This is a genomic window from Methylomonas sp. LWB (assembly GCF_001856095.1).
GTDB lineage: Bacteria > Pseudomonadota > Gammaproteobacteria > Methylococcales > Methylomonadaceae > Methylomonas > Methylomonas koyamae_A.
In genome coordinates this window covers 1-113,335 of the sequence record NZ_MKMC01000034.1, presented here as the reverse complement: position 1 = coordinate 113,335, position 113,335 = coordinate 1, and the positions used below count along the sequence as shown (strand labels likewise).

Here is a 113,335-nt window from a genome sequence, read left to right as displayed (position 1 = left end):
AGGCTGGATTTGCCGGCATTGGGCATGCCGAGCAGGCCCACGTCGGCAATCACCATCAATTCCAGACGCAGCATGCGGTGTTCGCCCGGCGTCCCCTTACTGGTTTGCTGAGGCGCGCGGTTGATGCTGCTTTTGAAGCGGGTGTTCCCCAAGCCGTGAAAGCCGCCCTTGGCGACCAGCAGTTGTTGGCCGGGCTTGGTTAGGTCGCCGATTTTCTCGCCGGTGTCGGCTTCGTAAACGATCGTGCCGGGCGGTACCGGGACGAAGCAATCATCGCCTTTTTTACCCGTGCAGTCGCGGCTGCCGCCGTTTTGGCCGCGTTGGGCGCGGTGCACCGAGTGATAGCGAAAGTCCACCAGGGTGTTAACGTTCTCCGTGGCCACCAGATAAACGCTGCCACCGTCGCCGCCGTCGCCGCCGTCGGGGCCGCCCAACGGAATATATTTTTCTCGGCGGAACGACGCCTTGCCGTTGCCGCCGTCGCCTGCTTCCACGCGGATTTCCGCTTCGTCAACAAATCTCATAATGTACCGGTATAAACAAAAAAGCCCCGCTAAACAACGAGGCTTTTCCTTTCAGTGGTGCCTTGCAGCACTGCTGGCGATGTTACGCTGCTGCGATGCTAACGTATTTGCGGTTTTTCGGGCCTTTTTCTTCAAAAACCACTTTGCCGTCCGCAGTCGCGAACAAGGTGTGGTCTTTACCGATGCCGACATTGGTGCCAGGGTGAAATTGAGTGCCGCGTTGGCGAACCAGAATGTTGCCCGCTTTAACCACTTGGCCGCCAAAACGTTTGACGCCCAGGCGTTGTGCATTGGAATCGCGACCGTTGCGGGTACTACCGCCTGCCTTCTTGTGAGCCATGATCTAACCTCTGTGAATGTTATGCGGAAATACCAGTGATCTGGACTTCCGTGTAATATTGACGATGCCCCTGTTTTTTCATGTGGTGCTTGCGTCTTCTGAATTTGATGATACGGACTTTTTTGTGGCGGCCTTGAGAAACCACGGTTGCGGTGACCTTTCCGCCTTCAACGTAAGGCTGACCAACTTTTACAGAGTCGCCTGATTGAACCATCAATACCTTGTCGAACTCCACGCTGTCGCCCGCGCCTAGTTCCAGTTTTTCGATTTTTAAGGTAGTACCTTCTGCGACACGGTACTGTTTGCCACCTGTTTGAATTACCGCATACATCGGCGTAAGCTCCATCAAGCATAAACTGTTAATAGTGAACAGCGGATTATATGTTTGGCGGCAAGTTACGTCAAACAAAAAATGCTTTTAGCACTAACGGTTTAAAGCCATGTTCGGACTGGTACTATTGACACTATTCGGTATTATTCATAGCATGACCGGCTAACCAGACAAAATTTGCCGTAGTGATCAGCGTTCAGACTCTTTCCATGATAGCCACAGATTCAGCGCCGACTAGCGGTGCCATAGATTTTGATTCGATCAAAAATTTGACCAGCGAGGAGTCTCAAGCTGTCGACCGCTTAATTTTGCAAGAATTAAGTTCGGATGTCGTCCTGATCAATCAAATCGGGCATTACATCATAGGTAACGGCGGTAAGCGTTTGCGGCCTATGTTGTTGTTGTTGGCCGCGAAAGCGTTGGGCGAGGTTGGCGATCATCACTTGACACTGGCGGCGGTCATCGAATTTATCCATACCGCGACGCTATTGCATGACGACGTTGTCGACGAATCGGCGATGCGACGCGGCAAGGAGTCCGCCAACGCGGTCTGGGGTAATGCCGCCAGCGTTTTGGTCGGGGATTATCTGTATTCGAGTGCGTTCGAAATGATGGTCCGCACCAACAACATGCGGGTGATGGACATCATGTCCAAAACTACCACGGCCATCGCCGAGGGCGAAGTGTTGCAACTGTTGAATTGCAACAATCCCGAAACCAGCGAAGCTAAATATCTCGAAGTGATTGCCCGCAAAACCGCGATCCTGTTCAGCACGGCGACTCGGTTGGCGGCGGTGGTTTCGGCCGCCGACGCTGTCGTCGAAAATGGCTTGGCGGTCTATGGGCAACAATTGGGCGTGGCATTTCAATTGATCGACGATGCACTGGACTACAAGGCTAACAGTGAGGAACTGGGTAAAAACCTGGGCGACGATTTGGCCGAGGGTAAACCGACCTTGCCGCTGATCTACGCAATTCAACATGGCGACGAGCGTCAGGCCAAAGTGGTGGTAGATGCGATTCGGCAGGGCTCTCGGGACGCTTTCAATGAAGTTTACGAAGTCGTCAAGGCTACGAACGCGATCGAATACACCGAGCGTTGCGCGGATCGAGCCGCCGCGGCCGCCATTGAGGCACTGCAATGCTTGCCGGACTCGGCTTACAAGCGCGCCTTGGAAACCTTGGCGCATTTCTCGGTGCAGCGCAGTCATTAAGGTCGCGCGGCGATGAATCTTTCCGGCTGCTAGTTTTTCGGTTGTTGGCCTGGGTTTGAGGGCGGGCTGTCCCAGTCGGGCCGTAAGGCTATTCCGGACGGGGATAGCCTTCTAATCGTCTTCCCGGTCTGGATCCAGCTCGGCCAGATGTAGTAAATCCTGTATCGCATCGGTCAGACGCGCGAAACGCGCGTCGATTTTCTCCAATAACTCCTGAAAAAATCGGTCGCTTGCCACCGGCGAGTCCGCGTTTGCCGCAAACAGCCGGTCTTCGAGTTGGCTGGCGGCGTCGGTGTCGGCGATTTCGGCCAGTTCGCCTAAGGCCTCGGACGAGATTAGCGCGCTTAGGTAGTGTTTCTTCTTCAGATCTTCGGTTTGCAAGGTCAGTGTGTTCGCCAATTCCAAGACCCGCCGCGCCAGAGTGTGGAGTTCGCTCAGCAAGCTCAGCCCGTCGGTCAGCATCGCCAATTCGCCGGCTTGTCCCTCAATGTCTCTCAATAGTTGTTTGCCGCGTTTTTTGGTCGTTTTCATGCTTGGCTCCCGGTCGCGATTAGCTTTTCGCCCAAGCCGCTGTGTCTGACGATTGGGCGGGCGACGCAGGTTTCGAAGATGTCGCGCTCGGCGAACACGCTTACGCGGCGTTTCGCTCGGGTGATGCCGGTGTACAGCAATTCCCTGCTGAGCACCGGATTGACGCGTTCCGGCAGTACCAGCATTGCCTCGTCGAACTCGGAGCCCTGGCTTTTATGAATGGTCATTGCGTAAACCGTTTCGCACGCCGGCAGCCGAGCAGGGCGCAGACCGCGAAATCCGTCGCGGTCCGGAAAATAGACGCGCGGTTGGCCGTCGGCGGGGTCCGGCAGGCAAATGCCAATATCGCCGTTGTATAGTTGGGTAGCCGCGTGGTTGCGGGAAATCATCACTGGCCTGCCGGGGTACCAGGTATGGCCGATGCTCTGCGGCCATGCTTGGGCGGCGGCGCGTTCCACGCGGCGGTTGATGTCTTCTGCCCCGTACGGACCTTGTTGATTGGCGCATAGCACCTGGAATCGCTGGAACTCGGTGAATATTTCGTTCAGCCCGGCCCCGGCCGCTATCAGTTCGAAATAGCGGCGATAGCGCTCGCCGATATAGCTGATCGGGTCGTGTTTTAGTCGGTGGATCGCGTCGTCGCCGGTCAGCAGCAATTGCCAGGCTTGTTCGGCGTCGCCGCGATGGACGGCCTCGGCCAGCGCCTTGATTTGCCCTTGAAAACGGTGCGAGTGGCGCAGCTCGACGGTTTGCTCCGGTAGTCCGCGAGCAATGTCCGCCAACACCGCGCCGGCTTCGACCGACGCGAGTTGGTCCTTGTCGCCGAGCAGAATCAGGCGCGCGCCTGGTTTTAGCGCGTCGACCAGTTTGCTCATTAAGGCGAGGTCGACCATCGACGTTTCGTCGACTACGACCACGTCGTAGGGTAGCGGGAAGTCGGCATTGTGACGGAAGTACGGGGATGGCGGTTGGGCGCCGAGTAGGCGGTGTAGTGTGCAGGCGCTTTCCGGTACGGCTTGTTTGATCGTTTCCGGGCAATTCAGATGGGCTTTATTGGCAACGATTGTTTGTTGCAGACGCATCGCCGCCTTGCCGGTGGGCGCCGCCAAGGCGATGAATGGCGGGTTTGGGTTCAGTTCCAGCAATAAGGCGAGGATTTTCAAAACCGTGGTGGTCTTGCCGGTGCCGGGTCCGCCGGTGACGACCGTCAATGCTTGGGTTAACGCCGCGCGCGCCGCCTGTTGCTGCGCGTTGGACTCCTGTCGGTCCGTCGGGAAATGCCGCGCCAGCGCGGGTTCCGGATCGAGTATGTCGAATTGAATGGCGGCGAGCGTTGCCAGTTGCGTGGCCAGTCGGGATTCGTACTGCCAATATCGGCGCAGGTAGAGACGCTGGGATTCAACGATCAACGGCGTCAATGCGTTATTCGAGGCTAGGCCGGACGCCAGCAGCAAATCGGCGTCGGCCGGGTCCAGCTCGATACAGCTATGGCCGGCGGCTTGTTGTTCGGCCAGCGTTTTCGCCAGCGCGTAAAGGCGGGTGTTGTCGGCGCTTGAGACAACGCTGCGCGAGGTCAGGAAGTCGGCGAAGTGGCTGGCCAGCTTGTCGTGAGGCGTTTCGGGCGAAGTCATCGAGGCGGTTAAATTTAGCTGGCTTGTTGGGTGCAAAAGGCTAAAACCCATTGTTTTATAAGCTTTTTGTGTTGGGATTGGTCCTTGGCGGACTTGCATTTCCAAACATAATCATATACCGTAAGCGACCACCTGAAAGGCTAGGGGTGCTTTCCGTCGAAACTTTAATCCGGAAAGCTGAGAAAAACCCTTCGAACCTGAACCGGTTAATGCCGGCGTAGGAAAGCCCAAATCTTTTCCCTGCGCTCGCGATTTATTCTGATTTTTGGAGATAAGCATGAGCGCTGTCCGCAACGAAATTACGACCGATACCGGCAGTAGCATCCGGATCGATTCCTACCCGGCTTCGGAAAAAGTCTATATCGCCGGCAGCCGACCCGATATGCAAGTACCGATGCGCCAGATCAACCTGTCGGATACCCCGGCGCATTTCGGAGCCGAGAAAAATCCGCCGATCTTCGTCTACGACACTTCCGGCCCTTACACCGACCCCAACGTCGACATTAACCTGCACCAAGGCTTGAACTCGGTACGCGGACTATGGATAGCAGAACGCGGCGATACCGAATTGCTGAGCGGACCAACCTCCAAATTCGGCCATGAACGTTTGCACGACCCCAAAACCGCGCACCTGCGTTTCGAGCTAACCCGTCATCCGCGCCGCGCCAAAGCCGGCCACAACGTTTCACAGATGCATTATGCCCGCAAAGGCATCATCACGCCGGAAATGGAATACATCGCGATCCGCGAGAACCAGAACCTGGAAGCGATGCGCGACCGTTACCAAGGCCAGCATCCGGGCTTTTCCTATGGCGCCAATATTCAGTCCTTCATCACGCCCGAATTCGTGCGTTCCGAAGTCGCCAGGGGCCGCGCCATCATTCCGGCCAACATCAACCACCCGGAATTGGAGCCGATGATCATAGGCCGCAACTTCCTGGTCAAGATCAACGGTAACTTGGGCAACTCGGCGATCACGTCTTCGATCGAGGAAGAAGTCGAGAAAATGCTGTGGGGCATCCGCTGGGGTGCGGATACCATCATGGACTTGTCGACCGGCAAGAATATTCACGAAACCCGCGAATGGATCTTGCGCAATTCGCCGGTGCCTATCGGCACGGTGCCGATTTACCAAGCCCTGGAAAAAGTCGACGGCAAGGCCGAAGAACTGACCTGGGAAATCTTCCGCGATACGCTGATCGAGCAGGCCGAACAAGGCGTGGATTACTTCACGATACACGCAGGTGTGCGCCTGCAGCACGTACCGTTGACCGCCAAGCGTTTGACCGGCATTGTTTCGCGCGGCGGCTCGATCATGGCCAAATGGTGTTTGGCGCACCACACCGAGAGCTTCCTTTACACCCATTTCGAAGAAATCTGCGAAATCATGAAGGCCTACGACGTGTCGTTCTCCTTGGGCGACGGCTTGCGTCCGGGCTCGATCTACGACGCCAACGACGCTGCCCAGTTCGGCGAGCTGGAAACCCTGGGCGAACTGACCCAAATCGCTTGGAAACACGACGTGCAAACCATGATCGAAGGTCCCGGTCACGTGCCGCTGCAAATGATCAAAGTCAACATGGACAAACAGCTGGAAGACTGCTTCGAGGCACCGTTCTACACCCTAGGACCTTTGACCACCGACATCGCTCCCGGCTACGATCACATCACCTCGGCAATCGGCGCCGCCAACATCGGCTGGTACGGCTGCGCGATGCTGTGCTACGTCACCCAGAAAGAGCACCTGGGCCTGCCCAACAAACAGGACGTCCGCGAAGGCATCGTCACCTACAAAATCGCCGCGCATGCCGCCGACTTGGCCAAAGGCCACCCCGGCGCGCAAATTCGCGACAACGCGATGTCCAAGGCCCGTTTCGAATTCCGCTGGGAAGACCAGTTCAACCTGGCGCTGGACCCGGAAAAAGCCCGCTCCTTCCACGACGAAACCTTACCCAAGGAATCGGCCAAGGTTGCTCACTTCTGTTCGATGTGCGGCCCGCATTTCTGCTCGATGAAAATCACCCAGGACGTGCGCAACTACGCCGAGCAAAAAGGCCTGGAAGAAGAAGAGGCGCTGAAAAAAGGCATGGAGGAAAAGTCCGAGCAATTCCTGAAGGAAGGCGCGGCAATTTACCACGAGGTTTAAGGCTCTTTAGGCACTGCCGGCCAGTCGGGCCGGCAGTGCCGATGCCTGCGGAGTCGATTTGAGCGCGACGTGGAGTTTGGATTAAATCCTTACATCATCTATAGTTGCAGCCTAAACTTCCAGTAAATCCATTCCCGACTCGATTTCATGGCGACAGCTCCTTCCAATATTCATTTCAGCGGCTTGGCCAAGTGCCTGATCCAAAAAGGCCTGTTGACTGAAGAGACTGCCGCCGCCTATCTGCAAGAAGCCCAAAAACGCAAGCAAGCCTTCGTCAGTTATCTGGTCGAGCATAAAGTGCTCGATAGTCGGACAGTGGCCTCCATCGCTTCCGCCGAGTTCGGCGTGCCGTTTTTCGATTTGGATGCGATAGACGTGGCGTCGCTGCCTATCAAAATGGTCAGCGAAAAGCTGATCCGCCAACATCACGCTCTGCCACTGTTCAAACGCGGTAACCGCTTGTTCGTCGCCACCGCCGATCCGACCAATTTCCAGGCGCTGGACGAGATCAAGTTCCATACTCGGCACAATACCGAGAACATTTTGGTCGAAGAAGACAAATTGATGAAGATGATCGATACCGCGCTGGAAGCGGCCGATACATCCATGAAGGATTTGCTCGACGACGATCTGGATAACATCGATATTTCGGCCGGCGACGAAGCCAAGCCGGCCGAGGAAGTCGGCGGCTCGGACATCGACGATGCGCCCATCGTCCGTTTCGTCAACAAAATCCTGCTCGATTCGATCAAGCGCGGCGTCTCGGATATACACATGGAGCCGTTCGAGAAAAAGTTTCGGATCCGGTTCCGGGCCGACGGCATTTTGTCCGAAGTCGCCAGTCCTCCGGTCGGTATTGCCAATCGGATCATATCCCGGATCAAGGTCATGTCGAAAATGGACATCGCCGAGCGGCGGGTGCCCCAGGACGGCCGGATCAAAATGCAAATTTCCAAGAATCGGGCCATCGATTTCCGGGTGAATACCTGTCCGACGCTGTTCGGCGAAAAAGTGGTGATGCGGATACTCGATCCCACCAGCGCCCAGATCGGTATCGAAAAATTGGGTTTCGAGCCTGTTCAACAAAAAAACTTTTTGGACGCCATTCACCGGCCCTACGGGATGGTGTTGGTGACCGGGCCAACCGGTAGCGGTAAGACGGTGTCGCTGTACACCGGCTTGAACATCCTGAACAGCGTCGAGCGGAACATTTCGACCGCCGAAGATCCGGTCGAGATCACGGTCGAAGGTATCAATCAGGTCAACGTCAATGCCAAAGCCGGCTTGACCTTCGCCGAAGCCTTGCGGGCTTTTTTGCGGCAAGACCCGGATATCATCATGGTCGGCGAGATCCGCGACCTGGAAACCGCCAGCATCGCGGTCAAGGCGGCGCAAACCGGTCACTTGGTATTGTCGACCCTGCATACCAACGACGCGCCGCAAACCATCAATCGCTTGGTGCAGATGGGGATAGAGCCGTTCAATATCGTGTCGGCGGTGAATCTGATCATGGCCCAGCGCTTGGCGCGGCGGCTTTGCGAGCATTGCAAGAAGGAGGCCGACTTTCCGGAAAACATCTGGTTGTCGGCCGGCTTTAGTAAGGAAGAAATCGGCACCTTCAAAATTTACGAACCGGTTGGTTGCGAGCATTGCAACAATGGCTACAAGGGGCGGGTGGGTATCTATCAGGTGATGCCGATCAGCGAAGCGATGCGCGCGTTGATTTTGCGTGGCGGCAATGCCATGGACATGGCCGCGCTGTCCAAAACCGAAGGCATCAACGACCTTAGGGCTTCCGGCTTATTAAAAATACGGCAGGGTATTACGTCGCTCGAAGAAATCGACCGCGTCACCAAGGAATAAACATGGCAAAGCAAGACGAGCAAATCGAGTTCAATTGGGACGGTTTCGATAAGCAAAACAAAAAAACCAAGGGTACGATCATGGCCAAAAGCGAAGTGATTGCCCGAACCGAGCTGCGGCGGATGGGGATACGCGTCGTCGGCATCAAGCGCAAGGCTAAGCCGCTATTCGGCGCCAAGGTGCAGAAAATCACCAGCGCGGATATCGCGATATTTGCCAGACAGTTGGCGACGATGTTGGAAGCCGGCGTGCCGCTGGTGCAGTCCTTCGACATTATCGGCCGCGGCCACGACAATCCCAGCATGGCCGAGCTGTTGCTGGCGATCAAGGCCGACATCGAAGGCGGCGACACCATGGCCCAGGCCTTGGCGAAACGGCCTATCTATTTTGACGATTTGTTCTGCAATTTGGTCGCCGCGGGCGAGCATGCCGGGGTGTTGGAAACCTTGCTGGACAAGATCGCCACCTACAAGGAAAAAACCGAATCGATCAAGAAAAAGGTCAAAAAGGCACTGACCTACCCGGTCGCGGTGTTGGTGGTGGCCTTCATCGTGACCGCGATTTTGCTGATTTTCGTGGTGCCGGTGTTCGAGGACTTGTTCAAAAGTTTCGGCGCCGACCTGCCGGCCTTCACCCAATTCGTGATCGGCTTGTCGGCCTGGGTACAGGAATGGTGGTGGGCGGTGTTGTTGGTGATTGGCGGCGGCGGTTATACCTTTGTCTACTTCAAGAAACGCTCGCAGGCGTTTAACCATTTTCTCGATAGAATGCTGTTGAAGATTCCGGTGGTTGGCATGATTTTGGAAAAATCGGCGATCGCCCGTTTCGCCCGCACCCTGTCGACGATGTCGGCGGCCGGCGTGCCGCTGGTCGAGGCCTTGGTGTCGGTGGCCGGCGCTTGCGGCAATATTCTGTTTCATGATGCGGTAATGAGCGTCCGCGACGAAGTATCCACCGGTCAGCAGTTGAAGGTGGCGTTGGAACAAACCGGCATGTTTCCGAATATGGTGGTGCAAATGGTGGCGATCGGCGAGGAATCCGGTTCTATCGATGCGATGTTGGATAAAGTGGCCGATTTCTTCGAAGAAGAGGTAGACAACCTGGTCGACAACCTCAGCAGCCTGATGGAGCCGATCATCATGGCCATCTTGGGCGTATTGGTCGGCGGCTTGATCATCGCGATGTATTTACCCATCTTCAAGCTCGGCGCCGCGATGTAGGCGTCCTCCGCTGATCGGTTTGGCCGGGCGGGATTTCCGCGAGATTTTATGCTGACGATGTTAGAACAATTTCCGCCGCTGCTGATCGGCGTGGCGCTGCTGCTAGGTCTACTGGTCGGCAGTTTCTTGAATGTGGTGATTTACCGGTTGCCGGTGATGCTGCAACGCGATTGGCGGCGCGATTGCCACGAGTTTTTACAACTGCCGTATTCGGAGTCCGCCGAGGTCTTCAATCTGATGTGGCCGGCTTCGCACTGTCCGGCCTGTAACGCGCCGATCAAGGCCTATCAAAACATTCCGGTGCTGAGCTATTTGTTGTTGGCCGGCCGGTGCGCGCACTGTGGCACCGCGATCGCTTGGCGCTATCCGCTGGTCGAGGCGTTCACTGGATTGTGTTCCGCGCTGGTGGCCTGGAAGTTGGGCTTTGGACTGGGCATGGCATTTGGCTTGCTGCTGACCTGGAGCTTGATTGCGTTGAGTTTCATTGATTTCGACCATCAATTGTTGCCCGACAGCATCACTTTGCCGATGTTGTGGCTGGGTTTGTTGCTGAGTTTGTTCGGTGTCTATGCCGAACCGCGCGATGCGATCATCGGCGCGGCGGCCGGCTATTTGGTACTGTGGAGCGTTTACCAGGGCTTCAAACTGCTGACCGGCAAGGAAGGGATGGGCTTCGGCGATTTCAAGTTATTGGCACTACTTGGCGCCTGGTTCGGTTGGCAGTATCTGCCGCAGGTTGTGTTGCTGTCGTCGCTGTTGGGCGCGTTGGTCGGCGTGACGATGATCGCGACCGGGCGGAGCGAAGCGTCCAAGCCGATTCCGTTCGGGCCTTATCTGGCGGCGGCCGGTTGGATCGCCATGCTGTGGGGCGACGACATCAACCGTTGGTATCTGCATTTTGCCGGATTGAATTGATGTTGACGATCGGCTTGACCGGCGGCATCGGCTGCGGCAAATCCACGGTTTGCCGGCTGTTCGAAGCGCTGGATGTGCCCATCGTCGATGCCGATCTGATTGCCCGGCAATTGGTCGAACCCGGTCAGCCGGCCTTGCAAGACGTCGTCGCGGCGTTCGGAAGCGCGGTTTTACATGCCGACGGCTCGCTGGACCGAGCCGCTTTGCGGGCCAAGGTGTTTGCCGATCCGGAGCAAAAATGCCGTTTGGAAGCCATATTGCATCCCTTGGTCTATACCGAAATCGCTAGACAAGTCGAGGGTTTGACTGGGTCCTACGTCATCGTCGCGGTGCCCTTATTGCTGGAAACCGATGGCGATCATCGGGTGGATAGGGTGTTGGTGGTCGATTGCCCGCCGAAGGAGCAACTGCAACGGGTGCTGGCTCGGGACGGATTGGCGATCGATCAGGCGCGGGCGATTATCGCCAGCCAGCTTTCCCGAGAGGCGCGCCTGGCGCGGGCCGACGATGTTTTGGACAACGGCGGCGATCCCGAGCGGCTTGCAGAACAGGTTAAAAGCCTGCACAATTCCTATAATTTATTAGCCTCTGTTAGGACACCCACGGCTTGAATACACTCACCATCTACGAATTCCCTCTGAATGAACGAATTCGTGTGTTTATGCGCTTGGAGCAGCTCTTTCAACAACTTAGTCACTTCATGTTGGGCGCCTCGGTGTTCGACAAACGCGCCGCGATCTCCGTCCTGTTGGATATATTGACCATCTTCAGCCGTAGCGATCTAAAATCCGAATTGCTTAAGGAGCTGGACAGGCATACCAAGGTTTTGAATCAGCTGGCTAATAGCCAGGGTGTCGACGGCGAAAAGCTCCAGGAGATTTTGGCCGAGGTCAGTCAGGCCAGCCGCAGCCTATACAGCGCCAACGGCAAGATCGGCATCAGTGTCATGGAAAGCGATTTGTTTCAAAGCATTTCCCAGCGCAACTCGATACCGGGCGGCAGTTGTTCGTTCGATTTGCCGGCGTTTCATTATTGGTTGGAGCAGGACGAGGCCGAGCAACAAAAGGACTTGGAACGCTGGACCCAGCCTTTCGTGGCGATCCGGATAGCGATAGACCTGATCCTGGGCTTCATTCGTCAAAGCCACGTGCCGACTCAGGAAGTTGCCAAGGCTGGATTCTTTCAGTTGGCGTTGGATAAAAGCCATCCGGTGCAATTGCTGCGGGTCGGCATTGCGGCCGCCTTGCCGTGTTTCGCCGAAATCAGTGGCGGCAAACACCGTTTCAGCATCCGCTTCATGAAGCCGTCCACCGACGAAAACCGCCCCAACCAAATTCTCGACGATATCGATTTCCAATTGACCCGCTGCATGTTCTGATGAGCACTCGTTCCACGACGACAGTGGCTTGCCCCACGTGTCGAAAACCGGTGGCCTGGGTGGCCGCCGAAGCATTCAAGCCCTTCTGTTCCGAGCGTTGCAAGCTGATCGATTTGGGCGATTGGGCCACCGAGGCCCATAAGATTCCAGGCGAACCGCTAGTCGACGACCCGTCCGACGACGACGCTTATCCCGGCGATTGAGCGGCGTTCAAAAACGCGCCGATGCCGGCGATGCCTTGCGCCCCGGCGTGGGCGGCACGGGCGCCGTCTTCGCGTTGCAAGCCGCCCAGCGCGTAAACCGGTAAACCGGCCCGCTCGACCAACGCTTCGAAGCGTTCCCAACCCAACGCAGCAGCACCCGGATGCGAGGCGGTCGTTTGGACCGGTGCCAGCACCGCGAAATCCAAGCCCAAATCTTCCGCCAAGCGCAGCTCGGCCAAATCGTGGCACGACGCAGCGACCCAGCGATAGCCGGCCGGCCGAGTCTTGCAGGCGCGCAATGCCCGGCTGCTCAGGTGCAAACCAGCGTAGCCGGCGTCGGATATCGGCAGATCGGCGTTGATCATCAACGTGGTGTCGGTGCCGCTGCTTTCCGAGGCGATGCCTTCCAGAGTGGCGGCCAATTCGGCCGTCGGCAGCGATTTCAGCCGGATTTGAATCAGCCGGATGCCTTGGTCGATCAACAGGCGGTAGCGGTCCAAGGCTTGTCGTTGGGTGGCGGCTTCCAGAATGGCATAGTGTCTGGGCAATCGCGCGGCGGCAATGATGGGGCGGTTAGCGGCCGGAAAGGCGAATTCGTTCAGTCGTTCGGTGGCTACCCATCGTATGGCCTGACCTTCGCGGCCGTGGGCTAGGCCTTCGAATCGCCGAATATCCCACACATCGAGCAACACCTGGCGGTCGCCGTAATCGTGAGCGATTTTGATCAGCGGCGTGGCATCCGCGACGCGAATACCGATTTCCTCGTGCAACTCGCGGCGCAAGGCTTCCAGCACCGATTCGCCGGCTTCGACCTTGCCGCCCGGAAACTCCCAGAGTCCGCCCTGGTGGGCGGTCTTGGCGCGTTCGGCGATCAGGATTCGGCCGCCGCCGCCGCGAATCACGCCGACCGCGACATGCAGGGGACGGCTGACGCCGGTCATCTCAGGTACGGTATTCGGCGTTGATCTTGACGTAGTCGTAGGAGAAATCGCAGGTCAGCACTTCCTCGCACGCCTCGCCCCGGCCCAATCTGACCGTGACCAGAATCTCTTGCTGGTTCATCACGCGTTGGCCGTCCTGTTCGGTGTACAGCGGCGAGCGGCCGCCGTTCTCGACGATGCAGACGGTACCCAGATAAATTTCGATATTTTCCAGTACCAGGTTTTCGACGCCGGCGCGGCCGACCGCCGCCAGAATGCGGCCCCAGTTGGGATCGCTGGCGAAGAACGCGGTTTTGACCAGCGGCGAGTGGGCGATGGTCTTGGCGACTTGTACCGCTTCGGCGGCGCTCGAAGCTTGCTCGACCCGGATGCGGATCAATTTAGTGGCGCCTTCGCCGTCGCGGATGATCAGTTCGGCCAGCCGCTTGCACACGGCGGTGACCGCGTCGGCGAATTTTGCGTAGTGCTCGCTGTCGGCCAGGATCTCCGGAGCGGTGCTCGCGCCGCTGGCCAGCAGTACGCAGGCGTCGTTGGTCGATGTATCACCATCGACGGTAATCCGGTTGAACGAGACTTCCGCCGCCGCTGCTAGGCATTGTTGCAGCAGGGACTGGTCGATGGTCGCGTCGGTGGCGATGAAGCCCAGCATCGTCGCCATATTGGGTTGGATCATGCCGGCGCCCTTGGAAATGCCGGTGATCGCGACCGGATGGCCGCCGATGTCGACGACGGTCGATGCGCCTTTCGGGAAGGTATCGGTGGTCATGATCGCGCGGGCGGCTTGGTCCCAGTGGGTCTCCGCCAGATCGGCGACCGCCTTAGGTAGCGCGGAGGTTAACTTGGCGACCGGCAGCGGTTCGCCGATGACGCCGGTCGAAAACGGCAGCACTTGTTGGGCGATTCCCTCGACTTCGCCGGCCAGGCTGGCGCAGCAGGCGAAGGCGTCTTGCAGGCCTTGCTTGCCGGTGCCGGCATTGGCGTTGCCGGAGTTCACCAACAGCCAGCGCGGCGCCATGCTCAGATGGGATTTGGCTAATTGAACCGGCGCGGCGCAAAACGCGTTTTGGGTGAATACCGCCGCGCAACTGCCGCCGTCGGCCATTTCGACGACCAGAATGTCGTCGCGCACGGTTTGCTTGATCCCCGCGTTGCAGGTGCCGAGTTTGACGCCCTGGATGGCGTGCATGATCGGAAATTCGGTGTGACCTACTGCCATTTTCTATCCTGTTAACACTGTGGTCCGAAAACTCTGACGTGGAACTTAGCCCACTTGTAAAACAATAACATACTCGCCATTCTCCGCCCGAGTCTCCAACACCCGATGCCCATTGATCCGGCACCAGGCCGGGATGTCCTGCATCACGCCGGGATCGGTGCATTCCACGGTCAGTACGTCGCCGCTTTGCAGGGTTTTGACTTTATCCTGGGTGCGGATCACCGGCAACGGGCAGAGCAGGCGGCGGGCATTTAGCGTGAATTCGCTCATACGAACCACGCCTCGGGGATTTGCTCGGCCGTCAACGGGGCCACGCTGATTTGGCGTTCGTTGCCCTGCCGGTCGCGGATGGTTACGTCCACGTTCGCGGCATCTCGGCCTTGGCCGTAACGGGCCAGGATGCGGGCAGCCAAATGCAGATCGTCTTCGTCCGGGGTGCCGTCGATCAGCACCAACGGGCCGCGATGGCTCGCGCAGTTCATGCTGACGAATTCTTTTTTATAGCCGCTCATGAAGCGGGCTTCGCCGTCCTCGCGGGCTACGATCAGTTTGAAATGCGGCTTGGGCCGAATATGCCGGCCGACTTTTAGCAGCATTACGTCGTCCAAGTCGTAGTCGCGCTTGCCGCGTGATTGCCACAAATCGGCCAGTTTTTGCGAATAGGCGGCGTCGGTCAAAAAGCAGCAGCCGCCGGCCGGTTGGGCGTAATCGCTGAATCCGTATTCTTTGGCTAGCGCCATCTGCGGTTTGCGCGAGCGGCCGCTGAAGCCGAACAATGCTTCTCGGCTGATCCAGCCCTCGCGCTCAGGCAATGTCGCCGGCAGGTTTTGCGCGGACAAGGGCCTTACCAGCAAGTCGTCGGCGCCGGATTCGGCGGCGACGATGGGCATGGTTTGCTTGCGTTGCGACATCGGCCGTTGGCCGACGACTTCGCCGGTGATGATGAAGTCGAAACCGTTTTCCGCCATCCATTGCTTGGCCTTGTTGACCATGAAAATCTTGCAGTCCAGACAGGGGTTCAGATTGGCGCCGTAGCCGTGCTTGGGATTCAGCAGAACTTGCTTGTATTCTTCGATGATGTCGATGATATGCAGCTTGATGCCCAGTTGCTCGGCGACCCACAGCGAATTGTTGCGCTTGGTTTTGGCTTCGTCCTGTTTGCGGATGGCGTGGGTATGGCCTTCGACGCAAAATCCGGTGAAAAAATTGATGCCCTCGACATGAATGCCTTGCTCGAGGATAGCCTTGGTGGCCAGCATGGAATCCAGGCCGCCGGAAATCAACGCTACTGCCTTACGTTGTTGACTCATAACCGCAAACGTCTAATCGAGAAAAAGCCGGGCATTATACCGGTTCGGGGCGGCGGGGCTTCAACTTGTTGAGGGCTTGGCCTACACTTGGGCGGATTTCCCGACGCGAGGCTGTGCAATGGAATTTAAAGATTACCTGAAAATTTTGGTTCAACAAGACGGTTCGGATTTATATCTGACCGCAGGCGCGCCGCCGGCCGCTAAATTTCACGGCACGCTGCGGCCGCTGGAAAACATTCGACTGACCAACGAAAGACTTAAAGAGATAGCCCATGCCATCATGGATGCCGATCAGCGCGCGGCCTTCGAACAGGTACCGGAAATGAATCTAGCCATCGCCGAGGAAGGCGTGGGCCGGTTTAGGGTGAATATTTTCAAGCAACGCAGCAATTACGCGCTGGTGATCCGCAACATCAAGGTCGATATTCCCAACGTCGACACCCTGGGCTTGCCGCAGGTACTGAAAGACAAAATCATGGAAAAGCGCGGCCTGATCTTGTTCGTCGGCGGCACCGGCTCCGGCAAATCCACCTCGCTGGCGGCCTTGATCGATTACCGCAACAGCCATGCGTCCGGCCACATCATTACCATCGAAGATCCGATCGAGTTCGTCCATCCGCACAAGAAATCGCTGGTGAATCAGCGCGAGGTCGGCGTCGATACGCTCAGCTACGAAGACGCGCTGAAAAACACGCTGCGCCAAGCGCCCGACGTGATTTTGATCGGCGAGATACGCAGTCAGGAGACGATGGAGCATGCGCTGGCCTTCGCCGAAACCGGCCACCTGTGTCTGTCCACCTTGCATGCCAATAACGCTAATCAGGCCTTGGACCGGATCATCAATTTCTTTCCGGAAGAACGCCGTCCGCAATTGTTGATGGATTTGTCGCTGAACTTGCAGGCCTTTGTGTCGCAACGCTTGGTGCCGACCGTGGAAGGCAAGCGGGTGGCGGCGATCGAGATTTTGTTGGGCAGCAAACTGGTCAGCGATTTGATTCAGAAAGGCGATGTGCACGCGATCAAGGAAGCGATGGAAAAATCGGAAAACATCGGCATGCAAACCTTCGACAGCCATTTGCTCAAGCTCTACAAAAGCGGCGTGATTTCGTTGGACGAAGCCCTGCGCAACTCCGACTCGCCGAACAATCTGAAGCTCAAAATCAATCTCAGCGAAGGCCTGGGTTCGGCGACCGGCGACGACAAACCCAGCCTGGCCGATACCTTGTCGTTGCAGGAAATCGTCAAGCCCGAGGAAAATGAAGAAGAGGGCGGGCATTGATCGGCGGTTTGACTCCCGGAATGGCGGCGGGAATGCCGCGTCGGGCTGGCGGCGTCATCGAAACGAATTTGTCATATTCGCCGATTAAACTGGCATACGGTCGGCCGTGCGGGCTGAACCGCTCACTTTAGATCTATTCCGGAAATATTCGATGGCCGATCCAAACACCAGCATTCCAACCTTGACGATAGGCGACAAAACTCACCCGATCGACAGTCTTAGCGACATCGCCAAGACTCAATTGTCCAATCTGCAAATCGTCGACGCCGAAATCCAACGGCTGCAACAACAGTTGGGTATCGCCCAGGTCGCGCGGGAAACCTTTCTCGCCACCTTGCAAGCCGAATTCGCCAAATTGGGTTAACGCCATCGGTATCGGCCGCCGTCCAGAACCATGGCGTTCACGCTGTTAACGCTGAATCTGCATACCTATCAGCAACACCCTCGGCAAAATTGCTTCGAAACCATGCATTTGCACGAGCGAGAAGTGCAAATTATCGCCGAAGCCATCGCCCAGCAGCGTATCGACGCTGTCTGTTTTCAGGAAGTCGGTGAGTACCGGTACGATCCGATCTCGCATCCGTATGGCGAGTCGCCGTCGAATATGGCGTTTCGGATTTGCCGACGCTTGCGGGAATGGGGGCAGTGGTTTCATATCCACCAGGACTGGAGTCATATCGGCTTTCAGCTATGGCGGGAGGGCACGGCCATCCTGAGCCGCTATCCGTTACATCATAACTATGCCGCTTACGTGTCTCACGATCGCGGCAAAGATAACTATATGTCGCGCAATGTGACCGTCAGCTGCATCGACCTGCCTCGGTTTGGCTTGCTGCACGTTGCCAACGTGCATCTGAGTTGGGCGCATCACGGTTTCCACGAGGAATACGCCCGCTTGAAACAGTTGATCGCTTCCCGCCGGCATTTCGGCGTCAGAGGTGATTTGATCGTCGGCGATTTCAATGCGCCGGCCGGCGACCACGCCTATTGCCATATCGTAGGCAATGGCGAATACGTCGATCAATATTACGAGTTGCATCCGCATCGGTTTCACGAACCAACCTTTCGCGGGCAGATCGACGGCTGGCGCGATAGTCCGCCCCGGCGTATCGATTACATCTTCAAACGTAACGGGCATCCGTTGCGCATCCGCGAGATGACACCCATCTTCAACGACGAATTTTATCCCACGGTGTCGGACCACTTCGGCTACTTGGCTCGATTCGAGCTGTTCTGAGTCGGGCTGGCGGCGCTGTCGTCAAATTGCGGTAACCGGACCTTAATCGTCCTGTCATCGGCGCCGCTCTACAATCCCCGCATTCCTTTCCGAACTGGAAGCAATGCAATGAAAGTCCGCGTTCTGATTTGCTTGACGATGGGTTTGCTTTGGGGTTGCTCGACAGCCGATTTCCGCCGATCCGCTTGGCCCGAGGGCATGCCGGCGCCGGTCGGATTTGCCGAACAGTACCAGCGAGACCGCCAAAATGCCGAGTTGCAAAGTTTGCAGGAATATCTGACCTGGGTCGAACGTTTTTACCGGGGTTGGGAGCTGCATCTGACGGGCTGGATTGAAATTAGCCGGGATTTGACGACCAAGCTTGCCGATCCCTCGCTAAAACACCAGACGCAAGCAAAACTGGAGCGTTTGGGAGCCGCCATTGCCGCGGAGTGGGCCAAGGATAATACTGTGCGCCGCATCACGACCCGGCATATCGCGATATGGGGCGAAGCCTTGCGCAAATCGGCCGAACGCGCCGAACTCCCGAGCGTACTCGACCGCGTGCTGGATGATGTGGACAACCTGCTAAACAGCCGAATCGCGGCGGACGTGATTACCGAAAACCGTTTTTACATCGCTGACGATGTGCTCAATGAAATTCATTGAAGACCGGTTCCCCCCAGATAGCCCCGCTATCGATCCGCCTCGGAGAAGCGTCCAATTCGGCTAGGACTGGGGGCGCCATCCATCCGCGGAAAGCCTGAAAGGCCAAGACGCTTGAGCCGGGGAAGAGTTAACGCCGTGCAGCATAACGGATGCGAACGATCTTCGTGTTTTGGTTGGGCTACCCTTTTGCGAGAAGGAGCCGAAGTCCGCGCCGGACGAAGCTTAAGATGGCGGAGCCCGCGTGCTTGACGACGAATAACAGCTCAAAATTCGCTTGGACCATACTTCCATTGACATGGACCGGATATAAATCCAGGCCGGAGGCGTACAAAAAGCGCCGGACCCTAATTCCAGCAGCTTCGGCGGGGCTACCGCCGGTTGCTGCGGCACCGTGGCCGATGTTGAGCGTGCCCCCGAGGGTGGCGCGGGTGCGGTCGAGACTCCGGTAACTGCCTTCCGGAGATTTTTATATCCGGTCGGGACGGTTTAGCATCCGATAACCGTCGGCGGAAGCGCGGGCGGCGGTGGCGTTGCAAGTCTGAAAAAACGCCGGCAACGTCTTCAAGCCGTTTTAAAATCGAAAAATGCGGCGTTGGCGACGCCTCGAGCAGGAGCGAGGCTGGTTGGCGAGTCGCCTAATCGGCTGCGGGTAGCGCGTCGGGATCGATCAAGCGATGGATTTCGTAAGCCGGTTGCTGGTAGGGGTGACTGGCGAGCAGCGCGGCCAGCGCCGGACGTATCGAGGCCGCGCTGCAAACCATTTCGACTTTGTATTCCTCGACTTGCGTCACCTCGCCGGTTCGGCCGGAATAGGGGACGCTACCGGGCAACGGCCGAAATTGACCGATGCCGAGGCTTTGCCAACAGCATCGGTCGTAATCGCCGACATGGCCGGCGCCGGCGGCGAACAGCGCGCTTTTGACCGGCTCCAGATGGCTGGCGGGTACGAAAAAGCACAGCTTATACATCGTCAATATCCGTAGGCTGGCGTCAACCGGTCGCCAGCAAAAACACACCCCACAATACGATCACCAACGTGATTTCTTCCAGCATATTGATCGCCGACTGGCGGGCGACCCGGTTCAGCATCGCGACTTGGTTGGCTTTTTGGTCGCGCATATGGACGGTGTGACGAATCATGATTGCCTCCGGTTTTAAGGGTGGGTGTAACTGCGCATCTGGCCTACCAGTACGCCTTGTATCTCCACTTGCTCGGGCCGAAAACGCATGGCCTGCATCTGAGAGTTGGCGGGAACCAGCAGGGTTTCGTGGGGGTATTGCTCGATAAATTTCAAGGTGGCCTCGGCCTTGTCGACCAAGGCCACGACGATTTCGCCGTTGCGGGCGTGGCTGCGTTGCTCGATGACGACCCAGTCGCCGTCGAAGATGCCGGCTTCCTGCATCGAGTCGCCCTTGACCCGCAGGATGTAACAAGGTTTGTCGGTTTTCAGCGGTTCGGGCACCGCCATGTAGGCGATGTTTTCGATGGCTTCGATCGGCCGGCCGGCGGCGATATAGCCGACTAGCGGCAGCAGACTGGAATCCTGGGTCGGGGCGGCCAACGATTTGGCGTAATCGGTCAGGCGGATGCCGCGCTGCTTGCGTTCCGGCGCTTCGACCAGGTTGGCGTCGATCAGGGCCTTGATTTGGCTATGCAGCGAACCGCGCGATTTCAAGCCCATTGCCGCGCACAGTTCTTCCAGCGTCGGCGGATGGGTGAAGCTGTCCTGGTTTTGCAGCAGGAAGTCGAAAAGCGCTTGTTGTTTACGGGTCAGTGTCATGGTTGTTCTGTGTTTGTTTTGAAAGACTATACAAACAAAACAAATCAAGAACAAGTGTTTTTTATTGGTTCTATTCTCGTGCCGGGCGGCGGTTCGGTGGGCAGTAGTTTAGAAGTTGTCGGCCAGATCGAGCCCAGCGGGTGAGCGGCTTGCCAGCGGAATAATCCGGGCCTTTTTCAGCATCTTGGCGAGCAAGGTATAGGTATCGCGATCGAAAGCCGGCCGGCCGGCCTCGAGCAGTTCGGCGACGTCGGCTTCGGTGCGGGCGCTGCCCAGGTAGCACCAGCGGTCGATGACGTGCATGTCGTCGCCTTCCCGAACGCCTATCGGGCCGGGATAGGGCCAAGTCGCCAATTTAAGTTTTTGCATCGCAACGAATAAGCGGCCGGCATGTGCCAAGTGTGGTTCGGCCCCGACGCAGGCGCCCGCGCATTTTTTCAATTGATAGCCGAAGCAGGGTCGTCCCGGCACGGTTTTCTCCAGGCCCAGCACGCTCAGGCAAAGGCCGTGTTGCTCGGCCAGACCGCGCAAGGCTTTTTGGGCGTCGCGCTGGCTGTGGTACAGGCCGTACAGATTGTCCTGACCGCCGAAATCCAGCGCGTCCGCCCAGACCAGTTCGGGGCGCACTTGTTCGCCGTGTTGCGCCAGCCGCCAAGCGCCCAGCGCATTCTTGCGGCGCAGACGGCGGTTATAGACCGGCATCATTTGTTTGATTAGCTTGGCTTCGGTCAGCAGCGCGCCCAATTCCCCGGACGTTTCCAGCCAGTCTATGCGCCTAAGTTGTTGCGACAGATTCATTTCCTTGTCGTGGCGGTGGTCGGCCGCGAAGTGGGCGAGTACCCGTTGCCGGATATTCACGCTTTTACCGATGTAGAGCGGCAAATCGTTTTCGCCGTAAAACAAATAGACGCCCGGTCCGTCGGGCAATTCGTGGGTCAACAGCGGGTCGATCCGCGAGGGCAGGCTGGATTTGCCGAGCAAACCGGCCACCGTGTCGGTCAAACGCTCGGCCGGGAATTCGCGATGCAGATGCTCCCAAAACTGATGAATCAATTGGGCGTCGGCCAAGGCGCGATGCCGATCGTTGGCGGTCAGGCCATGCCGTTCGATCAGACTGTCCAGATTATGGTGGTGGTATTGGGGATAGAGTGCGCGCGACAATTTGACCGTACAAAGCACTTGCGGCTGAAACGGCAGGTCCAGGCGCTTGAATTCGTTTTTCAGAAAGCTGTAATCGAAACGGGCGTTATGAGCGACGAATACTCGATCTTCCAACAGTTCCCAGACTTGGCGCGCGATCGCGGAGAACGGCGGCGCGCCTGAGACCATCTCGTTGCTGATGCCGGTCATTTGTTCGATGAACAGCGGAATGCGCATTTGCGGGTTGACCAGTTGGCTCCATTCCCGGACGCCGTCGGCATCGACCAAGACGATACCGATTTCGGTTATCCGGTCTTGTCGCGGCGAGGCGCCGGTGGTTTCCAAATCGACAAAGGCTAGGGCTGGCATGGTATTGAGTCGCTAAAATACTGTAAGGGCAGCAGGGTCGAATTCATCCGCTCGTCGCGAATTTGTTGATAAGCTATGTCCAAAATAATAACTAAACGGGAGAGTAAGACATGAAGGCTTCAATCAAGACCGTTATCGCGTTGGCGTTGGGCTTGGCGGCCGGCGATGCGCTGGCATACGGCAGTTCTTCCAGTTCCGGCCATTGCGACAAACCGATATTCACTGAGTTTCAACCGGCGCCGAATAAATACCTGCAATCGTTTACCGAGTTCAGCTTTATCGTTTCGTCCAATACCACGACGACGTCTATCGTCGCCAATATCAGTTCAGGGTCTATTCAATACCATTTATCCGCCAAGGAGTTGAAGTTTTTTCCGCTGAAAAATGGTCAGACCGAAGTCAGGGGCAAATTGCCTCGGCCGATCGAGCACGGTTTCGCGCGGCTCAACGTCACCGCGCACAGCAAGCCGGGTTGCGAGAAAACCGACGGGTATTTATTGCGGATTCAATGATCGGCGCGCGCCGAGTCGGCGCTTGTCCCGGCAAACGCGGAGCATGGAGCTTAGGCGATGAAATTGCTGTTGGTTGAAGACGACGTTGCATTAGCGGCGCCGCTAAAGATGGACTTGGAGCGGGCCGGCTACGTCGTCGATACGGCCGCGGACGGCGAGCACGGTGAGTTTCTCGGCGCTACCGAAGATTACGACGCGGCGATACTCGATTTAGGCTTGCCCAAATTGGCCGGCCTCGACGTTTTGAAACGCTGGCGGGATGCCGGCAATGCCACGCCGGTGATTGTCTTGACCGCCCGCGATGCCTGGTACGAGAAAGTGGACGGCTTCAAGGCCGGTGCCGACGATTATTTGGGTAAGCCGTTTCATCCGCAAGAATTGCTGGTCAGGCTGCAAGCCATTTTGAAACGGGTTCACCGCCATAATCAGTTTACGTTGCAGGTACTGGGCGTCCTGCTCGACGAGGACGAGCAAACCGCCGCAGTCAATGGCGGGGAGGCTTACCCGCTGACCGCGATCGAATTTCGGCTGTTGCGCTATTTCATGATGAACGCCGGCAAAGTCCTGACCAAGTCGCAATTAGGCGAACATATCTACAGCGAATCGGACGAGCCAGACAGCAATGTCATCGAAGTCTACGTCAAGCGCCTGCGCAAGATTGTCGGCAGCGATTTGATCCAGACTCGCCGGGGCCAGGGTTACGTGTTCGGAAGCCGGCCATGATGGCGTTGCGCGAGCGCCTGGGCCGCGGCCTGATCGCCGCGCTGTGCGTGATTTTCGTCGTGCATTGGATCGCGGCGGATTGGGTCATCCGCACCGTCGCCGAGAGCCAGATGGCGAATCGATTGGCCGACGACGGTTATTCCTTGCTGGAATCGCTGGCCTCTGCCGACGACGATAAACTCTCGTTCAACCGCTTGCGGATCAGCTCGGTATACAGCCGGCCGCTGTCCGGCCATTACTATCTGGTCAAAATCGACGCCGAAGCCCATCCGTCGCCGTCGCTGCTGGATTTTCCGTTACCGATTCAAGCCGTCGGGCCGGAACAGCAGACGCTTTATCATCTGTCCGGTCCGGAAAACCGGCCGTTACTGGTGTTGAGCCTGGGCGCGGTGCGCTTTGGCCATAGAATCAACATTCATATCGCCGAGGATTTGTCGGCGGTCGATCACGATATCACCTGGATACGCGCCGCCTACTTTGCGCTGACGTTGACGATTCTGATGGCTGCGATCGGCGTGCTGAGCTGGGATGTCGGACGCGCGTTGCGGCCGCTGACGCTGGTCGGCGGCGAACTGGAACAAGTCTGCGCTGGTCGGCGCCAGCGTATCGAATTGGACGTGCCGGACGAGATCAAACCGCTGGTGAACGAGATCAATCATTTGCTGGAACTGGTTGCCCGGCGCTTGCAGCAGTCCCGTACCGCGATCGGCAATCTGGCGCACGCGCTGAAGCCGCCGCTGGCCTTGCTGTTTCGGGTTGCCGAAGAACCGGCGTTTCTGGACCATCCCGACTTGCGCAAGCAAGTGCTGGGCCAAACCGAAACCATCCGGCGCTGCATCGAGCGGGAACTGAAACGTGCCCGGATCGCCGGAGACCAGCAGGCCAGCGCCGCGTTCAATCCCCGCAAGGAATTGGTGGCGTTAAAAAAAACCCTGCGGGCGATCCATGCCGAGAAGGACCTGGATATTCAGATCACCGCCCCGGACGCATCCGTGCATTTCGATCGGGAAGATATGATGGAAATGCTCGGCAACCTACTGGACAACGCCTGCAAATGGGCCAAGCGGCGCATCGACGTCGAATTGGCCTTTGCCGACGAGGTGTTGGTGCGGGTCGCCGACGACGGGCCGGGCTGCGCCGAAACCGAATTGGCGGGGTTAACCCGGCGCGGGGCACGCCTGGACGAGTCGGTGCAAGGTCACGGCCTGGGTTTGGGTATCGTCGCCGACATCGTCGATAGTTACAAAGGCAGCCTGCACCTCGGCCGCAGCAAGGCATTGGGCGGATTTCTGGCGACGGTGCGTCTACCGTTGAGCCGCTAAATCCAGAGCCGATTTTCAGTTTCGATTCACGCGTGTTCGTTAAATTGCGTTAAGCATCCTTCGCTTCGGTTGGTGGATTCCGGCGGGAAAGCCGGCCGGGGCGGCGGATGTGCCAACTCAAATTCGAACGGGAAGTGAACGAAATGCGAAATAAATGCGGAGTATGGCCGGTGTTGCTGGTGGGTGTATTGGCTCAAGGCGCTTGGGCGGTTGAGCCTGCCGAGGTCAACTTCGATCCAATCAATGACGCCGACCGGGCGGAGGCCCTGCCCAGCGTCGAAGTGGCCGAAAGCGTCGAGAAGGCCGCGACCTTCTCCGGCTCCACCTCGGTGATCGACAAGCAAACCCTGGAGCGCGACCAGGTATTCACCGTCAACGAGGCCTTGCGCAAGGCCCCCGGCGTTTATGTCCGCGACGAGGAAGGCTTTGGTTTGCGGCCGAACATCGCCTTTCGCGGCCAAAACCCGTTTCGCTCCACCAAGGTGTTGTTTTTGGAGGACGGCATTCCGTTCAACTTCGCGCCCTACGGCGATAACGACATCTACTACCATCCGCCGATCGAGCGCTACGATGGCATCGAAATTTACAAGGGCGCCGACTTGACCCAATTCGGCCCACAAACCATCAACGGCGCGATCAATTATCTGACGCCCAAGGTACCGACCACGCCCGGCGGTTTCGTCAGCTTTACCGGCGGCAACCGCGATTATCTGAACGGCCATGCCCGTTACGGCGGCATGGTCAAGAACGTGCAAGGCCTGGATGCGGTCGGCGGCGTGGTCGATTACATTCACAAGGAAGGCATGGAAAATCGCGACAACACCTTCGCCGTGGTGGACGACGCCAACCTGAAAAGCATCATCGACTTTGACGCGCGCAATCGCCTGACGCTACGCGGCGATTTTTACCACCAGGACGAGCAAGGCGCGGCCTTCGGCTTGACCGACGCCGAATACCGCAAGCTGGGCGCTCGTTACAATCCGGATAAGAACGCCAGCTTCATCAACGACCGCTGGTCCACCTCGGCCACCTACGAGCACAGCTTCAATAAGGACGTGACCTTGGAAACCAGCTTTTACTGGTCGGCCTACGAACGCAACTGGTGGCGGCAGCAGAATCAGTTCCCGACCGAAAACCAATGCAGCAGCCGCGGCATCGCCAATTACGTGCAAAATCGCGAAAACGGCATTGCGGTGGATATGAACGACTGCAACTACAACATCGGTCGCAAGCGCAATTACGAAACCTGGGGCATTGCCCCGACTCTACATGCCAAGCACGATCTGTTCGGCGTCGAAAGCCATTTGGATGCGGGTTTTCGCGCGCACTTCGAGAACCAGTACCGCCGGCAAATCCAGGGCAGCTCGCCGACCGCGCGCGACGGCACCTTGCTGGAAAACAACCAGCGTTTCGCCGATGCCTATTCCGGTTTTTTCCAAAATCAATTCATTTGGGGAAACTGGACGGCGACCCCCGGCGTTCGGGTCGAGTCGGTGAGTTACCAGCGCAAGGACGTGCGAACCGGGATCGCAGGCGGCAACGGCATGACCGAAATCCTGCCGTCGTTCGCGGTGACCTACAGTCCAATCGATCAGGCCACGTTGTTTTTCGGCATCCATCGCGGGTTCGCGCCGCCGCGCGTCGAGGACAGCGTCAACAATGCCAACGGCGCGGCGGTGGAGATTGGCCCGGAAATTAGTTGGAACGCCGAATTCGGCGTCCGGGCCAGACCGGCGCGCGGCGTTAAAGCCGAAGCAACCTATTTCCACAACGATTTCGATACCCTGACTGCCTTGGGTACGGTTGGCGGCGTCGATACCCCGGTGGCGCAGGGCAAAGCGCTGTATGAAGGTTTAGAATTGATGGCGCGGGCCGATCTCGGCGACGTGTTCGGCTGGGCGCACAATCCCTACGCGCAAGTCGCCTACACCTGGCTGCCGACCGCCGAAACCACGTCGTCGTTTCATTGCCTGACCGACAGCGGCCAGGCGACCGGCTCCAGCCAGAACGCGACCTTCACCCGCTTCTGTCCGGGCGGGAACGTGTTCGGCTCGGCGGCAGGCAAACGCGCGCCCTACGCGCCGGAAAACCTGCTGACCGCGACGCTAGGCTACTCGTATGCCAGCGGCTTCGATGCACACTTGGAAGCGGTATTCGTCGGCGAGCAATTCGCCGACTTCATGAACCTGAACAGCGCCGGCGACCTGCCGTTGGATGTCGGCACCACCGCTCAACGCAACGCGCTGATCAAGTCCGGCCAGTTCGGCAAGATTAACGATTACGTGGTGGTCAACTTCGCCAGCTCCTACAAGGTACGCAAAGACTTGACCCTGTTCGTGTCGATGAAAAACATGCTGGACAACACCTACATCGTCGATCGGGTGCGCGGCATCCAGCCCGGCGCGCCGCGTTTGGTGCAGGCGGGGTTTAAGTACGAGTTTTAGCGAAGCGACCTCGCAACGTTGTGTATCTTGTCTTCCGCTTCACCTTGAACTGGCTTGCGCGGACGGTGTTGAAGAGCTCTGTTTCTCGACGATGGTGGTTACCGCGTCCAACCGGTAGAATGGTGGCCGCCAATGCACACTATATCAGTGCTCCGGGCCATGCCGGATAAGTCTAAAACCGTCAGCGACCAAAGGAGAAGTACACCATGCAACGACAACGGACCACTAAACAAGAAGCCCTTGCCATCATCCAGCGCTTACCCGATACCGCCGACATGGAAGAAATCATGTACCGGCTCTATGTGCGCGAAAATATCCGTCGCGGCCGGAAAGACGCCGAACAGGGCAGAACCGTACCCGCCGAACAGGTGCTGAGAGATATTCAAGCGTGGTGAAGTGGACCGATCACGCATTGGGCTAGCTTCGCCACATTCACGACTACATCGCACAGGACTCACCGATTTATGCCAAACGGGTGGCCGAAGCGTTGGTCGCTAAAGCGCTTGACTTGGATCAACTGCCCCGTATTGGGCGCATCGTACCGGAGTTGAGCGACGAGGCAGTACGCGAACTTTCACTTTACTCCTACCCCATCCTTTACGAGATCAAACCCTCCCATATTGAAGTGTTAGCAGTCATTCACAAGCGCCGCGACTTACGGACGGACGAGATTCTACGCGAGTAGTAATAACGAAGCGAGTCCGGCGCGTGGTGCCGTATTCCAGACTAGCGGTTGCCGGTTCAGGGCGCGTTGCTGGCCGTTACCTACAACGCAAAGGCTTCCAGCCCGGTGGTGCGAGTGCGGTAATTTGTCAACACATATTGGGCGCGTCGAGCAAGAGGCACTCGCGGGACTTCCGCGCGGCAGATCGGCGCGCGAAGGCAGTGGAACGAATCTCAGACCAGCGGTTTGTAAGCCAATAGTCCCGCCAAGTCCTCGAGCAAGCCGGCGCGGGGATGGGCCTTCAGCCACACCAGCGCAATGGTGCGGCTGGGCCGCTGGCGGATAGCGATGTAGCGAATGTCCTTGTCGTCCGGCTGCACCGCTACCGACGGCATCAGCGTCACGCCGACGCCGTTCTTGACCATGTAGCGCAGGGTTTCCAGGCTGGAGGCCCGGAAATCGTGTTCGACGAATCGGGACGGATCGCACAGCTTCAGCGCTTGGTCGCGCAGACAGTGGCCTTCGTCCAGCAATAGCAGATTCTCTTGGGCCGCCATGCCCAACTCCACTTCGTCCAACTCGGCCAACGGGTGGTCGGCGCAAACCGCCAGCGTGAACGGATCTTCGAATAAGATGCGTTGTTCCAGAGCGTCGATGGCCACCGGCAGGGCCAGCAGCGCCGCGTCCAGCTTTTTGCTCAGCAGAAGCGCGATCAGAGCCTGGGTTTTTTCCTCGACCAACTGCAACTTCAGTTCCGGATAATGTTGCTTGATGCGAAACACGTATTCCGGCAGTACGTAACTTGCCAGCGACGGAAACGCGCCCAGCGATAAGTGATTGCGGTACCGTCCGCCGGCGTGGGCGGCGATTTGCCGGATCGAGCGGGCATCGTCCAGGATGCGGCGGGCGAGGGGTAGAACCTCGCGGCCGGCTTCGGTCAAATCCACATGGTTTTTCTCCCGCACGAACAAGTCCGCGCCCAGATAATCCTCGAGCTTCTTGATCTGCGTGCTGAGGGTGGGCTGACTAATCGAACAATGTTCGGCGGCTTGACTGAAGTTTCTTAAATCCGCTACCGCGACCAGATAGCTTAAATCGCGCAAATTCATTCGTGGTGACCCGTGTATTTAAGATGTGCCGAAAGGAACCGACGGCCGGAAACATTATCCATGATTGCGCGGGTTCCGCTGCTATTGATGCGAACTATCGGCCCATCCAAGAAATCAATTTCAGTCCGATGGCGGAATTCGGTTGAATAGTCTCGCCGACAACATCACAAGGCGAGCGCGAAATTCGATGGCACGTCCTTGCATAACGTTTAACCGGTTCGGCAATGCCGTCGCCGCCGAAGGCCGAGTCGGTCAATTCCGGACATCGGCTCTACAATTTTGCTTGCCCTCGTTTGGCCAGTTAGCGGAGAAGTTGACCGAGCGGGCAACGGCAAGCATTTTCGACCAATCATCATCAGGACTAGAGGTGCATCATGAAAACCCGACAAACCTTCCTGGCTTCCGCTTTGGCGGTCGCTATTATCACGGCCGTGCATGTCGCGCCGGTACAGGCCGACATACAGCCCACCACCAACAATTTCTGGTGGCCGGAGCAACTGGATTTGAAACCGCTGCGCCAGAATGCGGCCGAGTCCAACCCGCTCGGCAAGGCCTTTAACTACGCGGAACAATTTAAAACGCTGGATCTGAAAGCGGTCAAAAAAGACATCGCCGACGTGTTGCATACCTCTCAGCCCTGGTGGCCGGCCGATTACGGCAATTACGGTCCGTTCTTCATCCGGATGGCCTGGCATAGCGCCGGCGTTTATCGTATCTTCGACGGCCGCGGCGGCGCTTCCGGCGGCCAGCAACGCTTCGAGCCTCTCAACAGTTGGCCGGATAACGTCAACCTGGACAAGGCCCGCCGCTTGTTGTGGCCGGTCAAGCAGAAGTACGGTGCCAAGCTGTCCTGGGCCGATTTGATGGTGCTGGCTGGTAACGTCGCGTTGGAAGATATGGGTTTCAAAACCCTCGGTTTCGCCGGCGGCAGGGCCGACGACTGGGAAGCCGAGGTCGTCAACTGGGGCATAGAGAAGAAATTTCTGGCCGACGAACGCCATGACGCCAACGGCGAACTGGCGAAACCGTTGGGCGCCACGCAAATGGGGCTGATTTACGTTAATCCGGAAGGTCCTGGCGGCAATCCCGATCCGTTGGCGGCCGCCAAGCATATTCGCGAGGCCTTCGGCCGGATGGCGATGAACGACGAAGAAACCGTGGCGCTGATCGCCGGCGGCCACACCTTCGGTAAGGCCCACGGCGCTCATAAACCCGACGAATGCGTCGGCAAGGAACCGGCCGCCGCCGGCATAGAACAGCAAGGTTTGGGCTGGGCCAATAAATGCGGAACCGGACATGGCGCCGACACCGTCAGTAGTGGTCTGGAAGGCGCCTGGTCTACCAATCCGACCCGTTGGACCCACGACTACCTGACCTGGCTGTACACCTTCGATTGGCAGCAAACCAAGAGTCCGGCCGGCGCCACCCAATGGATTCCCAAGGATAACAAAGGCGAAAATTTCGTACCGGATGCGCACGATGCCACCAAACGTCACCCGCCGATCATGTTCACGACCGATATTGCGTTGAAAATGGACCCGGAGTATCAAAAAATTTCTAAGCGCTTTCTGGATAACCCGAAAGAATTCGAAGCCGCGTTTGCCAGGGCTTGGTTCAAGCTGTTGCACCGCGACATGGGGCCCAAGGCCCGTTACGTTGGTGCCGAAGTGCCAGCCGAGGATTTTGTCTGGCAGGACCCGATCCCGAAAGTCGATCACAAGCTGATCGACGCCAAGGACACCGCCAAATTGAAAGCAACCATCCTGGCCTCGGATTTGACGATACCGGAATTGGTCAGAACCGCCTGGGCATCGGCTGCGACCTTTCGCGGCACCGACATGCGCGGCGGCGCCAATGGCGCCAGAATTCGCTTGGCGCCGCAGAAGGACTGGGAAGTCAACGATCCCACCGAACTGACCAAAGTGCTGGCTCGCCTGGAAACCATCCAAACCGACTTCAACCGTTCCGTGAAAGGCGGCAAGAAAGTCTCGCTGGCCGACGTAATCGTGTTGGGCGGTTCGGCAGCCGTGGAAGCAGCCGCGAAGCAAGCCGGTTTTAAAGTACAGGTACCCTTCAAACCAGGCCGGATGGATGCATCGCAAGAACAAACCGACGTGAACTCGGCGGCGGTACTCGAGCCCAAAGCCGACGGTTTTCGTAACTACTTCGGCAAGGATAACGCCCATTCGCCGGCGGAAATGCTGGTCGAGCGCGCCAACTACCTGACCCTGAGCGTGCCGGAAATGACGGTGTTGATCGGTGGCATGCGGGCGCTGGATGCCAACGCAGGCCATAGCAAACACGGCGTATTCACCGGCCAGCCGGGCAGTTTGACGAACGACTTTTTCGTCAATTTGCTGGATATGTCAACTCAGTGGAGCAAGTCGGCGACCGAAGGCGTTTACGAGGGCAAAGATCGGGCGAGCGGACAGTTGAAATGGACTGCAACGCCGGTGGATTTGATCTTCGGCTCCAATTCCGAGTTGCGGGCGGTCGCGGAAGTCTATGCATCCGACGATGCCAAGGAAAAGTTCGTGGGGGATTTCGCCAAGGCTTGGGCCAAGGTGATGGACTTGGATCGGTTCGACGCCCGCTGAGTAGCGTTTGTTCGCGGCCTCGCTTGTCCGGTGCTCGGGCAAGTGGGGCGTGTTACTAAGCTTGAGTTTCTTAATGTTAACCGCCGACGTTTCAGATCATTGCGGCGAGTGGTCCTGAATTTGTCGGCCGATTTGATCAATCGCCGCGACCATAATCGCCGTCAAGCTTCAGGCTGACTTTCGTGTCCAAACCGGGAATGCCGAGCGCACGGGTCAGTCAACGCGATTGTTTCTAGCGTTCGGATACAGGGAGTTACGCCGCAAATCGACGTAATTCCCACTCCTCCATCGTCAATAGGTGGTTGCCGCAATTGGATTGTCGCAGAACAGCTCAACTTAATTTCCCATCGTAAATCCGGTTGGTAAAGCGTACCGACGGCATCCGCCGAGACCGGTTGAGGCCGCTTCGCACGCCGGCGTTGAGCTGGTTCGGCAAAAAAATCAGACTGTTATGAAATATTTTTATTTATTCCTATCTCTGCTAAAATGAACTCGTCTTATTCATCCGCTCAGCCTTGAGGCATTCCAGGCTTGGTTGGGTAAGGCATAGCGATACCCTAATGGTTAGGGGGCGGCCTATTTTGGACTGCTGTCCAAGTGCCGGTTTTCTCGGCCCCCGCCATGTCTTCACAGTTGTCATAGTCCGCTCTTGGCGCGGTTGCCTGGATTGAATCCGCTCGGCCTGGCCGAGTTTTTCGCCTTTTCCGGCAAGACGCCTGGGGTATCGGTCAATATTCAACCGCCTTGATTGGAGGTAGCGATGAATGGCAGGGCAGATTTTTTACAACGCACGATTCCGGTCCTTCTGTTACAGCCGCTGGTTGTCGAGGCCCATCCGTTTCACTGGGGGGCTGAATCCGTCGGCTTTGTCGGTGGCTTACTTCATCCGTTGACCGGCACTGATCATCTGCTGACGATGTTGGCCGTCGGATTGTGGATTTCTCAAACCCCTGGTGCTTGGAGTCGTTTACTGCCGCTGGGGTTTGTGGCAGCTATGGCAGTCGGTTGCGGCTTGACGCTGATCCCCGTTGAAATTCCCTTTGCAGAAGCGGTCATGGTCGCTTCGATATCGATGCTGGGCTTGTTGTTGGTTTTGGGCGCGAGAGTGCCGGTGGGCGTCGGACTGTTGAGCATCGAGCTGGTGGCAGTGCTGCACGGTTACTTGCATGCCTATGACATGTGGCTGGATGCCGACGCCGTCGCGTATTCAGGGGGCTTTGCGCTGGCGACGTTGATCTTGCTGGTTGTTGGCGTCGCGACCGGGCATTGCTTCGGTCGTTTAGCGCGAAAGTATCGGCAAGCAAGGCCGATGGCGCGCTAGATCGTTAGCGGAGAGTTCCATTCGCCGTTTTTTACGTTTGATAAAAAAGGAGTATTTAGGTAAGTGCGCAATTAATGATGTATCCGAAACAATAATTTTAATTATCAGTCAGTTATATGTAGAGGTTTAGACCCCATGTCGTTTCAAAAAATGTTTGTCGCCTTCGCGCTGTTTTTCTCTCTATTGGGCTTTACCGGCTCGACATTCGCGAAAGAAGTAAAAAAACCGATCCCCGAGATTTTGAAAGAAGTCGATGTGAAAATTCAGGCGGCATTGGACGCGCTACCTTCCGGGAATGCTCAAGAAATCGCGACCCATATCAAGGATGCGTCTGAAATTGCCAGCGAACTGAGCGCCAACTACAAATTCGAATTCGAACGCGACAAAGTGGTACTCAAGCTGAAAAAGTCCAGGGAGCTGGTGAAGAAATCCGATTTCGCCGGCGCCGAACAAGAGCTGAAGACTGCCAAGGAAGGTTTCGCGAATCTGCCGAAATACCAATAAAAGGGAGTTTTTGGCATCGATCGATGTTCGGTCGATGCCTGGTATTGAGCCGTCAAGTCCGTTGGACTGACGGCTTTTTATTGTTTAGGTGTTGCCGGGCCCGGCGGAGATTAGCATTCTTGTCTTGAACGGGCAGGTTTGAGGTAGAAAGCGTTTGGGGGATAGCGCCACGCAGGGCGCCACCTTCGTCATTACTCGGACGTGCCGAACGCCTGATTGGTAAACGGATTGCTTGTGGGACGGACGACCACGTTGAAACCGAACTCGGTTTGCCGGTGGCAGCTATTACAGGCTTCGGTAAGCTTATCGTAATTTTCGATAAATGCTTGCGGGTCCCGCGCCGCGATAGCCTGCTCCAGTTTGGCTAACGGTTGATCCATATGCGCGGCAATCAGGCTTGGAATCGGCTCCTTGATCTGTTTGTGGCTCGGGTGATAGCGGCCGGCATCTTCCAAACCTTCGTGCAGTTCCTCCACTTCGTAGGCGGCCAGCGGCCAGTTTCGGGCTTGGCCGGCAAACCAGAGTTTGGCGTGGCGGGCGGCGGTCTGGGCCATGAATTCGCCGAGGCCGGGTACGAAGTTTTGTTGGATTTGCTCGGAGCTCTGTTCGTCGTGGCGATGGGCGCAGCCGACCAGCAAGGCCGAGGCGGCGACCAAGCTCAGTGGAAAAATCAGGGTTTTCATCGTCGATTCCTGTGACGGTTGGATAAGCGGTGGATGTCCCTGCCGTAGCGGGTTTTCGCGGTACCCTTGTCGGCCGGATGATGAGTGCGGGTCAGCCGGTCGAATCGGCCGGACGAGGTTTTAATAGGCGCGGCACAAAATAGGCCGCGCCGGCAATGGCGATGCCGACGGCGCCGATCAGAACGGATAGGCGGCTAGCGGGGCCGGTGCTTTCCACGGCTAGTCCGACCGTCAGCGGCATGTGCAGCGCGCCGACCTCGGGCGCGGTATGTAGATCGGTGTCGTCGACACTGAGTATCGCTTGGTATTTGCCGGGGGTTTTGAAATCCACGGTGGTGGTCAGCACGCCTTGCTTGGCGACCGTCATTGGTAGCTCGGCGATGATTTGGCCGTCCTCGCGTAGAATTTTCAAGGCTACCGGTTTCTTGCGAACGTCCAGATCCAGCAGATCGACGCTGATCTGAGTCTTGCCGGTCGCCGGAATGTCCACGCATTCAGCTTGAGGTAAGGCCTTGCTGTCCTTGGCCTGGGTCGGGTCGAACTGATAGGCGGCAAAATTGACGACGTAGTAATCGTTGCTGAGCATGCAGCCGTACAGGTCGTAACTGCCGCTGGCACCCTTGCGGTTGCCGCCGAGCGGCACCGACGCCGCGGCTTGTTCGATGCCGACCGTGCACAGGATGAGACCGAAAATCAGTCGGGCGCGATTCATGGATGTTTCTCCGGGCCGGCTGGGGTTGCGGCGATCACGAATTTCGACACGCCGCTGACGATCAGGCCGTCTTCGGTAATCACCCGATAACGCATCGCGTAAGGGCCGGGCGGCAAGGGCTTGGTGGTGGCGGTTAGTCGATGCCGTTCGCCGAGGACCAAGCGGGTGTCTCCGTTATCGACCCGCTGGCCGTTGCCATCGACGACAACGACCGAGGGCGAGCGCCCGCCGACATTGCCGCTAAACCAAAATTTGACGGTGCCGTCGAACTCGCTGATTTCCGCGCCGTTCTTGGGATCGGATTTCAGCAGGATACCTTCGGCCTGGCTGGCGGTATTGATTGCTAGGCCGAGGATGGCGGCAAGCGTGTAGCGAAGCATGAGTTTTGTCCGCATGGCGGTTAAGGAAGGCCGAACCAGCCGGCGATAAACAACACGATGGGATCGGCGAGCGGATGAAAGAAGCCGAGGGTGATCATGACCAAGCCAATTACGAACAGGCGCGTCCACGCTTGCAGGGCGAGGTCCTGTCTGCGCCACAGAAAATGCAGAATCAGCCAACTCGCCAGCCAGACCCCGAGCGCCAGGGTTTCCTTGCCGGAATAGGAACCGATGCTGCCGTCCGGTCCGCTGCCGCGAGAGCCGGGTATCCAGTAGCCGTAACCATGCACCCATTTGTCCAGCGTCGGCGTCAGGCGGGAGATGTGGTGAGTGATCATCAAGGTTAAAAAAGCCAGCAGCAAGGACAGGCTGGCGGCGATGGCCGGCCCGGAATATGCGGTTCGGTTTTCGTTGGGGTCAGTCATGGTCGGGGCGGCAAGGTCAAACGAAGCGGAGTTTCGCCAGGATCAGGCCGGCCGCGAACCCCAGCAGCAGAAAACTCCAGGAGACCAAGATCGTCACGCCGACAAAGCGGGCAACATCGCGGCGCAACGCGTTCGGCAGGCCGTAGTAATACAGCAGGAAGGTCGCCGACAGCATCAGCGGAAACGGAAACAGCGAGACGAATTCCTTGAATTCCATCAGCACGTTGTGGAAGGCCGGCACCTGTTGCAATATCCAGTCGCGCGGACCGTGTTGGCCGCGATAGCGCATGTAGATCCAGTTGCCGCTGATCGCGCCGGCCAGATTCAGCAGTGTCGCGGTCAACAGCCAATACCGTAGCGAGGTCAGGTCGACATGAAGCCCGCGAACCAGAGGCAGCGCGCGGTGGGTCAAATAGGTGCCGGCGACGACCGCCAGGATCGCGCAGACGCCGTGCAGGCCGGCTTTCAAGCTATAAGCGGTGGGATAAAAAAAGTTGGCGGCAGGCAGCAGCAGCAGCAGTAGCAGCGCAATCGCCACCTGGCCGCGAATTAAAAACTTGCTGAAATGATCGTGCGTGTAGGGTCCGGCGGGCATTCAGGCTCCGTTTGCAAGACAAGGCCGGCGTGTTTCCGGTTGCAGATCGGGCGCCGGTCGGCTTGGGTTATAATCGGGCGTTTCCGATAACAATAACGACAGGAGCCGGTCTTGGAACGATTTACCATTTCTTTGAGCGACGAATTGGCCGTCGAATTCGACCAATGGATAAGCGCTCGGGGTTACTCCAACCGCTCGGAAGCCGTGCGTGATTTGTTGCGCAAGGAAATCGAAACCAAGCGCCTGATCGAAGACGAAGCCATCTACAGCATCGCGACGCTCTCCTACGTTTACAACCATCACGAGCGGAATTTGTCCGAACGCCTGACCAGTCATCAACACGAGGCCCACGATTTGGTGGTATCGTCGATGCATGTCCATCTGGACCACGACGATTGCCTGGAGACATTGTTTTTGCGCGGCTTGACCCAACGCATCCGCGGTTTCGCCGACAAACTCTCCGCCGAAACCGGCGTCCGGCACAGCGCGCTGAACTTGGTGCCGGTCAAACTGGCGGCCGTGCAGCATCAACATAGCCATCACGGGCAAACCCACACGCATTTCCATCCGCATAGTTGAAGGCGATACAGTTTTGGTGGCGCGTAAATCGAGCAGCAACATTCGATTACCATAGCGATAGGATGTTTTTTTTAAAATTCATATTCGGAAAGCAGTATGATCTGCCGTATGATAGATTGTCAATTCATCCTACAAATATTTTTTAAGCCCTAACCACTCCCAGAGTATCTCCGATGTCGCCCACTACTCGCATAACCGCCGCCTATCGCCAGCGACCCGTGCTCGCGCGTTGGTTGGCGTTGGGCTTGTTGTCGGCGGTGGGCTTGGGGTGTTGGGCGGGGCCATTCGCCGGCGCCGACATCGGCGGCTGGAGCAGCGGCTTCAACCACCCCTGGAAGGGTTGGGATCATTTGGTGACGATGCTGGCCGTCGGTATTTGGGCTGCGCAATTACGCGGCCGTGCCGTCTGGATGTTGCCGTTGGCTTTCGTCGGCGTGATGAGTTTAGGCGGTTTGGCCGGCGCGGCCGGGTTGGCGATTCCCAGCATGGAAGGGCTGATTTTGCTGTCCTGCGGGGTATTTGCGGTGTTGATTGGGCGGCGGGTCAGTTACGGCACGACTGTCAATCTGGCCATCGTGGCGTTTTTCGCTTTTTTCCACGGGCTGGCTCACGGCCAGGAAATTTCGGCTTCGGCAAGCTTATTGTCCTATACCGCAGGTTTCATGTTGGCGACCCTGCTGCTGCACGGCGCCGGCTTCCTGGTCGCCAAGCTGGCGGTGCTGGTTGCCGCCTTTCTGCTGACGGCCTGTTTCTCGAACATAGCGCTCGCGAAAGCCGCACCGCCTGCTTTCGCGGCCGAAAGCTTGGCAATCGAGGGCTTCGAGGCCGGGCATCTCCCGGCTTGGCAATCGGTCGAACGCGTGTCGGAGGCGGCATCGGCGCGGCGCGGCATGGCTCAAGCGGTGGCGGATTGCGAACTCCGTCGCGGATTAGCCGAAACCGCCGACGGTGGCGGGTGGCCCGAATCGGGTTTAGCCCTGATTGCGCCGGACGACGGCGGTTCCGCTCATATCCGCTTCAAGCATTTTTTTCCGAGCATTAATCACACGCCAGGCAAATCGCTGCTGAGTAACGGCGTCGGCCTGACTTCGCCGCCTGCCTTGCCCGTCGTTTCCGCTCGCTTCGTTTTTGCCCCGTTAGATACCTTCCCGATTTTTCCCGCCGAAAACCACTGTTTTCGCGCACTGCTTGCCGTATCCGGCGGCCTTACCTTCGTAACATTTTCCGATAGCCGGTATCGCCCTGTCGATCTCCTGCCTGTCCCATCGCTGCGTTTCGCGATCGCACCGGACCTAGCTTCTCGTAGTCCCGAAGCGCGTCGTATCGGTGGATTTCAAGTTTCGTTCGCGCCGGCTTATTTCCGACAAGTCGCCGCTCGCGTTAGCCAAACTCTGGCCGGTTCCGGTCAAGGTCAACACCAAAACCATAAAAATAACGAAAATTTCGACACTTGAGGAAGACGATGAAGCATTCGCAATCATTGGCGCCATGCGCCGCCCATCGCGCTGGTCAGGATTGGCCGGCGTCAAATCTACATTCTCGGCAATATGCACGGAGCTGACATGAAGTGTTACAACAGAAAATTAGGAAAAACCCGTTTGGCCATCGGCCTGGAGTTGGTTTTAGGATTGGGTCTTGCCGAGCTCGGCTTCGCGGCCGAACCGGACCAGACCGTGCAAACCGCTGAGGCCGTGCCGGCGCGCGCCGAGTCCGTCAAGCGCAAAACCAAGGCCAAGCAGGAGAAGATTGAAGAGATGGAAGCCGTCGAGGTCGAGGAACCCGGCCGCGCCAAGGATTTGATCGGCATTGCCGGATCGGCCTCGCAGGGCGAGGTCAGCCAAAAACAATTCGAGCATCGTCCGTTGTCCCGTAACGGCGAGCTGGTCGAAGTCATACCCGGGGCGGTCGCCACCCAGCACAGCGGTTCCGGTAAGGCCAATCAATATTTCCTGCGCGGATTCAACCTGGACCACGGCACCGACTTCACGACCTATGTGGACGGTATCCCGATGAACATGACCACCCACGCCCACGGCCAGGGCTATATGGACATCAACAGCATCATTCCCGAGTTGGTTAAGAAAGTCGAATACGGCAAGGGGCCCTACTACGCGGAAGTCGGTGACTTCTCGGCGGCCGGTTACGCCAAGATGTACACGATGGATAAATTGTCGCAAGGCATATTGAAATTCACCGCCGGCCAGTACGATTACTATCGGACCTTGGTCGCCGACTCGATGAAGCTGGGCGACGGCGACTTGCTGTATGCCGGCGAGTTCAACCTTTACAACGGCGTCTGGCAGGTGCCGGAAGATTCCAAGAAATTCAACGGCCAACTGCGCTATTCATTGGGCGGCGAAGATTGGGGGCTGGCCTTGAACGCCAAGGCGTATTCGAACAGTTGGACCGCGACCAACCAGATTCCGCAGGCGGCGGTCGACAACGGCGGCATCGGACTCTACGGCAGCATGGACCCGACCGACGGCGGCGAAACCAACCGTTACAGCGTTTCCAGCAGTTTTTGGAACCAAGGCAGCGACTGGAAAAACGATGCCAATCTGTACGTGTTGTACACCGACTTGAATTTGTATTCCAACTTCAGCGGTTTCACACGCGGTCCCGGCGGCGATCAAATCCTGCAAACCGAGCGCCGGGTGCAGACCGGCGGTCATTTCGAACATACCCGTTACAACAAATGGTTCGGCTTCGATATGGATAACAGCGTCGGCTTGCAATTCCGTAACGATCAGATCATGGGCCTGGGCTTGTACGAAACCGAAGCGCGCCAAATCGTCAATACCGTCAGCAAAAGTAATGTCGGCGTGACCACGATAGGCACTTATTTCAAGAACACGACCCACTGGCACGATAAAGTGCGAACGATTGCCGGCCTGCGCGGCGATTTCATCAATAACGACGTCGAGGTGTTGGATACCGGCAGCGGTTCGGCCAACGTGGCCGCCGCCAACTCCGGCAGTCGCGGCAAGGCGATGATCAGCCCGAAACTCAGCTTGGTGATCGGTCCCTGGTACAACACTGAGTATTTCTTCAATATCGGTTACGGCTACCATTCCAACGATGCCAGAGGCACGACGCTCAATTACGAGCCGACCAGCGGCGCCTTGCTATCGGGTTCCTCGGCGCGGATTACGCCGGCGGCGTGGTCGCGCGGCGGCGAGGCCGGCATCCGCAGCAATTTCATTCCCGGCTTGAACAGCACCTTCGCGTTGTGGTGGCTGGAGTCCAGCCAGGAGCTGGTGTTCGTCGGCGACGAAGGCACTACCGAGGTCAACGGCAAGTCGCACCGCTATGGTATCGAGTGGACCAACTACTACAAGCCGACCGATTGGCTGACGCTGGACGCCGACTATGCGTTGACCACGGCCCGTTTCGCCGAGCGGCCGGACGGCGCGACCGACAACTTCGTCCCCAACTCGGTTGGCCGGGTGATTAGCACCGGGATTACCGTCGAAGATCCGACCGGCAGCACCGGCTTGTTCGGCACGCTTCGCTTCCGCCACTTCGGCCACGTACCGCTGGACGAGTCCGGCACCTTTTGGGCCGGCGATACCAACATCGTCAATCTCGGCGCCGGTATCAAGCGCAAGCAATATAAATTGGAAATCGACGTGTTCAACCTGCTCGGCTCGCAAAGCAACGACATCGCCTACGCCTACGATTACAACTATCCCTACAATAATCCGGGCACCGGCATTTTGAAGCATCCGGTCGAGCCGCGCATGGTACGCGGCACCATCACGATCAACTTTTAGCGGGTCCCGGCCGCTCGGTCGAGTCTTGCGGATTCGGCTGGGGATGGTTTGGGAACCCGTTTCGTTGACACGGATGGTAGCCGCCGTTGAATAAGGCTTAAGCCGAGATTCCAAGTGGTGGCGGCAGTTTAAGCGCCGCCTACTTCGGTTAGCGGAGCCGCTGTCTCTATTCGTCGGTTATGCGGACTGTTCCGGTCGAACCGGCCGGACGGCCGTTTTGGCAAGGGCCGACGTAATTTCCGACTATCCGCTTAGCTATCGGCGGATGCGGGTCGGCTTAAAGCGGATCGATTGACGGCGAACGCCGTCGTTGGGGAGCTTGAACAACCGTTCGCCCGGTTTAATGTCGGGCAAACGGTTAAAGCGGGGGGATTGCGGCCAGACCGACGTTTTAGTCCTTCAAGCCGCTGATGCCGTCCAAGGACCAGTTTTCGATGTCGGCCGCGCCGGAGGTATCGTCGCCCTTGGTGTATTGAATGCGGCAAGCGTAGTGACGCAGTACCGGAGCGGTGTCCTTGCCGCTGATCTCGACATCGGCGTTGACGATGTATTCGTAATTGCCCAAGCTCCAGACGTTGGTGGGTTGGCCGGCGAAATTAAAATTCTGATCTTCGTCCGCGTCGGCCTTGATGTAGTTGTTGCAGTGCGCAAAGGCTACCGCGGTCATATCGTTGCTGACCGGCATCGGGTTGGCGGCGTCCTTGCTTTCGACCAAGAACAGGTCGGATGCGGCGATATCGTACATAAAGGGCAGGAAGAATTTGATTTGGATCGCCAGCAAGCCCGCGAGGCAGGCGGCGAAAATGATGATTTTCTTTTTGTTCATGGCTCTTGAATAGTAATAGTTATTATCGTGAAGGCGGGAGCGTGATTTTAGCAAAGTTGGCCCTTGCTAGGAAATGCGGTTATCCGGCCGCTAATTTACCCGGAAATTGCGCTTAGCCAAGCGCCAAACGAAAATTTCGGCGAAGTCGGGAATAGCCGGTTTATAGGCCGCGATTGGTTGAAACGGTTCAATCCGGCATCGTCAATACCGCCGCGCCTTGAATGCATCCGGCTCTCAAGCTAGCCAACGCTAGGTTCGCATCGCCGAGCGCAAAGGTTTCCACGCTGGTGCGTACGCCGGCGCGCGGCGCGATCTCGAAAAATGCCTCGCCGTCCTGGCGGGTCAGGTTGGCGATCGACTGAATGCTACGTTCGCCCCACAAGATCGAATACGGAAACGCCGGGATCTCGCTCATATGGATGCCCGCGCAAACCACCCGGCCGCCCTTGACCGTATGTGCCAGGGCTTGCGGTAGTAACGCGCCGACCGGCGCGAACAGGATGGCCGCGTCCATGGCGCGCGGCGGCGCGCTATTCGAGTCGCCGGTCCAGGACGCGCCCAGTTGCCGGGCAAAGCGCTGGCCCGCGTCGTCGCCGGGCTTGGTGAACGCAAACAAGCTGCGGCCCTGCCAGACCATCACCTGGCTGATGATGTGGGCGGCGGCTCCGAAGCCGTAAATGCCGACCGTTTCGGCATCGCCGGCCGCGACCAGCGCCCGGTAACCGATCAAGCCGGCGCACAACAACGGCGCGGCTTCGGCGTCGCTGTAATCGTCCGGCAGCGCGAAGCAATAATGCTGGTCGGCCACCGCGTATTGCGCATAGCCGCCGTCCAGCGTGTATCCGGTGAAGCGAGCCTGGTCGCACAGATTTTCCCGTCCGCCGAGGCAATACCGACAGTGGCCGCAGGTCTGGCCCAGCCACGGCACGCCCAGGCGCTGGCCGATCGCGAAACGTTCGACGCTGGCGCCCTTGGCAACGACCCGGCCGACGATTTCGTGGCCGGGGATCAATCCCGGTTTCGGCTCGGTCAGTTCGCCGTCGACGATATGCAGATCGGTGCGGCAAACGCCGCAGGCGCTGACTTTCAATAACACTTGTTCGGCGCCGCATTCCGGAATATCCCGCTCGGCGGCCCGGAGCGGCAGGCCGGGACGGTCGAAAATCATGGCTTTCATGGCTGGGTCGCCTCCGGGTTCAGTAAAGTCCGCAGCCTGGCGGATAAGATTTTGGGGAGCTGTGGTGGGGTGGTGTCGTTGCGGCAGACCAGCGTATGTTCGAGCTCGGTGTCGGTCAGGGCCTCGGCGGAGGCGCTGAGATGGGCCAGCACCGTCGGATCGGCTTCGGAAGCGTCGCCGCCTGTTGTCAGGCGCCGTTCGATGCGGCTGCGCGCCAGGCTGGTTTCCGCCGTCACCGCAACGATCATGAAGGCAGCGTCGAGTTCGACGGCCAGATCGCGAAACGCTCGGCGTTGCTCCAGTTTCAAAAATGCGGCGTCGACGATGACCGGGTAGCCCAGCCGCAGCAACGCGCCGGCCGTGTCGGCAAGTTTGACGTATGTTTGCCGGCCGGCTTCGGCCGCGTACAGGCCGGCGTCGAGCCCGGAGCCGCTGGCCTGGGTGGGACTTAAGCCGAACAGGCGTTTGCGCTCGACGTCGGACCGCAGTCTGATCAGGCCGAAACCTTCCAATAACAGCTGCGAAATCGCGGTCTTACCGCAGCCCGGCAGGCCGTGCGTGATCAGCAGTACCGGCCGCCGCCGCCGTAGACTGGCTTCCGCCAACTTAAGGTAGGCGTGGCATTCGGACTGGTGGATCGGGTCGCCGCTTGGTTCTGCGCGGAACGCGGCGATTTTGGCGCGCACCGTAGCCCGGTAACTTAAGTAAAAACGCAGCACGGCCAAGCCGGCGTAATCGCCGCCGGTTTCCAGGTAGCGGTTCAGAAACCGGTAGGCCAGATCGGCGCGGCCGCGATGCAGCAAGTCCATAACCAAAAACGCGCTGTCGTTGATCGTGTCTATCCAGCGCAGTTCGGGGGCGAATTCGATGCCGTCGAAGGCGACCGGCCGGTCGCGCAGCAACACGATATTGCCCAGATGCAGGTCGCCGTGACATTCGCGAATCCGGCCGGCTTGGCGGCGGCGCGGCCACAGCGCGGCGTCGGCGGCGAATTCGGCCGCGCTGGCGGCCGCCAGCTGGGTTAGATCAGCGAATTTCCGGCCCGCCGCCGTTTCGGCCAACTGTTGGAAATTCTGCCGGGCTGGCCCGGCGACGGCGTCCGGCGTGCCGAATGCGGATGTTGCCGGCGCGGGCGGCAGGCCGTCGTGGAATTGGGCGATGATGTCGGCCAGATGATCGATGTGCGACGGCGTGAGCCGATTTTGATTCAGCAACTCATCCAATAGTCTGCCGGCGCCGAAGCGGCGCATCTTTACCGCGTATTCCACCGTTGGGCTCAGGCCAAAGCCGGGGTGTCCCGGCGTGCCGCCCAGCGTCACCACGTCCAAGTAAAGCGATTTCGCCAGGCGTCGGTTCAGGCGCAACTCTTCTAGGCAGAAAAACTCGCGTTGCGCCAAGTCGGTGAAATTCAAGAATCCGAAATCGACCGGCTTCTTGATTTTATAGGCGTAGCGCCCGGCCAGAACGACCCACGAGATATGGGTTTCCAGAATCGCCACCGTTTTGACCGGATGCGGGTACATCGCCGGATTCAGCAAGGCGGCGATTAGCGGCGGGTATTCGCGGGTAGCGTTCATGGATTGCCTCGGAAGCGGCCGACGCCGCATTCTGGCAGATCGGCGGGCGCGGCGCAAAGTCGCGGCACCGCGAATTCGCCGCTCGGGTCCACCGGGTCGCCAAATCTGGAAATGCACGGCCGGCGCGGCGGAGTAGCCATGCTGACTCGCCGCGGAGTTTTCGACTATAATCCCGCCGCATTTGCGTGGCTTTTTTAAAGTCGTTTGTCGTCTTTCGATACATCCCTTCCACATGCTGATAGCCTTTCTAGCGTCGACAAGGCGCGGAGCCTGATTAAACCATGGACATTACCCTGCTCATCAAATCCCTGATTCTCGGCGTCGTCGAAGGGTTGACCGAATTTCTACCGATTTCCAGTACCGGCCATTTGATTTTGGCCGGCGATCTGCTGGACTTTAACGACGACAAGGCCAAACTGTTCACCATCGTGATTCAGGTGGGCGCCATCCTGGCCATTTGCTGGGAATATCGAGCTAAGATCGTTTCGGTATTCGCCGGTCTGGCGACCGAGCGAACTTCGCAGAAATTCGTGTTGAACCTGGCGATCGCCTTTATGCCGCTGGCGGTGCTGGGCTTGTTGTTCGGCAAGCAAATCGAGGCGGTGTTGTTCCGGCCGGTGCCGGTGGCGTTGGCCTTTATCGTCGGCGCCCTGGTCATCATTTGGGCCGAGAAGCGCGAACATAAGGTGAGGGTCGAGAGCGTCGACGAGCTTAGCCCGCTGGATGCGTTGAAGCTGGGTTTGGCCCAAGCCTTTGCGTTGATTCCCGGCACATCCCGGTCCGGCGCGACCATTATCGGCGGTTTGTTGTTCGGTTTGTCGCGCAAGGCGGCGACCGAGTTTTCGTTTTTTCTGGCGATTCCGACCTTGACCGCGGCCAGCGCCTACAAACTCTACAAATTTCGCGACTTGCTGAAAACCGACGGCGACGTGGCCTTGATCGGCGTCGGCATGATCGCGGCGTTTTTCAGCGCCCTGCTGGCGGTGAAGGGCTTGTTGCGTTACATCAGTCACCACGATTTCATCATTTTCGCTTGGTACCGAATTGTGTTCGGTATCGTCGTCATCGCCACCGCCTATGGCGGCTGGGTCAACTGGACCGTCGATTGATCGGTCCTTTTCGTCGTTTTAATGTTTGTTTTATAAGGGTAGTTTATGGCTTTGCCGTTGTTGATGATAGTCATCGGGCTGATCGTATTGGTTTGGAGCGCCGATTTGTTCGTGGAAGGCGCGGCGGCGCTGGCGAGGTTTTGGGGAATGTCGCCGTTGCTGATCGGCATGGTCGTCATCGGCTTCGGCACCTCGGCGCCGGAACTGAGCGTGTCGGCCTTGTCGGCCTTGCAAGGCAATCCGGGCATCGCGCTGGGTAACGCCTACGGTTCCAACATCACCAACATTGCGTTGATTTTGGGCGTGACCGCGTTGATCAGTCCCATTGTGGTTCAGTCGCAAATCATCAAGAAGGAATTGCCGATTCTGTTCGGTGTGACCTTGTTTGCGTTCGGCCAGCTATACGACGGCGACATGTCACGTAACGACGCCTTGCTGGAATTAGGGCTATTCGCGGCGGTGATGGGCTGGATGGTGTGGCAAAGCGCCAAGGACCCATCCCGGCAGGCCGATGTGTTGGAAAGCGAAATCGAAGACGAGTTGGACGAACACCGGATGTCGTTTGCTCAAGCCATGATTTGGTTGGTCAGCGGTTTGATTTTGTTGGTGATCAGTTCGCGCTTGCTGGTGTGGGGCGCGGTGTCGATCGCCCACGATTTGGGCGTCAGCGATTTGATTATCGGTCTGACCATCGTCGCGGTCGGCACTTCGCTGCCGGAGTTGGCCTCGTCTATCGTCGCGGCTCGCAAGGGCGAGCACGACCTGGCGGTCGGCAACATCATAGGGTCCAACTTGTTCAATACCCTGGCCGTGGTCGGCTTGGCCGGCGCGATTCATCCGATGGCGATTCCGGTCGAAATCGTCAATCGCGATTGGCCGGTCATGGCTTTGCTAACGTTGTCGCTGTTCGCGCTCGGCTACGCCGGCAAACGCGGCTCGGGTCGTATCAACCGGGTCGAGGGCGGCTTGTTGCTGGCCGTTTACGTCGGTTATACCTTGTACCTGATCGAAACCGTGGTGAGCGCTTGAATATGAACTGGGAACAAGGTTTGCGCAACGCGGTGTTCCGCTGGGGCAATTGGCTGATGTATTCGCCGGGGCTGCTGTTGACGGTGGCGGTGCTGTTGGCCTATTGCGCGATCGAATACACCAGCACGCATTTGAGCGTGAATACCGATACCGCCGAGTTGATCGCGCCGGAGTCGCGGTTTCAGCAAAATCGCCGCAATTTCGAGAAGGCCTTCGGTCAGGAAATTCATACGATGCTGCTGGTGGTCGAGTCCTCCAGCCCGGAATTGACCAAGGCCGCCGCCGCGCGTTTGGCGCGTCAATTGCGGTCCGACACCGAGCATTTCACCAAGGTTTACCGGCCCGACGAAAACGCATTTTTCCAACGCAACGGCTTGCTCTATCTGGATACCGACAAGCTACAGGATTTTTCGGTCACCTTGGCCCAGGCCCAGCCCTTCATCGGCCGTATTTCCGCCGATCCCAGCCTGACCGGGTTTTTCTCGATTTTCGAGGACGCGCTGAACGCCGAAACCAAAACCGAGGAAGTGCCCATCGACCTGTTTTCGTTGATCGACAAGGTCAGCAACTCTCTGCACAAAACCCTGAACGGCGAAACCGACCTGCTGTCCTGGCAAAAATTGATCGCCGAAAACAATATTAGCGAAGAGCAGTCGGACAAGGCCTTCATCTTCGTTACGCCTAAATTCGATTTCAGCCAGATTCTGCCCGTCGAGCCGGCCATCAACACGATACGCCGGGCGGTAGACAAGATCCAGGACCCCAATCTGCCCAAGGTCAAGGTTTGGATCACCGGCGAAGTCGGCCTGGAACACGACGAAATGGCCGGCATGAGCGAAGGCACGTTCACGGCCAGCATCTTCTCGGTGGTGTTGGTGTGCGGCATCTTGCTGGTGGCTTACCGCTCCTGGCTGCTGATGTTGGCGACGCTGGCGACGCTGGCCTTGGGCATGGTATTTTGCGGATTGTTCGCGTCGGTCGCGGTCAAGCAACTGAACCTGATTTCGGTGGCCTTCGCGGTGTCGAACATCGGCTTGGGCGTTGAATACGCGATCCATTTCTGCCTGCGCTACCGCGACAATCTGGATCTGCACGGCAAGGATAAGACCCAGGCGATTCGCTCGGCGCTGCTGGCGACCAGTCCGTCGCTGATGCTGTGCGCCGGCACGACCTCGATCGGTTTGTACGCCTTTATTCCGACCGACTACCAAGGCATCTCGGAATTGGGTTTGTTGGCCGGTACCAGTTTGTTCATCTGTTTGTTCGTGACGCTGACGGTCTTGCCGGTATTGCTGAAAGTCATTCCGGCGCCGCCGTTCCACGATCTGCACGGCGAACAACCCGGCGCCTCCAAGCTGTCCGCCAGCTTGGCAACCTTTACGCTGCATTACGCCAAGCCTATCGCGTTCGCGACGCTGGTTCTGGCGGCGGCCGCGATTTATTTCGTCTTCCAGGTGCAGACCGATTTCAATCCCTTGAATTTGCGCGACCCGAATACCGAATCGGTCATCGCCTTTAAGGATTTGATGAAGGAGCGCGATACCTCGCCGATGACGCTGACCGTGCTGGCCAAGAACGACGCCGAGGCCCGCGACATGCAAAAGAAATTGACCGCGCTGAAAACCGTCGACAAGACCGTCAGTCTGTTCGATTTCGTGCCGGAGGATCAGGACGATAAATTGGCGATCATCGACGACATGATGCTGACCTTGGGGCCGCAAAGCCAATCTTTTCCGCAATTGAAAGTCGGCTCCGATCCGCTGCCGGCCATCAAGCGAATGATTGCGGCGATCGACGCCAATTTGCCGAAGAAGACCAAACCCGCCGAAATCGAGTCGCTAAAAACCTTTAAAAGCGAGTTGCAAGACGTGTTGGTCGAGCTGGATGCCCGCTTGCAGCCCGATCGCGGCGTGTTTATCGAAAAAATTCAGACATCGCTGCTCGGGACCTTGCCGACCGTGATGAACCAGTTGCTGACCGGCTTTCACGCCGAATCGGTGACGATGGCCAGCATTCCGCCGGAAATCGGCGAACGCTGGCTGAGCAAGGACGGGCTGTACCGTATCCAGATTTTCCCGAAGGAAGACTTGAACGATCTCGACGCTTTGCAAACCTTTATCACCGACGTGCAGGCCGTGGCGCCCGACGCCACCGACCTGCCGGTGATGTATTGGGAGTCGATGAAGGCCGTTATCGCTTCGTTCCAGGAAGCCATCATCATCGCATTGACCGCCATCGCGTTGCTGCTATTGTTTATTCGGCGCAGCATCGTCGATACGCTGCTGGTGATGGCGCCGCTGGTCTTGGCCGGCTTGTTCACGATGGCGACCACCGTGTTTACCGGCACGCCGATCAACTTCGCCAATATCATCGCGCTGCCTTTATTAATGGGCTTGGGTGTCGATAACGGAATACACATGGTCGAGAAACTGCACCACTCCTTGTCCGAGGAGCAAAACATTTATCAGTCCAGTACCGCCCGCGGCATGTTCTACGGTGCGTTGACGACGATTTCCAGCTTCATCGGTCTGGCGTTTTCGCCGCATCAAGGCATCGCCAGCATGGGTTTGGTCATCACGATAGGCATTTTTTGGATCATGACCTGCACCTTCGTGGTGTTGCCGGCCCTCAGCAAATTGGTGTTGAAACCGGTCGAACCGCTGCCGGCGCCATCGGTTTAGCGGGGCGAGGCCAACGCGTAGCCGGCAAAATCCATCGCTTGAATGTTCTAGTTAACTTTTAGGGGCAACAATGTTCGTAATCATTGGTTATGTAATCATCCTGGGCTGCGTACTGGGTGGTTTCTTGATGGCCGGCGGACATCTCGGGGTGCTGTGGCAGCCGGTCGAGGTGTTGATCATCGTCGGTTCGGCGTTTGGCGCCTTCCTGGCCAGCAACTCGCTGACGGTCAGCAAGGCGGCCATGGCCGGCGGTACCGCCACCTTGAAGGGCAGCACCTATACCAAGGAATATTACATGGAGCTGCTGATGAGCTTTAACGCGCTGAGTCAAAAAGCCCGTAAGGAAGGCTTGTTATCCCTGGAAAAAGTGGTGGACGATCCGGAAGGCAGCTCGATCTTCGGCGAAAAAATCGTCCACGACCATCATTTGATGGAATTCATTTGCGACAAACTGCGCTTGATCCTGACCGGCGTCGACGTCAATCAGCTCGAGGACATCATGGATGCCGAGATCGAAGTCCATCATGCCGAAGGCAACGAACCGATCAAGGCCGTCCAAAAAGTCGGCGACGGCATGCCGGCCTTCGGTATCGTCGCGGCGGTGATGGGGGTGGTGCATACGATGGAGTCGGTCGGTATTCCGCCGGCCGAGCTGGGTAAATTGATCGCGGCGGCCTTGGTCGGTACCTTTCTCGGTATCTTGGTGTCTTACGGCTTTATCGGCCCGGTGGCGTCGGTCATGGAAGCCCGCCTGGAAGAAGAGAGCAATGCCTACAAATGCACCCAGAAGGGCTTGCTGAATTGCGCGAAAGGTACGTCGCCGGCCATGACCGTCGAATTTATGCGTACCACGATTCCGCACCACTCTCGGCCCGACTTTGCCGAACTCGAAGCGGCCTTGAAAGCCGGCAAGTAAAGGGTAATCCGCGATGGCCGAACAACCGATAATCATCAAGAAGGTCAAGAAAGGCGGTCACGGCGGCCACCACGGCGGCGCCTGGAAAATCGCCTATGCCGACTTCGTGACGGCGATGATGGCGTTTTTCTTGTTGATGTGGTTGCTGGGTTCGACCGACGAAGCCACCAAGAAAGGGATTTCCGAGTATTTCCAAAACCCGTTCGGCGTGGCGATGAGCGGTTCCGGCGTCGGCGACCGCGCCAACATCATCAAGGCCGGCGGCTCGGATTTGGCCTCCAAGGATGTCGGTCAGGTTCACATGGGCGAGGACAAGCCGCCACCGCCGGCGCCGCCTTCGCCCGAGGACATCGAAAAACTGGCCGAGGAACAGGAAAAGCAAAAGCTGGAAAAATTGCAGGAAAAAATCGAATCCATGCTGGATGCCAACGCCAAACTGGCCGAATACAAGGATCAAATCAAACTGGAAACCACGCCGGAAGGCCTGAAAATCCAGATCATCGATGCCCAAAACCGGCCGATGTTCAAGCTGGCCAGTTCCGGGATTGAAACCTATGCTCAGGCCATCCTGCGCGAATTGGCGCCGGTGATCAACGAACTGCCCAATAAGGTGACGATCAACGGTCACACCGACGCCTTGCCGTTTCCCAGCAACCGGAGCGGCTATTCCAACTGGGAGCTGTCCAGCGATCGGGCCAACGTGGCGCGCCGGGAGCTGACCCAAGGAGGTTTGGGCGAGGAGAAGGTACTGCGGGTGGTGGGGCTGGCATCGAGTATTTCCTACAACGTGCAAGACCCGACCGACCCGATGAACCGGCGTATTTCGATCATCGTTATGAACAAGAAGACCGAAAACCAGGTGCTGCACGACGGCGCGGAGGACCTGCCGGCCTTGCAAAACGTATCTCCGGCGATACAGCAAAATACCAAGATCGGGCCGACTTCCTGACGGCCGAACGGATTTTCGTCCCGAAGTATGAAAAGAGGGGCGAAGCGACTTCAGCCGCGATCGAAGACATTCCGGCACCGAACCGTGTATTGCCAACGAATTTTTAGGGCCACCCGTTATGACGCCGCTACATTGCCCCGGAAAATGAAGCTTCGTGCCGAAGAACAACACCCAATTTCGACAAAGCGTCGTTCCCGTCCTGACTTTCCACGCGAAATCCGGCTGAAGTAGGTCGCAATGCAATGGCTCAAAGTTCTGGCCTGCCAAGCCGCCGCACTCGTCCTGACCGCTTCGTTAAATCGCTACTGGCCGCAACCGCTAGGCTGGCTGTTACTGATCCAGGCCGGCGCCGCCGGAGTATTCTCTCGCCTGCTTCGCCAACCCAAGTGGTGGCTGCCTATCCATTTGGTATTCCTGCCGGCGCTGGTACTCGCTACGACTCTACAATTGTCGCCAGTCTGGTACTTGGCCGGATTTTTGGTCATGCTGCTGGTGTTTTGGGGGACGTTTCGCGGCGACGTGCCGTTGTTCTTGTCCTCGCCGGCCGTGGCGCTGGCGCTGGCGGACATTGCAAAAACAGAGGGGGCGAAAACCTGCGTCGAAATCGGCGCGGGCGTCGGTAGCGTCGCGCTGCCGCTGGCGCGGCAGTGTCCCAAACTGAGGATTGCCGCCTGGGAGCGAGCGCCACTGCCCTGGCTGCTGGCCCGCTGGCGCTGCCGACATCAGTCCAATGTCGCGGTCCAACGTCTCAATCTCTGGCAACAGTCCGTGGCGGAATACGACTTGGGTTACGCCTTTCTGTCTCCGGCCGTGATGATCCAAATCGGCGGCAAAGTCCGCGCCGAAATGCGCCCCGGCAGCCTGTTCGTTTCCTCGTCGTTCCCGATTCCGGATTGGCCGCCTGAAACCGTCGTCGAACTCTCCGATCCCCGCCGCACCCGCCTATACTGCTACCGCCTGCCCGAGCTTGGTGGACCGGGAGGAGTAAAATAAGCGGCGAATTACGCCAACGAGCTTATGGCGCTGCGCTAAATTTTGGGGATGGCGGGTTTCGACCCAAGGCGAAAGTTCGTGTATTTATCTTGAATGCCGGTTTAAAATTTATATCAGCCATTCAAATAATAAAAGTTGTAGGGTGGATAAGCGAAGCGCCATCCACCTATTTGCGTTCCTATGGTGGATGGAGTTTCGCTTATCCACCCTACGGCCCTGATCAATGACTTTAACCTACCCAAACCCCGTATTTGTCATGATTTCTAAGTACTTCTATGCTGTGTGCGAAGCGAACAACTTTGAAAAGCCCGGTGCGGTAATTCCGCACGCCGGGATTTGTGAGGGGGCAGTCGGGCAACTGGCTGTTCTACCTTGATGATATTGCGAGAAAACATATGCTCCTAAAAAATAGAGAAATACTTAATCCCTATTTCTCTGGCAATGACAGCGCCTCAAATCAGTACAAGAATGGCATGATATCTGCCATTAGTGATCTTTCAAATTGCCTAAATGAAAGGGAAATGGAAGATTTAATAAAAAACAAACTACAACTCTTTTCTAGTTCACTTAATGAGCCGCAATATTTGCAATCGGCATGTGAACTAGTCATTTGCTCATATCTAGCAAAGTTATATAAAAATGCGTTTAAGTATGAGCTACAAGTAAACCCGCCAAAGGATGTTGATTGCTCATTTACTGAGAGTGGCATCCAGTTCAACGTAGAGATTAAGTGTGCGGATTTCTCAAAGAGCAACCGAATTAACGAAGAAGACGGTTATAAAATTGGGTTTCTTGGCCGAAATCCAGACGTTGACGCAGTATTCAATGATCTTGCCGGTGCATTTCAAGCAATTCCTGATGGAAAGCCTTTAATAAAGCAGCAGCACATGGACAACAAATTAAAAGACTATCTTCAGTCTGCACACGGAAAATTCTCTCAGCAATTAAGAGAAGACCATTTGAATGTTTTAGCCATTTGCTGCGACACGCCACTGGATATACAGAAATGGTTTGGATACATGTATGAAAATCAAGGGCTTTTTACTAATGATTCCTTTTATGAAAAGGAAAATTACAATCTTGTTGATATTGTATTCATAACAAATCTATACCATCGGCATTATTTATATAGGAGCAAAGACAAAATATCTAACCATTGGCTCCTCGATAAATCATTTAACTTAGTTTTCTCAAATCCGCACAGGCTCTTAGATAAAAAATCATCCATATTGCGATTTTGCGACATAATGCCAAATTACTCACATGAACTTTGCAAATATCAAGTTCCAGGCGATGCTGAAGACTATGTAAAAAACTCAATAAGAATTCCTCACTTCGTAGGAGATGAGCTTGAAGCGAAAGGTATTTTTCATTTCCAACCAAACTCAGAGATCACGGCGGAAAATATTTAACAAATCGCACCATGAGATATTATACAACCCACAAATATTACACTGCCCTTTAACTCGTCGTTAAGCGGCTGCTTTTAGGTGCTAAGCGCTTAGCAATAAGTTGAGGGGTATGTGGTCTTTTCCAATCCACATCGTCATAGGGCCGTAGGGTGGATAAGCGAAGCGCCATCCACCTATTTGCGTTCCTATGGTGGATGGCGCTTCGCTGAGCGGGACGGGGTATGTACCCCGTCCTGAACGTTTCAAGCCAGTTTGAAAGTCAGTTGAACGTTACGGACGGATTGAATAATCCGTCCCGCATCCCGGCTCTGCATCCCACGCCAAGTTATGAGCGGTTATTGATGATGTTTTTCTATAGACAAACCATCCAATGCCATCTCGCCGCGTATCCAGCCAACTGAATGCCGGCACCTATTACCTGACGCTAACCGTCCCACGTTGGTATTACCTGTTCGATCGCTTTGATCGTTGGAAAATATTGGCGGATTCGTTCCGTGAATGACAACAATATGCTCATTCACAGCCATTTGGCTTGTAAAGCGAAGGGAGGGTTTTGGTCGATCAGAGCCTTACCTTTTCCTTGCCCTGAGACTGCCACACGGCGTACCGCGTTGGGTTTCGACCGGATGAACGGAATGTCGGTCATAGGCTGGGTTGGCTAAACTGGATTGCATGGTTCTCGGCTAGTTTCCGCTTGCAAGGCGCTGATAGTTGAGTTTATTGTCGCGTGAAGCGTCGCCTGCTCGGAGCGCCGCTATTCGGACGGTTATCGTTGCGGGCGGAATTCGTGGCCTTGCGATAGAGGTTCTCGCGCGGCAATGGGAAACCGCGCGAACTTGAACGCTTGGTATCGCGCGGAGTCCGGAGTCGCCGATTGGGGGAATGGGGTGGTCCGGCAATTGCCGTCCGCGGCGGACAAACTCCGCCGCCCCGATGCGGGCTTTGCTCCCTCTGCTGTCTATCCTCTGCCTGGGCGATCGGGACTTCGGCACCTCCGGCCGCATTTCAAAACGGGTGGCGACTCGGGACTCACCCGCCACTGTAACCATTCAAACATCGCGCTCGCGGCCGGCTCTTGTTTGTTACAAACACAACAAACAAATGCAATCTTTTTGTCGTTAAATCAATTGCTTATAAAGTGGTGTAAAATATGAATTAAGCACGTTATGCAAAAATAATGTTGCGTTCGCTTGCTTATCAATTGTCGGTATTTATGTCTGAAATCATTCTGTTCCCCGTTCCGGACAGGCAACAAAAATCGGAGCTCGATGCGGTTATCGACGATGCGCTAAAGGCCATTCCGAAGAACGACAGAGAGAAACTGAGATTTGAATTGATTAAAACGATAGACGGCTTCGATACCTTTTTCACCGAGTGGTCTTTGAGTTTGCCTGAAGATAGCGATGAAACGTTGAGAAAACAAATCTACGATATTGCGCATCAGGAACATGATCGAAAAATGCGTATGCTGAAAGAAATTATGCGCTTAAAGATTAAAGTGCTGGTCGCGGAATATCGCCAGCGAAAGTAATCTGGTGATTTTTGGTAATTTCACCTGTTATTTTGGAGGCGATTGCTAATACTAATTATCGTCGATAGCAGGATATTAACTTAATCCTAAAAAGAGCAGTTTGGCGATGAAAAATTCCGTTCGTCCTGAGTTTGTCGAAGGGCGCGCGGGATTTTTCATTCACCCGTTTGGCGAGTGTATTGCGAGCCGTCCATGCTTCGACGTTGCTCAGCACGAACGGCCCGCAATACACGCCAACTGTCCTTTTTAGGTTAATCGTTTTCGAGTCAAAATAGTCTTTGAGGAGTGTTATATGAGTCAACTTGCCGAAGTAAATTGTGTTGCGGAGCTTGATGTCGAAGCCGATAAGTTGCTGGTGGCGTTTGCAAGCTCGGATGGGGAAATTATCAATCAGCATTTCGGCTCGTCGTCAGGCTTTCACGTGTACAGTATCGATGCCGATAGCGCGATTCCGTTGGCGGCTAAATCGTTCGGCAAGGAGCTACGCGACGGTAACGAAGACAAGCTGAAACCGAAACTGGCTTGGTTGAACGGCTGCGATTTGGTCTACTGCGGCTCGGTTGGCGGCTCCGCGACCAACGAGTTGATCAAATTGGGCGCGCATCCAGTCATCGTTAAAGGCGGGCCGGATATTGAAGAAGTGGTTGCCGAGATACAAAAAGAATTGGCCGGTACCTTGTCTCCGCTGCTGGAGCGCATTTTTAAACAAAAATCCGGTAAAGATCAGGGCCGTTTTGACGAGATGGCGGACGAAGAATGGGATGAATAAAATGACGTCCGGTCATTTGAATTAAATGCCTTTTAAACTTCTAATATTTGCCACGCTTTCGAGTTGATCGCTAGCGTGGCAACGCTGAATTTATTCAATATCTCCCGCCAGAGCGGCGTCCACCGCTCGCAAAATATAATCATTGTCGCGAATATGCCGGGCAAGCTCTATGATTTCTTCATAGGCATAATGGTGTAAATTGAAACTGATTCGGTCGATTTGCTTGTCGTCAATAAAAATGTCCAGTATCAAAAGCGCCGACGTGTCGTGCGGGTGAGCGTTATCGAGCACCTTGACGCTGGATACGATTTTCATGTGTTCATCGATTGGGTTGATATATCGCAACGACGATAAATGTTCGATTTGTACCGGGCTTAATTCGTTATGACTGTTGCTCATGAGGCGGAAATAATGGCTGGCTCTATGGATTTGGAGATATTGCAAAAGCAAAGCCCATGCCATGTCTTTTGGGTTTGTCCGTCGCCCAAAACCCCGCGTGCCCGGATACAAGCGTTCCGGGCGGTTGTGTCCGCGTATCGACGGTGCCGAACTTGCATCTTTAGGCAATCCCTGTAAAGTTGGCGACGCTGAAATCGTTTCGATTTCAAGCGGGTACGCGCGTTGGGTTTAGACGGCCATTCTCCGGACTACCCGTCTTATAGCGGTTGCGCGCGACCGAAAAATTATAATAACAACAGCAACCGAGAGGTTTGGATTCATGAGTTTGGAAACCAAGTTCAGCAATGCGCAGTTGCGGCGCATCAATTTACAATCGATTCTCTATCTGTGTTCCTGTCCGTCGCAAGTCGGCGTGCAGATCGACAGCCTGCGCAAGCTGTACGAATATCAAGCCGATTGCGCCGAGCGCGGCCGTAGCGAATTGCAAAGCCAAGTGCACGAACGCATCGCCGAGGCCACGTTGGCCGCGCATCGGATCATGGAGGATTGCCTGCAGGATGTGTTGAGCCTGGAGGGCTGGGACCCGCTGACGCTGGAAATGCCGGAAGGCTTGCGGACCCTGCTGGAACAGGAAATCGACGGCGGTTGAGGGTGCGAGAATGACCGCGCCGGTCCGCCGTCGACCAACCGTTAAACCTGCGGCTCGAATTCCACCGAAAAGCGGCCGTAGCGTTGCAGGATCGCCGGCATCAACAGTAAATTCAATAGCGTCGATGACGCCAGGCCGCCGATGATGATCGCTGCCATCGGTCCCATGATTTCCCGGCCCGGGTTGTCGCTGTCGAAGGCAATCGGCAACATTGCCAGCGCGGTGACCAGCGCCGTCATCAAAATCGCGGGCAGGCGCTCCTGGGCGCCGCGGACCAGGGTCGCCTGATTCCAAACCTGGCCTTCGAATTCGATCAAATGCCGGTAATGCGAAATCAGCATGATGCAGTTGCGCACGGTGATGCCGAACAAGGTAACGAAGCCGACGAAGGAGCCGACCGACAGGGTGGCGTCGGTGACGACGACGGCCGCGACGCCGCCCAACAGTGCGAAGGGTAGATTCAGCAAGGTCAGCAGCATGTGGCGCAGGCTGCCCAGGGCGATGTACACGAAAATCAGCACGCCGACTCCGGCCAGCAAGGCATGCACGACCAACGACTCGCGGGCGTCGGCCTGCTCCATGGCCGCGCCGACGAATTGCGGATGGGCGCTGCCGGTCCAGGCGATTTCGCTGTTGACCCGGCGTTTCAGTTCGGCGACGAACTCGTCCATGTCTCTATCCTCGACCTTGCAAGTCACGGTCTGTATACGCTGCGCGCCTTGATGCAGGATGTTGTACCGACCTTCGCCGTGGCGGATGTCGGCGATGTCGCCGAGCAACACCCGCTGACCGTCGGCGTTTTTCAACGGCAGTTGCCGCAGGAATTCCGGGTCGTTGCGCTTTTCCGGCGGCAAGGTCACCGCCACGTTAAAGATCCGGTTGCCCTGGATGTGCTTGCCGACGATGCGGCCTTCGTAGGCGGTTTGCAGGGTCGTCATCACTTGCGCGGGGCTGATGCCGCGAAACTTCAGGCGCTCGCCGTCGAGTTGGATTTGCAGCGTCGCGGTGGCCGGCGGCGAGCGCATCTGAATGTCGGCGGCGCCGGGGATGCCGGCGATCAAGGCCGCCAATTGTCGGGCCTTGCCGTCGAGTTCGTTCAAGTCGTTACCGTACAGATTCACGACCACCGGTGCGGTATAACCGGAAATGGTTTCGTCGACCCGCTCGGTTAAAAAGGTGTTGGCTTCGAAGCCGATGCCGGGAAATTGTTCCAGCACGTCGCGCAGGCTGTCCAAAACCCGTTGTTGCTCGCGGCCGGACAGCGGTTTCAATCGCACTTCGTATTCGCTGTAATGGCTACCGTAGGTGTCGGCGCCACGTTCGGCCCGGCCCGCCCACTGCGACACCGACTCGACGCCTTCGATGTCGGCGAATTGTTCGCTCAATAAGGCGCCCACCCGCAATGATTCCTGCAACGAAGTGCCCGGCGCGCTGGCGGTATGGACGATGAAGTGACCTTCGCGCAATTCCGGCAGAAATTGATGATCCAACTGTAAAAACGCCGCCAGACCGGCCGCGCAAGCGATCAGGCCGATGCCGGCCACGGCGTTGAAATGGCGAGTGGTCCACAGCAAATGTTTGGCGTACCAGGGTTTCAGGCGCTTGATCAACGGCGGCTCGGCGGTGTCCGGCAGGCGCCGCCGCAGCAGCAGGTGGCAGAGCGCCGGGGTCAGGGTTAGCGCCACCAGCAGCGACATCATGATCGCCAGAATGTAGGACACGCCCAGCGGCGCGAACAAACGGCCGCTAACGCCGGCCAGGGTTAACAGGGGCACGAACACCAGCGCGACGATGAAGCTGGCGTAAACCACCGAGCCGCGTACTTCCAAGGAAGCGTGGTAGATGACTTCGTCGCTGGGGTCGGGGTGAATCTTCAGGCGGTTTTCGCGCAGGCGCCGGAAGATGTTTTCGGTGTCGATGATGGCGTCGTCGACGACTTCGCCCAACGCAATGGCTAGTCCGCCCAGCACCATGATGTTTAAATTCACGCCGCAAGTCAGCAACACCAGGGCGGCGGTCAGTAAGGACAACGGAATCGCGGTAGCGGCGATCAGCGCGCTGCGCAAATCGAACAAAAAGCCGTACAGCACCAACAACACGAAGGCGCCGCCGAGCAACAAATGGCCGGCTAGATTGTGCAGCGAGGTCTCGATGTAGTCGGCCGGCCGGAACAGATGGGCGTGGAAGGCGATGGCTTGTTGCTCGAACAGCGGTTGAAACTCCTCGAGCACCGTTTCGACTTGCCGCGACACCGACAAGGTGTTGGCGCCGTACTGGCCGATGATCATCATCACGATGGCTGGCTGGCCCTGGATTTGCGCGGCGCCGATGGCCGGGGCTGGCGCATAGCCGACCTCGGCGACATCGCCGAGCAAAATGTTGCTGCCGTTCAAACGCTTGACCACCAATTGTTCGAATTGGCGCGGATTGCTCGGTTGACCGCTGAGCTGCAGCGAAAAGCGCTGATTGCCGTTGTCGATGAAGCCGGCGCCGCTGATTTCGCTGGCGCTGGCGGCGGCGTTGACCACTTCGTCGATCGACAAGTTATATCGCTGCAAAGCCGCCGGCAGCAGCTGGATTTGCAATTGTTGAATGTCGCCGCCGAACACGTTGACATCGGCGACGCCGGGTACCGCCAGCAGGCGCGGCACCAAGGTCCAATCCACCAGGCTGCGCAATTCCAGCAGCGATTTGCCGCCGGCCCGCAAGCCTATCGTCATCACGGTGGCCGACGACGACGACAGCGGCAGCGGAATCGGCGTACCGACTCCGGCCGGCAAGCGCTGAGCGATGCCGGTCAATCGCTCGCCGACCAACTGCCGGTTGCGGTACACGTCGCTGCTTTCCTCGAAGGTAGCGGTGACGATGGACAGGCCTTGTATCGATTGCGAGCGCAAGTTTTTCAGGCCGATCAGGCCGCTAACGGCCTGTTCGATCTGCTGGCTGACCAACACTTCCACTTGCTCGGCGGCCAGGCCAGGCGCTTCGGTTTGGATGATGACTTGCTTGGGCGCGAACTCCGGAAAAATGTCCAGGCCGGCATTGGCGAAGCGATAGCCGCCGTAGCCGAATAGCAGCAGGGCCAGCGCGATGACGATGCCGGAATAGCGGATGGAAAAACGGACCAGGAGTGCGAGCATGTTTGAGCGGCGGTTGGCGAATCGGCTATTTTGCCCGTTCCAGTGCTCAAGGTCCATGCGGGTAGGTGACAAGTAGCCGCCTCGCTTTCCCGAAATCCCTTCCCGAATGGGCCGGCTATCCAATTCCCGGAACGTTGTCTCGCCACTCGGTCAAATGCGATCGAACTTAGCCGGTCGGTTTCGATCGTCCCGCTGAGTTTTGACTTAACCGAGAAGGCCGGATTTCAAACCTTGGAACACGATGATGCGCGCCCGAATGATGAGTTGTAAGCAGCAAGCAACTGATGTCTATAACAAAAATCATATGGGTCGTATAACATTTCTCGAATTTTGCCCCTAAGGCGATTTTTATATAGTGCTTCGAACCTGGTTTCAGCCAGCTCGATACCGGCCGGCTTCCGGTCAAACCAGAAGCAATTTTATGAATTCAATTTAGAGGTGAAGATATGAAGATGAAAAAACCGGTCACGATGGTGTTGGCGATTATCATGGGATTCGGCACGCACGCCGCCATGGCGAGCGACTTAATCGGTGGAGGCGCGAGCTGGAGCGGAGTGGGCTCGACCGGGCAAGGTTTCGGCGTTGGCGACGCCCAAATAGGCGGACACGGCGATGCCTTCGACACTGGTTTAACCTTTCGCGTCGATGGCGTTTCGTTCAATCCGACAAGCTACCTGAGCAGCGGTCAAACGATCACCAGCAGTGTCGCGACGCTGAGTAATCTGCAAACTCAGGTTCAGTTTTACGCCGATACCGCAACACCCACGCTACGTACTCTGATCACGTTGACCAATAACGGCAACGCCGGCATTTTCACTAAGGTGGGCCTGTGGACCAACGTCGGATCTGACGAATCGACTCAAACCATCGCCAGCAGCGACGGCGATTCCGCATTCAGCACCCAAGACCGCTGGTTAATTACCGACGATTCCAGCGTCAACTCGGGCGACCCGGCCAATACCCATGTAATTTACGGCATGGGCGGCCTGGCGCCATCCTTTGTTAGCAATACCGTTTTCAGTTCCGCAGGCAGTCAAGGCGTCCACGCCGATTTTCTGCTGAACATCGCCGCAGGCCAATCGCGCTCACTACTATTTTTTAACCAGATATTCGTACAAGCCGGCGATGCCCGAACGGCGGCGACCGTTTTCGATCATCTATCCGAATCCAATGCGCTGTTGGCCGGTTTGAGCGCGGAGCAAATCGCCGGCGTCGCCAATTGGCGGTTCGCGCCGGTGCCGTTACCCGCGGCCGTCTGGATGTTCGGTACCGCATTGGCCGGTTGGCTGGGCTTAGCGCGCAAATCTTACCGATCTTGATAGCTTTCGGGTTTCAGGCCTTACCGCCTGGAACCCCTTCGCGCATTCACCTGGAGTACCACATGAAACCGCAACTTTTATTAGCGCTCGCTCTGCCCTTGTTGAACGGTTGCGCCGCGACCGCCCGCTCGTTGAGTTCGAGTAAAGTATTTGCGCCGTCGTGCCCGACCGCCGCCACGCCCACCTACAAAGACCCTGATCTCACGATATCCTCCGTCTCATTGACTTCAGCCGGAGTCTCGGACGACCAAACGCCAAGATGTTCCCAAAAGGAATCGGTTTATAGCAACGCGGTCTGGATTCCGGTCCTGGGACCGCTGTTCGACCTGAGCACCAACACCAGCCCAGATCGAAAAGGCACCTGGTATTTGGTATCCGCGGCTTTTCCGCTCATCGGCCCTGCCTTGCAGCTTAGCTACGGCGCCAAGCAATGCATCGCCGAGTGTTTGCCCACCCCGGTCACGCGGGTACCCAACGTTGCCGACTATTTCGACCGGGCGTTAAACGTATCCGACGCCAACTGCCGTACCTTCCTGACGCGCTTCTATGCCAATGTCAATGGCGCCAACGAATCAAAAGACAGCCTGAATTCGCTCAGTACCATTACCGCCACCGGCGCGGCATTCGCCAATCCGTTAGCTGGAGCGATCATCTCGGGCACCAAAACCGTGTTGGAAGACGGTATCGGCAGTTTCAGCAACAATTATCTGCAGGGTAAATTAATGCCGGACTTGATTACGACGATACAAAAATATCGTCAGACCGCCCGAAAGGAACTCGATACTCCGCTTTACGCACCAGACTCGGTGGAAGACGTCGTACGAAGCGTAAACAATTACGACAGTCTATGCGCGATCGACACCGCTGTGCAGATCATGGTGGAATCGGTTAACAATCAAAATTCCGGCAACGACAAAACCAACAACCAGGACCAGAACATTCAGCTCAAGCACCTTGGCTTGGGCGAATAGGTTCGAGCTCCGCCCAAACCCGAGAGAACTACTATGAGTACAACTAAATTTTATGTCTGGGTTACGCCGTCCTATTTCGACGGTTCGTCAGTCGATCATACTTGGGTAACGACTTACGATAACCGCGCCCATCCCTACCGGGACGATAGAGAAGTCGAGTCGGCGGGCCAGAATTATTGGTATTGTTGGGGGAAATTTCATCCGAGAGGCGAATCCGACGACTACGATAGCGGCTTGATCGGCAACCAACCGGGAGATCCAAACCGCGCACTCTGCCTAGTCAAACCTAACAACGCCGACGCGCGAGGCACGATTTTCAATTACGGTGTCGACGGCGTTTGCCACCAATTAGCCAATCAAGTGTTATTCGCGACCGCACTCGACGGGAAGCTACCGCTCCGGGTTTCAAAGGCCAGGGGGTATAATGTCAGTCTGTTTTTTTATGGGACCTACGGTTTGCAACGACAGGTTTGGAACCAGAAGACCGACACCTGTTTAAATCTGCATCAGGTCAGCAGAATGGCGGGAATGGCGGAAGCAGAAGACGAGTTCGAGCAACTGTTGCGAATCAAGATGGGCGACGCGAACGAAGAACAAATCGCAGGTTTGCTGGCATTGCGCGCCACCTTGCCTGACCGAGGCGCGCGAGCGATGGCACTGGCCGAGGAACGGCTTACCGCCGAGGCATTGAACGCCCGAAACCAGCAAATCCTTGAACGCGCCCGGACTGTGTTGGGCGACGACCAATACCGTCTGGTTTTCGGCGTCGAACCGGGCGACGCCGTGAACCTGATCGATCCGAACGTTTTTCGCAGGACGCAAAACGCCGAAGGCTGAGGTTCCGCATCCGGCGAGTTGGAGGATTGCCGAGACAGGGCTTAACGCCCCGCTCGGCAGTCCGGAATAGAACTAATAAATCCGGCGAAACGGACTGTCATCTTCCGTAGTTGTTTCATGCAGTCTGACTTCGGCGTGTTCGCCGCATTTCAAAATGCCGAAGCGGCCGCTGCCCCCGCCGATACTCAAGAAACCGCCCGCGCCCGGCCGCGCCGCGCCGGACGAGACGACTTCCCAGAAGCGATCCGGATCGCCGTGCGCCAACGGCCCGGCGTTACGGTGTATGTCGCCGGTCAGCACGATAGCGTTTTGCGGCGCGCGGGCCAACATCCATTGGTAGTCCCGGTAATCGTGCCAACTCTCGCCGCCTAGCTTCAGCGTACTTCCGGACGCGATAATTTTATGGCCTTGCCATTGCTCAAATTGCTGCGACATCCATTCGAGCTGTGCCTCGCCGTGCATCCAGGCGGTAAGCCGACTGGGCGCTTCTCTGAAAGTTCGGCCGTCCAAGGTCACAATTCGAACATTTTCGACATCCAACACCGTCTGAATGCCTTGGTCTTCGCCAGCCAGTAGCTCGGCCAAATCGGGCGGCGGCGGATAGTCCGAGCCGCCGGAATTTCTGGTTTGCAAACAGTGTTTGAATTGCATGAACAACCCGCGCGAAATCAAACGCTTCGCTTTAGGCACCGCCTCTTTGCAATCGGACTGATCCCGGCCGCGGCTGTTGTTCCAGGCGAAGTCGTGATCGTCCCAAGTCATGGCAATTTGCGATACCTCGCCAATCAACCGCCGAAAACTCATGACTTGCCACTGTTTGCGGTAGCAGGCGTAAAGCGCCTCCGCAAAATCTTCGGGCGACATCCGGTAAGGCTTGCCGCGCGGCTTGGAACTTCCCAGGAACCCAAAGCTAAAATCCATGTAAACCGAGTCACCCAATAGCACCAACACATTCGGTTTTTGAGCCCGTATCCGGTCCCAGACGTTCTGGATGGGATCGGCGTCGGCGTCCATGCAAGAGGCAAAGGCGATAGTCGTATCGTTCATGGTATTCCCGTGGCTAAAATTTGAAGGCGGCGGGCCCGCCGCTGGTATGGCGCACAGCCGAAACGCGTTGGATTCTAAGTAGCGCCGGGACTACGGTAAATATGACGAATGTTATAGGCAGCGCTTGGACGGATTCGGCGGCGGGTGCTTTAATGCCTGTGCGAGTCGGCCGGCGACCAACTCGGCAAACGGATCGTCACGGTGGTGCCGGAGTCGGCCGGGTCTTGGCGAGATACCACGTCGATTTCCCCGTTCAGTTTGCTTAAAATTGTCTTGGCCAGCGGCATGCCGTAACCGGTACCCGGCTCGCCGGCGGTGCCGAGGCGAGTGGTGGACTCGCAGGGGTTGAACAGATTGCCCAACAAGGATTGCGGCATGCCGATGCCGCGATCGGCGACCGTCAGCGTTACCGTGTCGCGGGATTGCAGCAGAGTTATCGCGACCGTTTGGCCGGGCCTGGAAAATTTGATCGCATTACCCACCAGGTTGGCGATGACGACATTTTTCATCAGCGCCGCGTCTACTAACACCTCGGCCGGCGCATCGCCGATCTCGGTCTCAAAGGCCAATTGTTTTTGACGAGCTTGTTCGTCCATCAAGGCCAACGTTTCCAACAGCATCCGCCGCATCGATGCCGGGGCCAGTTCCAAGGCCAACTTGCCATCTTTCAATGCGCGCAGCTTTCGAACCTGCTGGATAATAGAGGTCAACTCGCCAAGCGCGTTGTCCACCAGCGCCATGATTTGCTCGGCGTCGTAGCGGCCCGTTTTGGCGGCCTGATTCATCAATTGAATCGCATTGATTGGATTTGCCACGTCGTGCACCAAAATTCTCAACAGATTTTCGGTTTCCTGGCGTTGCTTGTGCAGTTCGCGTTTGGCCGAAGCTTCAAGCCGAATGAAATAGTGGCTGATCAGGATATTGTAGATACCGAAACCGACCAGGTTTATCAATTTGACCTGTTCGTAACTACCTGCTTCGGCGACCAGATTAGGCAATATTCCAATATGGTTGGCGCCGACGAAAGTCGCAAAAGTTACCGCCATCACAAATGCCCCCACCCAGACGCCTCTTACGCCGTAAAACAAACCGAATACCCATGGCGTTCCCGCCAGCCAGAACGCACCCGGCGACTCGTTGCCGCCGGCGCAAGCCATGATCACAAACACCAATCCGACGCCGATCGTAACCGTATACGCGGCATAGCACTTTAGGCTTTGCGTTGCGAGATAAACCAGCGGCGCCAGGCAAACCAGCCCGTATAAGGGCAGCAAAATCGGCCAATAGCGAGTGGTATGGAACGAAAAATATTGTTCGGCGATGAAATACGGCGGGAAGATTACGCATGCCCAGAAGAACACGCCGATTTGGTGGAAGCGGGTGCGCAAATCGATAAAGTCGCCGCCTGCCGGTAGCGCGAATAAATTCAGCGGCGAAAATTCGGTTTGGCTACGCACGTTTGCAGCGGCTAAACAGGACGACGGATCACGTCAAACCGTTCCGTTGCGCATAAGCGATCAACTCGCCTCGCCCGGATAAACCGAGTTTACGGTAAATGTTGTGCAAGTGAATTCGGACGGTACCTTCCTGAATATTCAGACGAGCGGCGACGGTCTTATTTCGCGAGCCGACTGCGATAGCTTTAACCAGTTCTATTTCGCGATCGGTCAGCAAATCCCTGACTTTAAGCCGCGCCGCATCGCGCTCCAGCACTCGGCCCACGCTACCGATTTCCAACCACAGTCCGCCAGCATGCACTTTTTTAACCGCCTGAACCAACAAAGTCGGGGGCATGGTTTTCAAAACCACGCCGCGTACGCCCCAGTTCATCGCTTCCAGCAACCGGTCGTCGTCCATACAATAGGTATAAAGCAAGGTCCTACAAGCCAGGGATTCGCCGTGCAGGGTTTTCAATACGTCGAATCCGTCAACCCGGGGCAGGTTGACGTCCAGCAGCAAGAGGTCCGGACGGATGTCGCGGACCGCCCGCAAGGCCTCCTCGCCGTCGCTGGCTTCGGCCACCACCGCGAACTCCGGGTCGTTGCCGAACAACATGCTCAAACCCATCAATGTCATGGGGTGATCGTCGGCGATGACAAGTCTGATTGGCGATGGGGCGTCCATGCGTTTCAATGAAGTTGCTAATAATGGCGTCGAATAATGGTACACAAATTGACTGAGTGGGCCGCGATTTTCGCTTCCAAGGTAAACTCGCCTTAAAAACGGTTACCGGTCGTCGGATGCAATCGTCTTGTCGCAAGCGACGATTTCGAACGAAAGCAATACGTGTTAAGCGCTGCCGACTCAACCGCCGGCTCACGGTTTCGATTCTTTAGGACTCGGCCCGCGCCCGCCCCCCGTCGTTTAACGCTAGCGGGGCGCGGCAGGATTGCCGCACCCCACGGCGTCGTTTATCGGCGCCACTTAATCAAAGCGGCGCGTTTCAAGCGGATTGACGGCAATTCAGGTTTTTCGGCGCGATTTGGTGTTAACCGCGCCGATGCCAAGTAGCGCCGAGCCCATTAACCAGATCGCGCCGGGCAACGGCACCGTGCCGATGCCGCCGTTATCGATAGGCGTGGCCGGGTCGCAGTATTTGACGAAAAACTCGGCGCCCGCGAATAGATAGTCTCGGCTGCCGGTGTCCATGACGCCCAACGTCGCACTGAAGGTGTTGGCCCCGCTCAAGGACAAAAAGTCGGTAATGTCCAATTCCAGGTATTGTTTCAAGCCGTCCACTTCAACCCAGTCGGCGCTGATCGGCTCGCCGTTGATCGAGGTGATGGCGGCATATTCGCGCGTGTCCAGTAGACCGGAATTGAACAACAACGCGTCCGCGACCAATCGGGTATCGTCGCGCAGCCAGACCCGCAAGCGGGCGCGTTCGATATAGACGGTGTCGAGCCGATAGTCGAAATTCAAGCTGAGATTGTCGTTATCGGTGTTGTCGTCGGCCAGAGAAATCAATGTGCCGTGCTTGCCGCCGAACAGGGTTTGAGTCAGCTCCAGAACGTCGCAAGGGAACACTTGGTCGCAGCCTAGCGGACCGAAATCTTGCCCGTTGGGTCCTGATATAACGGAGGCCGAGGTTGGCGATGCGGTGAGTGTCGACGAGAGTAACAGCGCGGCGGCGCTTAATGTCTTCATGGGTATCCTTGCTAAATGGACGGAAACAGTGCGACTCGTCAGGCGCCGGGTTTGCGTTCCGAGTCGTGCGTTCCGATAGTTTAGAAGAGACTGGGAGGATGTATAACAACCGGGTGCCGTTGAGGGGCTGGGCGTTTAGTCGGTCCCTCGTGCGCGGCCCGCACGGCAAGGGCGGTCAAGCAGGCGCGGAATCGAGGGATCTTATTTTTTGCGCGACCAAACGGAGGGGGTTTAAAAACGGCTGGTGTTGAAATCGCCGCGAGCCATCGTTTTACGTGATGCCGGCTCTAAGAGGCCGCCCGCGCTCCCCAGGTATTGAGCCGGAGGGGTTTCAGCCGAAAGGCTCGGTGGCCGTTCGGAGAAAGTGCCGAAAATACGACAGTTTGTCAGTGAAAAATCAGACAGCGTAAACAATGTGGGCGACCGTAGACTGTCAGCGTGGGGGGAATCCCGATCGCGAGCGCTAAGCCTCGCGACGGAGGCGGCAAGGATGGGAACCTCGCCACGCCGGCGGAGCCTTAGAAAATAACAATTCGGAGGAAGCAATCATGTCAACCTTAACGTCATTTCGGCAAAACGATATTTCCCATGCCGCGTTTTTGGACGCGTTGAGCGGCGAATTCATCGCGCGCACCGGTTGCGGCGTTTACGTTTACCTCAATCCGCAGGACATACACCGCCTGTTCGACGACTACCGCCAGCACGGCGCCTCGATACGCGACATGGTCAGGCCTTGGATACGCGGAGCTTAGCGGATTTGCAGGCCGCAATCGCCGCGCGAAGCGGGTTTAAGCCGCTTTATGCGATGAAGGTCGTTGGAAATGCCGAGGCTGTGCCGGTGTCGGAGCGCTAGCGATCGTGGTTAAAGCCCCGCTTGCGCCGTTGACTTCCATTCGCCGGGCGATACAGCGGTTTCAGGATTGCTAGCCGACTGGTATTGGCCGGTTACAGCTTTCGCGGCCGAGCGGAACGCTCGGGTCTATGCCCAATCTATGGGCTGCGAATCCATCGCAGCCGGCGCGATGCTTTGGGGTTCGCGAAGGCTGGCCGCCCGAAAGTAGGTTTGGGCGGCGCCGAGATGCGGTCAAAGGCGATACGGGGATTTTTTCCCTTGCCAGTGGTCCGGGCGCTTGTTAGGGTTGGCTGGCCCGAATGGCGGGTGTTCGGAACAGGTGGGCATATGACGGTTGGGGTCTGGCGTGTCGCGCTTGCGGCGGTCGCTTGTTCGGTGTTTATTCCCGACTTGGCGGTCGCCGCCGAGATGACGCGCGAGCAAGTGGCGGCCGAGATTTCCGGCGCTACGCAGCGTCCGAAATTGACAGGCAAGGATTTGTCGGGACTGGATTTGTCCGGCTTGGATTTTCGCGGCGCGGATTTATTTTCCGCCAATCTGGACGGTTGCCGCTTGGATGGCGCGAACTTGGCGAATACCAATTTAAACCGCGCGCAGTTGCGCGGAGCGAGCTTGCGCCAAGCGACGTTGGTTGGCGCCAGCCTTTACGCGGTGGTGTTGGACGGTGCCGACTTAAGCGGCGCCGATCTGAGTGGCAGCCGTATCATCGGTTTGTTGAACGGCGTAAATCTGAGCGGTGCGCTGCTGAGGCGTGCCAATTTGGGCGCGGATATGGCGAATCAGGGCATGGCACCGGCTCGGGTCGAAATGAACAACGCCAAACTGCGCGGCGCGGACCTCAGCGATGCCAACCTGATGCACGGGATTTTGAGCTACGCGCAATTCCAAGGCGCCAATTTACGCCGGGCCAATCTGCGCTGGGCCGATTTAGCGGGCGCCAATCTGAGCGACGCCGACGTCGACGGCGCCGATTTCCGTAACGCCAATTTCGACGGCACCAGCCTGCGCGGCGTCAAGGGCGCCGGTTCCGTGGCGGGCATGGACTAACGCGTCCCGCGCTCGCTTACATTCCTCTCGACGCTCTCCGGCGGCACGTTTGCTCGTGTTCCGGAAAGCAACTTCTAAAGACCTTCCCGTTCGAATCGGATTACAATAGCGGCTATTTACGTTTAACCCCGGTATCGCCCAGCCGATGCCGATAGTCAGGAGCGCAATTGGCCGACAGAATCATTCGTATCGCGACTCGACAAAGTCCGCTGGCTTTGTGGCAGGCGGAACATGTCGCGGCCCGGCTCCAACAAGCGTTTCCCGGATTGCGTACCGAATTGGTCAAGATGGTGACGCGCGGCGACAAAATTCTCGACGCGCCGTTGGCCAAAGTGGGCGGCAAGGGCTTGTTCGTCAAGGAATTGGAGCAAGGGATGCTGGACGGCGCGGCCGACATCGCGGTGCATTCGATGAAGGATGTACCGGTGGAATTTCCCGAAGGGCTGCATCTCGCCGTGATTTTGGAGCGGGAGGACCCCACCGACGCCTTCGTTTCCAATCGCTACCGCGATTTGGCCGAATTACCGGCCGACGCTCGCATCGGCACTTCCAGCCTGCGTCGCCAATGCCAAATCAAGGAAAAATTCCCGAAGGCCGAGATTCTCAGCCTGCGCGGCAACGTCAACACTCGGCTGGCTAAACTCGATGCCGGCGAATACGACGCGATCATTCTGGCGTCGGCCGGCCTGAAACGCTTAGGATTGGCTGAACGGATCACGGCGCCGCTGACGCCGGAGCAAAGTCTGCCGGCGATGGGGCAAGGCGCGATAGGCATCGAGTGCCGCAGCGACGATGTCGAAATACACGACTATTTAAAAGTCCTTCACGACGAGACCACCAGCATCCGGGTTACCGCCGAGCGGGCGATGAATGCCCGTTTGAATGGCGGCTGCCAAGTACCTATCGCCGGGTTTGCCGAAATTCGCGGCGAAAGCCTGGCGCTGCGCGGTTTGGTCGGCAGTCCGGACGGTTCGGTGCTTTACCGTGCCGAAGCCGCAAGCGGTTTGGCGGACGCCACGGCGCTGGGCGAACGAGTCGCCGACGCATTGCTGGCGCAGGGCGCGGACCGAATTCTACGCGAGCTGTATCAGTGACGCCGGGTTTGCGCGGCGCCCGAATCTTGGTCACCCGGCCGACCGCGCAAGCCCAGCGTTTATGCGGTTTGATCGAAAGCGCGGGCGGACAGGCCGTCCGGTTCCCGGTCCTGGAAATAGTCGCCGAGGCGTTGGCCGAGCCAAGTCTGCAATTGGCTGCCGCCAGCGACTGGCTGATTTTTACCAGTACGAATGCTGTGGATTTTGCTATCGCCGCGTTCGGTGGCAAAATGCCCGGCTTGCATCGGCCGAGGATTGCCGCGGTGGGCGAGGCAACAGCCGGCGCTTTGCGCGCGGTGGGATGGCCCGTCGATTGCGTGCCGGCCAGCGATTTCAGCAGCGAGGGCTTATTGGCCGAGGCGCCGATGCAGGCGGTCGTCGAGCAGCGATGTGTGATCGTGCGCGGAGTCGGCGGTCGCGAAAAACTGGCCGAGGCATTGCGCGCTCGCGGTGCCGAGGTGGCGTATTTGGAGGTTTATCGGCGGGTCAGACCCGCTACCGATACGACGGAACTCATCGCGGCGTTGGCAGCGGGCCGCTTGAGCGCCACAACGATGACCAGCCTGGAAGCCTTGGAGAATCTGCTGGTCATGTTGGACGAAACCTCGGTGGCGGCGTTGCGGGCCTTGCCGTTGGTAGTGGTCAGCGAAAGGATAGGCGCGGCCGCGACGGAACTCGGATTTTCCAGCGTGGCGGTGTGTCGGCAACCGGCCGACGCGGCGATTTTAGAGACCTTGACGACGATATTGAACGGGGAAAACAGTGGCGGAAGTAACTGAAGAAGAACAACAACAAGAAAATCAAACCCCCACCGTGGTGGTAAAAAAGTCTCTCGCCGGGTTGTGGATAGGTATCGTCGCGATTCTATTGGTGATTGGCTTGGCGGCGGCCGGCTTTTATTTCTTTCAGCAATTGCGGGCCAGCCAGGACACCGAAAACAATCAGGACAATCTGAAACTGATTGAAGTCGATAAGGAAATCAACGGTTTGCAGGATCAGTTGTCCGGCCTGCAGTCGCAGCTCGCCAATCTGAACGCCGAAATGACCGGCAAGGACAATCACTTTACTCAAACGCTGACCGATTTCTCGAAACTCCATGAGGAAAGGCTGGAAACCGCCCGCAAGGAACTGGAAGCTTCGATTCAAGTTTTGCAGCGGCAATTGGGTAAGACGCGCGGCGACTGGTTGTTGGCCGACGCCGAATACTTGCTGACCGTCGCCAACCAGCGTCTGCATCTGGTCGGCGACGTCCACACTACTCGCGAAGCGCTGGAAGCCGCCGACCAACGTTTGCGGGAAAGCGGCGACGCGGCGGTTTTCAAAGTACGCGAGCAAATCGCCAAGGAACTGGCGCTGCTGAATAGCGCGACAGTGCCGGACATTGTCGGCATTTACGCCGGTATCCAGCACTTGCAGGACGCGGTCGAAGGTCTGTCGGTATTTTTGCCGCATGCCGGCAAGCAGCCGGAAAAAGCCGAGCCGAATAATGACTTGTCCGAAAACGGTCATGAAATTCTCCAGCAAGTCGCCAAGCAATTGGAAGGTTATGTCGTGTTACGCCATACCGAGCAACCGGTCAACGCCATCCTGACGCCCGAGGAAGCGCATTTTCTCAAGCAGCAGTTGAAGGTCCGGCTGGAAATGATCGAAATCGCCTTGGTTCAGCAGAACGACACCTTGTTCGCAAGTAGCATCGCCGACGCCAAGCAATGGCTGAAGAAAAACTTTGCCGAGGGCCAAAAAACCGAGCAATTCGTCGCCGAATTGGACAAACTCGCCGCCGTGCAAATCCGCAGCCAATATCCGGACGTTTCCGGCTCGTTGAAACTGCTGAAAGACATCGGCAAGCTGCGCCTGGAAACCGACAAGGCTATTATCACCGGCGCGCCCGCCGAATCGGCCGCCCAACCCGCCTCCGGCAACGCTCAGCCATAAGCGAGTACAGTCATGAAGAATCTGATGTATTTTCTCGGTTCGCTGCTGACCGCCGTTCTGGTCGCGTTTTTATTGCATAGCTGGCTGGCCGAGCATAACGATCCGGGTTACGTGCTGATCGGCTTTGGGCATTGGTCGTTGGAAACCTCGCTGACCGTGTTTACCGTCGGCCAGGTCTTAGGGTTTTTCGTGTTATACAGCCTGTTCAGGTTGTTGGGCGTGCTCGTTCGGATGCCGGCGCAAATTAGCAAACGTCGGCGGACGATTCGCTTCAATCGCTCGCAAGAGGCGCTGGTCGCCGGTTTGGTCGATGCGGCCGACGGCAATTGGGAAAGCGCCGAAAAAGTCTTGATCAAGCACGCCGCGCACAGCGGCGCGCCGTTGCTGCACTATCTGACCGCGGCGCGAGCCGCCCATTCGCGCGGGGCGATGGACAAACGCGACGAATATCTGAAGAAAGCCGCCGAGCAATCGGCCGACAGCGATTTGATCGTCGGTCTGACCCAGGCGGAACTGCATCTGTCGGAGAAACAATTCGAGCAAGCGCTACAAGCGTTGGGTAAGCTGCATTCGATCAATCCCGGCCACGCCAGGGTACTGAAAATGATGCATCAGGCCTATCAGCATTTGGGCGACTGGGAAGGCTTGAGCAAACTGTTGCCGACCTTGCAGCAGCATAAAATCCTGATGGAAGCCGAAGTCAAATTGCTGGAGACCGAAACCTACAGCCGTTTGTTGAAGCAGGCCGCCGCCAGCAACGACGAACCCGCGATCGCCGCCTGTTGGGCAGCAGTACCCAACCACATCAAAGTCGTGCCGGGCATCGCCAATATTTATTTCGCGGCGATGATCGCCGTCGGCGCCGGCGTTCGCGTCGAGGACGCCATCATGGCGCAACTCGCCAAGCATTGGGATGAAACCTTGCTGGCCTTGTACGCGACGGTAGACACCGGCGACGACGCCAAGCAATTGCAAGGCGTCGAACAGTGGCTGGCGGTCTATCCGAACAGCGCGGTATTGTTCCAGGTGTTGGGCCGATTGGCGCTGAAAGCCGGCCAGATGGAAAAGGCCGAGCAGTATCTATTGAAAAGCCTGCATATCGAGGCCAGCGTGGCCGCTTACCAGTTGCTCGGCGAAGTGTTTTTCGCCAAGGGCGACAAGGATCAGGCTTGCGACTACTTCAAACGCGGTATCGAACTGGCCGCCAACGAAATGATCAGGGGCTTGAACGCCTGACTGCCAATCGGCCTCGGCGTTATCCGCAGTTAATCGTCATACAGGAAATGTCGTCGGCGACATTGCGGTCGCCGATATGCGCGGTCAACGCTTGCGTCAATTCGGCCACCCGGCGCGCCGGCGGCGCGCCGGCGGCAATTTCCAGCAGCCTTTCCCGGCCGAAGGGCTGACCCTCGCCGTTTTCGGCGGCAATCAAACCGTCCGAATACATCAACAATTGGCAGCTTTGCGGCCAATGCCAGACTTCGCAGCGGTCGCTGAACTCCCTGTCGTTGACGGTTCCGGCCGGCGGGTGGCGCGACTCGAAGCGGAACAACGGCTGGCCGTCGCCGTCCAGCGCCAGTAAGTCCGGCAATCCGCCGTTCCACAATTCGATAGAATTTCGCTGGCTGTCGACGATGCCGACCGCGATGGCAACGGTGTGTCCCGGCGGCATTTGCACACCCAGCAAGCGGTTGATTTCCCGAATAATCACGGTAATCGACAAGCCTTTCTTGGTCATCGATTGAAAAGCCTGATGAATGATGACCGTGGGTAGCGCCGCCGCCAAGCCTTCGCCGCAAGCGTCGGCCAGCAGAAAATAGATTTGGCCGCTACTAATGCGCCGCGCCGACAGCAGGTCGCCGCTGAAACGCTGGGCCGGCATCAGCCACACCGCCAAGCTGCGGTCGTTCAAATCGTTTTGGCGGGTCATGCGCTCGATCAAACCCTGCAAAAACTGCTGTTCGGCTTCGTTTTGGTCGCGATAGGCCTGCAGTTGCCGGCTGTCTTCGACGATGCGCTTTTGCATCGCCACCGAGCGTTGCGCCGACAGCAGTTTGGCGCTGAGCACCGCTTGGTTGAAGGGTTTGGGCAAATAGTCGTCGGCGCCGGCCTGCAGGCCATTGACCACGTCGTTGATTTCGGCCAACGCGCTGATCGCGAAGATCGGCACCCAACGGTCGGTCGCCTCGGCGCGGATAGCCCGGATCGCATCCAGGCCGTTCATTCTGGGCATCATGATGTCCATCAATATCAGGTCGGGCGCTTCGCGCCTGAACACCTCAACCGCTTGTTCGCCATCCTCGGCCAACACCACTTGGTGCTGCATCCTGGCCAGCAGTTTTTGCAGCAAGATACGGTTTTCCGGAACGTCGTCGGCGACCAGGATTTTCATCGGCGGTGGGCTTGGCGGTAAAGCGGGAAGTCTAGCCTAAACCAACCAGCGATCCCACATCCCATCGACCTTTTTAATCACATCTTCATCCTGTAGCCGGCCCAGAAAAATTGAACAGCCGCTTAATTTTACTTTGTCGGATTTAAACAACGCCGTCATGCCCGCCGGGATGCGGGCATCCAGTGCCATGGATGGCAAGCTTCGATCCGTCCGTGGGGTCTGGATTTCGGCAATCCCTGCCGAAATGACGAGCACTACCGAGAATCTGACAAGGTAAAATTAAGCGAAAAACTTTGCGACTTTTGAACGTCCGCCCGGACCGCGCCACGGCGCGGAAAACGTCCAAAAAACCGAGAAGAAAACATTCACGGGCCTTCGAAGCCGGCGTGGCGTTCGGGACTTGGCCGGCGATAAAATTCAGGCCCAATGAACTCAGGCATTCGAGGTTGATTAGCATCGGATGGTCGATAGACAAAAGCCGTGAAGCGAGCGGGTGGCCGAGGTATGCGGCAAGTCCGCCAAGTCCGAATCGCTGACGGGCGGTCTGCAAGCCCTACCCGCGAAAATCGGTCAACTGACGTGGGGATGTCTATTCCAATTCAAATCAGCCATTCAAATAATAAAAGTTGTATGGTGGATGACGCTTCGCATATCCACCCTACGGCCCTGGAAAACTCTACCGTGGCACCGACGTTTCGCCGCACCTCGCGGGATTTTCGGTCGTTGGCACATTCCGCCGAGTCGTTGGCGCGGTCGAACGGTTCGACGGTACGTTCCGGCGGGCCGTTGGCGCGGTCGAATGGTTCGATGGTACGTTCCGGCGGGCCGTTGGCGCGGTCGGATGGTTCGAAGGCACATTCCGGCGAGCCGTTGGCGCGGTCGAACGGTTCGAAGGTACGTTCCAATGAGTCGTTGGCGCGGTCGAACGGTTCGACGGTGCGTTCCGGTGAGTCGTTGGCGCGGTTGGATGGTTCTACGGTACGTTCCGGTGAGTCGTTGGCGCGGTCGAATGGTTCGACGGTACGTTCCGGTGAGTCGTTGGCGCGGTCGGATGGTTCGACGGTGCGTTCCGGTGAGTCGTTGGCACGGTCGAATGGTTCGACGCCGCGTTCCGCTGAGCCGCTAGCGCGGATCGCCGGATTGCTGGTGGGGGCCGCCGAGCCGTCGGTATCGACGGTCGAATGTTGCGGCCGGTTTACGATAAGCGACGCGGAGTTTTTTCAAGGCCACAGGCCGTTGTAACCTCAGCTCGCCCTGTTATTCGCCCGGACCGTGCGAACGCCCGTCCGGAATGTCCATTACGGTAAGGGCGTGCCCAGAGCGGAGACTAAGGGCTTGCCCAGAGCGGAGACTAAGGGCTTGTCCAGAGCGGAGACTAAGGGCTTGTCCAGAGCGGAGACTAAGGGCTTGCCCTGAGCGGAGTCGAAGGGCTGTCCTGAGTGGGGGTCTAAGGGCCTGTTCTGCGAGAAGCCGAAGAGCTCGCCCTGAGCGGAGCCGAAGGGGGCCTCACCCGTCACCCGCCGAGCCACCATCCGGCAACTCGCGCAAACCGTCCAGGCTGGCCGGCTCGGCCAGGCCTTGCAGGATGGTGCCGAGGATCAGGCCGTCTTGATAACCCAATGCGTCCAGCAAGGCTTCGGCGTCGCTTTCGCCGGCTTGTAGGCGGCTCAGAGCCTCGGCCAACGCGCTGTAATTTCGTTGTTCTAACCAGGCCAGCACGTCGGCTCGGCTGGCCGCATCGCCGTCGCACCAGGCCAGGATCAAGAACGCGTATTTCTGTAAAAACACCCTATTACCGGGATAGGCCCGATAGGTCTCGCGCGCCTGGCGGCGGTAAACTTGGGCTTGGCGCAGCAGATCTGCCGCATCCCCGATGGCCGCGGCTTGGCGGGCGGCGATATTGGCCAGGAGTTGATAAGTCGTCCAAATTTCCGCCGCGCCGGGTTCCAGGGTTTGTTTCAGCTTTAAGGCTTCATCGGCCAGCACGCGGGCTTCGTCCATACGATTGCTCTGGCTTTGCAACAGACCGGCGAGATTGTTCAAGCTGCGCGCCAAACTCAACTTGTCATTGTCTTGGCGACGCTGGGCTATCGCCTTGCGATACCAAGTTTCCGCCGCCGCCGGCTTGTCTTGACTCTCGTTAACTCTTGCTAACTGATTCCAGGTGCTTGCCGCGCCGCTTTTATTGCCCAAGGCTTCCTCGATTTCGGCCGACTGGCGGTAACAGTCTTCGGCGTCCGGCCATTGTTGGGTCTCCGAATAAACCATGCCCAGTTGATGCCAAGCCACCGCTACACTGGCCGGTTCGTTCAGGCCTTGGAACAATTGCAAGGCATCACGATTGCGTTGCAACGCTTCGTCATGTTGGCCTTCCAGCATTGCTAACTGGCCCAATTGGCCAAGCGTCACGCCTTGGCCGCGCAAATCCTGCAACTCTTCGTCTATCTTCAACCCCGCTAGATAGGCTAGTCGGGCCTCGGCATAGCGGCCCAGATCTCTCAAAGCATCGGCCAGACCAGTCCAGCGCACGCCGGTTTGCCGTTTCACGTTATCGCTAGGCGGCAGTTCGGCCAGCATCGCCAAGGCTTGTTGCTGATAGTCGGCGGCCAAATCCGGCCGGCCGCCGGCGTTAAAACAGCGTCCCAAGCGGCCCAAAGTTTGTGCCCGCCGGACACTGGCGCTGTCGCCCAATCCGGCCAATAGCTGTTCGAACACGGCGATCGCTTCGCCGATTCGGCCAGCGGCCCATAATTGCTTGCCGCGATTACTTTGTGCCAGATACCAGCTATCCGATCCGACCGCGCCGGCCTGCTGTTCGGTCAGCCGCGCCAATTCGGCCTGTTCCCGGCGCAAGCCAAAATAATTCAAAAACCAGTTCACGCTAATGGCAAAGTCTACCGCTTGCGGCTCGCCGGCTTGCAAAGCCCCGCGTAACGCGAACAGCAGATTGGGCAGTTCGCGGCGGGCGATGGCGCGGGCGGCATGCGGGTTGCGGCTGTCTTCGTTGTACAAATCATTCGCCAAACCGTAGTATTGCTGGCGATGGGCGGCGGTCAGCGTATCGCGTTGAGCCTGGTCCAGTTCCTGCCACAGCAACGGCGCCAGAGTCGGGTGAAAGCGTAGAAACGGTGGATTGACCTCGGGCAGGCTTTCGGCGCCGAGCAGCGCGGCGGCTTGCAGTTGTTCCCGTAATGCCGGCCAGTCGGCGGTCGGGATTTCGCTGATCGCTAGCAAGTCGGGTTCCATTGCCCCGCCCTGAAACACGCCCAGCCTAGGCAGCAGCGCGCGGGCGGCGGCATCGAGTTTTTCCAGCGACAATTGCAGCGAGACCACCAGCGCAGCCGGGTGGTCTTGATCCAGGCCGTTGGGGTTGGTTTGATTCAGCAGTTGCTCCAGCCGGTCTCCCAGCTCGGCGATGCGGCGGGTTTTTAATTGCGCGCTCAGCACCCGGATCGACAGCGGGTGAAAATCCACCAGCGCAAACAGTGCCACCAAGGCGTTGCGGGTAGGCGCCGGCTGGCTGGGCGCCGGCGGTAGCCGGTTGAGTTGGGCGTGCCAGGCCAGCGCATCGTCCGGTTCGGCCCGGCTGCCCAGGCCGCCGAGAGCAATGGCGAGATGCTTTAAGCTGCCGTGGCCGGGGTAGCCCGGATGGTTGAAGTCCGGGCGGCGGCTGGTCAGCAGCAGCCGGCTCGCGCCGGCGTCCGACCAGGCCCGCGCGGCGTCCAGCAGCGCTGTTAACGCGTCGGGCTCCAGGCTTTCCAGATTATCCAAAATGATTAAACAGGGCGGCGCGTTGCGCAGAGCCGCTGTGGTGGCGTCGGCATCGCTCAGGCTGTGTTGCAACACTACCGCCAAGGCCGCCACCGCGACGGCGACCGCGTCGCGGCTGGCGGTTTCGGCGTAATTGACGAACACGGCGCGCCGGAACAAGCCGGTGCGCAACAGCCAACGGCCGGCCTCCAAGGCCAGCGCGGTTTTGCCCTGGCCGCCGAAATCGCTAATGCTGATACGGCGGGCCTGGCCGGCGAAGCCGCGTTCGATTTGCCACAGCTCGCGGCGGCGGCCGAAGAAGCCGGCTTCCGGCCGGGCCGGTAAGTCGTTCGGTATTTCCGCCGCCGCCGCCGCCGGCGCGGCGCTTAGCAGTGGGCTGTCGGCGCCGGCGTGGTAGAGGGTGGGAATGAACCAGTCGTGCAATTTAAGCGCGATGGCTTGTCCGCCGAGTTGCAGTTCGTATTTTTCAGGGTGATTGTCCAGATAGCGTCTGGCCTTGTCCAAGGCGGCGCCCAGGCCGCGGCCTTTTGCCAGGTGTTGGTAGAACTCGCCGAATAAGGCCTGGGTGGTCGGCACCAGCACCGAATGGCTCATCGCCAATACCGCCGGGATACCGGCGGCGGTTAGCCGGGCGGCGACGCTGCCCAGCGGTTCGTCACCGTCGCCGTGGGCGGCCGATTGGCAGGCGGACAGGATCACCAGGCCAACTTCTTTTCGGTGCAGGTTTTGCCCCAGTTGCGCCGCCGACAGCAGCGCCGCTTGGCCGTCGTTGTCTTCGAACAGTAAATAGCCGGTGTTGGGCGCGCCGCCGGCTTCGCCTTCTTTGAACGGGCCGTGCCCGCCGCCGGCGGTTTTGGCCTTATTCAGGATGCCACCGCTTTTATCGAACACCCCGTGGCCGTCGAAATGCAGGATGTCGATGGCCGGCCGCCGGTCGTCTTCCAGGCGCTCCAGCAAGGCATCCAATGTGGCCGGACGCAGAAACTCCACGCTAATCCGGCCCGGCGCGTGTTGATCGATGGCATCCAGTACCGCTTCGGCGTCGGCGCGCGGGTCGATGAAGCCGGCGTCTTGCGGCCGGCTGACCACCATCAGCAAATGCAGTTGGTCCTTGGTTTGGATTTTGTGGGGTGGGCGGCCCTTGGCGGCGCCGGCATAGCGGCGGCGGATGCTGAGGGCTTCGTGGTACAGAAAGGTGCCGTCCGGCGCGCTGGGGTCGTGCAGCAGTTCCCACGGCAGGCCGAGGATTGCCGGGTGGTCGGCGCCGACGGTCAGCAACCGTGCGGCGCCGCGCGCATCCTGAAATTCGTTGAACAGGCGTTGGGCTTCGCGCTGGCCGAATACCGCGTCGAACAAGGCCTTGCCCAGCAGCGGCAAGCGGTTCTTGATGCGTAGCGCTTCCCGGTCGTCCGGATCGCCGAGGGCATGGGCGGCGTAGACTTCCACGTACCAGCGCAAGTCGTCGCGGTCCTTGGCCGTGATCGGGTTGCTAAACGGCAGGGCCTCGGTTTCGTTGTCGCCCAGGCGCACGATGACTTGGTCGGGCTTGGGGAAACGCAGGTTTAGTTCCAAACTCATCGCGGCGTCCTGGGCGGTTGGGTTAAGTTAAATGTGGCGGTTGGGTGGTATCCGTCGGTCATTGGCGTCGAGCGGGTTGCCGGGCTAGCCGCGAATGGATTGTGGGCTCGTCGCGAGTGGGTTGCAGGGCTCATCACGAATGGATTGCCGAGCTCGCCGCGAGCGGGTTGTTGCCGCCGGACGCCGGAAGCGGATTGACAAGTTTCCCGGGTGCGGCGGGGCAGACGCGCTGCAAGCGCTTCGTTGTGCCGGCCGCGAACAGCGCGCTGAACCATCAAACGGCCTTCAATAACCGTTCGGCCCGAGCCCGTCGAAGGGCGCGCCGCCTCGAACCGCGATCTAATCGCCGCCAACCGCTGCATGCCAGTGGAGCGAATCAATCCGCGTTGCCGCAATCGTCGCAAATGGCTTTGATGCCGATGCTGGTCAGGGTGTTGAGCACGATCACCGAAATCGCCACCGCCGCCGGATTCAATGCCGAGCCGGCAATGCCCAGCGCGGCCAGCCAGAAGTAACTGCGTTCCACGGTGTCCTTGGCGCTGAGGTCTTGCCATTTTTGCCATTGGCCGTGCAGATAGCCGCCTTCCAGGCACAGATCGTCGCGCAGCTTGCCGCGAAACTTTTCCCAGAATACGCCAAAGCTTTCGCCGGCGGCGTGTTCGACTACGGCGCGTTGTTCGGCGTCGTCGGGACGGCCGGACGGTTCGGCTTCTTTGGTTCGGGCCAATCCGGCTGCGCTGCCGGCAAGGCGCAAGGCGGCGAGCTGGGTTTCCACTTGCTCGGCCAGTTCGGTGAGGGTGTCGGGGTTTAACGCTGTCATGCGAGATCCTTGAGCGTGGCGAACAAAAATCGCGCCCGGACGGCGGCGCGGCTAACGGCCGCAGTGTAAACCGCCGAGCCGGCGGGCCGCAACTTGCCGGTTGTCGCCGGGACGATACCGTAAAGTTAAGGGGCGGATTAACCGTTCGTCCTGAGCATGGTCGAAGGGTGGAGGGTTAAACCGTCCATGGTTCGACAAGCTCACCACGAACGGTTTAACTTAACGGCATGGGTTGCCGGGGGAGGGCCTACCGTTTTGAGACTCAGGTTTCGGCTTCGATTTCGTAGCCGGCGTATTTGCGGATGTTGATGACGCCGTTGTCGAAAATCAGGTATTGGCCTTTGATGCCGAGCAAGGTGCCGGCCACGCTCGGATCTTTGTCCATATTGAAGGATTTGACCTTGGTCGGGTATTCCAGCACCGGGTATTCCAACTGCACCGCTTCGGCGTCGGACAGCAGCGTCGGCGGCTGCTCGGCGAAACGTTCGTTAATGGCGGCCAGTTCGGTTTGGCATTTATCCAGCAGTTGGTCGCGCAAGGCCGGCAGGTCCAGTTCGACGGTGTTGTTTTTCAGCATTTGCTGCCAACTGGTTTTGTCGCTGACGTGTTCGGCCAGCGCGACTTCGATCAGGCCGGACAAGTGGCGGGAGGCGACTTCGAATACCGGAATGGCTTGTACGGCGCCCTGGTCTATCCAGCGAGTCGGAATTTGCGATCGGCGGGTGATGCCGACCTTGATGCCGGAGGAATTGGCCAGGTAGACGATGTGCGGTTGAAAACAGAATTCCTCGCCCCAGCTCGGTTCGCGGCAGGTGCCGGCGGCGTAGTGGCAGGTTTCCGGTTTGACGATGCACATATCGCATTGTGCTAGCTTTATGAAACAAGGGTAGCAATAGCCTTGGTTAAAACTTTTCTTGGTCTTATTGCCGCAATGCACGCAAAAGATTTTTCCGGTATGACGTAGCGTCAAAGTTTTGCCGATCAGCGGGTTTAACGGGAGTTGTTGCTCGCCGACCGGCAAGCTGTATTGCACCGGATTGGCCAGCGCGCCGCGCATTTTTTCCAGACTGCCTATCACCTGTTTATCCTGAAGACTGGGGAACAGCGACTATAATGACAGCCTTTCCCACGTGCTCAAAGAGGATTTGATGTCGTTTATGCAAGTCGCCGCCGGCGGCAACGTACCGTTCGAAATGAATGTAGTGGTCGAAATTCCGGCTTTCAGCGATCCGGTTAAATACGAAGTGGATAAACACACCGGTGCGTTGACGGTGGACCGCTTCATGGGTACCGCGATGCAATATCCCTGCAATTACGGCTACATTCCGCAAACCTTGTCCGAGGACGGCGATCCGGTCGATGTGATGATTATCACCCCCGCGCCGCTGCTGAGCGGCTGCGTGATCCACTGCCGGCCGGTCGGGATATTGAAGATGGTGGACGAGGCCGGACCCGATCCGAAGCTGTTGGCGGTGCCGATGCCGCAGCTAACGCCGTTTTACAATCACGTGACCGACTACCGGGACTTGCAGCCGGACAAGCTGGCGAAAATCACCCATTTTTTTCAGCATTACAAGGACCTGGAAGACGGCAAATGGGTCAGGGTGGAAGGTTGGGGCGGCGTCGAGGACGCCAGAAATGAAATCCTGGAAGGTATCGAACGTTACAAAAACTCGCATAGCAGCCGACGCTGAGCGCCGGCGATTGGCGGATTAACCGAACAGGTTTTTCGAGTTTTTACTGTTGCGGAACACCAGCGGTTTTTCGTCGCCGGATAAGGTCAGTTCTCGTGCCGAGGCGATCGCCGCATCAATGCGGTGCCGCTCCGGTGATTTGCCGCAGACCGGGTCGGTGCTGTACATGTCGCCGTTGAACTGGAAAGCCTGACAGCGGCAACCGCCGAAGTCCTTGCCTTTTTCGTCGCAACTGCGGCAAGGCTCTTGCATCCATTCGGTGCCGCGGAAGAAATTGAAGGTTTTCGACTCGTTCCAGATCTGCTCGATGCTGTAATCCTTGACATTGGGGCAATCCAGGTCCGGCAATTCGCGGGCGGAATGGCAAGGCAGCGCGGTGCCGTCCGGGGCGATGGTCAAAAACGTGGTGCCCCAGCCGTTCATGCAGGCTTTGGGGCGGTCTTCGTAAAAGTCCGGCACGACGTAGTAAATCTTCATCTTGCCGGCGACTTTTTCCTTGTAGGCCTGGGCGATCTTTTCGGCTTCCTCGAACTGTTCCTTGGTCGGCAACAGCGCATCGCGGTTGATATGGGCCCAGCCGTAGTATTGGGTGTTGGCCAGTTCCAGATAATCGGCGCCAAGATTTTCGGCCATTTCCAGAATCTGTGGCATCTGATGAATGTTTTCGCGGTGGATGACCACGCAGAGCACCATCGGGTAGCCGTGTTTCTTGATCAGGCGAGCGACTTCCTGTTTATGTTCGTAGGTCGCGGTACCGGCGATGTGGTCGTTGAGCTCTTGAGTGCTGGCCTGTATGCTGATTTGGATATGGTCTAGGCCGGCCTGCTTCAAGTCGACGATTTTCTGTTCGGTCAGGCCGTAGCCGGAGGTGATCAGATTGGAGTAATAACCCAGCTCGCGGGCGTGGCCTACCAGTTCCACCAAGTCTTGGCGGGTGAGCGGCTCGCCGCCGGAAAAACCCAGTTGCACCGCGCCCATTTTACGGGCTTGGCTGAGCACCCGCTTCCAGTCGTCGGTGCTAAGTTCGTCCGGATATTTGGCGTAATCCAGCGGATTCGAGCAATACGGACATTGCAGCGGACACTTGTAGCTCAGTTCCGCCAGCAGCCAGCGCGGCGGGGTGATGTTAGCCTTGTTTGATCCAGCCATTTTGCAGCGCGATATTCAGGAAATTGTGGATGTCGTTGGCAAGGCCCGAGGCTTGGAATTTGGCTTCCAGCTCTGCGACGATTTGCGCCGGATTATGCGCGCCGTCGCACAGCTTGAGGATTTCCGCCGAGCTTTGGTTGAGTTCGACCATGCCCTCGGGATAAAGAATCACGTATTTTTGTTGGGCTTCTTCCCATTGCAGGCGGTGCAGCGGCGAGAATTGTAGGATTTGGTCGGGGTTAAGGCTCATGGGTTAATGTCAATGGCTGGCAAAGCAATGATGTAAATTGGCCGCGAATCGGGATGTCGTGATCTGGCCGGTGCTGTCGTACTGGCTGACGGTGCCGTTTTCTTCGACCAACCAGACTTCGATGGCACCCGCTTGCAGGAATAGCTCGACCCGTTCCAGCATGTCTTTGGCGGTGTTTGAGGGCGACAGGATTTCGACACACAGTTCGGGGGCGGAAGACGCCCACAATTCGGCTTGATGCATCAGGGTATAGCTTTCCGATCCCCAGGCGACATCGGGAACCCGGACGCCTTGGCTGGTTTGGATCGCCAATTCGGTAAATACTTCGCCGCCCAATTGTAGCGATAATTGCACGGCGATTTTGGCTTGCAACCGGCTATGACTGAATGATGCGGGTGACATTTCGATGACCCCCTTTTCGTTCAATTCGATTTTATAAGGCAGATTTTGTAGCGATGGATCTGCGAGTACATCTTGCCAGCGCATGATTGCCTCCTAAGCAATATCTTCAAAAATTTCGCTCATCGGTATGCGAATGCCGAGGCTGCTTAGTAGGCAATCGACGTCACCGACGTAATCATGCAGCAACCAATCGTTGTCGGCGGTGCGGCGGAAGCACTCGACCCGGCGGGCTTCGATGTCGACAATCAAATATTCCTTCAGCGAATCGAGCTTACGGTAGGCGGCGAATTTGCCGCCGCGGTCGTAAGCGGCGGTCGATTCGGACAAGACTTCGACGACCAGTAATGGGTTGGAAATATATTGCTGGTTGCTCAAGTCTCCGGGATGGCAGGACACCATCACGTCGGGGTAAAAAAAGGCGTCGGCGGCTTCGACCTTTAATTTCAGATCCGCAACATAAGGCCGGCAAGGTGTGCCGCGCAAGCGTTGCTTCAAGCCTGCAAAGATATTGCCGCAGACGACCACATGGTCCTGCCGCGCTCCAACCATCGCAAACACTTCTCCCGCCACGAATTCATGCTTCTCGACTTGGGTTTCCTCCCAGGCTAGGTAGTCTTCGGCGGTGAGGTGCTGCTGCAATGCTGTTTGCATTATTGCTCGATATTGAAATACGGCGGCATGTCGGCGACATAAGCCAGATACATCGCATCGGCCATGCTCCACAATACATCCAGTTTAAATTTCAGAATTTGCACCATGCGTTCTTGCTGTTCGCGGGTTTTGTACCAGTCCAGCGTCAATTCCAGTCCATGCTCGACATCGCGGCGGGCTTCGGTCAGGCGCTTGCGGAAGTAAGTGTAACCCTCTTGTTCGACCCAAGGATACACGTCCGGCCAATTGTCCAGGCGTTGTTGATGAATTTTCGGGGCGAATAGTTCCGTCAGCGACGAACTGGCGGCTTCGTGCCATTCGGCGCGGCGGGCGAAATTGACGTAGGCGTCCACGGCAAAGCGCACGCCGGGTAGCACGTGTTCCAGCGAAGTAATCTCTTCCCGAGTCAAGCCGACTGCGATGCCTAAACGTATCCAGGCCTCGATGCCGCCTGGGTCGCCGGGATGGCCGTCGTGGTCCAGAATGCGCTGTACCCATTTGGCGCGGGTTTCGCGGTCCGGGCAATTGGCCATGATATTGGCGTCCTTGATCGGAATCATCACCTGGTAATAAAAGCGGTTGGCGACCCAGCCTTGCAATTGTTGCTTGGTCAGCTTGCCTTCATTCATCAGCGTGTGCATCGGATGATGAATGTGGTAGAACTTTTCCATGCCGCGCAGTTTCGCTTCGAATTCTTCGCGGCTCCAGGGTTGATTATCTGCAGTCATGTAACACCTTGGTTATAAGTCAATTTCCAGTCCGTCGTAAGCCACTTCGATGCCGTTGGCATCCAGGGTTTTACGCTCCGGCGAATCTTCGTCGAGAATCGGGTTGGTGTTATTGATATGTATCAAAATCTTGCGGGCGTTCGGTACGCCGTTCAATACATCGATCATCCCGCCGGCGCCGGATTGCGGCAAGTGGCCGATTTCGCGGGCGTGTTTGTGGCTGATGTTGCGCACCACCATTTCATCGTCGGTCCAGAAAGTGCCGTCTACCATCAGGCAATCGACGCTTTGCATCGCCGCCATGACCTGCGGTTCTATTTCGCCGAGGCCCGGTGCGTAATACAGCTTCTTGCCGGTGGAAATTTGTTCGACGACGACGCCGATGTTGTCGCCGTCATGCGGATCGTGGCGGTGCGGCGAATACGGCGGCGCTTTGCTCTTCAGGGCATGGGCGTAAATGCGAATGTCGTCTATGCCGGGAATCTCGAACGGCGTTTCGTCGCAGGCAATCGGATGATGGTTGACGGTGCAATAGTCTTTCAGCATCGTGAACAGCGGGAAACCGCTGGTCAGATCTTGCTTGACCATCTCGGTGCAATACACTTCCAAAGGCTTGCCTTCGCGCAGCATCAGCATGCCGGTGGTGTGGTCGATTTGACTGTCGATCAACAAAACGGCCTTGATGCCGGTGTCGCGGATGCCGGTTTTGGGCTGGATGGCCGGAAAGGCTTCCAGTTGGGCCCGAATATCGGGCGAGGTGTTGAACAGCAACCAGTTGCGTCCGTCGCTGCTGACGGCAATCGACGATTGGGTGCGGGCCTTGCCGTTGAATTCGCCTCTGCGGTAACGGCCGCAATTGTCGCAATTGCAATTCCATTGCGGGAAACCGCCGCCGGCGCCGGCGCCGAGAACTCTGATTTTCATGAGTGATTCGCGTGAATGAAAGAGCGCCGCATGATACGGGATTCAAAAACGCCAGGCAAAAAAAAGGGGCAGGAAAATTGCCCCTTTTTAGGAACAACCGTTGCGATTAACGGTTGTAGATGTACATGGTGACTTCGAAGCCGAAACGCATGTCATTGTAAGCAGGTGTTTCCCATTTCATTTGTATACCCTCCAGAGGCTTTGTTGTAGTGTGCTAGCTTGATCAAGAAAGCTACCCGAAGTATACGATGAAGCGTTTTATTCCGCAACTGACGCAAATCGTCCTCGGGTAGCGGGCTTTTCGAGCGCGCTACCCGGCGTAAGTTCCCGGCGCTGGGGTGTTTGCGGTGGAATAAGCCAGACGCTCTCGGCGGGAGTCCTTTATACTGTTGCACTGGTCATTAAGCGGTGAGTTTCAAGTGCATGAAAACCTATCTGGTCGGCGGCGCGGTGCGTGATCGTTTGCTGGATCTTCCGGTGACGGAGCGCGATTGGCTGGTGGTTGGCGAAACCGCCGAGGCCATGTTGTCGCGAGGGTTTCGACCGGTCGGTAAGGATTTTCCGGTGTTTTTGCATCCCCAGACTCACGAGGAATACGCCCTGGCTCGCACCGAGCGCAAAACCGCTCCGGGTTACAAAGGATTTGCCATCGACGCTTCGCCCGAAGTGACGCTGGACGAAGATTTATTACGCCGCGATTTGACGGTCAATGCGATGGCGCTCGACGCCGACGGACGGTTGATCGATCCCTACAACGGCCAACGCGACTTGCAAAATCGTTTGTTGCGGCACGTTTCGCCGGCGTTTTGCGAAGATCCGGTGAGGATTCTGCGGGTGGCGCGGTTCTCGGCACGTTACGCTCACTTGGGCTTTGTCGTGGCCGACGAGACGATGGCCTTGATGGCGGACATGGTCGCGGCCGGCGAGGCCGATTATTTGGTAGCCGAGCGGGTTTGGGCGGAATTGTCCAAGGCTTTAGTGGAACCGCGTCCGGCGGCGTTTTTTCAAGTGTTGCGCGATTGCGGCGCATTGAAGGCGATCTTCCCGGAAATCGACGCCTTGTTTGGCGTGCCCCAGCCGGAAAAACACCATCCGGAAATCGATACCGGCATTCATGCTCTGATGGTGTTGGAACAAGCGGCTAAATTGTCCACCAGCGCCGAGGTTCGTTTGGCGGCCTTGCTGCACGATTTGGGTAAGGCGCTGACGCCCAGCCATTTCTGGCCTAGCCATCACGGCCACGAACAAAAAGGTTTGCCGGTGCTGGAGCGTTTTTGCGAACGTTTGCGGGTGCCTAAGGTCCACAAAACGCTGGCGGCCCACGTCATGGCCTACCATACCCACTGCCACCGGGTTTTGGAGTTGCGGCCCGACACGCTGGTCGACATGTTGCAGGCGATCGGCGCGTTCAAGCCGGACAGCTGCCTGGAGGATTTTATTCTGGCTTGCGAAGCCGACGCGCGCGGCCGAACCGGTTTCGAACAGCGCGACTATCCCCAAGCCGCCTATCTGCGCGAGGCCGCCGCCGCCGCGATGGCGGTCGATACGACGTCGGCTACTCAAAACGGCGCATCCGGCCCGCAAATCGGCGCGGCGATCCGGCAGCTGCGCATTGCCGGAATCCAGCAATTCAAACAGCGGCGCTTGGCCGCGGAGCAGCCGCTAAGCGCATGAACGCGATTTTAACGTCCGCCGGGTTGCTGGTTTGCAGCAATGTATTCATGACTTTCGCCTGGTACGCCCATTTGAAGGAATTGAACGGTCGGCATTGGTTGCTGGCGGCCCTGGTCAGTTGGGGCGTCGCGCTGTTCGAGTATTTGTTTCAAGTGCCGGCCAATCGCATCGGCTACACCGCCTTGAGCGTCGGCCAGTTGAAAATCGTTCAGGAAGTGATCGCGTTGAGCGTGTTCGTGCCGTTCTCCGTTTATTACCTGAAAGAACCGCTGAAACTCGATTACCTCTGGGCCGGTCTGTGTCTGCTGGGCGCGGTGTATTTCATGTTTCGTTCCAAATTGGGATAGGCGATGGTTGCGGTTTGCCGGAGTCCCTTTCTGTTCTCTTTTTAGGTTAGCGCATGCTCAGCTATCGCCACGGGTTTCACGCCGGCAATTTCGCGGATGTTTTAAAGCACAGTTTGCTTAGTCTGGCGATCGCCGCGCTCAAGCAAAAGGTCAAGCCCTTCGTGTACATCGACACGCACGCCGGGGCCGGCAAATATGCGCTTAAATCGGAGTTTGCCCAGAAAACCGGTGAATACCGCGAGGGCATCGCCCGACTTTGGGACGAAAAACAACCGTTACCCTTGCTGCGCGATTATTTGGCGGCGGTCAGGGCCGAAAATACCGGAAACCGTCTGGCGCGCTATCCCGGCTCGCCGCAGCTGGTAAGACGCTTGGTCAGGTCGCAAGATCGGTTATCATTGTCGGAATTGCATACCAGCGACTTTCAGGTCTTACAACAACTATATGCCGGAGACAATCAGGTGACGGTGGCAAAAGAAGACGGTTTGCGAATGTTGGGCAAAAAATTGCCGCCGATTCAGAAGCGCGCCCTGATTCTGATCGATCCGAGTTACGAACTGAAGAGCGAATATCAAGCCGTGGTTCAAGCGCTGGCGGCCGCTTACCACCGGTTTGCCGGCGGCGTTTACGCGCTTTGGTATCCGGTGATCGATAGAGACGCAACCGAGCGCTTTATGCGGCTTTTGGTCGCGACCGGCATTCCAAAGCAATTGCGCATCGAGCATTGTGTCGCAGCCGATACGGCGGGCAGAGGGATGACCGGAGCCGGAATGGTCTTCTTTAATCCGCCCTGGCAACTCGATCGGCAGGCCGAGGAATTGTTGCCTTGGCTGGATGGCGTGCTGGCGGCCGGGCGAGGCCAGTGGCGGGTGGATTGGCAGGTGCCGGAAACGGTCGCATCGGCGGCGGACAGGAACTGAATCAATGCTTAGAAGACATCTCGACTTAATTATCGTCGGTTTCATCGTGCTGGCGATCGTCATGTACGACATCACGCTGGAGTTGTTGGGCGAGTTGTTTCATTTGTTGTTCGAATTACTGCACGGCGCGTTCGAATGGATAGAACTGGGTATCGAAGAAGCGGTCGAGGTGGCGTTTCACATCCTGAATATCGGCGAGGTGGTCGAGTTTCTGTTCGATACCGGTCGTCACGGCAGTCAAGTCGTGACTTTTTACATTTTGATGTCCATGATCGGTTACGCCTTGTACCGTTTGTGGAAAATCATGCCGAGGATTTGGCTGACGTTCAAACTGTGGCTGAGCGAATGCTGGGTTCGCCGGAAAACCGAATACGAGTTGTATTGGCAATCGTTGACGCTGACTCATAAAGCCGCGTTGCTGGTGGTCGTGGTCGCGGTCGGTTATATTGCTTCTTTTTTCGTCATCTGAGCAGCCTGGCCGCCGGAACCTATAAACTTTAACTCATTCATGTCCCTACTCGATCAAGTTACCGACTCCATCCTGGCCGCAAACGGCCTGCAAGTTCAAGACGTAGACCGGGTGATGGCCGCTCTGCTGGGCGCGCCGGTCGATGCCGCCGACATTTATTTTCAATCCAGCCATTTCGAATCCTGGTCGCTCGAGGGCGGCATCGTCAAGGAAGGCAGTCATTCGATCGAGCACGGCGCCGGCGTGCGGGTGGTCAGCGGCGATAAAACCGGTTTTGCCTATAGCGACCGTATCGAACTGCCGATCTTGCTGGAAGCGGCCAACAACGTTAAAGCCATCGTCCGACAAGGCCAAAATACCCGGCACCGCATCGATACCGCGGCGAGTTGGCCGAGTTTGTACCAGCCGATGAATCCGTTGAAATCGCTTGACGACCAGGCCAAGATCGATCTGCTGAAGCGGGTGGATAGCGAAACCCGTAAACTGGACAGCCGGATCGAGGAAGTCATGGTTAGTCTGGTGGCGGCCTACGACACGGTGTTGATCGCGGATCAGGATGGCGGCTTGGTTGCCGATGTCCGGCCGCTGGTCAGGATGAACGTATCGGTGATCATGGTCGAAGACGGCCGTCGCGAACAAGGCAGCATGGGCGGCGGCGGTCGCAGCGATTACAGCTATTTTCTGGAGGGCGATCGCGCCTTCGATTACGGCCGGGAGGCGGTGCGCCAGGCTCAGGTCAATTTGCAAGCCGGCGAGGCGCCGGCCGGCAACATGACGGTGGTGTTGGGGGCCGGCTGGCCGGGCATTTTGCTGCACGAAGCGATCGGACACGGTCTGGAAGGCGACTTTAACCGCAAGGGCACCTCCGCTTTCAGTGGGCGGGTCGGCGAAAGGGTGGCATCGGACTTATGCACGGTCGTCGACGACGGCACACTGCCGGGGCGGCGCGGTTCGCTCAGTATCGACGACGAAGGCACGCCGACCGAGAATACGGTATTGATCGAAAACGGCATCCTGCGCGGTTACATGCAGGACCGGTTGAACGCCCATTTGATGGGGGTCAAGCCGACCGGTAACGGCCGCCGCGAATCCTACGCCCACTTGCCGATGCCGCGGATGACCAATACCTACATGCTGCCGGGGCAAAGCGATCCGGAAGAAATCATCCGCTCGGTGTCCAAGGGGTTGTATGCCCGCAATTTCGGCGGCGGACAGGTTGACATTACCTCCGGCAAATTTGTGTTCTCGGCTAGCGAAGCCTACTTAATAGAAAACGGCAAAATTACCCGGCCGGTCAAGGGCGCAACCTTGATCGGCAACGGTCCGGACGTGCTGACCAAGGTTTCCATGGTCGGTAACGACATGCAACTCGATAGCGGCGTCGGCACCTGCGGTAAGGACGGGCAGAGCGTGCCGGTCGGCGTTGGCCAGCCGACCCTGAAAATTGACGGTTTGACCGTCGGCGGGACCGGCGTTTAAGCCGATCCCGAACCGATCTTCGGCCGAAACCAGCTTTCAAGGAAACTCAACTTGCAAAATCAACAAGAAATCAATCGCTTAAAAGACGTCGTTCAGCAACTGTTGGACGAAGCCAAGCGCCAAGGCGCCGATGCCGCGGAGGCGGGCTTCAGCATCGACAACGGTTTATCGGTATCGGCTCGCTTGGGCGAAGTCGAAACCATCGAGTATCACTGCGACCAGGGAATCGGTGTCACGGTTTACTTTGGCAAGCAAAAAGGTTCGGCAAGCACCAACGATATTTCCGCCGCGTCGTTGACCGAAACGGTTAAGGCGGCCTGCAGCATCGCCCGCTACGCCAGTGCCGACGATTTCGCCGGCCTGCCTGACCCGGAGGACTTGGCGCGATCGGCGGTCGATCTGGATATTTACCACCCTTGGGCAATCGAAGCCTCGCAAGCCATCGAGTTGGCGGTGGCGTGCGAGAACGCGGCGCGCGAGTACGATGCGGCGATCAGCAATTCGGAAGGTGCCACCGTCAACAGTCATTCCGGAACGCGGGTGTTCGGTAATTCGCAGGGTTTTTTGCAAGGTTACCAATCCAGCCGGCACTCGTTGAGCTGTTCGGTGCTGGCCGGTGCCAACGACGGCATGCAGCGCGATTATTGGTATAGCGTGGCGCGCAATCCGCAATTCTTGGAAGCGCCGGAGTTGGTGGGACGCAAGGCGGCGCAACGGACCGTGGCCCGATTGGGCGCCCGCAGCCTGAGCACGCGGCAATGTCCGGTATTGTTCGCGGCCGAAATGGCGTCGGGTTTGATAGGTGCCTTGATCGGCGCGGTCAGCGGCGGCAATTTATACCGTAAGTCGTCGTTTTTGCTCGACTCCCTGCACACTCAAGTAATGCCGGATTTCGTCCGTATTCATGAAGAACCCTTGCTGCCAGGCGCGTTGGGCAGTGCCAGTTACGATGCCGAGGGTGTGACCACTCAGGCCCGAGACATTGTGCGTGGTGGCGTCCTGGAATCCTATGTACTGAGTACTTATTCGGCGCGCAAACTGGGTATGCGCACCACCGGCAATGCCGGCGGCGTGCATAATCTGATCGTCGAACCGGGCGAACGCGATTTCGCCGGTATGTTGGCTTTGCTGGATACCGGTTTGCTGGTCACCGAGTTGATGGGGCAGGGCATCAACCGGGTGACGGGCGACTACTCGCGGGGTGCGTCGGGTTTCTGGGTCGAAAATGGCCAAATTCAATATCCGGTGCAGGAAATCACGATCGCCGGGAACCTGAAAAACATGTTGCGCAACGTCGTTGCGATCGGCAACGACGTGGATATGCGCGGCAATCTGCGAGTCGGCTCTATCCTGTTGGAGCAGATGGCCATAGCGGGTGAATAAATCTTAATGCCAATGGCTTTAGGGTGACGTTCGCCCCTGGCGAATATGAAATTGGGCGGAAGAGCCTGTAGGCTCTTTTAACCGGAAACGCTATCAAGACGGTTTGGCGGGGCTAAGACGTTATTGAGCGCAATTTCAGTCATGCCGTTAACTCATTTGTTTCGTTATTCGTGGCCTGTAGCAAGAGGCACCGATGAACCGTGACGATATATTTCGCGACGATGGCTGCGTAAAGCCGGCAGTCCGGGGAGCTTAGCGTCCGAGCAGTGGACGTTGAATCACGCCACCGCTATATTCGGAGCCGACTTGGGTCTACCTGCCCGCGGATATGGCCGAACAGCATGTCGCCGACGGGCGGATCGTGCCGGCTCTTCAGAAATGATGCCCAGAGTGTCGCCGCCGTTGCAGGTATTGTCCCCATCGCCGGCATCGTTGTCTGCAGTCGAGGTGGCGGTTGATGTGCTGCGTTAGCGTTATTAACCCGGCCCTTAAAATACCGTTCGCTCCGAACCCGTCGAAGGGCTAGCCAGCCTGGGCTTAGCCGAGCTCAGCTCGAACGGTATACCCGCGATAAATTGGGTTGGGTTAATAAAACCGGCGACATCAAGCAAATAGTGACGCTACCCATTTGACGCTTTAATCGATCAGTCGACATCAGGCAACACAAAGCGTAGCGGGCGAGTTCCTATCCTTGCCCCCGTGACCGCGTCGATGGTCACCGGCTTAATATCTTCCCCCGTTTCGACATCCTGAATCCGCACCAGCGGTCCGCCGCCGCGATACTGGTGCCCCCAAGCCCCGATCATCACCAATACCGGCAGAAAATCCCGGCCGGCATCGGTCAACACATACTCTTCACGCGGCGGCCGCTCCGAATACAGCCGCTTTTCCAGCATGCCTTCCTCAGTTAGCGTCGCCAAGCGCCGGGTCAGCATCGTCGGTGCGATGCCGAGACTTTTTCGAAATTGGTCGAAGCGGGTCAGGCCGAAATGGGCGTCCCGCAGAATCAACAAGCTCCAGGCGTCACCCAGAAAAGCCAGGCAGCGAGCGATCGGACAAGGGTCCGCGCAAATATTTTTGTCGTTCATACGTTTTTAGTAGTGACTTAATTTCAAAATGATAGTAACATTGCTATCGAAATGATAGTAACACTTAAGCGACAGACAATCCACACCACGGGAGATTCGATATGAACACTAAACACCATGCCGTAGCCTTGATCACCGGTGCATCCTCGGGCATTGGACTGGTAACGGCCAAGGCCCTGCAAAAAGCGGGTTACCGGGTATTCGGCACCAGCCGCAAGGCAGCTGCAAGCGTCGACGGCATCACCATGCTGAGTTGCGACGTGACCGACGAAGCTTCGGTAAACAACACGGTAGCCGAGGTATTGAAGCAGGCCGGCCGCATCGACCTGTTGGTCAATAATGCCGGCGTCGGCTTGCTCGGAGGGGCGGAAGAGTCGTCAACCGCTCAGGCTCAGGCCTTGTTCGACGTCAACCTGTTCGGCATTACCCGCGTGACCAATGCCGTGTTGCCGACCATGCGCAACCAAGGGAAAGGCAGAATCGTCAATATCAGCTCAGCCCTTGGTTTTATCCCTGCGCCTTACAACGCACTGTATGCCGCGACCAAGCATGCGGTCGAAGGCTATTCCGAATCGCTGGACCACGAACTGCGCAGCTTCGGCATCCGGGTTGTTTTGGTTGAACCGGGATATACCCGCACCGCGTTCGAATCCAGCTTAACCAAGCCCGATCGACCGCTGGCCGTCTACGACTCGGTGCGTACCGGCATGGAAGCGCTGATGCGCAAGGGCGTGAACGCGGGCGATGCTCCGGAGGTGGTCGCCGATACGGTGTTGAAAGCCGCGACTGCCGCGGCTCCCAAAAGGCGCTATACCGCCGGAAAACAGGCAACCCAAGTGCGTTTTCTGCGCCGTTTCCTCCCGGAAGCCTTGGTAGACAAGAGCTTGCGCCAGGTTTACCAGTTGCCGATAGTCTGACTGGTTGAAAGATAACGACCTGATCCAAAAATTGCCGAAACGACTGCACATACCCCGTTTAAGCACATTCGGGAAGGAGCGCTACTAAGATGAATCTCGTCAACAAAACCGACATCAGGCTCAATGGTCTGGATCAGTTGCACGCCCTGATGGCCTCGGGGCGGAAGCCGGGAATTCTGGTGTCGCTGGATTTCGAGCTGGTGGAAGTCGACTTCGGTAAAGCCGTCTTTGCCGGCAGACCCGGCGAACATGCTTATAACCCCCTAGGCACCGTGCATGGCGGCTATGCGGCCACCTTGCTGGATTCCGCCTGCGGCTGTGCCGTCCATTCCAGACTCACCGAAAAGCAGGCGTACACCACCTTGGAGTTGAAGACTTCCTATCACAAGGCGATGACCAAGCACACGGGCTTAGTCAGAGCGGAAGGCACTGTTCTAACGCTAGGGAGGCGAGCCGCTTTTGCCGAGGCTCGGCTGATAGACGCCGAAGGCCGGCTCTATGCCTCGGCGACATCGACGTTATTGATCTTTGGGCGAGAGGCTAAGCGATGACCAACTTTGGGGAGCCGTGATTACGATGTCTATTCAATCCTCAAAGGTGCGCGAACGAATCTTGTCGGCGGCGACCGAGCTGCTAGCCGCCCAAGGTATTAGAGCTACCGGCATCGATTGCATCGTCCGCTCGGCGAATGCTTCCAAGATGAGTCTGTACAAGTATTTTCCTTCCAAGGAGGCATTGATCGTGGCTTGCCTAGAAAAATACGATGCCGGATTGTGGTCTTGGTTTGTCGAGCAAGTTGAACGCAAGGCGCCGACGCCGAAAGACCAGCTATTGGCTATTTTCGAAGTTCATGCCGGATGGTTGACCCGTCCTGATTTCCAAGGCTGCCCATTGATCAACACAGCCGCGGAATTCCCCGATCAAAGCCATCCTGTGCATCAAGCATCCGCCGCGTTTTATCGCAGGCTACAACACCATATGACCGATTTGTCGGCACGGGCCGGCGCACGGTTTCCGGAACGGCTGGCGGGGCAACTCCGTGCCTTGTTCGAAGGCGCCATCGTCTCCGAACAATTGCAGCGCAATTCCGGCGTGGCCGTCGATGCCAGGTTGGCCGCCGAGATACTGATAGTAAGCAGCATCGAATGATTATTTCAAATACGACCGAACCTTTTACCGAAGGAGGCAGCCATATGCCGAACCCCAAAACTCCATTAGTATCGTTAGGTCGGGATTGGTTTCAATCTCGATTAACCTTCAACCATAACCACCGGTTTCTGGTCGGATTGTTGCTGCCGCTGACAATCAGCGCCGGATGCAGCGACCAGAACAACCAAGGGCCGGCGGTTGCCCGTCCGGTGAAAGTGTTCCGAATCGAGCAGAACGCCGTCGCCGGCGCCAGAAGCTTTGCCGGGGAAATCCGGGCAAGAATCGAGACGCCCTTATCGTTCCGGGTGGGCGGCAAACTGCTGGAGCGCAAAGTTGATGTTGGCGACCCGGTACGTAAAGGCCAGTTGCTGGCGATACTGGACGGCAATGATTACCGCCTCGCCGTGCAGGGTCTTAAGGCGCAGCTGGCTTCCTCCCAGGCCGACAGCACTTTCTTACGCGACGATCTGGTGAGATACCGCGAATTGCTGGCTCAGCAAGTCATCAGTCCGCCGGAGTTCGAGCGCCACGAAACCGCTTATACCGCGGCGCGGGAGCGGACAGCGGCGCTGGCAGCGTCTGTGGCCGAGGCGAACAACCAGCTAAGCTATACCGAATTGCATGCCGACCGCGACGGCGTGGTCACGGCCTTGGCTGTCGAGGCCGGGCAGGTGCTGGCGGCCGGCCAAGCCGTGGTGACGCTGGCCCAGCTCGACGAAAAGGAAATCCATTTCGACGTGCCCGAGCATCGCTTGACGGAAATCCAACGTCAACAAGAAGTTAATGTTTCGTTGTGGACCGACGAAGATAGGCTACTCAAGGCCAGAATTCGCGAAATCGCCTCGGCCGCCGACCCGGCCAGCCGCACCTATCGCGTCAAGGCCACCTTACTGGAAGGCCTGGACGCCGCGCAACTAGGCATGACGGCGACCGTTCATATAGCAGCGAACACCGCTTCCGGTATCGCCATCCCGCTTTCCGCCGTCTATACCCCGCAAAACCAGCCCGATCATGCCTTGGTATGGCTGGTCGACGAGCAGGCCGCCACCGTCAAATCCGTGCCGGTTAAGCTTGGCGAAACGCTGGCAGGCGAACGCATCGCCGTCGAGGGAGTAGCCGCCGGCCAATTGCTGGTCAGCGCCGGCGTCCAGCGCCTGGCCGAGGGCCAGGCTGTCCGCTTGCCGGAAGGATCGGGATTGCCTAATCACCACGGCAGCCAGGAACAGCTATGAAAGCATTCAACCTCAGCGAATGGGTGCTCAAACATCGCTCCTTCACCGGCTTCATGCTGGCATTGGTGGTGCTCGGTGGGGTGTTTGCCTATCACATGTTGGGCCAGCAAGAAGATCCGCCATTCACCTTCCGCATCATGGTGGTCAAAACCCTCTACCCCGGCGCCACCGCGCTGGAAGTCGAGCAGCAGTTGACCGACCGGCTGGAAAAGAAAATCCAGGAATTACCCAATCTGGATTACCTGCGCAGCTATTCCAAACCCGGCGAATCGGTGATTTTCGTCACCCCGCGCGAAGATACGCCGCCCAAGGAAATTCCCGAGCTTTGGTATCAAGTGCGCAAGAAAGTCGATGATATCCGTATGACGCTGCCGCCCGGCAGCATAGGGCCGTTTTTCAACGACGAATTCGGCGATACCTATAGCCTTATCTACGCCTTTTCCGGCGAAGGTTTCAGTTATGCCGACCTGAAATTGGCGGCCGATTCGGTCCGCCAACAATTGTTGCGGGTCAAGGATGTCGAGAAGGTCGACCTGATCGGCGTACAGGACGAAAAGATTTTCGTCGAGTTTTCCGACAAAAAGCTGGCCGAACTGGGCCTGGATACGGCGGCGGTTGCCCAGGCCTTGCAGGCACAGAACGGCATGGCGCCGGCCGGCGCGGTATTTGCTTCGCAACGCAATCTGCCGATACGCCTGACCGGCTCGTTCGATTCGGAAGATAGTGTCGCCAATATGGCGGTACGCATCGCTAATCGCACATTCAAGGTCAAAGATTTTGCCCAGGTGACGCGCGGCTATGTCGATCCCGCCGAATTCAAGATGCGCTTCAACGGCAAACCCGCCCTCGGCCTCGGCGTGACCATGAATAAAAAAGGCAACGTGATCGCCCTGGGAAAAAACCTGGAGGACACGCTGGCCAGCATCAAAAACGAATTGCCGATAGGCATGGACGTGGAGCCGGTCGCCAATCAAGCGCATGTGGTGAAAAACCAGATGGCGGAATTCGGCCAAACCTTCTTCGAAGCCTTGGCCACCGTGTTGGTGGTCAGCTTCTTGAGCCTGGGCTGGCGCACCGGCTCCGTGGTGGCGCTGACCGTGCCGCTGGTGCTGGCCGCCACCTTGCTGGTCATGCTGCTGTGCGGCATCGATCTGCAACGGATTTCATTGGGTGCATTGATCCTGGCGCTGGGCCTGCTGGTGGACGACGCGATGATTGCCGTCGAGATGATGGCCCGCAAGCTGGAAGAAGGTTGGGACCGGATGCGCGCCGCGACCTATGCGTATACGGCCACGGCCTTTCCGATGCTGACCGGCACCTTGATCACCATCGCCGGTTTCCTGCCGGTCGGTTTGGCACAATCCTCGGCCGGCGAATATACCGTAGCGATTTTTCAGGTGGTCGGCATTTCGTTGATACTGTCCTGGATCGGCGCGGTGGTGTTCACCCCGTATTTGGGTTTCTTGATCCTCAAGGTGCATGCCAGCGCCGATGGCCCTATCCACGACTTGTTCGATACGCCGTTCTACAACCGCTTGCGGCGTTGGGTGGATGCCTGCGTGGCGCACCGCAAAAAAGTCATTATCGCCACGCTGGCCTTGTTCGGTCTCGGTGTCGTGGCCTTAACCCACGTTCCCGAACAGTTCTTTCCGTTGTCCAACCGGCCGGAAGTCATCGTCAATCTGTGGCTGCCGGAGGGCAGTGCCTTCGAGCAAACCGAAGCCGCTGCCAAACGCATGGAAGCGCTGTTAGCCAAGGACGAGGATGTGGAGCATGTCGCCAGCTATATCGGCAGCGGCACGCCGAGGTTTTTTATGTTAATCGTGCAGCAACTGGCAAATACCAATCTGGCCGAATTGGTGGTGATGACCAAGGATAACCAGGCGCGCGAACGGGTGATGCAGCACGTCCGGCAGATTCTTGAAACCGACTTCCCGAATGTCAGGGGCCGGGTCAAGCGCCTGAATGTCGGGCCGCCGATGGATTATCCGTTGGCGTTCAGGGTGCTCGGCGAAAACCCCAACATCGTGCGCGGCATTGCCGAGCGGGTGGCCGAGGTCGTGCGCAATCATCCCGGCACCGTGGACGTCAACGACGACTGGCATGACCGGATGCCTTCGTTCCGCCTCGATCTGGATCAGGACAAGGCCCGCGCCCTGGGCGTTTCGACGGCCAGCCTGTCGCAAGCCTTGCAGGCTCATTACACCGGCATCCCGGTCGGGCAACTGCGTGAACAGGATAAATTGATCGACATCGTCTGGCGGGCCAGTCCCGAATTGCGTACCGCCGCCGACGAACTGCCGGATGTCGCGGTTCGCACAGCTAATGGCAAGTCGGTAGCGCTGTCGCAGTTCGTCAAGTTCGAGACCGTGTTCGAGGACGGCGTGCGTTGGCGGCGTAACCGCTTCCCGGCCATCTCGGTGCGCGCCGACGTGGCCGACGGCAAGATGGCCCCGGACGTGGCGGCGGAAATCGTCCCGAAACTTAAACCGATACAGGATAGCCTGCCGGCCGGTTATTTCATCGAAACCGGCGGTTCCAAGGAAGACGCGGTGAACGCGCAAAAGTCTATCCTGATCTGGATTCCGTTGGTGCTGATCGTCACGCTGATTTTGTTGATGATGCAGCTGCAGAACCTGTCCAGGACTTTCATGGTGTTCAGCACCGCGCCGCTGGGCGTGATCGGCGCGGCCTTCGGCTTACTGTTGTTCGGCGCGCCGTTCGGCTTCGTGGCGCTGCTCGGCATCCTGGCGTTGGCCGGCATGATCATGCGCAACTCGGTGATTTTGGTGGATCAGATCGATCAGGACGAACAGTCCGGGCTTGACACCTGGTCGGCCATCGTCGAATCGACGGTACGACGTTTCCGGCCGATCATGCTGACCGCGGCGGCGGCGATCCTGGCGATGATACCGCTGTCGCGCAACGATTTCTTCGGCCCTCAGGCCATCGCCATCATGGGGGGGCTGACGGTGGCGACTGTGTTGACGGTGTTCTTCCTGCCGGCGCTGTATGCGGCGTGGTTTAGGGTGGAGCGAGGGCTGCCGGAGAATACAGACGGTAGGTTGGGCTAAATGCAATGCAGCCTTTATGCCCGCGGGTGCAACATTTTGAATTTGTTGGGCTTCGCTTTGCTCTGCCCAACCTACATTTTGGCATATAGCGGTAGGGTACGCATTGCGTACCCTACGCGGCTACATTTTGGCGCATAAGACCTCGGAGTCTTGCAATGAATAATCGATATTTAACACCGCTAGCCATTCTGTCCCTGGCTAGTCTAGTTGCCTGTACGCCGACCCGCGTCGGCGACCAAGTAGCGCTCAATAGCCCGGCAAGCTGGCAACACGCGCCCAATGCTCAAGCCACCGATGCGGTTGACCTGAAGACGTGGTGGCAAGGATTCAACGATCCCTTGCTGAACGAATTAATAGACAAAGCCTTGGCCGCTAATCACGACATCAAGATCGCCACCGCTCGCGTCCGCGAAGCTAACGCGATGGTCACCGTTGCCGAAGCGGCCTTGTATCCCAGCCTGGATTTCTCACTGTCCGGCGGCCGGGAAAAACGCATCGACCGCATTGTCGGCGTGCCGAGCGGGCAAGGTATCAAATTGATTACGCCGACCGCCGATGCGGTCAGCGGCGGCTTGGCCGCGCGCTGGGAAATCGACGTGTTCGGCGGTCGGCATCTGGAAGCGGAAGCCGCCGCCGCACAAGCCGAAGGCAGCCAGGAAGGCTTGCATGCGGCGCAAGTCGGCCTGTTGGCCCAGGTGGCGACAAACTATCTGGAGTTGCGCGGCGTGCAGCAACGCACCGGCATTCTGCAAAAAAATATCGCCTTGCAACGCGAACGGCTGAGGACTTTACAGGCATTTGTTAAAGCCGGACTGGCTAACGAGGCGGACCTTGCCCGTCAGCAAACCTTGCTGCAGGGCACCGAAGCGACGCTGCCGGGTTTGGTTAACGCCGAGCAAAAGCTGATCCATCGTTTGGGCGTGTTGCTGGGCGAACCGCCGGAAAGCCTAGGAAACCGCTTGGCCACCGTCGGCCCGCCGCCTAATGAAGCATTGAATCAGTTGATTCCATTCATGGTTCGACAAGCTCACCACGAACGGAATCAACCGCTTGCCGTTCGTCCTGAGCCCTTCGGCGATGCTCAGGAGAGCCTCGTCGACGGAGCTATTCAGGGTTCCCCTAGGCGTTTGCCGGCCATGCCCAAGCTGCTGCCGGCCGATTTGCTGGCGCAACGTCCCGATTTGCGCCTGGCGCAAACCGAAGTCAGCGCGGCCGCCGCCAGCTTGGGTTCGGCGCGGGCCGATCTCTATCCCAAGCTGGTGTTGTCAGCCAGCGGCGGTTTCGGTGCGCTGGCGGTCGGCGGATTTCCGAGTCTGGCCGATAGCGTTTATGCGCTGGGTTCCGGCCTTTCCGCGCCTATCTTCAACGCCGGCCGCATCCGCGCCCATATCGCCGCCGCCGATGCGCGACTAGAGCAAGTCGCGGCCAATTATGAGAAAACTTTTTTGCTGGCCCTGGAGGACGCGGAAAACGCCTTCGTCGCGCACCGTTCCGCCACCGATAGCTTAGGAAAATTGACCGAAGCGGAAGCCTCGGCGGAAAAAGCTTACCGGCTGGTCGACGCGTTGTATCAGCGCGGTGCAGGCAATTATTTGGCCGTGCTGGATGCGCAACGCAGCAAACTGGGCGCCAGCGACGAACGTGCAAAAGCCGAAACCGCTGTCAGCGTCGCGATGGTGTCGCTTTACCGGGCATTCGGTGGTGGGTGGACGCTTGATTCGTCGGTAAACGCGGTCGCCAATGCCTCGGCACGCTAATCGACGCTGGTCAGGGCATGTGGGTTCAGTGCTTAGGTAAGCACAGAAGATAAACAAGCATAAGATGACCTTATCAACCGTTAGGTTTGATAAGGTCAGAACGGGCGTCTAAGCAATTAGATGTTGCTCAATATCTCATCAATCAATTCGGGACCTCGATAGATTAAGCCGCTATAAATCTGCACCAAGCTGGCGCCGGCGGCTAATTTCTCCTGGGCGTCCGCGCCGCTCAATATGCCGCCGGCTGCAATAATCGGTAGTTTGCCTTGTAATTCCGCCGCCAAACCGTTTACGACGCGAGTCGAACTATCCTTGACCGGCGCGCCGCTTAAGCCGCCTGCTTCGTTGGCGTGGATATGGCCCTGGATTTTATCGCGGGCAATGGTGGTGTTGGTAGCAATCACGCCGTCGATAGCAAATTCCAACAGCAATGCCGCGATGTGGCTGATTTCTTCATCCGTTAAATCCGGGGCGATTTTCACCGCGATGGGCGTGTATTTGCCTTGCGTCGTCTGAAGTTTCAGTTGTTCTTCCTTCAACGCGTTTAACAATTGCTTGATCTCGTCGCCTTGTTGCAGTTGGCGCAAATTTTTGGTGTTGGGCGAGGAAATATTAATGGTGATATAGCTCGCCGCGGCATAGCTCTTTCTTAAGCCAATCAAGTAGTCTTCGGTAGCGTTTTGCAACGGGGTGTCGGCGTTCTTGCCGATATTGATGCCCAAAATGCCCCGATACCGGCATCTGTCGACTTGTGCCAGCAAATGATCGATACCTAAGTTATTGAATCCCATTCGGTTGATGATGGCTTGATGTTCCGGTAGGCGGAACAGGCGCGGCTTGGGATTGCCCGGTTGCGGGCGGGGCGTGACGGTGCCGATTTCGACGAAGCCGAAGCCCAAATCGGCCAAGGCATCGATGTAATCGCCGTTTTTATCCAGACCGGCGGCCAGTCCCAGCGGATTCTTGAAATGCAAACCCATCACATCGACCGGTTTGTCCGGCGCGGCCGGCCGGGTCAGGGCGCTGACGCCGCTGGCATGGGCAACTTGCAGCAGTTGCAGGGTGGCATGGTGGGCGGTTTCCGGCGGCAGCGAAAACAGCAAGGGACGTAGCAAGGGATACAGGTTCATGGTGGCGGCAAGCGTTTGGGTAAATAGGGGCTGGGATTCAGTGCGGTTGGCCGGTTCAGCATTAGGTCGCTCAACAAGCGGGCGGCCGCTGGCCCCATCACCAAGCCGTTGCGAAAATGTCCGGCGTTGACGTACAGATTGTCGATATCAGGATGGGGGCCGATATACGGGACTCCGTCGGGGCTGCCGGGACGCAAGCCGGCCCAATGATGAGCGACCGGGAAGTTTTTCAATGCAGGCAGCAATCGTGTCGCGAATTCGAAAAGCACTTGGCGGGCCGATTCGGTCGTTGCTTTCTCGAAGCCGGCTTGCTCCACGGTGCTGCCGGCCAGGATGCGGCCGTCACGGCGCGGAATCAGGTAGTGATCGCCGTCAAGTACCATGCAGGGCAGGGTTTCGGGTTCGGCCTGGAACAGCAGCATTTGTCCGCGCACCGGCTGGATGCGCAAATCCAGCGCTTGCTCGGGTAGCAAAGCATTCAATAGGTTGGCCGTCCAGGCGCCGGCGCTGACCACGAGCTCCCGCATAGCCAGTGTGCGGTCGGCGGTTTGCACTTTTGCGGCTCGGTGGCCGCGTATCGTCAGCGAAGTAATGTCGGCATTCTCGATAAACTCGACGCCTTTCAGGCGTAGCCAAGCTTGCAGCGATTTCAGCAACCGAGGATTGCGGGCTTGGGCAATGTCCGGTAGCCATAACGGTTCCTGCCAGTCGGCATGCAGCCCGGCGGCGAAGTCCGTTGGCGGGGTTTGATGGCGAATGGCATAGCGCTTGCACCACGCCGTGGCGGCTGCATGGTCGGGGTTTTGGCTGATCAGCATGCCGCAGTCCCGCCATTCCGGATCGATGCCGGTCGCTTGGTGCAGCTCGCGGCACAGCTGCGGATAGGTTTCGATACTGGCTGTCGCCAGTTTGGAAATGGCGTCGGCTTGTCGCCAAGGGTAAATCGGCAGCAAAATGCCGCCGCCGGCCCAGGACGCTTCCCGCCCCGCGAGGGATTTGTCGATGATGGCGACATCGCGTCCGGCCAGGCGGAGTTCGCGCGCGGCCAGCAGGCCGCTGATGCCGCCGCCGATGATGAGTATGTCCAGATTTTGCGTCATGCGGGTGCGGAAGATTGGCAAGGGCGAATCTTTTTTAAGTTATCACGAAGCTGGCCCGTCGCGGAATAGGTGGGCCGGCTTTCGCGGAGTGTAAAAAAACAAACGGCTGTTGTGAAAAATAGACAAACATTGAATATAGATTATGATTTTGATGTAAATCAATGAATTCTAATTAAATTTTAATTCGCAAAAAAAAGACGTAAAACTTGTACGGCTGGTTTTTTGCTGCTATTATTGCCCGCGTGAAGAAATCCTGTGTTGCATTCCAGCCAATGCAGTCTTAACAATAACAACCCTTGGGGGGAACGACTATGAGTTTTACCAAAACCAAATTAGCGCTAGGCGTTGCTGCGGCGACTTTGACACTGGTTGGCGCGCAAGCCCAAGCAGCGGGCGCCAGCGCCGAGCGCGTGGCCGATGCCGCCGCTAGAAAAACCGAAGCGTTGGAAGCTCAAATGCAACAAATGGCTGAACAAATGCAAGCCATGCAAGCCGAGTTGAACCGGGTTAAAACGGCTTCTTCCGCTAAAGCATCTACCGAAACCGCCAAAATCCAAGAGTTGGATAGCTGGATGGCTTCCGTCAAAGCGGCGCCAGAAGCGACTCGTTCCAAGGATAATTTGGTGGCGGTTCGTGGCGGTTGGTCAGCGTTGGATCATGCGAGAGGAAGCGATGTATTCCCAACGCACAATGGCGCATTTTTGTCGAACAACCAAAACAACGAAGGCTTTTATTTTGGTGGCGCGTTCGACTTCAATGTCAACAACGACTTGTTCGGCTTAATGGATGACACTTCATTTGGCATTGAGTTGGGTGTTGAATATGCTCAATACGGTACCGGTGCAAACACTGTGTCAAGCGGTTACGTTGTACCAGCTTTAGGTGGTGCAACTGCCATCACCGATAACACTCAAGCAACCGATGCTCGTTTGAGAATCAACGCTTCGCCAAAAATCAAATTCATGCACGACAGCAAACTGCGTCCGTGGATCATTCCGGTCGGTTTGGATATCAATATTTTGGGCGTTCCTTCCAACGCGGTTTCCGTATTGAACGCCGGCATGAACTTCGGCGCCGGTGTTGAGTACGACCTTTTCAGAGGTATCGTATTGGGTTCGGACGTTCGTTACCACTATTCGACCAGCAAACTGGATGGTACGCCAACCGACGGTTTCAACGCTGGCGGCTACGTGGGTTTCAAATTTTAATTTGTAAACCCCGCGTTACCCAAAAAGGGAAGGTGTCAAAGCCTTCCCTTTTTTTATGCTCAATTGGTTTTCGGCGCATTAGGACGACTTTGGCTTGCAACTTGTTCGTGGCGGCTCTTGATATTCCGCTGAGTCAGCCACCGGGCCACAAAAGGCAGACGCCCGCCTGTGCCAAATTGACCGGTTTCTCGTTGACGAATTCGTAAAATCCGCGTTCGCTTAGCTCGCGGCCGAAACCGGAGTTGTTGAGTCCGCCGAACGGCAGTTCCGGCGCGGTCCACGCCGGTTGGTTGACGAACACCATGCCGCAGTCGATTTGCGCGGCAACGGCGCGCTCGCGCTCGATATCGGCCATGAATACCTAAGTGCCGAGGCCGAAGGGTGTAGCATTCGCTAACGCGATCGCGCTTGCCGTGCTGTCGACGACGTGGAAAGCTGGGGCCGGATCGAACAATTCCCGGTTAAACACCGGATTGCGTTCGTCTATCCCCGTAATCACCGTGGGTTCCATAAAATAGCCGGGCCGGTCGAGGCGGTCGCCGCCCAATCCAATCGCCGCTCCGGCTTGGCGGGCCCGATCGATTTACTCCAGCAGCAGGTTCGAGGTTTTTTCCGAAGCCAGCGGTGCTTCGGCATGCTCGCTCGGCACCGGCGACGGCGCTCTCCCGTTCCGCATCCGACATTGCGGGATAGCAGGCGATGAGTTCACCGCTGGCGAGGTTGATGGATTGGTAACTCAAGGTGGAGTCCCGATTCAAGATGGCGAAAGGCCGGCCCGCGGAGCCGGCCGCCTTTGGTTTAGGCGCGATCGGTCAGGCCCGGCGTCAGCATCAGGTTGACCGGCAGTTTCTCCTGTAGCGTGTAAGGACTGGCCTTGTTCTCGGCCACCCAGCGCTTTTCGGCGACCGATTCGAAAGGCGGCGGCAATTCGCCTTGCAGCGACCACAAATCGAACGGCGTCTCGTCTATCGAGATTTCCCAGTCGTAACCGCGTTCCTTGACGTACGGGGCGACCACGGCGTCCAGGGTGCGGATCCACCACTCGCGCAGGATAGGGCCGGGAATGGTTCTAGCGATCTGGTCCACCTTGAAGCGGACGAATTGGTTATGCGCCTTGCCGCCGACGTAGCAATTGCCCTTATCGATGGCCTCGAACAGGATTACGACGTAAAACTTGGGGATGGGCACGCCGGCGTAGATGCCGGTGATGCGCTCGGCGAGTTCTTGTTTGTCTTCGGCACTGAAGGCGCCGGTCGGATGGTAGACTTTCCACAAAGGCATGGTGATTCTCCTGAATTTGAAGTATTGGGATGGGCCGGTTTGGGGGCCGCTAAAATCCGAATTCGGTCGCCTGGCGCCGGCGGCGATCCGAACTCGGGCGACGCGTCGTTAGTCCAGGTTTGCGAAATCCTTGGGGGGATGCAAGCCGAATGGCGGCGTCGGGGATTACTTTAGGCCGGCGGGAGCCAAGCGTAAAATGGCGAATATTCATACGCGGATGAATATTTTCGATGCCGGTCTTCCCGGCGCGGTCGTTAACATTCCGCGGTTTTGGGTATTCCGACCATGGCCGATTTACGCAGCTTCGATTTGAATTTACTGGTCGCTTTCGATTGGCTGATGCGAGAACGCAGCGTGTCGCGGGCAGCGGAGAAAATGTTCATCAGTCAGTCGGCGATGAGCCATGTACTGCAGCGCTTACGGCAACAGTTGGAAGACCCGTTGCTGGTGAAAACCCCGGCCGGCATGGTGCCTACCGCGCGGGCCTTGGCGCTGGTCGATCCGGTCTCCGTGGTGCTGAAAGAGGTGGAAGGTTTGATCAGGGCGCCGGCCCCGTTCGATCCGGCTGGCAGCCGGCGCGCGTTCGCGATTGCCGCCACCGATTACGTGGAAGCCTTGCTCTTGCCTAAACTGGCACCGCGCATCGCCCGTCAGGCGCCGGGCGTGGACATTCGTTTCAAACGTACCAGTAGCCGGTTTCCGCTCGATGCGTTGGAACAAGGCGAAATCGATCTGGTGTTGGGTTTCGAGGTGATGCTGAATCCGCCGAAGCATCTGCATTGTCTGGCCTTGTTCGACGATTGCATGGTTTGCGTGGCGCGGGTCGGTCATCCGGTCGTGAATCGGGAATTGACGCTGGAGCAATACATCGGCTTGCCGCACATCATGCTGTCTGGCGCCGGCTCCGGTAGCGGCCAGGTCGATAGTTGGCTGGCCGAGCGCGGTCTGGAGCGGCGGGTGGCATTGACGGTTTCGCATTTTCTGTCGGCGCCGTTGATTGTGGCCCAAACCGATATGGTCATGGCCTTTCCTAAGCGTACCGCCTTGCAAATCGCGCAAAACCAGCCTCTGCAATGGGTGCCGTTACCGTTGGATTTGCCGGATTACGCCACGGTCATGGTCTGGCATCCGTTGCAAGACCAGGAGTCGGCCAACCGTTGGTTGCGCGGCGAAATCCGCGCCGCTTGCGTCGAGTTGACGGATTAAACGAATCGCGGCTCGCCTAGTTCCGGAAAGTAGCGCAACTGCATGCGCCGGCAATAGTCGATTAACGCCGGTTGCGCCAGCGCATAGTCCTTGATCGGCGAAGCAACAGGGCAGGCGAGCAGGTTGATCAGAATGCCGTAAGCCGACGCGTCGACGCTGGCGGGTTGCTCGCCGAGCAAATAGGGTCGGTCCGCTAAGGCAGCAGCCAACGCGGCCACGTCCTGCCGGCCCAACGCGAATACTTGTGCGGCCGGCAAGCGACCGATGCCGTGGCCGCGAATCTGGCTTTTGATCCGCAGCCGGTAGAGGCTGGCGACCCCGTCGGCGAGGAGCGGCGGCAGGCTTCGAAAAATTGCCTGTTTGTTGATGCGCCAATTCTCCGCCCCGGTTTGCCAGCGGCTGTACATGCAGACCCAATACAAATGCTCTTCCAGCAGACGTTGCCAGGCAAGGGCTTGAGCTTTTTGTCGATCGGAAAGGGTTTGGTCCGGCCGGTTGCCGAAATACTGTTGCAGATGGACGATGATGATCCGGCTATCGGCGATTTTGCGGCCGTCGTGGTCGATGTAGGGCAATTTGCCTAGCGGCGCGTATATCGGTAGCGTTTCCACGATCCGGTACTCGATTTCGGCCATCCGCAGATAGGTTTCCAGCTTCGTGCAAAACTGGCCGGGGTTGGGGATATGCCAGGCTCTGGGAAATTGATGAAGAACAATCATTTGTTGTTTCGTCTAGGTTTGGGGCATTTCGCAGTCGGTCATTTCCGAGGGTGGCGGGCCATCGGGAGTAGTCGGTTTTACAGGCCTGATGCGAATTTCTCTGATGTTATACTACACAGATTCGATTTGATTGAGATGGCGGCGCTTGTCAAGCGGTTGTCTCAAAAATCCGTCGCCGCTGTCGGTGCCTTTTTACCCTGCCGATGCCCGAAAAATGACGTCCCGGCCAACGAAATCAAAAACCGAGCGCGCGCCGATTCCTTCACATGCCGAGTGCCAAGCGCTTAGCTCGGTTCGTTTAACAGCGTTGAATTAAATGATGAGAACGCTTTACCCTGAAATATCGCCCTTTCACAGCTTCTTTCTCGACACGGATTCGATGCATCGGGTGTATGTCGAACAATCCGGCAATCCCGCTGGTATCCCGGTGATCTTTCTGCACGGTGGACCGTGTTCCGGTACCAAGCCGGAACATCGGCGCTACTTCGATCCGGAGCGTTATCACATCGTCTTGCTCGACCAACGCGGCTGCGGCCAGTCTCTGCCGTTTGGCGAGTTGGCGGCGAATACCTCGCAGGATTTAGTCGACGACATCGAGCGGATCAGAATTCGCTTGCGCGTGGAACGGTGGTTGCTGTTTGGCGGTTCGTGGGGGGCTACCTTGGCTTTGCTTTATGCGCAGCGTTTCCCCGAAAAGGTCTCGGGCATGGTGCTGCGGGGCGTGTTTTTGGCGCGTGCGGCCGATATGGATTGGTTTCTCGGCAATGGCGCCAATCGGATTTATCCGCAAGCTTGGCAAGGTTTGCTGGATAGTGTCGATGCCAAGGAGAAACAGGAGGTTCTGCCTAATCTGTTGAGCTCGGTATTCGGTGGCGACGAGAGCCTTGCCCGGCGCGCGGCGAAAGGCTGGCAGGACTGGGGCGGCCAGGTCGCTTTGGGTAATGAGTTCATCGCGAGTGCAGAGCCGGCCGGTGAACGTGAGGTGTTGCAAGTCAGGATGGAGTTGCATTACGCCCGAAATCGCTATTTTCTCTCTGAAAATCAGCTATTGGCGAATTGCGGACTCTTGAGCGAGATTCGCTGTTCGATCATCCACGGGCAGAACGATTTAACCTGTCCGTTGGAGGCAGGTTGGGCATTGCATCGCGCATTGTCTCATGCCGAATATATCGTGCTGCCCAACGCCGGACACGTTGCTCGCGGCGAGGAAATGATCGGCGCCTTGGTGGCGGCGGCCGATCGGATGGCTGGGCTGTTGGGCTAAAACATGGCGGATACGAAAAAACGCTTGGTGATCGCAATGACCGGCGCAACCGGCGCTATCTACGGTATCAGGATGCTGGAGATACTCCGAGAACGGCCGGAATGGGAAACGCACCTGGTGATTTCCTCGGCGGGGCTGGTCAATCTGAAATACGAATTGGACATGGATAGGGCGGCGCTGTATGCGCTCGCCGACGTGACGCACGGCATCAACGATATTGCCTCCAGTATTGCAAGCGGCTCCTTCAAGACCGAGGGAGTTGTCATTGCGCCGTGTTCGATGAAAACCCTGGCGGCGGTGGCGCACGGTTTTGGCGACAATCTGATTTCGCGGGCGGCCGACGTAGCACTGAAGGAACGCCGTAAAACAGTGCTGGTACCCCGCGAAACCCCGTTAAATCTGGCGCACATCCGCAACATGGCGGCGGTTACCGAGATGGGCGGCATCATATTTCCGCCGATGCCGGCGTTTTACAATAAATCCGATTCGCTGCGGGCAATGGTTGACGAGGGGGTCGGCCGCATATTGGATATGTTCGGCGTCGATACCGCCGGTCTGTATAAGCCCTGGACCGGCCTGGAAGGCTGAGTCGCGATCAAATCCAATCGATTCCCGGAGTTTTTTGCGTTTATTTGGCCCGTCGCGAATTGACAGGGTGCCGGTTCTGATTTAGAGTTGCCGCACTCGATTATTTTGCCCGTCAACAAAGGCTTGCTAGGCTCTCGAATCTTGCTGGGAAACGGGAGCTTTGTTGTAAGGGTCGCCTTAAAAACAATAACTGTAACTATAACAATCGGAGCACATAAGTATGGCAAGACCATTAATTCAAATGGCGTTGGACTCACTGGATTTCGACCAAACCGTTGCGTTGGCCGACAAAGTCGCACCTTACGTCGATATCTTCGAAATCGGTACCCCTTGCATCAAATACAACGGTATCAATCTGGTCAAGGAATTGAGACAACGTTTCCCTAACCAACTGCTGCTGGTTGACCTGAAAACCATGGATGCCGGCGAATACGAAGCTGGTGCTTTCTACGCTGCCGGCGCGGACATCTGCACCGTATTGGGCGTTTCCGGTCTGGCTACCATCGGTGGCGTGATCAAAGCGGCTAAAAAATATAGCGCCGAAGTTCAAGTCGACCTGATCAACGTGCCTAACAAAGGCGAGTGCGCTCGCGAATCCGCGAAACTGGGCGCCCAAATCATGGGTGTACACACCGGTCTGGACGCACAAGCGGCCGGTCAAACGCCTTTCACCGATTTGGCGGAAGTCGCTAACCTGGGCTTGAACGTTCGCGTTTCCGTTGCCGGCGGTATCAAACCAGCTACTATCGATCAAACCGTTAAAGCGGGCGCCAACATTATCGTGGTCGGCGCGGCAATCTACGGGGCTGCATGCCCTGCTACCGCGGCAAAAGAGATCCGCGAGCTGGTCGACGCCGCTTCCGCATAAGACCGCTTTGGTTAGACCTAAGCTGTAATCTGCAAGATCTAAGGACGGGTGGCTAACGCCACTCGTCCTTTCTTACGTTTTAAACCCCAGTTTTTGAAAAGCGGCGCCAACCGCCCGCTGTCATCATCGATATTTAAAGGAGATACACCAATGCCTTCGCGCCGAGACTTAGCGAACGCCATACGCGCACTCAGCATGGACGCCGTCCAAAAAGCCAACTCCGGCCACCCTGGTGCGCCGATGGGCATGGCCGACATCGCTGAAGTATTGTGGAACGATTTTCTGAGCCACAACCCCACCAACCCCAAATGGCCGAATCGCGACCGCTTTGTCCTGTCCAACGGTCACGGCTCCATGCTGATTTACTCGCTGTTGCACCTGAGCGGCTATAACCTGCCGATCGACCAGTTGAAACAGTTCCGGCAACTGCACTCCAAAACGCCGGGTCACCCGGAATACGGCTACACCGACGGCGTCGAAACCACCACCGGCCCCTTGGGCCAAGGCATCACCAATGCCGTCGGTTTCGCCATCGCCGAACGCGCGCTGGCCGGTCAATTCAACCGTCCCGGCCACGACATCGTCGACCACCACACCTACGTGTTCCTGGGCGACGGCTGCTTGATGGAAGGCATTTCCCACGAAGCCTGCTCGCTGGCCGGCTCCATGGGCCTGGGTAAACTGATCGCCATCTACGACGACAACAACATCTCCATCGACGGCGAAGTGCGCGGCCACGGCGACGTCCACGGCTGGTTCCTGGACGACACCCCGAAACGCTTCGAAGCCTACGGCTGGCACGTCATCCCCAAAGTCGACGGCCACGACCCGGAAGCCGTGAAGAAAGCCATCGAGGCCGCCAAAAGCGTCACCGATAAGCCCTCCATCCTCTGCTGCCAAACCATCATCGGTTTCGGCTCGCCGAACAAACAAGGCAAGGAAGAATGCCACGGAGCCGCCCTCGGTGAAGCCGAAGTCGCCGCCACCCGCGAAAAACTCGGTTGGCCGCACGCCCCGTTCGAAATCCCCGCCGACATCTACGCCGGATGGGACGCCAAAGCCAAGGGCGCCGAACGCGAAGCCGCCTGGAACGCCCAATTCGCCGCCTACCAAGCCGCGCATCCGGCCCTGGCCGCCGAATTCGAACGCCGCGTGGTCAAAGGCCAACTGCCCGGCGACTGGAGCGAAAAAGCCAATGCCTTCATCGCCGACGTCAATGCCAAAGCCGAAACCATCGCCAGCCGCAAAGCCTCGCAAAATACCCTGAACGGCTTCGGCCCGCTGTTGCCCGAACTCTTGGGCGGCTCCGCCGACCTGGCCGGTTCCAACCTGACCCTGTGGAAAGGCTGCAAAGACATCAACGCCAGCGGATACGACGGCAACTACGCCTACTACGGCGTCCGCGAATTCGGCATGAGCGCCATCATGAACGGCATCGCCCTGCACGGCGGCTTCAAGCCCTACGGCGCCACCTTCCTGATGTTCAGCGAATACGCCCGCAACGCGTTGCGGATGGCCGCACTGATGAAAGCGCCGACCATCTTCGTCTACACCCACGACTCCATCGGTCTGGGCGAAGACGGCCCGACCCACCAACCGATCGAACAAACCGCCACGCTGCGCATGATCCCCAACATGCAAGTCTGGCGTCCGTGCGACGCGGTGGAATCGGCGGTCAGCTGGAAAGCCGCGATCGAACGCACCGACGGCCCGAGCACCCTGATCTTCTCCCGGCAAAACCTGCCGCACATGCCGCGCAGCCAAGCCCAGATCGACGCGATCGCCAAAGGCGGCTACATCCTGAGCGGCGAAGGCAATCCGGACGCCATCATCATCGCCACCGGCTCCGAAGTCGAACTGGCGGCGAAAGCGGCCGAAGCGTTGAGCGCCAAAGGCAAAAACATCCGCGTGGTGTCCATGCCGTCGACCAACGTGTTCGAAGCGCAAGATCAGGCGTACAAAGACAGCGTACTGCCGCCGAGCGTGACCGCGCGCGTGGTAGTCGAAGCCGGCGTGACCGACAGCTGGTGGAAATACGCGGGCAGCCAAGGCCGAGTCGTGGGCCTGGACCGCTTCGGCGAATCGGCCCCGGCCGGCCAACTCTTCAAGGAGTTCGGCTTTACCGTGGATAATGTCGTCGCTAATGTGGAAGCCGT

At 57.6% G+C, this 113,335-nt stretch carries 108 protein-coding genes, 1 pseudogene and 1 riboswitch (1 of these 110 cut by a window edge); of the genes and pseudogenes, 62 read left to right on the top strand and 47 right to left on the bottom strand.

All coding sequences use genetic code 11. The features are described from left to right. The 3 genes from cgtA to rplU form a co-directional block, all read right to left on the bottom strand. Window positions 1–524, bottom strand: partial view of an Obg family GTPase CgtA gene (gene cgtA, locus BJL95_RS14350; RefSeq protein WP_071158870.1) — the 5' portion only. Its footprint begins 523 nt before the window's first position; the window shows 524 of its 1,047 coding nt (coding positions 1–524); it begins with the start codon at window positions 522–524; the stop codon falls past the left edge of the window. A gap of 82 nt (window positions 525–606) precedes the next feature. Then, window positions 607–864, bottom strand: coding sequence for a 50S ribosomal protein L27 (rpmA, locus tag BJL95_RS14345; protein ID WP_064030940.1), 258 nt, complete (start codon window positions 862–864; stop codon window positions 607–609). 19 nt (window positions 865–883) lie between these two features. Continuing rightward, entirely contained in the window at window positions 884–1,195 is a 312-nt protein-coding gene (gene rplU, locus BJL95_RS14340; RefSeq protein ID WP_064030963.1) for a 50S ribosomal protein L21, read from the bottom strand. A gap of 209 nt (window positions 1,196–1,404) precedes the next feature. Here rplU and ispB point away from each other — a divergent pair, with 209 nt between their 5' ends. Continuing rightward, a complete protein-coding gene (ispB, locus tag BJL95_RS14335) occupies window positions 1,405–2,409 on the top strand; it encodes an octaprenyl diphosphate synthase (protein ID WP_071158868.1) in 1,005 nt (334 codons plus the stop codon). 111 nt (window positions 2,410–2,520) lie between these two features. Here the strand turns inward: ispB and BJL95_RS14330 are convergent, their stop codons facing one another. Both BJL95_RS14330 and recD read right to left on the bottom strand, forming a co-directional pair. Then, window positions 2,521–2,940: a hypothetical protein gene (locus BJL95_RS14330; protein ID WP_071158866.1), complete on the bottom strand. Its 420-nt coding sequence runs from the start codon at window positions 2,938–2,940 to the stop codon at window positions 2,521–2,523. Then, a complete protein-coding gene (recD, locus tag BJL95_RS14325; protein WP_071158863.1) occupies window positions 2,937–4,571 on the bottom strand; it encodes an exodeoxyribonuclease V subunit alpha in 1,635 nt (544 codons plus the stop codon). Before recD ends, BJL95_RS14330 begins: the two co-directional genes overlap by 4 nt. A gap of 132 nt (window positions 4,572–4,703) precedes the next feature. Next, window positions 4,704–4,812, top strand: a riboswitch (TPP riboswitch). Between the two features lie 36 nt (window positions 4,813–4,848). Here recD and thiC point away from each other — a divergent pair. The 7 genes from thiC to yacG all read left to right on the top strand — a co-directional run bounded on the left by thiC (window position 4,849) and on the right by yacG (window position 12,296). Beyond that, entirely contained in the window at window positions 4,849–6,717 is a 1,869-nt protein-coding gene (gene thiC / locus BJL95_RS14320) for a phosphomethylpyrimidine synthase ThiC (protein WP_071158861.1), read from the top strand. A gap of 147 nt (window positions 6,718–6,864) precedes the next feature. After that, entirely contained in the window at window positions 6,865–8,580 is a 1,716-nt protein-coding gene (gene pilB / locus BJL95_RS14315; protein WP_064030935.1) for a type IV-A pilus assembly ATPase PilB, read from the top strand. A gap of 2 nt (window positions 8,581–8,582) precedes the next feature. After that, window positions 8,583–9,800, top strand: coding sequence for a type II secretion system F family protein (locus BJL95_RS14310; RefSeq protein WP_071158859.1), 1,218 nt, complete (start codon window positions 8,583–8,585; stop codon window positions 9,798–9,800). 57 nt (window positions 9,801–9,857) lie between these two features. Continuing rightward, window positions 9,858–10,715 carry an A24 family peptidase gene (locus BJL95_RS14305; RefSeq protein WP_071159253.1) on the top strand — a complete coding sequence of 286 codons (858 nt, stop codon included), beginning with the start codon at window positions 9,858–9,860 and terminating at the stop codon, window positions 10,713–10,715. Next, window positions 10,715–11,326 (top strand): dephospho-CoA kinase, encoded by a 612-nt coding sequence (coaE, locus tag BJL95_RS14300; RefSeq protein WP_071158857.1) that lies wholly within the window; start codon window positions 10,715–10,717, stop codon window positions 11,324–11,326. The genes BJL95_RS14305 and coaE overlap by 1 nt, the downstream gene beginning before the upstream one ends. Beyond that, window positions 11,323–12,093 (top strand): cell division protein ZapD, encoded by a 771-nt coding sequence (gene zapD / locus BJL95_RS14295; RefSeq protein WP_082885650.1) that lies wholly within the window; start codon window positions 11,323–11,325, stop codon window positions 12,091–12,093. The genes coaE and zapD overlap by 4 nt, the downstream gene beginning before the upstream one ends. Continuing rightward, entirely contained in the window at window positions 12,093–12,296 is a 204-nt protein-coding gene (gene yacG, locus BJL95_RS14290) for a DNA gyrase inhibitor YacG (RefSeq protein WP_064030930.1), read from the top strand. The genes zapD and yacG overlap by 1 nt, the downstream gene beginning before the upstream one ends. On the opposite strand, the gene BJL95_RS14285 is transcribed toward yacG, so the two are convergent. Genes BJL95_RS14285 through BJL95_RS14270 form a run of 4 tightly spaced genes read right to left on the bottom strand, consistent with a single transcriptional unit; the run spans window position 12,281 to window position 15,763 of the window. Beyond that, window positions 12,281–13,237 carry a Nudix family hydrolase gene (locus BJL95_RS14285; RefSeq protein WP_071158853.1) on the bottom strand — a complete coding sequence of 319 codons (957 nt, stop codon included), beginning with the start codon at window positions 13,235–13,237 and terminating at the stop codon, window positions 12,281–12,283. The two genes, yacG and BJL95_RS14285, sit on opposite strands and share 16 nt — an antisense overlap. A 1-nt stretch (window position 13,238) precedes the next feature. Next, window positions 13,239–14,453, bottom strand: coding sequence for a bifunctional glutamate N-acetyltransferase/amino-acid acetyltransferase ArgJ (gene argJ, locus BJL95_RS14280; protein WP_071158851.1), 1,215 nt, complete (start codon window positions 14,451–14,453; stop codon window positions 13,239–13,241). Between the two features lie 45 nt (window positions 14,454–14,498). Continuing rightward, window positions 14,499–14,723, bottom strand: coding sequence for a sulfurtransferase TusA family protein (locus tag BJL95_RS14275; RefSeq protein ID WP_071158849.1), 225 nt, complete (start codon window positions 14,721–14,723; stop codon window positions 14,499–14,501). Then, on the bottom strand, window positions 14,720–15,763 hold the full coding sequence (locus BJL95_RS14270; protein WP_071158847.1) for a tRNA (5-methylaminomethyl-2-thiouridylate)-methyltransferase: 1,044 nt from the start codon (window positions 15,761–15,763) through the stop codon (window positions 14,720–14,722). The genes BJL95_RS14275 and BJL95_RS14270 overlap by 4 nt, the downstream gene beginning before the upstream one ends. 118 nt (window positions 15,764–15,881) lie before the next feature. On the opposite strand from BJL95_RS14270, the gene BJL95_RS14265 reads away from it, so the two are divergent. The 4 genes from BJL95_RS14265 (at window position 15,882) to BJL95_RS14250 (ending at window position 18,927) form a co-directional block, all read left to right on the top strand. After that, on the top strand, window positions 15,882–17,042 hold the full coding sequence (locus tag BJL95_RS14265; protein ID WP_071158845.1) for a PilT/PilU family type 4a pilus ATPase: 1,161 nt from the start codon (window positions 15,882–15,884) through the stop codon (window positions 17,040–17,042). 151 nt (window positions 17,043–17,193) lie between these two features. Beyond that, window positions 17,194–17,406 (top strand): DUF6447 family protein, encoded by a 213-nt coding sequence (locus BJL95_RS14260; protein ID WP_064030962.1) that lies wholly within the window; start codon window positions 17,194–17,196, stop codon window positions 17,404–17,406. 30 nt (window positions 17,407–17,436) lie between these two features. Then, window positions 17,437–18,279: an endonuclease/exonuclease/phosphatase family protein gene (locus tag BJL95_RS14255; protein WP_071158843.1), complete on the top strand. Its 843-nt coding sequence runs from the start codon at window positions 17,437–17,439 to the stop codon at window positions 18,277–18,279. Between the two features lie 108 nt (window positions 18,280–18,387). Beyond that, entirely contained in the window at window positions 18,388–18,927 is a 540-nt protein-coding gene (locus BJL95_RS14250; RefSeq protein ID WP_071158841.1) for a hypothetical protein, read from the top strand. A 635-nt stretch (window positions 18,928–19,562) separates the two neighbouring features. Here the strand turns inward: BJL95_RS14250 and BJL95_RS14245 are convergent. From BJL95_RS14245 to BJL95_RS14235, 4 genes are all read right to left on the bottom strand, one after another. Beyond that, the gene (locus BJL95_RS14245; protein WP_071158840.1) at window positions 19,563–19,895 is read right to left on the bottom strand and encodes an NGG1p interacting factor NIF3; all 333 of its coding nucleotides are present in this window, start codon (window positions 19,893–19,895) and stop codon (window positions 19,563–19,565) included. Window positions 19,896–19,917: 22 nt separating this feature from the next. Further along, window positions 19,918–20,067: a hypothetical protein gene (locus BJL95_RS25195; RefSeq protein ID WP_157197959.1), complete on the bottom strand. Its 150-nt coding sequence runs from the start codon at window positions 20,065–20,067 to the stop codon at window positions 19,918–19,920. Between the two features lie 14 nt (window positions 20,068–20,081). After that, window positions 20,082–20,708 (bottom strand): transcriptional repressor LexA, encoded by a 627-nt coding sequence (gene lexA, locus BJL95_RS14240; RefSeq protein WP_071158838.1) that lies wholly within the window; start codon window positions 20,706–20,708, stop codon window positions 20,082–20,084. A gap of 108 nt (window positions 20,709–20,816) precedes the next feature. After that, the gene (locus tag BJL95_RS14235; RefSeq protein WP_071158836.1) at window positions 20,817–22,217 is read right to left on the bottom strand and encodes a 3'-5' exonuclease family protein; all 1,401 of its coding nucleotides are present in this window, start codon (window positions 22,215–22,217) and stop codon (window positions 20,817–20,819) included. Between the two features lie 110 nt (window positions 22,218–22,327). Between BJL95_RS14235 and BJL95_RS14230 the strand changes: the two genes are divergently transcribed. The 6 genes from BJL95_RS14230 to BJL95_RS26060 all read left to right on the top strand — a co-directional run bounded on the left by BJL95_RS14230 (window position 22,328) and on the right by BJL95_RS26060 (window position 27,903). Next, a complete protein-coding gene (locus tag BJL95_RS14230) occupies window positions 22,328–22,729 on the top strand; it encodes a hypothetical protein (protein WP_064030919.1) in 402 nt (133 codons plus the stop codon). 57 nt (window positions 22,730–22,786) lie between these two features. Continuing rightward, window positions 22,787–23,452 (top strand): response regulator transcription factor, encoded by a 666-nt coding sequence (locus BJL95_RS14225; RefSeq protein ID WP_071158834.1) that lies wholly within the window; start codon window positions 22,787–22,789, stop codon window positions 23,450–23,452. Continuing rightward, window positions 23,449–24,774 (top strand): sensor histidine kinase, encoded by a 1,326-nt coding sequence (locus BJL95_RS14220; RefSeq protein ID WP_071158832.1) that lies wholly within the window; start codon window positions 23,449–23,451, stop codon window positions 24,772–24,774. The genes BJL95_RS14225 and BJL95_RS14220 overlap by 4 nt, the downstream gene beginning before the upstream one ends. Before the next feature lie 143 nt (window positions 24,775–24,917). Next, complete coding sequence (locus BJL95_RS14215; protein WP_071159251.1) at window positions 24,918–27,218, top strand: TonB-dependent receptor; 2,301 nt, start codon at window positions 24,918–24,920, stop codon at window positions 27,216–27,218. 206 nt (window positions 27,219–27,424) lie between these two features. Next, complete coding sequence (locus BJL95_RS14210; RefSeq protein WP_064030916.1) at window positions 27,425–27,613, top strand: hypothetical protein; 189 nt, start codon at window positions 27,425–27,427, stop codon at window positions 27,611–27,613. Between the two features lie 35 nt (window positions 27,614–27,648). Continuing rightward, the gene (locus BJL95_RS26060; RefSeq protein WP_064030915.1) at window positions 27,649–27,903 is read left to right on the top strand and encodes a type II toxin-antitoxin system RelE/ParE family toxin; all 255 of its coding nucleotides are present in this window, start codon (window positions 27,649–27,651) and stop codon (window positions 27,901–27,903) included. A gap of 212 nt (window positions 27,904–28,115) precedes the next feature. On the opposite strand, the gene BJL95_RS14200 is transcribed toward BJL95_RS26060, so the two are convergent. After that, window positions 28,116–28,991 (bottom strand): LysR substrate-binding domain-containing protein, encoded by an 876-nt coding sequence (locus BJL95_RS14200; protein ID WP_064030914.1) that lies wholly within the window; start codon window positions 28,989–28,991, stop codon window positions 28,116–28,118. Window positions 28,992–29,365: 374 nt separating this feature from the next. Here BJL95_RS14200 and katG point away from each other — a divergent pair, with 374 nt between their 5' ends. From katG to BJL95_RS14185, 3 genes are all read left to right on the top strand, one after another. After that, the gene (katG, locus tag BJL95_RS14195; protein ID WP_071158830.1) at window positions 29,366–31,588 is read left to right on the top strand and encodes a catalase/peroxidase HPI; all 2,223 of its coding nucleotides are present in this window, start codon (window positions 29,366–29,368) and stop codon (window positions 31,586–31,588) included. Window positions 31,589–32,348: 760 nt separating this feature from the next. Beyond that, window positions 32,349–32,909 (top strand): HupE/UreJ family protein, encoded by a 561-nt coding sequence (locus tag BJL95_RS14190; protein WP_071158828.1) that lies wholly within the window; start codon window positions 32,349–32,351, stop codon window positions 32,907–32,909. Window positions 32,910–33,044: 135 nt separating this feature from the next. Beyond that, window positions 33,045–33,413 carry a hypothetical protein gene (locus tag BJL95_RS14185; protein ID WP_064030911.1) on the top strand — a complete coding sequence of 123 codons (369 nt, stop codon included), beginning with the start codon at window positions 33,045–33,047 and terminating at the stop codon, window positions 33,411–33,413. A gap of 191 nt (window positions 33,414–33,604) precedes the next feature. On the opposite strand, the gene BJL95_RS14180 is transcribed toward BJL95_RS14185, so the two are convergent. From BJL95_RS14180 to BJL95_RS14160, 5 genes are all read right to left on the bottom strand, one after another. Further along, on the bottom strand, window positions 33,605–34,096 hold the full coding sequence (locus BJL95_RS14180; RefSeq protein WP_071158826.1) for a hypothetical protein: 492 nt from the start codon (window positions 34,094–34,096) through the stop codon (window positions 33,605–33,607). Window positions 34,097–34,187: 91 nt separating this feature from the next. Next, the gene (locus BJL95_RS14175; protein ID WP_071158824.1) at window positions 34,188–34,808 is read right to left on the bottom strand and encodes a hypothetical protein; all 621 of its coding nucleotides are present in this window, start codon (window positions 34,806–34,808) and stop codon (window positions 34,188–34,190) included. Then, window positions 34,805–35,188 carry a copper resistance CopC family protein gene (locus BJL95_RS14170; protein WP_254786803.1) on the bottom strand — a complete coding sequence of 128 codons (384 nt, stop codon included), beginning with the start codon at window positions 35,186–35,188 and terminating at the stop codon, window positions 34,805–34,807. Before BJL95_RS14170 ends, BJL95_RS14175 begins: the two co-directional genes overlap by 4 nt. A 20-nt stretch (window positions 35,189–35,208) precedes the next feature. Next, window positions 35,209–35,613 (bottom strand): hypothetical protein, encoded by a 405-nt coding sequence (locus BJL95_RS14165; RefSeq protein ID WP_071158820.1) that lies wholly within the window; start codon window positions 35,611–35,613, stop codon window positions 35,209–35,211. Between the two features lie 16 nt (window positions 35,614–35,629). Then, window positions 35,630–36,208 carry a hypothetical protein gene (locus BJL95_RS14160; RefSeq protein ID WP_071158818.1) on the bottom strand — a complete coding sequence of 193 codons (579 nt, stop codon included), beginning with the start codon at window positions 36,206–36,208 and terminating at the stop codon, window positions 35,630–35,632. Window positions 36,209–36,319: 111 nt separating this feature from the next. Between BJL95_RS14160 and nikR the strand changes: the two genes are divergently transcribed. The 3 genes from nikR (at window position 36,320) to BJL95_RS14145 (ending at window position 40,560) form a co-directional block, all read left to right on the top strand. Then, window positions 36,320–36,787, top strand: a complete 468-nt coding sequence (nikR, locus tag BJL95_RS14155) for a nickel-responsive transcriptional regulator NikR (RefSeq protein WP_071158816.1) — start codon at window positions 36,320–36,322, stop codon at window positions 36,785–36,787. 173 nt (window positions 36,788–36,960) lie between these two features. Beyond that, window positions 36,961–38,241: a HupE/UreJ family protein gene (locus BJL95_RS14150; RefSeq protein ID WP_071158814.1), complete on the top strand. Its 1,281-nt coding sequence runs from the start codon at window positions 36,961–36,963 to the stop codon at window positions 38,239–38,241. 108 nt (window positions 38,242–38,349) lie between these two features. Beyond that, window positions 38,350–40,560 (top strand): TonB-dependent receptor, encoded by a 2,211-nt coding sequence (locus tag BJL95_RS14145; RefSeq protein WP_071158812.1) that lies wholly within the window; start codon window positions 38,350–38,352, stop codon window positions 40,558–40,560. A gap of 391 nt (window positions 40,561–40,951) precedes the next feature. Here the strand turns inward: BJL95_RS14145 and BJL95_RS14140 are convergent, their stop codons facing one another. The 3 genes from BJL95_RS14140 to BJL95_RS14130 form a co-directional block, all read right to left on the bottom strand. Beyond that, window positions 40,952–41,386: a hypothetical protein gene (locus tag BJL95_RS14140; protein ID WP_071158810.1), complete on the bottom strand. Its 435-nt coding sequence runs from the start codon at window positions 41,384–41,386 to the stop codon at window positions 40,952–40,954. A gap of 187 nt (window positions 41,387–41,573) precedes the next feature. Then, the gene (locus BJL95_RS14135) at window positions 41,574–42,563 is read right to left on the bottom strand and encodes a zinc-dependent alcohol dehydrogenase family protein (protein WP_064030901.1); all 990 of its coding nucleotides are present in this window, start codon (window positions 42,561–42,563) and stop codon (window positions 41,574–41,576) included. Further along, the gene (locus BJL95_RS14130; RefSeq protein WP_071158808.1) at window positions 42,560–44,140 is read right to left on the bottom strand and encodes a bifunctional aminoglycoside phosphotransferase/ATP-binding protein; all 1,581 of its coding nucleotides are present in this window, start codon (window positions 44,138–44,140) and stop codon (window positions 42,560–42,562) included. The genes BJL95_RS14135 and BJL95_RS14130 overlap by 4 nt, the downstream gene beginning before the upstream one ends. Before the next feature lie 281 nt (window positions 44,141–44,421). Between BJL95_RS14130 and BJL95_RS14125 the strand changes: the two genes are divergently transcribed. The 9 genes from BJL95_RS14125 to BJL95_RS14085 all read left to right on the top strand — a co-directional run bounded on the left by BJL95_RS14125 (window position 44,422) and on the right by BJL95_RS14085 (window position 55,529). After that, window positions 44,422–45,249 carry an undecaprenyl-diphosphate phosphatase gene (locus BJL95_RS14125; RefSeq protein ID WP_071158806.1) on the top strand — a complete coding sequence of 276 codons (828 nt, stop codon included), beginning with the start codon at window positions 44,422–44,424 and terminating at the stop codon, window positions 45,247–45,249. A gap of 45 nt (window positions 45,250–45,294) precedes the next feature. Further along, window positions 45,295–46,278 (top strand): calcium/sodium antiporter, encoded by a 984-nt coding sequence (locus BJL95_RS14120; protein ID WP_071158804.1) that lies wholly within the window; start codon window positions 45,295–45,297, stop codon window positions 46,276–46,278. Window positions 46,279–46,280: 2 nt separating this feature from the next. Continuing rightward, window positions 46,281–48,959, top strand: coding sequence for an MMPL family transporter (locus tag BJL95_RS14115; protein WP_071158802.1), 2,679 nt, complete (start codon window positions 46,281–46,283; stop codon window positions 48,957–48,959). Between the two features lie 70 nt (window positions 48,960–49,029). Next, window positions 49,030–49,875, top strand: a complete 846-nt coding sequence (motA, locus tag BJL95_RS14110; RefSeq protein ID WP_064030896.1) for a flagellar motor stator protein MotA — start codon at window positions 49,030–49,032, stop codon at window positions 49,873–49,875. Window positions 49,876–49,888: 13 nt separating this feature from the next. Next, entirely contained in the window at window positions 49,889–50,824 is a 936-nt protein-coding gene (motB, locus tag BJL95_RS14105) for a flagellar motor protein MotB (RefSeq protein ID WP_064030895.1), read from the top strand. A gap of 237 nt (window positions 50,825–51,061) precedes the next feature. Next, entirely contained in the window at window positions 51,062–51,817 is a 756-nt protein-coding gene (locus BJL95_RS14100; protein ID WP_071158800.1) for a hypothetical protein, read from the top strand. A gap of 395 nt (window positions 51,818–52,212) precedes the next feature. Next, window positions 52,213–53,229 carry a hypothetical protein gene (locus BJL95_RS14095; RefSeq protein WP_071159249.1) on the top strand — a complete coding sequence of 339 codons (1,017 nt, stop codon included), beginning with the start codon at window positions 52,213–52,215 and terminating at the stop codon, window positions 53,227–53,229. 1,213 nt (window positions 53,230–54,442) lie between these two features. Further along, a complete protein-coding gene (locus tag BJL95_RS14090; protein WP_064024419.1) occupies window positions 54,443–54,760 on the top strand; it encodes a hypothetical protein in 318 nt (105 codons plus the stop codon). 292 nt (window positions 54,761–55,052) lie between these two features. Next, window positions 55,053–55,529, top strand: a complete 477-nt coding sequence (locus BJL95_RS14085) for a NifB/NifX family molybdenum-iron cluster-binding protein (protein ID WP_064024409.1) — start codon at window positions 55,053–55,055, stop codon at window positions 55,527–55,529. A 90-nt stretch (window positions 55,530–55,619) separates the two neighbouring features. Here BJL95_RS14085 and BJL95_RS14080 read toward each other — a convergent pair whose 3' ends face one another. Continuing rightward, the gene (locus BJL95_RS14080; RefSeq protein WP_139306274.1) at window positions 55,620–56,096 is read right to left on the bottom strand and encodes a hypothetical protein; all 477 of its coding nucleotides are present in this window, start codon (window positions 56,094–56,096) and stop codon (window positions 55,620–55,622) included. Window positions 56,097–56,247: 151 nt separating this feature from the next. On the opposite strand from BJL95_RS14080, the gene BJL95_RS14075 reads away from it, so the two are divergent. Then, window positions 56,248–56,577 carry a hypothetical protein gene (locus BJL95_RS14075; protein ID WP_217631690.1) on the top strand — a complete coding sequence of 110 codons (330 nt, stop codon included), beginning with the start codon at window positions 56,248–56,250 and terminating at the stop codon, window positions 56,575–56,577. 41 nt (window positions 56,578–56,618) lie between these two features. Here the strand turns inward: BJL95_RS14075 and BJL95_RS14070 are convergent, their stop codons facing one another. After that, window positions 56,619–59,717 (bottom strand): efflux RND transporter permease subunit, encoded by a 3,099-nt coding sequence (locus BJL95_RS14070; protein ID WP_071159245.1) that lies wholly within the window; start codon window positions 59,715–59,717, stop codon window positions 56,619–56,621. A gap of 446 nt (window positions 59,718–60,163) precedes the next feature. Between BJL95_RS14070 and BJL95_RS14065 the strand changes: the two genes are divergently transcribed. From BJL95_RS14065 to BJL95_RS14055, 3 genes are all read left to right on the top strand, one after another. Further along, window positions 60,164–61,036, top strand: coding sequence for a hypothetical protein (locus BJL95_RS14065; RefSeq protein ID WP_071158796.1), 873 nt, complete (start codon window positions 60,164–60,166; stop codon window positions 61,034–61,036). A gap of 62 nt (window positions 61,037–61,098) precedes the next feature. Next, window positions 61,099–62,007 carry a hypothetical protein gene (locus BJL95_RS14060; protein WP_071158794.1) on the top strand — a complete coding sequence of 303 codons (909 nt, stop codon included), beginning with the start codon at window positions 61,099–61,101 and terminating at the stop codon, window positions 62,005–62,007. 33 nt (window positions 62,008–62,040) lie between these two features. Further along, window positions 62,041–62,844 (top strand): hypothetical protein, encoded by an 804-nt coding sequence (locus BJL95_RS14055; RefSeq protein ID WP_071158792.1) that lies wholly within the window; start codon window positions 62,041–62,043, stop codon window positions 62,842–62,844. Between the two features lie 72 nt (window positions 62,845–62,916). Here BJL95_RS14055 and BJL95_RS14050 read toward each other — a convergent pair whose 3' ends face one another. The 4 genes from BJL95_RS14050 to BJL95_RS14035 all read right to left on the bottom strand — a co-directional run bounded on the left by BJL95_RS14050 (window position 62,917) and on the right by BJL95_RS14035 (window position 67,038). Next, window positions 62,917–63,891 carry an alkaline phosphatase D family protein gene (locus BJL95_RS14050; protein WP_071158790.1) on the bottom strand — a complete coding sequence of 325 codons (975 nt, stop codon included), beginning with the start codon at window positions 63,889–63,891 and terminating at the stop codon, window positions 62,917–62,919. 149 nt (window positions 63,892–64,040) lie between these two features. Beyond that, a complete protein-coding gene (locus tag BJL95_RS14045) occupies window positions 64,041–65,348 on the bottom strand; it encodes a sensor histidine kinase KdpD (RefSeq protein WP_071158788.1) in 1,308 nt (435 codons plus the stop codon). A gap of 28 nt (window positions 65,349–65,376) precedes the next feature. Beyond that, a complete protein-coding gene (locus BJL95_RS14040; protein ID WP_064023978.1) occupies window positions 65,377–66,015 on the bottom strand; it encodes a response regulator transcription factor in 639 nt (212 codons plus the stop codon). 339 nt (window positions 66,016–66,354) lie between these two features. Beyond that, window positions 66,355–67,038 (bottom strand): hypothetical protein, encoded by a 684-nt coding sequence (locus BJL95_RS14035; RefSeq protein WP_139306273.1) that lies wholly within the window; start codon window positions 67,036–67,038, stop codon window positions 66,355–66,357. 548 nt (window positions 67,039–67,586) lie between these two features. On the opposite strand from BJL95_RS14035, the gene BJL95_RS14030 reads away from it, so the two are divergent. The 6 genes from BJL95_RS14030 (at window position 67,587) to BJL95_RS14005 (ending at window position 73,203) form a co-directional block, all read left to right on the top strand. Further along, a complete protein-coding gene (locus BJL95_RS14030; RefSeq protein WP_064023976.1) occupies window positions 67,587–67,790 on the top strand; it encodes a hypothetical protein in 204 nt (67 codons plus the stop codon). A gap of 428 nt (window positions 67,791–68,218) precedes the next feature. After that, entirely contained in the window at window positions 68,219–68,938 is a 720-nt protein-coding gene (locus tag BJL95_RS14025) for a pentapeptide repeat-containing protein (RefSeq protein ID WP_083386042.1), read from the top strand. Window positions 68,939–69,105: 167 nt separating this feature from the next. Further along, the gene (gene hemC / locus BJL95_RS14020) at window positions 69,106–70,032 is read left to right on the top strand and encodes a hydroxymethylbilane synthase (RefSeq protein WP_071158783.1); all 927 of its coding nucleotides are present in this window, start codon (window positions 69,106–69,108) and stop codon (window positions 70,030–70,032) included. Continuing rightward, the gene (locus tag BJL95_RS14015) at window positions 70,029–70,811 is read left to right on the top strand and encodes a uroporphyrinogen-III synthase (protein WP_071158782.1); all 783 of its coding nucleotides are present in this window, start codon (window positions 70,029–70,031) and stop codon (window positions 70,809–70,811) included. Before hemC ends, BJL95_RS14015 begins: the two co-directional genes overlap by 4 nt. Continuing rightward, window positions 70,795–71,967 carry a uroporphyrinogen-III C-methyltransferase gene (locus BJL95_RS14010; protein WP_071158781.1) on the top strand — a complete coding sequence of 391 codons (1,173 nt, stop codon included), beginning with the start codon at window positions 70,795–70,797 and terminating at the stop codon, window positions 71,965–71,967. Before BJL95_RS14015 ends, BJL95_RS14010 begins: the two co-directional genes overlap by 17 nt. Before the next feature lie 12 nt (window positions 71,968–71,979). Continuing rightward, a complete protein-coding gene (locus tag BJL95_RS14005; RefSeq protein WP_071158780.1) occupies window positions 71,980–73,203 on the top strand; it encodes a heme biosynthesis HemY N-terminal domain-containing protein in 1,224 nt (407 codons plus the stop codon). 19 nt (window positions 73,204–73,222) lie between these two features. On the opposite strand, the gene BJL95_RS14000 is transcribed toward BJL95_RS14005, so the two are convergent. The 6 genes from BJL95_RS14000 to BJL95_RS13970 all read right to left on the bottom strand — a co-directional run bounded on the left by BJL95_RS14000 (window position 73,223) and on the right by BJL95_RS13970 (window position 81,606). Next, window positions 73,223–74,359, bottom strand: a complete 1,137-nt coding sequence (locus tag BJL95_RS14000; RefSeq protein WP_071158779.1) for a SpoIIE family protein phosphatase — start codon at window positions 74,357–74,359, stop codon at window positions 73,223–73,225. 36 nt (window positions 74,360–74,395) lie between these two features. After that, a complete protein-coding gene (locus BJL95_RS25190) occupies window positions 74,396–74,548 on the bottom strand; it encodes a hypothetical protein (RefSeq protein ID WP_175463718.1) in 153 nt (50 codons plus the stop codon). Between the two features lie 410 nt (window positions 74,549–74,958). Beyond that, on the bottom strand, window positions 74,959–75,264 hold the full coding sequence (locus tag BJL95_RS25185; RefSeq protein ID WP_071158778.1) for a hypothetical protein: 306 nt from the start codon (window positions 75,262–75,264) through the stop codon (window positions 74,959–74,961). Between the two features lie 601 nt (window positions 75,265–75,865). Then, entirely contained in the window at window positions 75,866–79,708 is a 3,843-nt protein-coding gene (locus BJL95_RS13980) for a CHAT domain-containing protein (RefSeq protein WP_071158774.1), read from the bottom strand. A gap of 376 nt (window positions 79,709–80,084) precedes the next feature. After that, window positions 80,085–80,528: a hypothetical protein gene (locus BJL95_RS13975; protein ID WP_071158772.1), complete on the bottom strand. Its 444-nt coding sequence runs from the start codon at window positions 80,526–80,528 to the stop codon at window positions 80,085–80,087. A gap of 262 nt (window positions 80,529–80,790) precedes the next feature. After that, window positions 80,791–81,606: a DUF2797 domain-containing protein gene (locus BJL95_RS13970; protein WP_083386040.1), complete on the bottom strand. Its 816-nt coding sequence runs from the start codon at window positions 81,604–81,606 to the stop codon at window positions 80,791–80,793. A 70-nt stretch (window positions 81,607–81,676) separates the two neighbouring features. On the opposite strand from BJL95_RS13970, the gene ppa reads away from it, so the two are divergent. Further along, window positions 81,677–82,222 (top strand): inorganic diphosphatase, encoded by a 546-nt coding sequence (ppa, locus tag BJL95_RS13965; RefSeq protein ID WP_064031479.1) that lies wholly within the window; start codon window positions 81,677–81,679, stop codon window positions 82,220–82,222. Window positions 82,223–82,240: 18 nt separating this feature from the next. On the opposite strand, the gene pqqE is transcribed toward ppa, so the two are convergent. The 7 genes from pqqE to pqqA form a co-directional block, all read right to left on the bottom strand. Then, on the bottom strand, window positions 82,241–83,371 hold the full coding sequence (gene pqqE, locus BJL95_RS13960) for a pyrroloquinoline quinone biosynthesis protein PqqE (RefSeq protein ID WP_071158770.1): 1,131 nt from the start codon (window positions 83,369–83,371) through the stop codon (window positions 82,241–82,243). Then, entirely contained in the window at window positions 83,349–83,621 is a 273-nt protein-coding gene (gene pqqD / locus BJL95_RS13955) for a pyrroloquinoline quinone biosynthesis peptide chaperone PqqD (protein ID WP_071158767.1), read from the bottom strand. The genes pqqE and pqqD overlap by 23 nt, the downstream gene beginning before the upstream one ends. Before the next feature lie 9 nt (window positions 83,622–83,630). Continuing rightward, window positions 83,631–84,107, bottom strand: a complete 477-nt coding sequence (locus BJL95_RS13950; protein WP_071158765.1) for a Uma2 family endonuclease — start codon at window positions 84,105–84,107, stop codon at window positions 83,631–83,633. A gap of 9 nt (window positions 84,108–84,116) precedes the next feature. Next, window positions 84,117–84,674, bottom strand: coding sequence for a Uma2 family endonuclease (locus tag BJL95_RS13945; protein ID WP_071158763.1), 558 nt, complete (start codon window positions 84,672–84,674; stop codon window positions 84,117–84,119). Continuing rightward, window positions 84,674–85,402 carry a pyrroloquinoline-quinone synthase PqqC gene (gene pqqC / locus BJL95_RS13940; RefSeq protein WP_071158761.1) on the bottom strand — a complete coding sequence of 243 codons (729 nt, stop codon included), beginning with the start codon at window positions 85,400–85,402 and terminating at the stop codon, window positions 84,674–84,676. Before pqqC ends, BJL95_RS13945 begins: the two co-directional genes overlap by 1 nt. Window positions 85,403–85,414: 12 nt before the next feature. Beyond that, the gene (gene pqqB / locus BJL95_RS13935; RefSeq protein WP_071158759.1) at window positions 85,415–86,326 is read right to left on the bottom strand and encodes a pyrroloquinoline quinone biosynthesis protein PqqB; all 912 of its coding nucleotides are present in this window, start codon (window positions 86,324–86,326) and stop codon (window positions 85,415–85,417) included. Window positions 86,327–86,432: 106 nt separating this feature from the next. Next, window positions 86,433–86,507 carry a pyrroloquinoline quinone precursor peptide PqqA gene (gene pqqA, locus BJL95_RS24055; protein WP_054760176.1) on the bottom strand — a complete coding sequence of 25 codons (75 nt, stop codon included), beginning with the start codon at window positions 86,505–86,507 and terminating at the stop codon, window positions 86,433–86,435. 242 nt (window positions 86,508–86,749) lie between these two features. Between pqqA and BJL95_RS13930 the strand changes: the two genes are divergently transcribed. From BJL95_RS13930 to pmbA, 6 genes are read left to right on the top strand one after another with little or no spacing between them, the layout of a single operon-like run. After that, on the top strand, window positions 86,750–88,000 hold the full coding sequence (locus tag BJL95_RS13930; RefSeq protein ID WP_071158757.1) for a multifunctional CCA addition/repair protein: 1,251 nt from the start codon (window positions 86,750–86,752) through the stop codon (window positions 87,998–88,000). Then, a complete protein-coding gene (locus tag BJL95_RS13925; RefSeq protein WP_071158755.1) occupies window positions 87,997–88,347 on the top strand; it encodes a DMT family protein in 351 nt (116 codons plus the stop codon). The genes BJL95_RS13930 and BJL95_RS13925 overlap by 4 nt, the downstream gene beginning before the upstream one ends. A gap of 53 nt (window positions 88,348–88,400) precedes the next feature. Continuing rightward, window positions 88,401–89,267, top strand: coding sequence for a 23S rRNA (adenine(2030)-N(6))-methyltransferase RlmJ (locus tag BJL95_RS13920; RefSeq protein WP_064031488.1), 867 nt, complete (start codon window positions 88,401–88,403; stop codon window positions 89,265–89,267). A gap of 4 nt (window positions 89,268–89,271) precedes the next feature. Continuing rightward, complete coding sequence (locus BJL95_RS13915) at window positions 89,272–89,736, top strand: hypothetical protein (RefSeq protein ID WP_064031489.1); 465 nt, start codon at window positions 89,272–89,274, stop codon at window positions 89,734–89,736. A gap of 39 nt (window positions 89,737–89,775) precedes the next feature. Beyond that, window positions 89,776–91,215: a metalloprotease TldD gene (tldD, locus tag BJL95_RS13910; RefSeq protein ID WP_071158753.1), complete on the top strand. Its 1,440-nt coding sequence runs from the start codon at window positions 89,776–89,778 to the stop codon at window positions 91,213–91,215. Between the two features lie 51 nt (window positions 91,216–91,266). Next, the gene (gene pmbA / locus BJL95_RS13905) at window positions 91,267–92,598 is read left to right on the top strand and encodes a metalloprotease PmbA (RefSeq protein ID WP_071158751.1); all 1,332 of its coding nucleotides are present in this window, start codon (window positions 91,267–91,269) and stop codon (window positions 92,596–92,598) included. A 644-nt stretch (window positions 92,599–93,242) separates the two neighbouring features. Here the strand turns inward: pmbA and BJL95_RS13900 are convergent. Then, window positions 93,243–93,686: a helix-turn-helix domain-containing protein gene (locus tag BJL95_RS13900; protein WP_064024519.1), complete on the bottom strand. Its 444-nt coding sequence runs from the start codon at window positions 93,684–93,686 to the stop codon at window positions 93,243–93,245. Between the two features lie 101 nt (window positions 93,687–93,787). On the opposite strand from BJL95_RS13900, the gene BJL95_RS13895 reads away from it, so the two are divergent. From BJL95_RS13895 to BJL95_RS13870, 6 genes are all read left to right on the top strand, one after another. Then, a complete protein-coding gene (locus tag BJL95_RS13895; RefSeq protein ID WP_071158750.1) occupies window positions 93,788–94,603 on the top strand; it encodes an oxidoreductase in 816 nt (271 codons plus the stop codon). 89 nt (window positions 94,604–94,692) lie between these two features. Continuing rightward, window positions 94,693–95,154, top strand: coding sequence for a PaaI family thioesterase (locus tag BJL95_RS13890; protein ID WP_071158748.1), 462 nt, complete (start codon window positions 94,693–94,695; stop codon window positions 95,152–95,154). A gap of 25 nt (window positions 95,155–95,179) precedes the next feature. Next, complete coding sequence (locus BJL95_RS13885) at window positions 95,180–95,752, top strand: TetR/AcrR family transcriptional regulator (protein ID WP_071158746.1); 573 nt, start codon at window positions 95,180–95,182, stop codon at window positions 95,750–95,752. Window positions 95,753–95,796: 44 nt separating this feature from the next. Further along, window positions 95,797–96,984: an efflux RND transporter periplasmic adaptor subunit gene (locus BJL95_RS13880; protein ID WP_083386038.1), complete on the top strand. Its 1,188-nt coding sequence runs from the start codon at window positions 95,797–95,799 to the stop codon at window positions 96,982–96,984. After that, window positions 96,981–100,058: an efflux RND transporter permease subunit gene (locus tag BJL95_RS13875; protein ID WP_071158744.1), complete on the top strand. Its 3,078-nt coding sequence runs from the start codon at window positions 96,981–96,983 to the stop codon at window positions 100,056–100,058. The genes BJL95_RS13880 and BJL95_RS13875 overlap by 4 nt, the downstream gene beginning before the upstream one ends. Window positions 100,059–100,213: 155 nt before the next feature. After that, window positions 100,214–101,815: a TolC family protein gene (locus BJL95_RS13870; protein ID WP_071158742.1), complete on the top strand. Its 1,602-nt coding sequence runs from the start codon at window positions 100,214–100,216 to the stop codon at window positions 101,813–101,815. Between the two features lie 116 nt (window positions 101,816–101,931). On the opposite strand, the gene BJL95_RS13865 is transcribed toward BJL95_RS13870, so the two are convergent. Together BJL95_RS13865 and thiO are read right to left on the bottom strand one after the other, a co-directional pair. Further along, window positions 101,932–102,945, bottom strand: a complete 1,014-nt coding sequence (locus BJL95_RS13865; protein ID WP_071158740.1) for a quinone-dependent dihydroorotate dehydrogenase — start codon at window positions 102,943–102,945, stop codon at window positions 101,932–101,934. Beyond that, window positions 102,942–104,045: a glycine oxidase ThiO gene (gene thiO / locus BJL95_RS13860; RefSeq protein WP_071158738.1), complete on the bottom strand. Its 1,104-nt coding sequence runs from the start codon at window positions 104,043–104,045 to the stop codon at window positions 102,942–102,944. The genes BJL95_RS13865 and thiO overlap by 4 nt, the downstream gene beginning before the upstream one ends. A gap of 311 nt (window positions 104,046–104,356) precedes the next feature. On the opposite strand from thiO, the gene BJL95_RS13855 reads away from it, so the two are divergent. Further along, complete coding sequence (locus BJL95_RS13855; protein WP_071158736.1) at window positions 104,357–105,253, top strand: hypothetical protein; 897 nt, start codon at window positions 104,357–104,359, stop codon at window positions 105,251–105,253. A 133-nt stretch (window positions 105,254–105,386) separates the two neighbouring features. Here BJL95_RS13855 and BJL95_RS25760 read toward each other — a convergent pair. Beyond that, a pseudogene (locus tag BJL95_RS25760) lies at window positions 105,387–105,836 on the bottom strand (aldehyde dehydrogenase family protein). Window positions 105,837–106,051: 215 nt separating this feature from the next. Continuing rightward, window positions 106,052–106,534, bottom strand: coding sequence for a tautomerase family protein (locus BJL95_RS13840; protein ID WP_071158730.1), 483 nt, complete (start codon window positions 106,532–106,534; stop codon window positions 106,052–106,054). Window positions 106,535–106,819: 285 nt separating this feature from the next. On the opposite strand from BJL95_RS13840, the gene BJL95_RS13835 reads away from it, so the two are divergent. After that, a complete protein-coding gene (locus BJL95_RS13835; protein WP_071158728.1) occupies window positions 106,820–107,740 on the top strand; it encodes a LysR family transcriptional regulator in 921 nt (306 codons plus the stop codon). Here BJL95_RS13835 and BJL95_RS13830 read toward each other — a convergent pair. Beyond that, window positions 107,737–108,459: a glutathione S-transferase family protein gene (locus BJL95_RS13830; RefSeq protein ID WP_071158726.1), complete on the bottom strand. Its 723-nt coding sequence runs from the start codon at window positions 108,457–108,459 to the stop codon at window positions 107,737–107,739. The genes BJL95_RS13835 and BJL95_RS13830 overlap by 4 nt on opposite strands. A gap of 319 nt (window positions 108,460–108,778) precedes the next feature. On the opposite strand from BJL95_RS13830, the gene pip reads away from it, so the two are divergent. The 4 genes from pip to tkt all read left to right on the top strand — a co-directional run. Continuing rightward, window positions 108,779–109,723 (top strand): prolyl aminopeptidase, encoded by a 945-nt coding sequence (gene pip, locus BJL95_RS13825; protein WP_071158724.1) that lies wholly within the window; start codon window positions 108,779–108,781, stop codon window positions 109,721–109,723. Window positions 109,724–109,726: 3 nt separating this feature from the next. After that, entirely contained in the window at window positions 109,727–110,311 is a 585-nt protein-coding gene (locus BJL95_RS13820; protein ID WP_064024495.1) for a UbiX family flavin prenyltransferase, read from the top strand. A gap of 220 nt (window positions 110,312–110,531) precedes the next feature. Then, window positions 110,532–111,179, top strand: a complete 648-nt coding sequence (gene hxlA / locus BJL95_RS13815) for a 3-hexulose-6-phosphate synthase (protein ID WP_064024493.1) — start codon at window positions 110,532–110,534, stop codon at window positions 111,177–111,179. Between the two features lie 150 nt (window positions 111,180–111,329). Beyond that, window positions 111,330–113,335: transketolase (gene tkt, locus BJL95_RS13810; protein ID WP_071156221.1), on the top strand; the 2,006-nt coding region annotated here is incomplete at its 3' end.

What these genes read in the sequence shown, in the direction of transcription:
- rpmA (WP_064030940.1), bottom strand. Translation starts at nt 864, where the DNA reads ATGGCTCACAAGAAGGCAGGCGGTAGTACCCGCAACGGTCGCGATTCC.
- rplU (WP_064030963.1), bottom strand. Translation starts at nt 1,195, where the DNA reads ATGTATGCGGTAATTCAAACAGGTGGCAAACAGTACCGTGTCGCAGAA.
- ispB (WP_071158868.1), top strand. Translation starts at nt 1,405, where the DNA reads ATGATAGCCACAGATTCAGCGCCGACTAGCGGTGCCATAGATTTTGAT.
- BJL95_RS14330 (WP_071158866.1), bottom strand. Translation starts at nt 2,940, where the DNA reads ATGAAAACGACCAAAAAACGCGGCAAACAACTATTGAGAGACATTGAG.
- recD (WP_071158863.1), bottom strand. Translation starts at nt 4,571, where the DNA reads ATGACTTCGCCCGAAACGCCTCACGACAAGCTGGCCAGCCACTTCGCC.
- thiC (WP_071158861.1), top strand. Translation starts at nt 4,849, where the DNA reads ATGAGCGCTGTCCGCAACGAAATTACGACCGATACCGGCAGTAGCATC.
- pilB (WP_064030935.1), top strand. Translation starts at nt 6,865, where the DNA reads ATGGCGACAGCTCCTTCCAATATTCATTTCAGCGGCTTGGCCAAGTGC.
- BJL95_RS14310 (WP_071158859.1), top strand. Translation starts at nt 8,583, where the DNA reads ATGGCAAAGCAAGACGAGCAAATCGAGTTCAATTGGGACGGTTTCGAT.
- BJL95_RS14305 (WP_071159253.1), top strand. Translation starts at nt 9,858, where the DNA reads ATGTTAGAACAATTTCCGCCGCTGCTGATCGGCGTGGCGCTGCTGCTA.
- coaE (WP_071158857.1), top strand. Translation starts at nt 10,715, where the DNA reads ATGTTGACGATCGGCTTGACCGGCGGCATCGGCTGCGGCAAATCCACG.
- yacG (WP_064030930.1), top strand. Translation starts at nt 12,093, where the DNA reads ATGAGCACTCGTTCCACGACGACAGTGGCTTGCCCCACGTGTCGAAAA.
- BJL95_RS14285 (WP_071158853.1), bottom strand. Translation starts at nt 13,237, where the DNA reads ATGACCGGCGTCAGCCGTCCCCTGCATGTCGCGGTCGGCGTGATTCGC.
- argJ (WP_071158851.1), bottom strand. Translation starts at nt 14,453, where the DNA reads ATGGCAGTAGGTCACACCGAATTTCCGATCATGCACGCCATCCAGGGC.
- BJL95_RS14275 (WP_071158849.1), bottom strand. Translation starts at nt 14,723, where the DNA reads ATGAGCGAATTCACGCTAAATGCCCGCCGCCTGCTCTGCCCGTTGCCG.
- BJL95_RS14270 (WP_071158847.1), bottom strand. Translation starts at nt 15,763, where the DNA reads ATGAGTCAACAACGTAAGGCAGTAGCGTTGATTTCCGGCGGCCTGGAT.
- BJL95_RS14265 (WP_071158845.1), top strand. Translation starts at nt 15,882, where the DNA reads ATGGAATTTAAAGATTACCTGAAAATTTTGGTTCAACAAGACGGTTCG.
- BJL95_RS14260 (WP_064030962.1), top strand. Translation starts at nt 17,194, where the DNA reads ATGGCCGATCCAAACACCAGCATTCCAACCTTGACGATAGGCGACAAA.
- BJL95_RS14255 (WP_071158843.1), top strand. Translation starts at nt 17,437, where the DNA reads ATGGCGTTCACGCTGTTAACGCTGAATCTGCATACCTATCAGCAACAC.
- BJL95_RS14250 (WP_071158841.1), top strand. Translation starts at nt 18,388, where the DNA reads ATGAAAGTCCGCGTTCTGATTTGCTTGACGATGGGTTTGCTTTGGGGT.
- BJL95_RS14245 (WP_071158840.1), bottom strand. Translation starts at nt 19,895, where the DNA reads ATGTATAAGCTGTGCTTTTTCGTACCCGCCAGCCATCTGGAGCCGGTC.
- BJL95_RS25195 (WP_157197959.1), bottom strand. Translation starts at nt 20,067, where the DNA reads ATGATTCGTCACACCGTCCATATGCGCGACCAAAAAGCCAACCAAGTC.
- lexA (WP_071158838.1), bottom strand. Translation starts at nt 20,708, where the DNA reads ATGACACTGACCCGTAAACAACAAGCGCTTTTCGACTTCCTGCTGCAA.
- BJL95_RS14235 (WP_071158836.1), bottom strand. Translation starts at nt 22,217, where the DNA reads ATGCCAGCCCTAGCCTTTGTCGATTTGGAAACCACCGGCGCCTCGCCG.
- BJL95_RS14230 (WP_064030919.1), top strand. Translation starts at nt 22,328, where the DNA reads ATGAAGGCTTCAATCAAGACCGTTATCGCGTTGGCGTTGGGCTTGGCG.
- BJL95_RS14225 (WP_071158834.1), top strand. Translation starts at nt 22,787, where the DNA reads ATGAAATTGCTGTTGGTTGAAGACGACGTTGCATTAGCGGCGCCGCTA.
- BJL95_RS14220 (WP_071158832.1), top strand. Translation starts at nt 23,449, where the DNA reads ATGATGGCGTTGCGCGAGCGCCTGGGCCGCGGCCTGATCGCCGCGCTG.
- BJL95_RS14215 (WP_071159251.1), top strand. Translation starts at nt 24,918, where the DNA reads ATGCGAAATAAATGCGGAGTATGGCCGGTGTTGCTGGTGGGTGTATTG.
- BJL95_RS14210 (WP_064030916.1), top strand. Translation starts at nt 27,425, where the DNA reads ATGCAACGACAACGGACCACTAAACAAGAAGCCCTTGCCATCATCCAG.
- BJL95_RS14200 (WP_064030914.1), bottom strand. Translation starts at nt 28,991, where the DNA reads ATGAATTTGCGCGATTTAAGCTATCTGGTCGCGGTAGCGGATTTAAGA.
- katG (WP_071158830.1), top strand. Translation starts at nt 29,366, where the DNA reads ATGAAAACCCGACAAACCTTCCTGGCTTCCGCTTTGGCGGTCGCTATT.
- BJL95_RS14190 (WP_071158828.1), top strand. Translation starts at nt 32,349, where the DNA reads ATGAATGGCAGGGCAGATTTTTTACAACGCACGATTCCGGTCCTTCTG.
- BJL95_RS14185 (WP_064030911.1), top strand. Translation starts at nt 33,045, where the DNA reads ATGTCGTTTCAAAAAATGTTTGTCGCCTTCGCGCTGTTTTTCTCTCTA.
- BJL95_RS14180 (WP_071158826.1), bottom strand. Translation starts at nt 34,096, where the DNA reads ATGAAAACCCTGATTTTTCCACTGAGCTTGGTCGCCGCCTCGGCCTTG.
- BJL95_RS14175 (WP_071158824.1), bottom strand. Translation starts at nt 34,808, where the DNA reads ATGAATCGCGCCCGACTGATTTTCGGTCTCATCCTGTGCACGGTCGGC.
- BJL95_RS14170 (WP_254786803.1), bottom strand. Translation starts at nt 35,188, where the DNA reads ATGCTTCGCTACACGCTTGCCGCCATCCTCGGCCTAGCAATCAATACC.
- BJL95_RS14165 (WP_071158820.1), bottom strand. Translation starts at nt 35,613, where the DNA reads ATGACTGACCCCAACGAAAACCGAACCGCATATTCCGGGCCGGCCATC.
- BJL95_RS14160 (WP_071158818.1), bottom strand. Translation starts at nt 36,208, where the DNA reads ATGCCCGCCGGACCCTACACGCACGATCATTTCAGCAAGTTTTTAATT.
- BJL95_RS14150 (WP_071158814.1), top strand. Translation starts at nt 36,961, where the DNA reads ATGTCGCCCACTACTCGCATAACCGCCGCCTATCGCCAGCGACCCGTG.
- BJL95_RS14145 (WP_071158812.1), top strand. Translation starts at nt 38,350, where the DNA reads ATGAAGTGTTACAACAGAAAATTAGGAAAAACCCGTTTGGCCATCGGC.
- BJL95_RS14140 (WP_071158810.1), bottom strand. Translation starts at nt 41,386, where the DNA reads ATGAACAAAAAGAAAATCATCATTTTCGCCGCCTGCCTCGCGGGCTTG.
- BJL95_RS14135 (WP_064030901.1), bottom strand. Translation starts at nt 42,563, where the DNA reads ATGAAAGCCATGATTTTCGACCGTCCCGGCCTGCCGCTCCGGGCCGCC.
- BJL95_RS14130 (WP_071158808.1), bottom strand. Translation starts at nt 44,140, where the DNA reads ATGAACGCTACCCGCGAATACCCGCCGCTAATCGCCGCCTTGCTGAAT.
- BJL95_RS14125 (WP_071158806.1), top strand. Translation starts at nt 44,422, where the DNA reads ATGGACATTACCCTGCTCATCAAATCCCTGATTCTCGGCGTCGTCGAA.
- BJL95_RS14120 (WP_071158804.1), top strand. Translation starts at nt 45,295, where the DNA reads ATGGCTTTGCCGTTGTTGATGATAGTCATCGGGCTGATCGTATTGGTT.
- BJL95_RS14115 (WP_071158802.1), top strand. Translation starts at nt 46,281, where the DNA reads ATGAACTGGGAACAAGGTTTGCGCAACGCGGTGTTCCGCTGGGGCAAT.
- motA (WP_064030896.1), top strand. Translation starts at nt 49,030, where the DNA reads ATGTTCGTAATCATTGGTTATGTAATCATCCTGGGCTGCGTACTGGGT.
- motB (WP_064030895.1), top strand. Translation starts at nt 49,889, where the DNA reads ATGGCCGAACAACCGATAATCATCAAGAAGGTCAAGAAAGGCGGTCAC.
- BJL95_RS14100 (WP_071158800.1), top strand. Translation starts at nt 51,062, where the DNA reads ATGCAATGGCTCAAAGTTCTGGCCTGCCAAGCCGCCGCACTCGTCCTG.
- BJL95_RS14095 (WP_071159249.1), top strand. Translation starts at nt 52,213, where the DNA reads ATGCTCCTAAAAAATAGAGAAATACTTAATCCCTATTTCTCTGGCAAT.
- BJL95_RS14090 (WP_064024419.1), top strand. Translation starts at nt 54,443, where the DNA reads ATGTCTGAAATCATTCTGTTCCCCGTTCCGGACAGGCAACAAAAATCG.
- BJL95_RS14085 (WP_064024409.1), top strand. Translation starts at nt 55,053, where the DNA reads ATGAGTCAACTTGCCGAAGTAAATTGTGTTGCGGAGCTTGATGTCGAA.
- BJL95_RS14075 (WP_217631690.1), top strand. Translation starts at nt 56,248, where the DNA reads ATGAGTTTGGAAACCAAGTTCAGCAATGCGCAGTTGCGGCGCATCAAT.
- BJL95_RS14070 (WP_071159245.1), bottom strand. Translation starts at nt 59,717, where the DNA reads ATGCTCGCACTCCTGGTCCGTTTTTCCATCCGCTATTCCGGCATCGTC.
- BJL95_RS14065 (WP_071158796.1), top strand. Translation starts at nt 60,164, where the DNA reads ATGAAGATGAAAAAACCGGTCACGATGGTGTTGGCGATTATCATGGGA.
- BJL95_RS14060 (WP_071158794.1), top strand. Translation starts at nt 61,099, where the DNA reads ATGAAACCGCAACTTTTATTAGCGCTCGCTCTGCCCTTGTTGAACGGT.
- BJL95_RS14055 (WP_071158792.1), top strand. Translation starts at nt 62,041, where the DNA reads ATGAGTACAACTAAATTTTATGTCTGGGTTACGCCGTCCTATTTCGAC.
- BJL95_RS14050 (WP_071158790.1), bottom strand. Translation starts at nt 63,891, where the DNA reads ATGAACGATACGACTATCGCCTTTGCCTCTTGCATGGACGCCGACGCC.
- BJL95_RS14040 (WP_064023978.1), bottom strand. Translation starts at nt 66,015, where the DNA reads ATGGACGCCCCATCGCCAATCAGACTTGTCATCGCCGACGATCACCCC.
- BJL95_RS14035 (WP_139306273.1), bottom strand. Translation starts at nt 67,038, where the DNA reads ATGAAGACATTAAGCGCCGCCGCGCTGTTACTCTCGTCGACACTCACC.
- BJL95_RS14030 (WP_064023976.1), top strand. Translation starts at nt 67,587, where the DNA reads ATGTCAACCTTAACGTCATTTCGGCAAAACGATATTTCCCATGCCGCG.
- BJL95_RS14025 (WP_083386042.1), top strand. Translation starts at nt 68,219, where the DNA reads ATGACGGTTGGGGTCTGGCGTGTCGCGCTTGCGGCGGTCGCTTGTTCG.
- BJL95_RS14005 (WP_071158780.1), top strand. Translation starts at nt 71,980, where the DNA reads ATGAAGAATCTGATGTATTTTCTCGGTTCGCTGCTGACCGCCGTTCTG.
- BJL95_RS14000 (WP_071158779.1), bottom strand. Translation starts at nt 74,359, where the DNA reads ATGAAAATCCTGGTCGCCGACGACGTTCCGGAAAACCGTATCTTGCTG.
- BJL95_RS25190 (WP_175463718.1), bottom strand. Translation starts at nt 74,548, where the DNA reads ATGGCACTGGATGCCCGCATCCCGGCGGGCATGACGGCGTTGTTTAAA.
- BJL95_RS13980 (WP_071158774.1), bottom strand. Translation starts at nt 79,708, where the DNA reads ATGAGTTTGGAACTAAACCTGCGTTTCCCCAAGCCCGACCAAGTCATC.
- BJL95_RS13975 (WP_071158772.1), bottom strand. Translation starts at nt 80,528, where the DNA reads ATGACAGCGTTAAACCCCGACACCCTCACCGAACTGGCCGAGCAAGTG.
- ppa (WP_064031479.1), top strand. Translation starts at nt 81,677, where the DNA reads ATGTCGTTTATGCAAGTCGCCGCCGGCGGCAACGTACCGTTCGAAATG.
- pqqE (WP_071158770.1), bottom strand. Translation starts at nt 83,371, where the DNA reads ATGGCTGGATCAAACAAGGCTAACATCACCCCGCCGCGCTGGCTGCTG.
- pqqD (WP_071158767.1), bottom strand. Translation starts at nt 83,621, where the DNA reads ATGAGCCTTAACCCCGACCAAATCCTACAATTCTCGCCGCTGCACCGC.
- BJL95_RS13950 (WP_071158765.1), bottom strand. Translation starts at nt 84,107, where the DNA reads ATGCGCTGGCAAGATGTACTCGCAGATCCATCGCTACAAAATCTGCCT.
- BJL95_RS13945 (WP_071158763.1), bottom strand. Translation starts at nt 84,674, where the DNA reads ATGCAAACAGCATTGCAGCAGCACCTCACCGCCGAAGACTACCTAGCC.
- pqqC (WP_071158761.1), bottom strand. Translation starts at nt 85,402, where the DNA reads ATGACTGCAGATAATCAACCCTGGAGCCGCGAAGAATTCGAAGCGAAA.
- pqqB (WP_071158759.1), bottom strand. Translation starts at nt 86,326, where the DNA reads ATGAAAATCAGAGTTCTCGGCGCCGGCGCCGGCGGCGGTTTCCCGCAA.
- BJL95_RS13930 (WP_071158757.1), top strand. Translation starts at nt 86,750, where the DNA reads ATGAAAACCTATCTGGTCGGCGGCGCGGTGCGTGATCGTTTGCTGGAT.
- BJL95_RS13925 (WP_071158755.1), top strand. Translation starts at nt 87,997, where the DNA reads ATGAACGCGATTTTAACGTCCGCCGGGTTGCTGGTTTGCAGCAATGTA.
- BJL95_RS13920 (WP_064031488.1), top strand. Translation starts at nt 88,401, where the DNA reads ATGCTCAGCTATCGCCACGGGTTTCACGCCGGCAATTTCGCGGATGTT.
- BJL95_RS13915 (WP_064031489.1), top strand. Translation starts at nt 89,272, where the DNA reads ATGCTTAGAAGACATCTCGACTTAATTATCGTCGGTTTCATCGTGCTG.
- tldD (WP_071158753.1), top strand. Translation starts at nt 89,776, where the DNA reads ATGTCCCTACTCGATCAAGTTACCGACTCCATCCTGGCCGCAAACGGC.
- BJL95_RS13900 (WP_064024519.1), bottom strand. Translation starts at nt 93,686, where the DNA reads ATGAACGACAAAAATATTTGCGCGGACCCTTGTCCGATCGCTCGCTGC.
- BJL95_RS13895 (WP_071158750.1), top strand. Translation starts at nt 93,788, where the DNA reads ATGAACACTAAACACCATGCCGTAGCCTTGATCACCGGTGCATCCTCG.
- BJL95_RS13890 (WP_071158748.1), top strand. Translation starts at nt 94,693, where the DNA reads ATGAATCTCGTCAACAAAACCGACATCAGGCTCAATGGTCTGGATCAG.
- BJL95_RS13885 (WP_071158746.1), top strand. Translation starts at nt 95,180, where the DNA reads ATGTCTATTCAATCCTCAAAGGTGCGCGAACGAATCTTGTCGGCGGCG.
- BJL95_RS13880 (WP_083386038.1), top strand. Translation starts at nt 95,797, where the DNA reads ATGCCGAACCCCAAAACTCCATTAGTATCGTTAGGTCGGGATTGGTTT.
- BJL95_RS13875 (WP_071158744.1), top strand. Translation starts at nt 96,981, where the DNA reads ATGAAAGCATTCAACCTCAGCGAATGGGTGCTCAAACATCGCTCCTTC.
- BJL95_RS13870 (WP_071158742.1), top strand. Translation starts at nt 100,214, where the DNA reads ATGAATAATCGATATTTAACACCGCTAGCCATTCTGTCCCTGGCTAGT.
- BJL95_RS13865 (WP_071158740.1), bottom strand. Translation starts at nt 102,945, where the DNA reads ATGAACCTGTATCCCTTGCTACGTCCCTTGCTGTTTTCGCTGCCGCCG.
- thiO (WP_071158738.1), bottom strand. Translation starts at nt 104,045, where the DNA reads ATGACGCAAAATCTGGACATACTCATCATCGGCGGCGGCATCAGCGGC.
- BJL95_RS13855 (WP_071158736.1), top strand. Translation starts at nt 104,357, where the DNA reads ATGAGTTTTACCAAAACCAAATTAGCGCTAGGCGTTGCTGCGGCGACT.
- BJL95_RS13840 (WP_071158730.1), bottom strand. Translation starts at nt 106,534, where the DNA reads ATGCCTTTGTGGAAAGTCTACCATCCGACCGGCGCCTTCAGTGCCGAA.
- BJL95_RS13835 (WP_071158728.1), top strand. Translation starts at nt 106,820, where the DNA reads ATGGCCGATTTACGCAGCTTCGATTTGAATTTACTGGTCGCTTTCGAT.
- BJL95_RS13830 (WP_071158726.1), bottom strand. Translation starts at nt 108,459, where the DNA reads ATGATTGTTCTTCATCAATTTCCCAGAGCCTGGCATATCCCCAACCCC.
- pip (WP_071158724.1), top strand. Translation starts at nt 108,779, where the DNA reads ATGAGAACGCTTTACCCTGAAATATCGCCCTTTCACAGCTTCTTTCTC.
- BJL95_RS13820 (WP_064024495.1), top strand. Translation starts at nt 109,727, where the DNA reads ATGGCGGATACGAAAAAACGCTTGGTGATCGCAATGACCGGCGCAACC.
- hxlA (WP_064024493.1), top strand. Translation starts at nt 110,532, where the DNA reads ATGGCAAGACCATTAATTCAAATGGCGTTGGACTCACTGGATTTCGAC.